The sequence below is a fragment of the Streptomyces sp. NPDC055632 genome (assembly GCF_053618675.1).
Window position 1 is genome coordinate 1 of the sequence record NZ_JBSHHY010000003.1, and the last position, 110,366, is coordinate 110,366.

The 110,366-nt window shown below is 71.1% G+C and carries 114 protein-coding genes, 4 tRNA genes and 2 pseudogenes (1 of these 120 running past the window's edge); 90 read left to right on the top strand and 30 right to left on the bottom strand.

The window, feature by feature from the left end:
- From ACWGSR_RS05170 to ACWGSR_RS05185, 4 genes and pseudogenes are all read right to left on the bottom strand, one after another.
- Positions 1 to 203: pseudogene (locus ACWGSR_RS05170) on the bottom strand (2-oxoacid:acceptor oxidoreductase subunit alpha); the annotation flags it as partial.
- Between the two features lie 370 nt (positions 204 to 573).
- A complete protein-coding gene (locus ACWGSR_RS05175; protein ID WP_366372313.1) occupies positions 574 to 1,233 on the bottom strand; it encodes a response regulator transcription factor in 660 nt (219 codons plus the stop codon).
- A gap of 121 nt (positions 1,234 to 1,354) precedes the next feature.
- Complete coding sequence (locus ACWGSR_RS05180) at positions 1,355 to 2,680, bottom strand: sensor histidine kinase (protein WP_453563677.1); 1,326 nt, start codon at positions 2,678 to 2,680, stop codon at positions 1,355 to 1,357.
- A gap of 193 nt (positions 2,681 to 2,873) precedes the next feature.
- Positions 2,874 to 4,109: a sensor histidine kinase gene (locus ACWGSR_RS05185; protein ID WP_453563679.1), complete on the bottom strand. Its 1,236-nt coding sequence runs from the start codon at positions 4,107 to 4,109 to the stop codon at positions 2,874 to 2,876.
- Between the two features lie 153 nt (positions 4,110 to 4,262).
- Between ACWGSR_RS05185 and ACWGSR_RS05190 the strand changes: the two genes are divergently transcribed.
- From ACWGSR_RS05190 to ACWGSR_RS05250, 13 genes are all read left to right on the top strand, one after another.
- On the top strand, positions 4,263 to 4,691 hold the full coding sequence (locus ACWGSR_RS05190; protein ID WP_199836967.1) for an NADH-quinone oxidoreductase subunit A: 429 nt from the start codon (positions 4,263 to 4,265) through the stop codon (positions 4,689 to 4,691).
- Positions 4,682 to 5,278 (top strand): NADH-quinone oxidoreductase subunit B, encoded by a 597-nt coding sequence (locus tag ACWGSR_RS05195; RefSeq protein ID WP_366370969.1) that lies wholly within the window; start codon positions 4,682 to 4,684, stop codon positions 5,276 to 5,278. The genes ACWGSR_RS05190 and ACWGSR_RS05195 overlap by 10 nt, the downstream gene beginning before the upstream one ends.
- A complete protein-coding gene (locus ACWGSR_RS05200) occupies positions 5,275 to 6,804 on the top strand; it encodes an NADH-quinone oxidoreductase subunit C (protein ID WP_453563681.1) in 1,530 nt (509 codons plus the stop codon). Before ACWGSR_RS05195 ends, ACWGSR_RS05200 begins: the two co-directional genes overlap by 4 nt.
- On the top strand, positions 6,801 to 7,769 hold the full coding sequence (locus ACWGSR_RS05205; RefSeq protein WP_366370973.1) for a complex I subunit 1/NuoH family protein: 969 nt from the start codon (positions 6,801 to 6,803) through the stop codon (positions 7,767 to 7,769). The genes ACWGSR_RS05200 and ACWGSR_RS05205 overlap by 4 nt, the downstream gene beginning before the upstream one ends.
- Positions 7,769 to 8,320, top strand: a complete 552-nt coding sequence (locus tag ACWGSR_RS05210) for a NuoI/complex I 23 kDa subunit family protein (protein WP_376240489.1) — start codon at positions 7,769 to 7,771, stop codon at positions 8,318 to 8,320. The genes ACWGSR_RS05205 and ACWGSR_RS05210 overlap by 1 nt, the downstream gene beginning before the upstream one ends.
- Positions 8,317 to 8,892 (top strand): NADH-quinone oxidoreductase subunit J family protein, encoded by a 576-nt coding sequence (locus tag ACWGSR_RS05215; RefSeq protein WP_366370977.1) that lies wholly within the window; start codon positions 8,317 to 8,319, stop codon positions 8,890 to 8,892. The genes ACWGSR_RS05210 and ACWGSR_RS05215 overlap by 4 nt, the downstream gene beginning before the upstream one ends.
- Positions 8,892 to 9,260 carry an NADH-quinone oxidoreductase subunit NuoK gene (nuoK, locus tag ACWGSR_RS05220; RefSeq protein ID WP_376240484.1) on the top strand — a complete coding sequence of 123 codons (369 nt, stop codon included), beginning with the start codon at positions 8,892 to 8,894 and terminating at the stop codon, positions 9,258 to 9,260. The genes ACWGSR_RS05215 and nuoK overlap by 1 nt, the downstream gene beginning before the upstream one ends.
- Entirely contained in the window at positions 9,257 to 11,245 is a 1,989-nt protein-coding gene (locus tag ACWGSR_RS05225; protein ID WP_376240482.1) for an NADH-quinone oxidoreductase subunit 5 family protein, read from the top strand. The genes nuoK and ACWGSR_RS05225 overlap by 4 nt, the downstream gene beginning before the upstream one ends.
- A 27-nt stretch (positions 11,246 to 11,272) precedes the next feature.
- The gene (locus tag ACWGSR_RS05230; RefSeq protein ID WP_376240507.1) at positions 11,273 to 12,826 is read left to right on the top strand and encodes a complex I subunit 4 family protein; all 1,554 of its coding nucleotides are present in this window, start codon (positions 11,273 to 11,275) and stop codon (positions 12,824 to 12,826) included.
- The gene (locus tag ACWGSR_RS05235; protein WP_453563686.1) at positions 12,823 to 14,364 is read left to right on the top strand and encodes an NADH-quinone oxidoreductase subunit N; all 1,542 of its coding nucleotides are present in this window, start codon (positions 12,823 to 12,825) and stop codon (positions 14,362 to 14,364) included. Before ACWGSR_RS05230 ends, ACWGSR_RS05235 begins: the two co-directional genes overlap by 4 nt.
- A gap of 35 nt (positions 14,365 to 14,399) precedes the next feature.
- Complete coding sequence (mscL, locus tag ACWGSR_RS05240) at positions 14,400 to 14,837, top strand: large conductance mechanosensitive channel protein MscL (RefSeq protein WP_376240477.1); 438 nt, start codon at positions 14,400 to 14,402, stop codon at positions 14,835 to 14,837.
- A 327-nt stretch (positions 14,838 to 15,164) separates the two neighbouring features.
- Positions 15,165 to 16,028 carry a zinc metalloprotease HtpX gene (htpX, locus tag ACWGSR_RS05245; RefSeq protein WP_376240474.1) on the top strand — a complete coding sequence of 288 codons (864 nt, stop codon included), beginning with the start codon at positions 15,165 to 15,167 and terminating at the stop codon, positions 16,026 to 16,028.
- The gene (locus ACWGSR_RS05250; RefSeq protein WP_376240472.1) at positions 16,025 to 16,432 is read left to right on the top strand and encodes a YccF domain-containing protein; all 408 of its coding nucleotides are present in this window, start codon (positions 16,025 to 16,027) and stop codon (positions 16,430 to 16,432) included. Before htpX ends, ACWGSR_RS05250 begins: the two co-directional genes overlap by 4 nt.
- Here the strand turns inward: ACWGSR_RS05250 and ACWGSR_RS05255 are convergent.
- Together ACWGSR_RS05255 and ACWGSR_RS05260 are read right to left on the bottom strand one after the other, a co-directional pair.
- Complete coding sequence (locus ACWGSR_RS05255; protein WP_453563690.1) at positions 16,426 to 17,064, bottom strand: alpha-ketoglutarate-dependent dioxygenase AlkB family protein; 639 nt, start codon at positions 17,062 to 17,064, stop codon at positions 16,426 to 16,428. The genes ACWGSR_RS05250 and ACWGSR_RS05255 overlap by 7 nt on opposite strands.
- On the bottom strand, positions 17,061 to 17,558 hold the full coding sequence (locus ACWGSR_RS05260) for a methylated-DNA--[protein]-cysteine S-methyltransferase (protein ID WP_453563692.1): 498 nt from the start codon (positions 17,556 to 17,558) through the stop codon (positions 17,061 to 17,063). The genes ACWGSR_RS05255 and ACWGSR_RS05260 overlap by 4 nt, the downstream gene beginning before the upstream one ends.
- A gap of 264 nt (positions 17,559 to 17,822) precedes the next feature.
- Between ACWGSR_RS05260 and ACWGSR_RS05265 the strand changes: the two genes are divergently transcribed.
- Positions 17,823 to 18,188 carry a DUF6907 domain-containing protein gene (locus ACWGSR_RS05265; protein WP_376240464.1) on the top strand — a complete coding sequence of 122 codons (366 nt, stop codon included), beginning with the start codon at positions 17,823 to 17,825 and terminating at the stop codon, positions 18,186 to 18,188.
- Positions 18,189 to 18,478: 290 nt separating this feature from the next.
- Here the strand turns inward: ACWGSR_RS05265 and ACWGSR_RS05270 are convergent, their stop codons facing one another.
- The 4 genes from ACWGSR_RS05270 to ACWGSR_RS05285 all read right to left on the bottom strand — a co-directional run bounded on the left by ACWGSR_RS05270 (position 18,479) and on the right by ACWGSR_RS05285 (position 21,100).
- Entirely contained in the window at positions 18,479 to 18,694 is a 216-nt protein-coding gene (locus ACWGSR_RS05270) for a hypothetical protein (RefSeq protein ID WP_376240462.1), read from the bottom strand.
- 88 nt (positions 18,695 to 18,782) lie between these two features.
- Positions 18,783 to 19,625, bottom strand: a complete 843-nt coding sequence (locus ACWGSR_RS05275) for a helix-turn-helix domain-containing protein (protein WP_453563696.1) — start codon at positions 19,623 to 19,625, stop codon at positions 18,783 to 18,785.
- Positions 19,622 to 20,362 carry a DUF6879 family protein gene (locus ACWGSR_RS05280; protein WP_453563699.1) on the bottom strand — a complete coding sequence of 247 codons (741 nt, stop codon included), beginning with the start codon at positions 20,360 to 20,362 and terminating at the stop codon, positions 19,622 to 19,624. The genes ACWGSR_RS05275 and ACWGSR_RS05280 overlap by 4 nt, the downstream gene beginning before the upstream one ends.
- Before the next feature lie 246 nt (positions 20,363 to 20,608).
- Entirely contained in the window at positions 20,609 to 21,100 is a 492-nt protein-coding gene (locus tag ACWGSR_RS05285; protein WP_366370994.1) for a YajQ family cyclic di-GMP-binding protein, read from the bottom strand.
- Positions 21,101 to 21,271: 171 nt separating this feature from the next.
- Here ACWGSR_RS05285 and ACWGSR_RS05290 point away from each other — a divergent pair.
- Positions 21,272 to 21,353, top strand: a tRNA-Tyr gene (locus ACWGSR_RS05290).
- A gap of 63 nt (positions 21,354 to 21,416) precedes the next feature.
- Here ACWGSR_RS05290 and ACWGSR_RS05295 read toward each other — a convergent pair.
- Positions 21,417 to 22,073 (bottom strand): SDR family oxidoreductase, encoded by a 657-nt coding sequence (locus ACWGSR_RS05295; RefSeq protein ID WP_453563702.1) that lies wholly within the window; start codon positions 22,071 to 22,073, stop codon positions 21,417 to 21,419.
- A gap of 2 nt (positions 22,074 to 22,075) precedes the next feature.
- Positions 22,076 to 23,377, bottom strand: coding sequence for an amidohydrolase family protein (locus tag ACWGSR_RS05300; RefSeq protein ID WP_453563704.1), 1,302 nt, complete (start codon positions 23,375 to 23,377; stop codon positions 22,076 to 22,078).
- A gap of 206 nt (positions 23,378 to 23,583) precedes the next feature.
- Between ACWGSR_RS05300 and ACWGSR_RS05305 the strand changes: the two genes are divergently transcribed.
- From ACWGSR_RS05305 to ACWGSR_RS05330, 6 genes and pseudogenes are all read left to right on the top strand, one after another.
- Positions 23,584 to 23,656: transfer RNA gene (locus tag ACWGSR_RS05305), tRNA-Thr, on the top strand.
- Between the two features lie 43 nt (positions 23,657 to 23,699).
- A tRNA-Met gene (locus ACWGSR_RS05310) sits at positions 23,700 to 23,772 on the top strand.
- A gap of 89 nt (positions 23,773 to 23,861) precedes the next feature.
- On the top strand, positions 23,862 to 24,026 hold the full coding sequence (gene rpmG / locus ACWGSR_RS05315; RefSeq protein ID WP_003956487.1) for a 50S ribosomal protein L33: 165 nt from the start codon (positions 23,862 to 23,864) through the stop codon (positions 24,024 to 24,026).
- A gap of 83 nt (positions 24,027 to 24,109) precedes the next feature.
- Positions 24,110 to 24,562, top strand: a complete 453-nt coding sequence (locus ACWGSR_RS05320) for an FAS1-like dehydratase domain-containing protein (protein ID WP_376240448.1) — start codon at positions 24,110 to 24,112, stop codon at positions 24,560 to 24,562.
- Between the two features lie 2 nt (positions 24,563 to 24,564).
- The gene (locus ACWGSR_RS05325) at positions 24,565 to 24,993 is read left to right on the top strand and encodes a MaoC family dehydratase (protein WP_453563707.1); all 429 of its coding nucleotides are present in this window, start codon (positions 24,565 to 24,567) and stop codon (positions 24,991 to 24,993) included.
- Positions 24,994 to 25,051: 58 nt separating this feature from the next.
- Positions 25,052 to 26,110 (top strand): annotated as a pseudogene (locus ACWGSR_RS05330) (UDP-N-acetylmuramate dehydrogenase); the annotation flags it as partial.
- 14 nt (positions 26,111 to 26,124) lie between these two features.
- Here ACWGSR_RS05330 and ACWGSR_RS05335 read toward each other — a convergent pair.
- The 3 genes from ACWGSR_RS05335 to ACWGSR_RS05345 all read right to left on the bottom strand — a co-directional run bounded on the left by ACWGSR_RS05335 (position 26,125) and on the right by ACWGSR_RS05345 (position 29,225).
- On the bottom strand, positions 26,125 to 26,763 hold the full coding sequence (locus tag ACWGSR_RS05335) for an NAD(P)-dependent oxidoreductase (protein WP_453563709.1): 639 nt from the start codon (positions 26,761 to 26,763) through the stop codon (positions 26,125 to 26,127).
- A 51-nt stretch (positions 26,764 to 26,814) separates the two neighbouring features.
- The gene (locus tag ACWGSR_RS05340; protein ID WP_376240443.1) at positions 26,815 to 27,837 is read right to left on the bottom strand and encodes an adenosine deaminase; all 1,023 of its coding nucleotides are present in this window, start codon (positions 27,835 to 27,837) and stop codon (positions 26,815 to 26,817) included.
- 161 nt (positions 27,838 to 27,998) lie between these two features.
- Positions 27,999 to 29,225: a pyridoxal phosphate-dependent aminotransferase gene (locus tag ACWGSR_RS05345; RefSeq protein WP_453563712.1), complete on the bottom strand. Its 1,227-nt coding sequence runs from the start codon at positions 29,223 to 29,225 to the stop codon at positions 27,999 to 28,001.
- A 215-nt stretch (positions 29,226 to 29,440) separates the two neighbouring features.
- On the opposite strand from ACWGSR_RS05345, the gene ACWGSR_RS05350 reads away from it, so the two are divergent.
- From ACWGSR_RS05350 to ACWGSR_RS05395, 10 genes are all read left to right on the top strand, one after another.
- Positions 29,441 to 29,513: transfer RNA gene (locus tag ACWGSR_RS05350), tRNA-Trp, on the top strand.
- A 103-nt stretch (positions 29,514 to 29,616) separates the two neighbouring features.
- Positions 29,617 to 29,904: a preprotein translocase subunit SecE gene (secE, locus tag ACWGSR_RS05355; RefSeq protein ID WP_030208944.1), complete on the top strand. Its 288-nt coding sequence runs from the start codon at positions 29,617 to 29,619 to the stop codon at positions 29,902 to 29,904.
- Between the two features lie 44 nt (positions 29,905 to 29,948).
- On the top strand, positions 29,949 to 30,836 hold the full coding sequence (gene nusG / locus ACWGSR_RS05360) for a transcription termination/antitermination protein NusG (RefSeq protein ID WP_453563715.1): 888 nt from the start codon (positions 29,949 to 29,951) through the stop codon (positions 30,834 to 30,836).
- Positions 30,837 to 30,994: 158 nt separating this feature from the next.
- Positions 30,995 to 31,429: a 50S ribosomal protein L11 gene (rplK, locus tag ACWGSR_RS05365; protein WP_030318720.1), complete on the top strand. Its 435-nt coding sequence runs from the start codon at positions 30,995 to 30,997 to the stop codon at positions 31,427 to 31,429.
- Positions 31,430 to 31,506: 77 nt separating this feature from the next.
- The gene (gene rplA, locus ACWGSR_RS05370) at positions 31,507 to 32,235 is read left to right on the top strand and encodes a 50S ribosomal protein L1 (protein ID WP_121831424.1); all 729 of its coding nucleotides are present in this window, start codon (positions 31,507 to 31,509) and stop codon (positions 32,233 to 32,235) included.
- 117 nt (positions 32,236 to 32,352) lie between these two features.
- Positions 32,353 to 33,282, top strand: coding sequence for a hypothetical protein (locus ACWGSR_RS05375; RefSeq protein WP_453563718.1), 930 nt, complete (start codon positions 32,353 to 32,355; stop codon positions 33,280 to 33,282).
- 252 nt (positions 33,283 to 33,534) lie between these two features.
- The gene (gene rplJ / locus ACWGSR_RS05380; protein WP_376240432.1) at positions 33,535 to 34,065 is read left to right on the top strand and encodes a 50S ribosomal protein L10; all 531 of its coding nucleotides are present in this window, start codon (positions 33,535 to 33,537) and stop codon (positions 34,063 to 34,065) included.
- Between the two features lie 113 nt (positions 34,066 to 34,178).
- A complete protein-coding gene (gene rplL, locus ACWGSR_RS05385; RefSeq protein WP_053646189.1) occupies positions 34,179 to 34,559 on the top strand; it encodes a 50S ribosomal protein L7/L12 in 381 nt (126 codons plus the stop codon).
- Between the two features lie 548 nt (positions 34,560 to 35,107).
- Entirely contained in the window at positions 35,108 to 38,590 is a 3,483-nt protein-coding gene (gene rpoB / locus ACWGSR_RS05390; protein ID WP_376240428.1) for a DNA-directed RNA polymerase subunit beta, read from the top strand.
- A 100-nt stretch (positions 38,591 to 38,690) separates the two neighbouring features.
- A complete protein-coding gene (locus ACWGSR_RS05395; RefSeq protein WP_366371018.1) occupies positions 38,691 to 42,590 on the top strand; it encodes a DNA-directed RNA polymerase subunit beta' in 3,900 nt (1,299 codons plus the stop codon).
- Positions 42,591 to 42,712: 122 nt separating this feature from the next.
- On the opposite strand, the gene ACWGSR_RS05400 is transcribed toward ACWGSR_RS05395, so the two are convergent.
- Positions 42,713 to 45,127: a YfhO family protein gene (locus tag ACWGSR_RS05400; RefSeq protein ID WP_453563722.1), complete on the bottom strand. Its 2,415-nt coding sequence runs from the start codon at positions 45,125 to 45,127 to the stop codon at positions 42,713 to 42,715.
- Between the two features lie 337 nt (positions 45,128 to 45,464).
- Between ACWGSR_RS05400 and rpsL the strand changes: the two genes are divergently transcribed.
- The 4 genes from rpsL (at position 45,465) to tuf (ending at position 49,820) form a co-directional block, all read left to right on the top strand.
- Entirely contained in the window at positions 45,465 to 45,836 is a 372-nt protein-coding gene (gene rpsL / locus ACWGSR_RS05405; RefSeq protein WP_003948652.1) for a 30S ribosomal protein S12, read from the top strand.
- 2 nt (positions 45,837 to 45,838) lie between these two features.
- Positions 45,839 to 46,309 carry a 30S ribosomal protein S7 gene (rpsG, locus tag ACWGSR_RS05410; RefSeq protein ID WP_015035567.1) on the top strand — a complete coding sequence of 157 codons (471 nt, stop codon included), beginning with the start codon at positions 45,839 to 45,841 and terminating at the stop codon, positions 46,307 to 46,309.
- 39 nt (positions 46,310 to 46,348) lie between these two features.
- Complete coding sequence (gene fusA, locus ACWGSR_RS05415) at positions 46,349 to 48,475, top strand: elongation factor G (protein WP_376232411.1); 2,127 nt, start codon at positions 46,349 to 46,351, stop codon at positions 48,473 to 48,475.
- 151 nt (positions 48,476 to 48,626) lie between these two features.
- Positions 48,627 to 49,820, top strand: a complete 1,194-nt coding sequence (gene tuf / locus ACWGSR_RS05420) for an elongation factor Tu (RefSeq protein ID WP_026058274.1) — start codon at positions 48,627 to 48,629, stop codon at positions 49,818 to 49,820.
- Positions 49,821 to 49,942: 122 nt separating this feature from the next.
- Here the strand turns inward: tuf and ACWGSR_RS05425 are convergent, their stop codons facing one another.
- Positions 49,943 to 51,934 (bottom strand): PIG-L family deacetylase, encoded by a 1,992-nt coding sequence (locus tag ACWGSR_RS05425; RefSeq protein WP_453563725.1) that lies wholly within the window; start codon positions 51,932 to 51,934, stop codon positions 49,943 to 49,945.
- Positions 51,935 to 52,241: 307 nt separating this feature from the next.
- Between ACWGSR_RS05425 and gdhA the strand changes: the two genes are divergently transcribed.
- From gdhA to truA, 32 genes are all read left to right on the top strand, one after another.
- Positions 52,242 to 53,609: an NADP-specific glutamate dehydrogenase gene (gdhA, locus tag ACWGSR_RS05430; RefSeq protein WP_376232408.1), complete on the top strand. Its 1,368-nt coding sequence runs from the start codon at positions 52,242 to 52,244 to the stop codon at positions 53,607 to 53,609.
- A gap of 441 nt (positions 53,610 to 54,050) precedes the next feature.
- A complete protein-coding gene (rpsJ, locus tag ACWGSR_RS05435; RefSeq protein ID WP_003948644.1) occupies positions 54,051 to 54,359 on the top strand; it encodes a 30S ribosomal protein S10 in 309 nt (102 codons plus the stop codon).
- A 13-nt stretch (positions 54,360 to 54,372) separates the two neighbouring features.
- Positions 54,373 to 55,017 carry a 50S ribosomal protein L3 gene (gene rplC, locus ACWGSR_RS05440; protein WP_376232406.1) on the top strand — a complete coding sequence of 215 codons (645 nt, stop codon included), beginning with the start codon at positions 54,373 to 54,375 and terminating at the stop codon, positions 55,015 to 55,017.
- A gap of 7 nt (positions 55,018 to 55,024) precedes the next feature.
- Positions 55,025 to 55,675 (top strand): 50S ribosomal protein L4, encoded by a 651-nt coding sequence (rplD, locus tag ACWGSR_RS05445; protein ID WP_376232404.1) that lies wholly within the window; start codon positions 55,025 to 55,027, stop codon positions 55,673 to 55,675.
- Positions 55,675 to 55,998 carry a 50S ribosomal protein L23 gene (gene rplW, locus ACWGSR_RS05450; RefSeq protein WP_030208983.1) on the top strand — a complete coding sequence of 108 codons (324 nt, stop codon included), beginning with the start codon at positions 55,675 to 55,677 and terminating at the stop codon, positions 55,996 to 55,998. The genes rplD and rplW overlap by 1 nt, the downstream gene beginning before the upstream one ends.
- A gap of 39 nt (positions 55,999 to 56,037) precedes the next feature.
- Positions 56,038 to 56,874, top strand: a complete 837-nt coding sequence (gene rplB / locus ACWGSR_RS05455; RefSeq protein ID WP_030208986.1) for a 50S ribosomal protein L2 — start codon at positions 56,038 to 56,040, stop codon at positions 56,872 to 56,874.
- 12 nt (positions 56,875 to 56,886) lie between these two features.
- A complete protein-coding gene (gene rpsS, locus ACWGSR_RS05460) occupies positions 56,887 to 57,168 on the top strand; it encodes a 30S ribosomal protein S19 (RefSeq protein WP_015035577.1) in 282 nt (93 codons plus the stop codon).
- Positions 57,169 to 57,210: 42 nt separating this feature from the next.
- Positions 57,211 to 57,558, top strand: a complete 348-nt coding sequence (gene rplV / locus ACWGSR_RS05465) for a 50S ribosomal protein L22 (RefSeq protein ID WP_004571827.1) — start codon at positions 57,211 to 57,213, stop codon at positions 57,556 to 57,558.
- Positions 57,558 to 58,406 (top strand): 30S ribosomal protein S3, encoded by an 849-nt coding sequence (gene rpsC, locus ACWGSR_RS05470; RefSeq protein WP_017239578.1) that lies wholly within the window; start codon positions 57,558 to 57,560, stop codon positions 58,404 to 58,406. The genes rplV and rpsC overlap by 1 nt, the downstream gene beginning before the upstream one ends.
- A gap of 5 nt (positions 58,407 to 58,411) precedes the next feature.
- A complete protein-coding gene (rplP, locus tag ACWGSR_RS05475) occupies positions 58,412 to 58,831 on the top strand; it encodes a 50S ribosomal protein L16 (protein WP_015035580.1) in 420 nt (139 codons plus the stop codon).
- Complete coding sequence (rpmC, locus tag ACWGSR_RS05480) at positions 58,831 to 59,055, top strand: 50S ribosomal protein L29 (protein WP_017239580.1); 225 nt, start codon at positions 58,831 to 58,833, stop codon at positions 59,053 to 59,055. The genes rplP and rpmC overlap by 1 nt, the downstream gene beginning before the upstream one ends.
- Positions 59,055 to 59,339: a 30S ribosomal protein S17 gene (gene rpsQ, locus ACWGSR_RS05485; protein WP_053646167.1), complete on the top strand. Its 285-nt coding sequence runs from the start codon at positions 59,055 to 59,057 to the stop codon at positions 59,337 to 59,339. The genes rpmC and rpsQ overlap by 1 nt, the downstream gene beginning before the upstream one ends.
- A gap of 97 nt (positions 59,340 to 59,436) precedes the next feature.
- A complete protein-coding gene (gene rplN, locus ACWGSR_RS05490; RefSeq protein WP_003956455.1) occupies positions 59,437 to 59,805 on the top strand; it encodes a 50S ribosomal protein L14 in 369 nt (122 codons plus the stop codon).
- A gap of 2 nt (positions 59,806 to 59,807) precedes the next feature.
- On the top strand, positions 59,808 to 60,119 hold the full coding sequence (gene rplX, locus ACWGSR_RS05495) for a 50S ribosomal protein L24 (RefSeq protein WP_030208998.1): 312 nt from the start codon (positions 59,808 to 59,810) through the stop codon (positions 60,117 to 60,119).
- Positions 60,116 to 60,673 carry a 50S ribosomal protein L5 gene (rplE, locus tag ACWGSR_RS05500; RefSeq protein WP_366372315.1) on the top strand — a complete coding sequence of 186 codons (558 nt, stop codon included), beginning with the start codon at positions 60,116 to 60,118 and terminating at the stop codon, positions 60,671 to 60,673. The genes rplX and rplE overlap by 4 nt, the downstream gene beginning before the upstream one ends.
- A gap of 5 nt (positions 60,674 to 60,678) precedes the next feature.
- Positions 60,679 to 60,864 (top strand): type Z 30S ribosomal protein S14, encoded by a 186-nt coding sequence (locus ACWGSR_RS05505; protein ID WP_003948630.1) that lies wholly within the window; start codon positions 60,679 to 60,681, stop codon positions 60,862 to 60,864.
- A gap of 220 nt (positions 60,865 to 61,084) precedes the next feature.
- On the top strand, positions 61,085 to 61,483 hold the full coding sequence (gene rpsH, locus ACWGSR_RS05510) for a 30S ribosomal protein S8 (RefSeq protein ID WP_030209003.1): 399 nt from the start codon (positions 61,085 to 61,087) through the stop codon (positions 61,481 to 61,483).
- A gap of 21 nt (positions 61,484 to 61,504) precedes the next feature.
- On the top strand, positions 61,505 to 62,044 hold the full coding sequence (rplF, locus tag ACWGSR_RS05515) for a 50S ribosomal protein L6 (RefSeq protein WP_376232402.1): 540 nt from the start codon (positions 61,505 to 61,507) through the stop codon (positions 62,042 to 62,044).
- A gap of 4 nt (positions 62,045 to 62,048) precedes the next feature.
- A complete protein-coding gene (gene rplR, locus ACWGSR_RS05520) occupies positions 62,049 to 62,432 on the top strand; it encodes a 50S ribosomal protein L18 (RefSeq protein ID WP_030209008.1) in 384 nt (127 codons plus the stop codon).
- 46 nt (positions 62,433 to 62,478) lie between these two features.
- Positions 62,479 to 63,081: a 30S ribosomal protein S5 gene (gene rpsE / locus ACWGSR_RS05525; RefSeq protein WP_015035588.1), complete on the top strand. Its 603-nt coding sequence runs from the start codon at positions 62,479 to 62,481 to the stop codon at positions 63,079 to 63,081.
- Entirely contained in the window at positions 63,081 to 63,263 is a 183-nt protein-coding gene (gene rpmD / locus ACWGSR_RS05530) for a 50S ribosomal protein L30 (protein ID WP_015035589.1), read from the top strand. The genes rpsE and rpmD overlap by 1 nt, the downstream gene beginning before the upstream one ends.
- A 1-nt stretch (position 63,264) precedes the next feature.
- Positions 63,265 to 63,720 carry a 50S ribosomal protein L15 gene (rplO, locus tag ACWGSR_RS05535; protein ID WP_030687807.1) on the top strand — a complete coding sequence of 152 codons (456 nt, stop codon included), beginning with the start codon at positions 63,265 to 63,267 and terminating at the stop codon, positions 63,718 to 63,720.
- A 502-nt stretch (positions 63,721 to 64,222) separates the two neighbouring features.
- On the top strand, positions 64,223 to 65,542 hold the full coding sequence (gene secY / locus ACWGSR_RS05540; RefSeq protein WP_366371030.1) for a preprotein translocase subunit SecY: 1,320 nt from the start codon (positions 64,223 to 64,225) through the stop codon (positions 65,540 to 65,542).
- A complete protein-coding gene (locus ACWGSR_RS05545) occupies positions 65,542 to 66,189 on the top strand; it encodes an adenylate kinase (protein ID WP_366371031.1) in 648 nt (215 codons plus the stop codon). Before secY ends, ACWGSR_RS05545 begins: the two co-directional genes overlap by 1 nt.
- Before the next feature lie 98 nt (positions 66,190 to 66,287).
- The gene (gene map, locus ACWGSR_RS05550; protein ID WP_376232398.1) at positions 66,288 to 67,139 is read left to right on the top strand and encodes a type I methionyl aminopeptidase; all 852 of its coding nucleotides are present in this window, start codon (positions 66,288 to 66,290) and stop codon (positions 67,137 to 67,139) included.
- Positions 67,140 to 67,310: 171 nt separating this feature from the next.
- The gene (gene infA, locus ACWGSR_RS05555) at positions 67,311 to 67,532 is read left to right on the top strand and encodes a translation initiation factor IF-1 (protein ID WP_003956442.1); all 222 of its coding nucleotides are present in this window, start codon (positions 67,311 to 67,313) and stop codon (positions 67,530 to 67,532) included.
- Positions 67,533 to 67,595: 63 nt separating this feature from the next.
- Positions 67,596 to 67,709 (top strand): 50S ribosomal protein L36, encoded by a 114-nt coding sequence (gene rpmJ / locus ACWGSR_RS05560; RefSeq protein WP_003956441.1) that lies wholly within the window; start codon positions 67,596 to 67,598, stop codon positions 67,707 to 67,709.
- A 189-nt stretch (positions 67,710 to 67,898) separates the two neighbouring features.
- Entirely contained in the window at positions 67,899 to 68,279 is a 381-nt protein-coding gene (gene rpsM, locus ACWGSR_RS05565) for a 30S ribosomal protein S13 (protein ID WP_030209021.1), read from the top strand.
- A 66-nt stretch (positions 68,280 to 68,345) separates the two neighbouring features.
- Positions 68,346 to 68,750, top strand: coding sequence for a 30S ribosomal protein S11 (gene rpsK, locus ACWGSR_RS05570; RefSeq protein ID WP_003956432.1), 405 nt, complete (start codon positions 68,346 to 68,348; stop codon positions 68,748 to 68,750).
- Between the two features lie 117 nt (positions 68,751 to 68,867).
- Positions 68,868 to 69,890, top strand: coding sequence for a DNA-directed RNA polymerase subunit alpha (locus tag ACWGSR_RS05575; RefSeq protein WP_030759338.1), 1,023 nt, complete (start codon positions 68,868 to 68,870; stop codon positions 69,888 to 69,890).
- Positions 69,891 to 70,036: 146 nt separating this feature from the next.
- Positions 70,037 to 70,531 carry a 50S ribosomal protein L17 gene (gene rplQ / locus ACWGSR_RS05580; RefSeq protein ID WP_376232396.1) on the top strand — a complete coding sequence of 165 codons (495 nt, stop codon included), beginning with the start codon at positions 70,037 to 70,039 and terminating at the stop codon, positions 70,529 to 70,531.
- 82 nt (positions 70,532 to 70,613) lie between these two features.
- Positions 70,614 to 71,471, top strand: coding sequence for a tRNA pseudouridine(38-40) synthase TruA (gene truA / locus ACWGSR_RS05585; protein ID WP_453563734.1), 858 nt, complete (start codon positions 70,614 to 70,616; stop codon positions 71,469 to 71,471).
- On the opposite strand, the gene ACWGSR_RS05590 is transcribed toward truA, so the two are convergent.
- The gene (locus ACWGSR_RS05590) at positions 71,442 to 72,503 is read right to left on the bottom strand and encodes a hypothetical protein (protein WP_453563736.1); all 1,062 of its coding nucleotides are present in this window, start codon (positions 72,501 to 72,503) and stop codon (positions 71,442 to 71,444) included. The genes truA and ACWGSR_RS05590 overlap by 30 nt on opposite strands.
- A gap of 56 nt (positions 72,504 to 72,559) precedes the next feature.
- On the opposite strand from ACWGSR_RS05590, the gene ACWGSR_RS05595 reads away from it, so the two are divergent.
- From ACWGSR_RS05595 to glmM, 4 genes are all read left to right on the top strand, one after another.
- Positions 72,560 to 74,182 carry an ABC-F family ATP-binding cassette domain-containing protein gene (locus tag ACWGSR_RS05595; RefSeq protein WP_376232392.1) on the top strand — a complete coding sequence of 541 codons (1,623 nt, stop codon included), beginning with the start codon at positions 72,560 to 72,562 and terminating at the stop codon, positions 74,180 to 74,182.
- Positions 74,183 to 74,479: 297 nt separating this feature from the next.
- On the top strand, positions 74,480 to 74,923 hold the full coding sequence (rplM, locus tag ACWGSR_RS05600) for a 50S ribosomal protein L13 (protein ID WP_148005774.1): 444 nt from the start codon (positions 74,480 to 74,482) through the stop codon (positions 74,921 to 74,923).
- A 44-nt stretch (positions 74,924 to 74,967) separates the two neighbouring features.
- Positions 74,968 to 75,480, top strand: a complete 513-nt coding sequence (rpsI, locus tag ACWGSR_RS05605; protein ID WP_015035601.1) for a 30S ribosomal protein S9 — start codon at positions 74,968 to 74,970, stop codon at positions 75,478 to 75,480.
- Positions 75,481 to 75,612: 132 nt separating this feature from the next.
- The gene (glmM, locus tag ACWGSR_RS05610) at positions 75,613 to 76,971 is read left to right on the top strand and encodes a phosphoglucosamine mutase (protein WP_376232390.1); all 1,359 of its coding nucleotides are present in this window, start codon (positions 75,613 to 75,615) and stop codon (positions 76,969 to 76,971) included.
- A 120-nt stretch (positions 76,972 to 77,091) separates the two neighbouring features.
- Here glmM and ACWGSR_RS05615 read toward each other — a convergent pair whose 3' ends face one another.
- Both ACWGSR_RS05615 and coaA read right to left on the bottom strand, forming a co-directional pair.
- Positions 77,092 to 78,051 (bottom strand): DUF389 domain-containing protein, encoded by a 960-nt coding sequence (locus ACWGSR_RS05615; RefSeq protein WP_453563739.1) that lies wholly within the window; start codon positions 78,049 to 78,051, stop codon positions 77,092 to 77,094.
- Between the two features lie 2 nt (positions 78,052 to 78,053).
- Entirely contained in the window at positions 78,054 to 79,085 is a 1,032-nt protein-coding gene (gene coaA, locus ACWGSR_RS05620; RefSeq protein WP_376232388.1) for a type I pantothenate kinase, read from the bottom strand.
- A 173-nt stretch (positions 79,086 to 79,258) separates the two neighbouring features.
- Here coaA and ACWGSR_RS05625 point away from each other — a divergent pair, with 173 nt between their 5' ends.
- The 8 genes from ACWGSR_RS05625 to ACWGSR_RS05660 all read left to right on the top strand — a co-directional run bounded on the left by ACWGSR_RS05625 (position 79,259) and on the right by ACWGSR_RS05660 (position 87,761).
- Positions 79,259 to 80,032: a hypothetical protein gene (locus ACWGSR_RS05625; protein ID WP_453563743.1), complete on the top strand. Its 774-nt coding sequence runs from the start codon at positions 79,259 to 79,261 to the stop codon at positions 80,030 to 80,032.
- 192 nt (positions 80,033 to 80,224) lie between these two features.
- Positions 80,225 to 82,072, top strand: a complete 1,848-nt coding sequence (gene glmS / locus ACWGSR_RS05630) for a glutamine--fructose-6-phosphate transaminase (isomerizing) (protein WP_453563745.1) — start codon at positions 80,225 to 80,227, stop codon at positions 82,070 to 82,072.
- A gap of 43 nt (positions 82,073 to 82,115) precedes the next feature.
- Positions 82,116 to 82,484, top strand: coding sequence for a holo-ACP synthase (locus tag ACWGSR_RS05635; protein ID WP_453563748.1), 369 nt, complete (start codon positions 82,116 to 82,118; stop codon positions 82,482 to 82,484).
- 248 nt (positions 82,485 to 82,732) lie between these two features.
- Entirely contained in the window at positions 82,733 to 84,181 is a 1,449-nt protein-coding gene (locus tag ACWGSR_RS05640) for an NAD(P)H-hydrate dehydratase (RefSeq protein WP_453563751.1), read from the top strand.
- Positions 84,182 to 84,531: 350 nt separating this feature from the next.
- Positions 84,532 to 85,680, top strand: a complete 1,149-nt coding sequence (gene alr / locus ACWGSR_RS05645) for an alanine racemase (RefSeq protein ID WP_453563753.1) — start codon at positions 84,532 to 84,534, stop codon at positions 85,678 to 85,680.
- Between the two features lie 12 nt (positions 85,681 to 85,692).
- A complete protein-coding gene (locus tag ACWGSR_RS05650; protein WP_376232380.1) occupies positions 85,693 to 86,880 on the top strand; it encodes an alpha/beta fold hydrolase in 1,188 nt (395 codons plus the stop codon).
- Between the two features lie 9 nt (positions 86,881 to 86,889).
- Positions 86,890 to 87,420 (top strand): tRNA (adenosine(37)-N6)-threonylcarbamoyltransferase complex ATPase subunit type 1 TsaE, encoded by a 531-nt coding sequence (gene tsaE / locus ACWGSR_RS05655; RefSeq protein ID WP_376232378.1) that lies wholly within the window; start codon positions 86,890 to 86,892, stop codon positions 87,418 to 87,420.
- A 203-nt stretch (positions 87,421 to 87,623) separates the two neighbouring features.
- Positions 87,624 to 87,761, top strand: a complete 138-nt coding sequence (locus ACWGSR_RS05660) for a hypothetical protein (RefSeq protein ID WP_453563755.1) — start codon at positions 87,624 to 87,626, stop codon at positions 87,759 to 87,761.
- Between the two features lie 84 nt (positions 87,762 to 87,845).
- Here ACWGSR_RS05660 and ACWGSR_RS05665 read toward each other — a convergent pair whose 3' ends face one another.
- On the bottom strand, positions 87,846 to 88,388 hold the full coding sequence (locus tag ACWGSR_RS05665; RefSeq protein WP_376232420.1) for a hypothetical protein: 543 nt from the start codon (positions 88,386 to 88,388) through the stop codon (positions 87,846 to 87,848).
- Positions 88,389 to 88,508: 120 nt separating this feature from the next.
- On the opposite strand from ACWGSR_RS05665, the gene tsaB reads away from it, so the two are divergent.
- The 6 genes from tsaB (at position 88,509) to ACWGSR_RS05695 (ending at position 92,661) form a co-directional block, all read left to right on the top strand.
- On the top strand, positions 88,509 to 89,168 hold the full coding sequence (tsaB, locus tag ACWGSR_RS05670; RefSeq protein WP_376232376.1) for a tRNA (adenosine(37)-N6)-threonylcarbamoyltransferase complex dimerization subunit type 1 TsaB: 660 nt from the start codon (positions 88,509 to 88,511) through the stop codon (positions 89,166 to 89,168).
- 23 nt (positions 89,169 to 89,191) lie between these two features.
- Positions 89,192 to 89,653 (top strand): ribosomal protein S18-alanine N-acetyltransferase, encoded by a 462-nt coding sequence (gene rimI, locus ACWGSR_RS05675; RefSeq protein ID WP_376232419.1) that lies wholly within the window; start codon positions 89,192 to 89,194, stop codon positions 89,651 to 89,653.
- Positions 89,653 to 90,768 carry a tRNA (adenosine(37)-N6)-threonylcarbamoyltransferase complex transferase subunit TsaD gene (gene tsaD, locus ACWGSR_RS05680; protein WP_376232375.1) on the top strand — a complete coding sequence of 372 codons (1,116 nt, stop codon included), beginning with the start codon at positions 89,653 to 89,655 and terminating at the stop codon, positions 90,766 to 90,768. Before rimI ends, tsaD begins: the two co-directional genes overlap by 1 nt.
- Before the next feature lie 11 nt (positions 90,769 to 90,779).
- Entirely contained in the window at positions 90,780 to 91,025 is a 246-nt protein-coding gene (locus ACWGSR_RS05685) for a hypothetical protein (protein WP_376232418.1), read from the top strand.
- Between the two features lie 78 nt (positions 91,026 to 91,103).
- Positions 91,104 to 91,949, top strand: coding sequence for a polysaccharide deacetylase family protein (locus ACWGSR_RS05690; protein ID WP_376232373.1), 846 nt, complete (start codon positions 91,104 to 91,106; stop codon positions 91,947 to 91,949).
- 40 nt (positions 91,950 to 91,989) lie between these two features.
- Positions 91,990 to 92,661 carry a hypothetical protein gene (locus ACWGSR_RS05695; RefSeq protein ID WP_376232371.1) on the top strand — a complete coding sequence of 224 codons (672 nt, stop codon included), beginning with the start codon at positions 91,990 to 91,992 and terminating at the stop codon, positions 92,659 to 92,661.
- On the opposite strand, the gene ACWGSR_RS05700 is transcribed toward ACWGSR_RS05695, so the two are convergent.
- Positions 92,594 to 93,790: a THUMP-like domain-containing protein gene (locus ACWGSR_RS05700; protein WP_376232370.1), complete on the bottom strand. Its 1,197-nt coding sequence runs from the start codon at positions 93,788 to 93,790 to the stop codon at positions 92,594 to 92,596. The two genes, ACWGSR_RS05695 and ACWGSR_RS05700, sit on opposite strands and share 68 nt — an antisense overlap.
- Positions 93,791 to 93,983: 193 nt before the next feature.
- On the opposite strand from ACWGSR_RS05700, the gene ACWGSR_RS05705 reads away from it, so the two are divergent.
- From ACWGSR_RS05705 to groL, 3 genes are all read left to right on the top strand, one after another.
- Positions 93,984 to 94,910 carry a polysaccharide deacetylase family protein gene (locus ACWGSR_RS05705; protein ID WP_453563761.1) on the top strand — a complete coding sequence of 309 codons (927 nt, stop codon included), beginning with the start codon at positions 93,984 to 93,986 and terminating at the stop codon, positions 94,908 to 94,910.
- Between the two features lie 552 nt (positions 94,911 to 95,462).
- Positions 95,463 to 95,771 carry a co-chaperone GroES gene (groES, locus tag ACWGSR_RS05710; protein ID WP_015035628.1) on the top strand — a complete coding sequence of 103 codons (309 nt, stop codon included), beginning with the start codon at positions 95,463 to 95,465 and terminating at the stop codon, positions 95,769 to 95,771.
- Between the two features lie 106 nt (positions 95,772 to 95,877).
- Positions 95,878 to 97,506 (top strand): chaperonin GroEL, encoded by a 1,629-nt coding sequence (gene groL, locus ACWGSR_RS05715; RefSeq protein ID WP_376232366.1) that lies wholly within the window; start codon positions 95,878 to 95,880, stop codon positions 97,504 to 97,506.
- 103 nt (positions 97,507 to 97,609) lie between these two features.
- Here the strand turns inward: groL and ACWGSR_RS05720 are convergent, their stop codons facing one another.
- A complete protein-coding gene (locus ACWGSR_RS05720) occupies positions 97,610 to 98,308 on the bottom strand; it encodes an ester cyclase (RefSeq protein WP_376232365.1) in 699 nt (232 codons plus the stop codon).
- Positions 98,309 to 98,383: 75 nt separating this feature from the next.
- Between ACWGSR_RS05720 and ACWGSR_RS05725 the strand changes: the two genes are divergently transcribed.
- A complete protein-coding gene (locus ACWGSR_RS05725) occupies positions 98,384 to 101,872 on the top strand; it encodes a hypothetical protein (RefSeq protein WP_453563763.1) in 3,489 nt (1,162 codons plus the stop codon).
- Between the two features lie 15 nt (positions 101,873 to 101,887).
- On the opposite strand, the gene ACWGSR_RS05730 is transcribed toward ACWGSR_RS05725, so the two are convergent.
- The 5 genes from ACWGSR_RS05730 to ACWGSR_RS05750 form a co-directional block, all read right to left on the bottom strand.
- Positions 101,888 to 102,907: a hydroxyacid dehydrogenase gene (locus ACWGSR_RS05730; RefSeq protein ID WP_453563765.1), complete on the bottom strand. Its 1,020-nt coding sequence runs from the start codon at positions 102,905 to 102,907 to the stop codon at positions 101,888 to 101,890.
- Positions 102,908 to 102,925: 18 nt separating this feature from the next.
- Positions 102,926 to 103,783: a carbohydrate ABC transporter permease gene (locus ACWGSR_RS05735; protein ID WP_453563767.1), complete on the bottom strand. Its 858-nt coding sequence runs from the start codon at positions 103,781 to 103,783 to the stop codon at positions 102,926 to 102,928.
- Positions 103,780 to 104,679 carry a carbohydrate ABC transporter permease gene (locus ACWGSR_RS05740; protein ID WP_453563770.1) on the bottom strand — a complete coding sequence of 300 codons (900 nt, stop codon included), beginning with the start codon at positions 104,677 to 104,679 and terminating at the stop codon, positions 103,780 to 103,782. Before ACWGSR_RS05740 ends, ACWGSR_RS05735 begins: the two co-directional genes overlap by 4 nt.
- Before the next feature lie 5 nt (positions 104,680 to 104,684).
- Positions 104,685 to 106,001, bottom strand: a complete 1,317-nt coding sequence (locus ACWGSR_RS05745; RefSeq protein ID WP_453563772.1) for an ABC transporter substrate-binding protein — start codon at positions 105,999 to 106,001, stop codon at positions 104,685 to 104,687.
- A gap of 124 nt (positions 106,002 to 106,125) precedes the next feature.
- A complete protein-coding gene (locus ACWGSR_RS05750; protein WP_453563774.1) occupies positions 106,126 to 107,256 on the bottom strand; it encodes a substrate-binding domain-containing protein in 1,131 nt (376 codons plus the stop codon).
- 184 nt (positions 107,257 to 107,440) lie between these two features.
- On the opposite strand from ACWGSR_RS05750, the gene ACWGSR_RS05755 reads away from it, so the two are divergent.
- Complete coding sequence (locus tag ACWGSR_RS05755) at positions 107,441 to 109,450, top strand: DUF2264 domain-containing protein (protein ID WP_453563776.1); 2,010 nt, start codon at positions 107,441 to 107,443, stop codon at positions 109,448 to 109,450.
- 18 nt (positions 109,451 to 109,468) lie between these two features.
- Here the strand turns inward: ACWGSR_RS05755 and ACWGSR_RS05760 are convergent, their stop codons facing one another.
- Complete coding sequence (locus ACWGSR_RS05760; protein WP_376232351.1) at positions 109,469 to 110,242, bottom strand: SDR family NAD(P)-dependent oxidoreductase; 774 nt, start codon at positions 110,240 to 110,242, stop codon at positions 109,469 to 109,471.
- A 40-nt stretch (positions 110,243 to 110,282) separates the two neighbouring features.
- Positions 110,283 to 110,366 carry the end of an MOSC domain-containing protein gene (locus ACWGSR_RS05765; RefSeq protein ID WP_453563779.1) on the bottom strand. Its footprint extends 639 nt past the window's final position, so 84 of the gene's 723 nt are visible here — the last part of the coding sequence; the start codon falls outside the window, past its right edge; it ends in the stop codon at positions 110,283 to 110,285.

Below are 110,366 nucleotides of genomic sequence, written 5' to 3' on the forward strand. Positions count from 1 at the left end.
AGATCATTCCCGAACGACGCCGTCTCCGACGTGAACCGATCCCCGGTGAGCTGCATACCGTCACCCGAATCACCCGCAAAACGAATGATCACCCGATCGAGTCGACGGACTTCCTTCGCGTTGCCGTCGTGGGGCGTGGCCGGGGCGCCTCTCTGCTCCCCGAGCAGGGCCTCGCCGGCCTCGCTGCTGACCTGGCTGGTCACTGAACTGGACCTCCCTCGTGGCAAGGGGACTCTCCGCCGGAGGCGGGGAGGAGCTCGGGGCGCGGTCGGCCGATCACCGTCCGTCCCGTTGCCCACCCTACGACGGCGGGGTCGAGTCTCCCTGGACTTCTTGCATCATGGACCGCTTTTCGAGATCCGTTCTGTCAGGATTCGTCACGCTGTGCCACTGTCCGAAGTGCTACGGAAGGTCTGATTCCGGTTTTTTGTCGTTTCAGGGTCCCCTAAGGACCCCCTAAGGCCCCGCGAGCCCGCCCCGCGAGCCCGTCTCGGGGCCACCTCAGGATCTCTCGGGACCCCCTCAGGATCTCTCGGGACCCCCTCAGGGTCTTTCGGGACCCCTCGGGGCGTCTCAGGACCTCAGGTACGTCAACACGGCGAGTACCCGTCGGTGATCGCCGTCGCTCGGCGAGAGCCCCAGCTTCAGGAAGATGTTGCTGATGTGCTTCTCCACGGCGCCGTCGCTCACGACCAGCGCCTTCGCGATCGCCGAGTTCGTCCGCCCCTCCGCCATCAGGCCCAGGACCTCCCGCTCGCGCGGGGTCAGGTTCGCCAGGACGTCCTGCTGCCGGCTGCGGCCGAGCAACTGCTGCACGACCTCCGGGTCCAGGGCCGTACCGCCCCCGGCGACCCGGACGACCGCGTCCACGAACTCGCGGACCTCCGCGACCCGGTCCTTCAGGAGGTAGCCCACTCCCCGGCTGGAACCGGCCAGGAGCTCGGTGGCGTACTGCTCCTCCACGTACTGCGACAGGACGAGGACCCCGAGCCCCGGGTGGTCCTTGCGCAGCCGCACCGCCGCCCGCACGCCCTCGTCCGTGTGGGTCGGCGGCATCCGCACGTCCGCCACCACCACGTCCGGCAGCGCCCCCTCGGCCGCGAGCTTCCCCACCGTCTCCACCAGCGCCTCGCCGTCGCCGACCTTGGCGACGACCTCGTGCCCCAGGTCGGTCAGGAGCCGGGTCAGCCCCTCCCGGAGCAGTACCGAATCCTCGGCGATGACCACCCGCACGCGCCCCGCCACGTCCCGCTCTCCCACGCCCCACAGCCCCCATGATCAGGTCGTCCGGTCTTCCGTAGAAGCCCAGCATCGCACCCGGGAGCCGGTGGACGCCCAGGGCCTGTCCGGCGGATCACGGCCGGGGCCGCGACCCCGGTCCGCCGGACAAGCCCTGTGCGCGCCAGGGAAGTTCGGCCGTCACCGTCGTCGGGCCGCCCGCCGGCGAGTCCACGGCGAGGACCCCGTCCACCGCCCCGACCCGCTCGGAGAGCGCCGCCAGGCTCCGCCCGGCCGCCGTCTCCGCGCCGCCGACGCCGTCGTCCCTGACCTGGAGCATCAGCCGGTCGCCCGCGCGCCACACGTCCACCCAGGCGCGCCGCGCCCGCGCGTGCTCGGTGACGTTCCGCAGGAGCTCCGACACGGTGAAGTACGCGATGCCCTCGATCGCCGGGACCGGCCGCGCCGGCAGGTCCACGTCCACCGACACCGGGACCGCGCAGCGCGAGGCCACCGCCGACAGGGCCGCGTCCAGGCCCCGGTCGGTGAGGACGGCCGGGTGGATGCCCCGGGCCAGGTCCCGCAGCTCCTGGAGCGCGAGCTTCACCTCGCCGTGCGCCTCCTCCACCAGGACCGCCGCCGCCTTCGGGTCCTCCGCCAGCTTCTCCTTCGCCATGCCGAGGTCCATGGCGAGCGCCGAGAGCCGGGCCTGCGCGCCGTCGTGCAGCGCGCGCTCGATGCGCCGCAGGTCGGCGGCGGCGGTGTCCACGAGGACGCCCCGGTCCGACTCCAGCTCCGTCACGCGCGAGGCCGGCCGGGACGGGCCGAGCAGCCCGGCCACCAGGAACCGGTCGACGGCGACGAACCCGCGCAGCAGCCACGGCCCCGCCATCACGAACAGCAGGCCGACCAGGCAGGTCGCCGCGATCTCGAACGGCGAGTCCAGGTAGAGGCCGTGCGTCCCGTCGCCGTACAGCTGGATCCCGTCCTGCCCGACGTACGCGGGGAACGTCCACTGCCACAGCGGATACGTGAAGAGGCTCCAGCCCCACCCCCAGAACGCCACCGTCACCGAGAAGGAGAAGATCGCCCACGGCATGTGCACGATCGCGTACAGCAGGTGCCGCCACGAGGCTCCGCTCTTCAACATGGCCCCCATCCAGGAGAACGCCCCGCCGGTCCGGCCGCGCACCGGCTCCGGCGCCGTCACGTCGAGGCCGAGCAGCGCCCGCGCCCTGGCCCGCTCCACCGCTCCGAAGCCCCGGCACAGGGCGAGCGCCCCGGCCAGGACCGGCACGCCGAGGAAGGTGATCAGCAGCCCGGCGCCGGTCGAGACGAGGGAGACGGAGAGCGCGAACCAGCAGACGCTCAGCGGAAGTCCGATCAGCACGTACCCGAGGGCGCGCCAGGTGCGGCCCTCGAACGGCGCGCGGATCGCGGCGGGAAGTCGGTGGGAGGGCATGGCGAACGTCCTTCTCTGCGGGTGTCCTGCTGGTGTCCTGCCGGTGGGCTCGGGGCGGTGCGTGTTCCAGGATTCCGTTCCGGCCGGCGCCGGACCATGAGGGAGGTCGGCCTCTGCGGGCGGGGGTTTTCCCCACCCCGGGACCGGGGCCACCCGGGGTTCGGGACCGCTCCGGGGCCCGGGAGGCGAGTGGTTACCGCGCGACCGGCCGGTCCCGCCACGGCAGTTCCGCCGTGACCGTCGTCGGGCCGCCCGCCGGGGAGTCCACGGCGAGGACGCCGTCGACCGCGCCGAGGCGCTCCCCGAGCCCGGCGAGCCCCGTGCCGCCGTCGAGGCGCGCCCCGCCGGTGCCGTCGTCCTCGACCCGGAGCATCAGCCGGTCGCCCGCCCGCCACACCTCCACGGAGGCGGACCGGGCGCGGGAGTGCTTGGAGACGTTCTGGAGCAGCTCCGACACCGTGAAGTACGCGATGCCCTCGATGGCCTCGGCCGGCCGCTCGGTCAGGTCGACGTCGACCCGCACCGGCACCGTGCAGCGGGCGGAGACCGAGGACAGGGCGGCGCCGAGGCCCCGGTCGGTGAGGACGGCCGGGTGGATGCCCCGGGCCAGGTCCCGCAGCTCCTGGAGCGCGAGCTTCACCTCGCCGTGGGCCTCGTCGACCATCGCGGCGGCGGCCTCCGGGTCGTCGAGGAGCTTCTCCTTGGCCAGGCCGAGCCCCATCGCGAGGGCGACGAGCCGGGCCTGCGCGCCGTCGTGCAGATCGCGCTCGATGCGCCGCAGGTCGGCGGCGGCGGTGTCGACGACCACGCCCCGGTCCGTCTCCAGTTCGACGATCCGCCGCTCCAGCTCGTCGGAGGGCGAGAGCAGCCCCCGGACCATGCCCCGGTCGGCGCTCGCGAGCAGCCGCGAGACGAAGGGGAGCACGGGCCAGAGGACGAGGAGCGAGACCAGGGTGACCGTGAACGTCAGGATCCCCCAGGGCAGCCGGATCAGGTGGTAGAGCTGGGCCCGCCAGGCCACCGGGTCCTTCAGCGCCGACCACAGCCATCCGAAGAGACCGCCGCGCCGGGGCAGCGGGGACGGCTCCCGGACCGCGACGCCGAGCAGGCCCCGGGCCCGCGCCCGCTCCGACCGGCCGATCAGACGGGCGCCGCCGAGGCCGAGGGCGAGCAGCGGCAGGCCGATCACGGTGACCGAGAGGCCCACGCCGAGCAGGACGCTCACCACCGCGTAGACGAAACCGACCAGCGCCGTGACCAGGTTGGAGAGCAGGAAGGCGATCTCCTTCCAGGTCTCCTTCCCGTAGGCGGTGCGGGGGCGCGCCGGAGCGGCTGCAGAACCCGTGGAGGAGGCGGCTGCGGAGCCGGCGGCGTAACCCGTGGAGGTGGCGGCTGCGGAGCCGGCGGCGGAGTCGTGATCGGCACTCATGGGCCCCAGGGTGCCCGGCGCGGCTCGTGCGCCGCCATGGGGGAGGTGGGCCGGTGGGAGAGGGGGTTAACCCCACCGGAACCGGCCACCGCAACTGCTTACGGTCCCTTTAGCAGGGCCTAGACTCGCGTCTGTACAGAACAGAAGTGACCCATGGGGCACCTGGACCGAGGGGCGGACGTGCGGGAACCGACCGTTGTCGCGGCCGACGCGGCGGACTACTTCCAGACGTACTCCGTCGTCGGCCTGCTCGCCGTCGTCGGCGTGCTCTTCGTCGCCGTGGCGTTCGGCGCCGGCCGGCTGCTCCGGCCCGTCGTGCCGACGCCCGAGAAGCTCCTCACGTACGAGTGCGGCGTCGACCCCGTGGGGGAGGGCTGGGCGCACACCCAGGTCCGCTACTACGTGTACGCCTTCCTCTACGTGATCTTCGCCGTCGACTCGATCTTCCTCTTCCCCTGGGCGACGGTCTTCGCCGCGCCCGGCTACGGCGCCACGACCCTGGTCGAGATGTTCGTCTTCCTCGGCTTCCTGGCCGTGGGGCTGCTCTACGCGTACAAGAAGGGCGTCCTGACGTGGACGTAACACCCGGAGTCCCCGGAACCGCCGCCGAGCCCGTGGCCCTGCCCGCTCCGAAGCTGGGGCCGCTCGCCCGGCTGGCCCCCGAACCGATGAAGGTGGTCCTCAACTGGGGCCGCCGCTACAGCCTGTGGGTCTTCAACTTCGGACTCGCCTGCTGCGCGATCGAGTTCATCGCCGCGTCGATGGCCCGGCACGACTTCATCCGCCTCGGCGTGATCCCCTTCGCGCCCGGACCGCGCCAGGCCGATCTGATGATCGTCTCGGGCACGGTGACGGACAAGATGGCGCCGGCCGTGAAGCGCCTCTACGAGCAGATGCCCGAGCCGAAGTACGTCATCTCCTTCGGCGCCTGCTCCAACTGCGGCGGCCCGTACTGGGACTCGTACTCCGTGACGAAGGGCGTCGACCAGATCATCCCGGTCGACGTGTACGTGCCGGGGTGCCCGCCCCGGCCCGAGGCGCTGCTCCAGGGCATCCTCAAGCTCCAGGAGAAGATCGCCCGGGAGAGCCTGGCGGAGCGCTACGGGCGGTCCGCGTCGGTGCCGGAGCTGACGAGCCCGCTGACGCCCCCGCCGGGAGGCACGGCATGAACGCGTACGACGGCCTCCCCGACGCGGTGACGGAGATCTTCGGCGAGGAGGCGACGGCGGAACGGGCCTACGACCTGCTGACGGTCGACGTCCCGCCGTCCTCCTGGATCACCGCCCTGACCACGGCCCGCACCGTGCTGGGCTGCACCTACTTCGACTGGCTGAGCGCGGTCGACGAACCGGGCACCGGATTCCGCGTCTGCGCGCACGTGGTGTCCCTCGCGGAGGGCGGTCCGCGCCGCCTCCTCGTCCGTACGACGGTCCCGCACGCGGCCCCCGTCCTCCCCACGGCGGTGGGGGTGTACGCGGGCGCGGGCTGGCACGAGCGCGAGACCCACGAGATGTTCGGCGTGGACTTCACGGGCCACCCGAACCCGGCCCCGCTCCTCCTCCCCGAGAACTTCGAGGGCCACCCGCTGCGCAAGGACTTCGTCCTCGCGGCCCGGGTCGCCAAGGCGTGGCCGGGCGCGAAGGAACCGGGCGAGTCCCACGACGGCGGCCCCAAGCGCCGCCAGATGCTCCCCCCGGGCGTCCCGGACCCCAACGAGTGGGGCCCCCTCAAGGGGCAGCTCCCCCCGGCCCCCACCCGAGCCGAACGCCCGGCCCGCCGCACCCGCACGACGACGGAGGCCACTCCGGCCGACCCGACGGCGGCGCCCCCGGTACGCCGCACGCGCTCGGCGTCGGAGGGCTCGGCGAGCCAGGAGGGGACGGCGGCTCCGGTACGCCGTGCGCGCTCGGCGTCGGACGGTTCGGCCAGCCAGGACGCGACGGCGGCTCCGCCCCGCCGTACCCGCTCGGCCGCCGACGGCTCGGCGAGCCAGACGGCGGCCGAGGCGGGGGACGCGACGGCGGCCGAGGCAGGAGACGCGACGGCGGGCACCCCGCCCGAGACGCCGCGCCCGCCGCGCCGCTCCCGTTCCGCGTCGGACGGCTCCGCGAGCCAGACGGCGGGGGAGCCGGGTGCCCCGGTACGCCGCTCCCGCTCGGCCTCGGACGGCTCCGCGAGCCAGACGGCGCCTCCGGACGCGGCGCGCCCACCGCGCCGCTCCCGCTCGGCGGCCGACGGCTCGGTGAGTCAGACGCCCCAGGAGCCGACGGCCCCCCGGCACACCCGCAGCACGGACGCCCCCTGGCACCACGCCCGCCCGGCCTTCGACGAGGAACCGGCGGAGCCGGAGACCCCGGCAGAACCGGCGGCCCCGGCCGCCCCGGAGACCCGGGCCGAGCCCGCCGTTCCGGCGGAACTGGCCACTCCGGAGACCCGGGCCGAGCCCGCCACTCCGACGGAACCGGCCACTCCGGAGACCCCGGCGGAACCGGACACCGCCCCCGAGCCGGCCGAGCCCACCGCCCCGGCGGAGCCCGACACGGCCACCGGCCCCGACACGGCCACCGGCCCCGACACGGCCTCCAAGTCCGACACGGGCCCCGACGCCCCCGCCGCCGACGGCCCCGACGGACCCGGCAACGAAAAGCCCACCGACCCCGACCCCACCCACCCCGCCGGAGGCGATCCCGCGTGAACGACGTACTCGACGTCGCCCTCCGGCTCCTCGTCGTCTTCGCCGTCTTCCTCGTGCTGCCCCTCGTCGTCGGCCAGACCGAGCACAAGGTCATGGCCCACATGCAGGGCCGCCTCGGCCCCATGTACGCCGGCGGCTTCCACGGCTGGGCCCAGCTCGTCGCCGACGGCGTGAAGTTCGCGCAGAAGGAGGACGTGGTCCCTAAGGACGCCGACCGGCGGGTCTTCCAGCTCGCGCCGGCCGTCGCCCTCCTCCCGTACCTCCTCGTCCTCGTCGCGATTCCGGTCGGCCCGGAGGAAGGGGCCGTCGGTCAGGTCGTCGACGCCGGCATCTTCTTCGTCCTGGCCGTGATGGGCGTCGGCGTCCTCGGCAGCCTCATGGCCGGCTGGGCGTCCGCGAACAAGTTCTCGCTGCTCGGCGGTCTGCGGACCGCCGCCCAGCTCCTCGCGTACGAGCTCCCGATGCTCCTCGCCGCCGCCTCCGTCGCGATGGCCGCCGGCACCGTCTCCCTCCCCGGCATCCTGAACGCCTTCGAGTGGTGGTGGCTGCCCTGGCAGATCGTCGGCGCGCTCGTCTTCTTCGTGGCCGGCCTCGCCGAGCTCCAGCGGCCGCCGTTCGACATGCCGGTCGCCGACTCGGAGATCATCTTCGGCGCGTACACCGAGTACACCGGCCTCCGCTTCGCGCTCTTCCTGCTCGCCGAGTACGCCGGCATCGTCGTCCTCTGCGGCCTCACCACCGTCCTCTTCCTCGGCGGCTGGCACGGCCCCCTCGGCGCCGACGGCCTCGGCTGGGTCTGGACCCTCCTGAAGACCGCCGTCCTCGCCTTCGTCGTCATCTGGCTGCGGGTCAGCTACCCGCGCCTGCGCGAGGACCAGCTCCAGCGCCTCGCCTGGACGACCCTCGTCCCGCTCGCCCTCGCGCAGATCGCGCTCACCGGCATCGTGAAGGTGGCGATCCAGTAATGGCACCGATCCCCGGCTCCGGCCTGGCCAAGGGCCTCGCCGTCACCCTCCGCACGATGACGAGGAAGACCGTCACCGCGCAGTACCCCGACGTACAGCCCGAACTCCCGCCCCGCACCCGCGGGGTCATCGGCCTGTTCGAGGAGAACTGCACGGTCTGCATGCTCTGCGCCCGCGAGTGCCCCGACTGGTGCATCTACATCGACTCCCACAAGGAGACGGTGCCGCCCGCCGCCCCCGGCGGCCGCGAGCGCAGCCGGAACGTCCTCGACCGCTTCGCCATCGACTTCGCGCTCTGCATGTACTGCGGCATCTGCATCGAGGTGTGCCCCTTCGACGCGCTGTTCTGGTCGCCCGAGTTCGAGTACGCGGAGACCGACATCCACGAGCTGACGCACGAGCGGGACAAGCTCCGCGAGTGGATGTGGACGGTCCCGGAACCGCCCGCGCTCGACCCGCGCGCGGAGGAACCGAAGGAGATCGCCGCCGCCCGCAAGGCGGCGGAGAAGGCCGCGGCGGCAGCGGCGGCGGCCGAGGGGGAGCAGCGGTGATCCTGACAGCGGTACACACGGCACAGCAGCAGGCCGCGCAAGGCCACGGCTTCCTCTCGCCCACCGGCGTCGAGATCGCCTTCCTCCTCGTCGGCCTCGTCACCCTCGGCGCCGCCGTCGTCACCGTCACCACCCGCCAACTGGTGCACGCCGCCCTCTGGCTGGTCGTGGCCCTCGGCGGGCTCGCCGTCGAGTACCTGCTCCTGACCGCCGAGTTCATCGCCTGGGTCCAGGTGCTGATCTACGTCGGCTCCGTCGTCGTCCTCCTCCTCTTCGGCCTCATGCTCACCAAGGCCCCCATCGGCCGCTCCCCGGACACCGACTCGGGCAACCGCCCGGTCGCCCTCGCCGTGGCCCTGGCCGCCGCGGCCGCGCTCGTCTGGGTGGTCGTCGACGCGTTCCGCACGACCTGGATCGACCTCGACGGGGCCGTCCAGGGCTCCACCGAGGTCACCGGCTCGATCCTCTTCCGGCACTGGGTGCTGCCCTTCGAGGCGCTGTCCGTGCTCCTCCTGGCCGCCCTGGTCGGCGCCATCGTGCTCTCCCGGAAGAAGAAGGAGGGGGAACGCTGATGCACCTCGCCTACCCGGCCGTCCTCGCCGCCCTCCTCTTCTGCACGGGCCTCTACGGCGTCCTCGCCCGCCGCAACGCGATCCTCGTCCTGATGTCCGTCGAGCTGATGCTCAACGCCGTCAACCTCAACCTCGTCGCCTTCGACGTCTGGCTCCGCGACGCCCTCCACGCCGGCCAGGCCCTCACCCTCTTCACCATCGCCGTCGCCGCCGCGGAGATCGGCATCGGCCTCGCGATCGTCCTGATGGTCCACCGCAACCGCGGCACCTCGGACGTCGACCGCCTCCGCGACACGGCGGAGAACCCGCACGCGGACCCGGACCCGGACACGGCCCCGCACGACGAGAAGGCCGAGGCCGCCGCGTGACCACCACCACCCTCGCCGTCCTCGTCCCCCTCCTCCCCTTCCTCGGCTCCGCCGCCGGCCTCCTCCTCGGCCGCACCGCCCCCGGCTTCGTCCGCCCCCTCGCCGTCCTCCCGACCCTCGCCGCCGCCGTCCTGGCCGTGCTCGTGGCGGTCCGCCAGGGCGGCGGGAAGGCGATCGACGCCGCCACCCAGCTCACCCCCACCGGCTCGGTCCCGATCGACCTGGCCCTGCACGTCGACGGCTTCGCCGCCCTCGTCGCCGTCCTCGTCGGCGTGGTCGCCACCTGCGTGCAGATCTACTCGACCGGCTACCTCCGCGACGACCCGCGCTACCCCTCGTACGCCGCGCTCGTCTCCCTCTTCACCGCCGCGATGCTCCTCGTCGTCTACTCCGGCGACCTGATGGTGCTCCTGGTCGGCTGGGAGGTCATGGGCATCTGCTCGTACTTCCTCGTCGGCCACTACTGGGAGACCCCCGAGGCCCGGTCCGCCTCCCTCAAGGCCTTCCTCGTCACCAAGCTCGGCGACGTCCCCTTCCTCATCGGGCTCTTCGCGCTCGCCGTCGACGCCGGCACCTTCCGGATCACCGGGGTCCTCGGCGCCGTCGCGACCGGCGGCCTCGACCACCCCACCCTGATCGCGCTGCTGCTGCTCGCCGGCGTCGCGGGCAAGTCCGCGCAGTTCCCGCTGCACACCTGGCTCCCGGACGCCATGGCCGGCCCCACCCCCGTCTCCGCGCTCATCCACGCCGCGACGATGGTCGCCGCCGGCATCTACTTCACGGCCCGGCTGCTCCCCGTCTTCGCGGCCTCCGCCGCCGCGATGACCGTCCTCGCCGTGATGGCCGCGATCACGATGGTCGGCTCGGCGCTCGCCGCGCTCGCCCAGGACGACATCAAGCGGGTCCTCGCCTACTCGACGATCGGCCAGCTCGGCTACATGGCCGGTGCCCTCGCCGTCGGCGACCGGGGCGCCGCCGTCTTCCACCTCCTCTCGCACGCCGCCTTCAAGGCGCTCCTCTTCCTCGCCGCCGGGGCGGTCATCCACGCCGCCGGCACGAACTCGCTGACCGCCATGTCCCGCATGAGCGGCCTCGCGAAGCGGATCCCGGACGCGTACTGGACGACGACCGTCGCCCTCCTCGCGCTCGCCGCGATCCCGCCCTTCGCCGGCTTCTTCTCCAAGGAGGCCGTCCTGGTGGCCGCCGAGCACACCGCGCTCGGGGACCGGACCGTCGCCCCCGCCGGAGCCGGCTGGACCGTCCTCGTCGCGGGCCTCCTGACCGCCCTCCTCACCGCCGCCTACGCCCTCCGCCTCTGGCTGCGCGCCTTCCGGGGCCGGGGCGCGGAGGCTCCGGACCACGGCCGTCAGCCGATCGCGATGACGAGCGTCCTGTGGGTCCTGGCCGTCCCCTCCCTCGGCTTCGGCCTGACCGTCCGGTACCTCCCCGACTGGTTCGACGGGAACGGACTCGCCCCGACCCTCACCACCGCCGTCCTCGGCACCGGCCTCGCCGTCGCCGGAGCGGCCGTCACCTACGCCGTCTGGCGCACCCTCGCCGCCCGGGCCCTGACCGCCCCGGTCCCCGCACCCAGCCCGCACGTCGCCCACCCGGACGCCGAGGCGGGCCTGGTCGAGGCCGAGGCGCTGCACCTGCCGCACCCCGCCGAGGACCCGGCCGACCCCGGCCGCGTCCTCCTCGGACGCCTGTACCGCCCCGCCGCCGACGGCTTCCACCTGGACGCCGTCCACCGGGCCGCCTTCGTCCGCCCCGTACTCGCCGCCGCCTCCCTGGTCCGCTTCCTGGACCGCGAGGTCGTCGACACCTACGTCCGGGGCGCCGCCGGCTCCGCCAAGGGCCTGGGGTGGCTCGTCCGCCGCGCCCAGACCGGCAACGTCCAGACCTATCTGAGCGCCCTGCTTGCCGGCTCCGTCGTCCTGGCGATCGCCGCAGTCGCCCTCGCCAACGCCGTCGCCGGAGCGTGAGCCGTGATCGATATCAGCGAATCCGTGATGCAGTTCCTCCTGGCGTTGATCGTCGCCGGCCCGCTCCTCGGCGCCGCCGCCGCCCTCCTCCCGGCCCCGCCCGGACTGAAGGGGAAGTCACCCGACCAGGCCGTCCTGCGCCACGGCGTCACCGTCACCGGCGCGATCCTGCTCGCCGCGATCGTCCTCGCGCTCGGCTTCGACCACGACCACCCGTCGAGGATGCAGGCCACGACGGACATCAGCTGGATCAGGGCACTGGACGTGCGGATCCACCTCGGTGTCGACGGCATCTCCCTCCCCCTCCTGGTCCTGACCGCCCTCCTGGGCTTCCTCTGCGCGCTCCACAGCTACTTCAAGATGCCGAGCGGGCCCTCCCCCAAGGCCTTCGTCGCCCTGCTCCTCGTCCTGGAGTCCGGCACCCTCGCCACCTTCGCCGTCCTCGACCTCGTCCTGTTCTTCCTGGCCTTCGAGATGGTCCTCGTCCCGATGTACTTCCTCATCGCCCGCTGGGGCGGCGAGGGCAGGCGCGCCGCCGCCACGAAGTTCGTCCTCTACACGCTCCTCGGCTCCGTCGTCATGCTGCTCGGCCTCCTCCTCATCGGTGTGAAATCGGGCACATTCGACATGGTGGCACTCGCCACTGACAACGGCCGTGGGCTGACCACGTCCGTGCAGGTCATCGCCGTTCTCGCGATCGGGCTCGGGCTCGCCGTGAAGACCCCGATGTGGCCGCTGCACAGCTGGCTGCCGGACGCCCACACCGCCGCCCCCACCGTCGGCTCCGTCCTCCTCGCCGGCGTCCTGCTCAAGATGGGCACGTACGGCTTCGTCCGGATCGTCCTGCCGATCGCACCCGACGGCATGCGGACCTTCGCCCCGTACCTCGCCGCCTTCGCCGTCGCCGGGATCGTCTACGGCTCGCTCGCCTGCCTCGCCCTCGCGCGCCCCGGCGCCAAGGGCGACCTCAAGCGCCTCATCGCGTACTCCTCCGTCGGCCACATGGGCTTCGTGCTCCTCGGCATCGCCTCCATGACCCCCACCGGCGTGAACGGCGCGCTCTTCGCCAACATCGCCCACGGCCTCGTCACCGGACTGCTCTTCTTCCTGGTCGGCGCGGTCAAGGACCGGTACGGCACCGCCGACCTCGACACCCTCGCCGGCGCCACCGGGGCCGCCCTCTACGGCCGCGCGCCCCGCCTCGGCGCCCTCCTCGCCTTCGCCGCCGTCGCCTCCCTCGGCCTGCCCGGCCTGGCCGGCTTCTGGGGCGAGATGCTGGCCCTCTTCGGCGCCTTCGACCCCGCCGAGGGCCTCAGCCGCCCCGCCTTCCTCACCTTCACGGCGATCGGCGCCTTCGGCACCCTGCTCACCGCCGCGTACCTCCTGATCGTCGTCCGCCGCGTCTGCATGGGCGGCCCCCGGCCCGCCGGGGAGACTCCGATCGCCGACGTCCAGGGGTACGAGTTCGCCGCCTGGACCCCGCTCGTCGCCCTCACCGTCCTCGCCGGACTCTGGCCCGCCGTCCTCCTCGGCCTCACCGACCCGGCCGTCCAGAAGCTCCTCGCCGGAGGCACCCAGTGACGTCGCAGCTCGTCCAGTCCGTCGACTGGCTCACGATCGCGCCCCCCGTCCTCACGGCCGCGGTCGCCCTCGCCGTCCTCGTCGCCGACCTCTTCCTCCCGCCGGAGCGCAAGCGGATCCTCGGCTGGACCGCGATCGGCGGCCTCACCGCCGCCCTCGCCCTCCTCGTCCCGCTGCGGGCCGGCGACCGCTCCACCTTCTGCCTCACCCCCGACACGCGGGTCACGGCGTGCAGCTACACCGCCGACCACTTCACCCTCGTCGTCCAGCTCCTCGTCCTCGGCGGAGCGCTCCTCACCGCGCTGCTCTCCCTGGACGAGACCCGCGAGCGGCTCCCGGCCGGCGAGTACTGGTTCCTGCTGCTCTCCTCCGCCGCCGGAGCCGCCCTGCTGCCCGCCTCCCGGGACCTCGCGACCCTCGTCGTCGCCCTGGAGGTGGCCTCCCTGCCCGCCTTCGCGCTCGTCGGCCTCAAGCGTGGCGACCGCATGTCCGGCGAGGCCGCCCTCAAGTTCTTCCTCTCCTCCGTCACCGCCACCGCCGTCACCCTGCTCGGCGCGAGCTTCGTGTACGCGGCGACCGGCACCCTCCACCTCACGGAGATCGCCCAGCGCCTCGACGAGGTCCCCGGGCAGTTCCAGACCCTCGCCGAGGCGGGCGTCGCCCTCACCCTCGTCGGCTTCGCCTTCAAGACGGCCGCCGTGCCCTTCCACTTCTGGGTCCCGGACACCTACGTCGGCGCCCCGCTGCCCGTCGCCGCCTACCTCTCCGTGGTCGGCAAGGCCGTCGGCTTCACCGGCCTGATCCTGGTGACCGTCGTCGCCTTCCCCTCGTACGCGGACGTGTGGGGCCCGGCGCTCGCCGTCCTCGCCGCGCTCACCATGACCGCCGGGAACGTCGCCGCCCTGCGCCAGTCCTCCACGCGCGCGTGGAGCGCGGTCCGGCTGCTCGCCTGGTCCTCCGTCGCCCAGGCCGGCTACCTCCTGGTGCCGATCGCGGCCGCCGCGTACTCCGGGAACGACCAGATCGGCGCCACCGTCGCGTACGCCCTGATGTACGCCGTCGTGAACCTCGGCGCCTTCGCGGTCGTCGCGCTCGTCGCGCGCGTGCGCCCCCGGAACCGGATCGAGGACTACCGGGGCCTGTACGCGGCGAGCCCCGCCGCCGCCCTCGCGCTCGCCTTCTTCCTCCTGAATCTGGCCGGTTTGCCCCCGGGTATCATCGGCCTCTTCGCCAAGGTGACCGTCTTCTCGGCGGCCGTCGACGCGGGCCTGGGCTGGCTGGCCGTGGTCATGGCGCTCAACGTCGTGATCGCGCTGTACTACTACCTCCGCTGGACGGCCCTGCTCTTCCGCACCCCGGAAGGAGCACCGGGAGAAGCGTCGGGAGCGGCCCCGGAAGGCGCCCCGGAGGGCAGCGTCGCCCTCCGCCGGCCCTCCGCGCCGATCACCCTGGCGATCGCGCTGACCACCGCGGCCGGAGCGGTCCTGTCGGGCTACCCGCAGTTCGCCCTCCGCTTCGCGGCGAACAGCCTCTTCTGACCCCGACCCGAGCAGAACCAGGAGCGAGATCACCCGTGCTGAACGGATTCAAGGACTTCATACTTCGCGGGAACGTCGTCTCGATGGCCATCGGTCTGGCCGTCGGAACGGCGTTCACCTCCGTCGTCACGGGCTTCAGCAAGGCCTTCATCACCCCCCTCATCGGCCTCGCGACCGGAACCGTCGGCAACTTCAACGACGCGACGTTCCACATCGGCGGGACCGTCTTCCCCTACGGCCTGGCCATCTCCGCCACCATCGCCTTCGTCATCACCGCGGCGGTCCTCTACTTCCTGATCGTCGTCCCCATGACGGGGATCCAGCACAAGTTCGCCAAGGAAGAGGCCGCCGACCCCAAGTCGGAGAAGCGCGACTGCCCCCACTGCTACAGCGAGATCCCGGCCATCGCCTCCCGCTGCGCCTTCTGCACCGGCGAGGTCGAGCCCGTCGGCACCCTCCTGGAGAAGGTCTAGGGGGTGTCTCGTCGATCGTGCCGGGCTCGCGGCGTCCGGCACCGCACCTCGCCGCGTTGTCGTCACTCGCCGACGCTCCGCGTCGACTCCCTCCTCCGCCTTGCGATGCACGGCACCGGACACCGCTCCCTGATCCGGCCCGATCGACGAGACACCCCCTGGCTCCCGGCGCCCCGCTGATCACCCGAACGGCCCACACGGACACCCCGGCACGGCCGGGGAACCCGAACCTCCCGCCTGGCGTTGACCAGTACGGAAGGGTCCACTGGGTGAGTGGACCACCACGAAGAAAAGGGTTCCCCTGCCGCACCACTTGGAGGGCGTACCGTGCACCGCCGGCACAACGGGCTGAGGACCGCCGTACTCCTCGGAGGGCTCTCGGCCCTCATCATCGTCATCGGCAGCCTCTTCGGGCGTACGGGACTGATCGTCGCGCTCGTCGTGGCGCTCGGCACCAACGCGTACGCGTACTGGAACAGCGACAAGCTGGCGCTGCGGGCCATGCGCGCCCGCCCGGTCAGCGAGTTCGAGGCGCCCGCGCTCTACCGGATGGTGCGCGAGCTCTCCACGCAGGCGCGCCAGCCCATGCCCCGGCTCTACATCTCGCCGACCCAGGCGCCCAACGCCTTCGCCACCGGCCGCAATCCGCGCAACGCCGCGGTCTGCTGCACCGAGGGCATCCTCGCCCTCCTGGACGAGCGCGAGCTGCGCGGGGTCATCGGCCACGAGCTGAGCCACGTCTACAACCGGGACATCCTGATCTCGTCGGTCGCCGGAGCGCTCGCCTCCGTGATCATGTTCCTGGTCAACTTCGCCTGGCTGATCCCGGTCGGCCGCTCCAACGACGACGACGGCCCCGGACTGCTCGGCATGCTGCTGATCATGATCCTGGGCCCGATCGCCGCCTCGGTCATCCAGCTCGCCATCTCCCGCTCCCGGGAGTACGAGGCCGACGCCTCCGGCGCCCAGCTCACCGGCGATCCGCTCGCCCTGGCGGGCGCCCTGCGGAAGCTGGAGGCCGGCACCAAGCAGCTCCCGCTGCCGCCCGAGCCCCGGATCGAGACCGCGAGCCACATGATGATCGCGAACCCGTTCCGCCCCGGCCAGGGCCTCTCCAAGATGTTCTCCACCCACCCGCCGATGGCCGAGCGCATCGCCCGGCTCGAACAGATGGCAGGTCGACGCCCGTGAAGACGATCCTGAACGTCATTTGGCTGATCCTGTGCGGATTCTGGATGTTCCTGGGCTACATGCTCGCGGGACTCCTGCTCTGCATCACGATCATCGGCATCCCCTTCGGGCTCGCCGCCTTCCGCATCGGCCTCTACGCCCTGTGGCCCTTCGGCAAGACGGTCGTCGACCGCCGCGACGCGGGCGCGCCCTCCTGCGTGGGCAACGTCCTGTGGCTGGTCCTCGCCGGCTGGTGGCTGGCGCTCGGCCACATCACCACCGGCATCGCCCTCTGCATCACGATCATCGGCATCCCGCTGGGCCTCGCGAACTTCAAGCTGATCCCGGTCTCGCTGCTGCCCCTGGGCAAGGAGATCGTCTCCACGGACAGGGCCGCGGGCGTCCACGTCCCCCAGAGCTACTGACCGGACTGCGGGATCCCGGTCTCCCGCAAGGTGATGTTGAGCCGCCCTCTCAGCCCGAGGGCGGGCTCGGCGGTCCCGGGAAACACCCGGGGCACGCCGTGGTGCGCCCACCGGGAGGGACCGCCGAAGACGAACAGGTCCCCGGAGGCCAGCTCGACGTCCCGGTAGGGCCGCCCCCGGTCCTCCGCGTTCCCGAAGCGGAACACGCACCGGTCCCCGAGGCTCAGCGACACCACCGGCGCCCCGGAGCGCTCCTCCCGGTCCTGGTGCATCCCCATCCGCGCCTCGGGCGCGTAGAAGTTCACGAGCGCGGTGTCCGGCGTGAAACCGCCGTCCTCCCCATAAGCCTCGGCAACGGCCTCCCGCCCGAGCGCCACCAGCCAGCCGGGCACTTCCAGGCCGGCGGCGTCGAGATACCGATACGGCACCCACTGCCGCCCCAGACACAGCGACCGCACCGACATGACGCCCCCGCCCGGCAGCACGGTCCGCCGGTACGGCACGGGCCCGCGCCCCCACTCCCGGCAGGCGTCCACCAGCTCCCGCTGCCGCGAGAACGGCAGCCACGCGGGCACGTGCACGGCCCCGGGCGCCACGACGACCCGTTCCCGGGGGAAGAGCCCCTCACTCACACCAGGCCCCCCTCCAGGCCCAGCAGCCGTTCCTTCCGCTCGACCCCGGCGGCGTACCCGCGCAGGGCCCCGTCGGCCCCGATCACCCGGTGACAGGGCCGCACCACGAGCAGCGGATTGCGCCCGATCGCGGTCCCCACGGCCCGCACCCCGGCCCCGGCCGAGCCGACCCGCCGCGCGATCTCCCCGTACGAGACGGTGGAGCCGTACGGCACCTCCTCAAGGGCCCGCCAGACGCGCCGCTGGAACTCCGTCCCGGCGTCACCGTCGAACTCCAGCTCGAACCGCTCCCGCTCCCCGGCGAAGTACTCGCGCAACTGCCCGGCGACCTCCTCGAACGCCCCCGGAGCGGACGTCCACCCGTCCTCGACCACGACGCCCCCCTTCTGCCCCGGCAGGGACAGCGAGCGCAACACGACACGACCCCCCGGCGCGAGCCGCCCGACGAGCAGCATCTCGCCCAGGGGGCCGTCGACGTACGCGTACACGGTCATGACTGCTTCCTCTCCCGCACGGGCCTTCCACGACCCAGTGTGCGGGCCCGCCGACCCGAGGGGCTGGCGGGATTCGGACGCGACCTTCGACGGGCCGACGGCAGTCTCCTGATCCGTACGGAACCACGCCCCTCCGGCGCCTCCTTGGCTTGCTGCTCGACCAAGGCGACCGAGAGGGAACTCGGCGTACTTCTCTCCGACCCGATCGAGTAGACATGCGGAAAGTGCATGGCGCGGTCACAGCTCGTCGCGCAGGGTGGCTCGGTGGACATCATCTCCCTGCCCATCCTCGACGGCGAGGAGGCCCGCCTCGTTGAACCGTCGTGGTGCACCGGCCACGCCGATCATGTCCCATGCCACCGGGTCGACCTCTCCCACACCGGTACCGAGCATCGGCTCACGTTGTTCGACGGCAACGACTTGATGCGCGCCGTGCTCAGCCAGTACCCGTGCTCCACGGACCCTGAACACTGCCGGACGGGTCTGTATGTCGAACAGAGCGGCTACGCGGCCACCCTTGATGCCGAAGGCATCCGGCGGCTGGCGGGCACACTCACCGCACACGCCATGGAGCTGCGGCGGCTCGCCGACCGGTTGGCTGTGCTCGAGAACGAAGAAGCCGAGTCGTGAGCACCCCCTAAGGAGCAGCAGATGCTCCGGGCTCTCGGTTCGGCCTCCTTGCCTGCGGGCGGATCGACGCGCTGCCCTCGGGCGAGAGGGTCAGGAAGTGTGCTGCTCCGTGCAGGCCTGTCGAAGCGGGGCCTGCCGATCGTCGAGCGTGGTGACGCGGCGGACGCGGGGCCCGCACTCGGAGGGCTCGGCGTGCCAGTGGACGGGGACATGGGCGCCCGTGCCGGCGTCATCGGTGACGGGGAGGGCGAGGCCGAGAATCGGCTGCTCGCAGTATGCGCAGACCTTCGTCACCGCCGCCCACCCCTAGGGTGCTTCTCGCAGGCTCGCGGGTACCACTCGGTGGTCCAGTCGGCGATCCGGAGGCGGCGGGGGCCGAGGTCGACGACCTTGCCGGGGGCGAGGGTGATCCCGCACCACACGCAGTCCTGGCCGCGCTGCTGCCGTTGGGTGAGGGTTCCGAGACGCGGTAGCTCCACGGCCGTCAGGTCGTCTGTCGTCGCCATGACCGTGACCGTAGGGCGGCCGATCACGGACGGACAGAGCGATTGCGCCGGATTGTGCGGGCCGTCGGGAGGGTTGGCGCCGGTTGGCTCACACAGTGCCGAGCGAGGCCCGTACGCGACCGATCAGCCGCCGCGCCCGCTCGCCGTGGACGGCGGCCTCGGCGAGCCAGTCCCAGGCCCGTTCGTAGGTGGCGAGGGAGTCGTCGTCGGTGAGCCACATCTCGGTGCCGATGGTCTCGACGACGACGAGGCGCCGGTCGTAGATCCAGAACCCGTGGGACGGGGCGCGGCGCAGTTCGGCGCCGAGGGGGACGACACCGAGGTCGACGGTGTCCAGGCCGATCACGCTCAGGAGCCGGTCGAGCTGCGCGGCGTGGACGCCGGGCGGGACGGTACGGGCGTGCAGCGCGGGTTCCCAGATCAGGAACCGGAAGGTCTTGTCGGGGTCGTACAAGGCTTCCTGGCGGCGGATGCGGGCACGTACGGCATCGTCGACGTCGCGCTCGACCCGGCGGAACTCGGCGGCGGTGGCGAGGGTGTGGCGGGCGTAGTCCGGGGTCTGGAGCAGCCCCGGGATCCGGACGGCCTCGACTGCCCGCGTGACGGTCGTGACGGCGGTCTCGGCGACACCCTGCTCCTGGCGGGCGCGGTGGCCGGCGGCGAGTTGGCGGCGCCAGGACCGGTAGCGGCTCTCCAGACCGGACAGGCGGCCCTTCAGCTCGGCGACGGTGTCCGGGCGGCAGACCGCCGCGGCCCACGCCTCCACGTCGGCGACGCTGGGGGTCTGCTTGCCGTTCTGGAGCCGGGACACCTTCGAACGCTGCCAGCCGAGCCGCTCGGCGAGGGCTTTGCCGTCGAGGCCGGCCTCGACGCGCAGCTCGCGCAGGCGCGCGCCGAGGGCGTCCCGGCCGGTCTGGAAGTCGGTCGTCACGCGTCCGAACGTACTCGCCGCGCGTACTCGCGGGTGGGGACCGCGTGATGCCATGCGGCGTCACGGGCCTGGCAGGCGGCGGCGACCTCGGCGGGGTCCTCGCTGAGGACGACGCCGAGGGTGGTGTCGTCCTCGTCGAACACGAACCGGGCCAGGACGCGGGAGTCGAACAGCCAGAAGTCGTGGTCGGGCAGGCCGAGCGCCTGTGCCCGGATACGGGGGAGGTTACGGATGTCCTCACCCGCGACGACGTTGCCGAGACCGGAGTCCAGAAGGAACCGCTGTCCCTCGGTGAGGGGTTCGTCGACGACGCGGACCCGCTCGAAACGACGTCCCTCCGCGACGGCGGCGGCGACGTTCTCGCGCCAGGCGTCGAACGGCTCGGCGGCGATGTCGGCACCGGCCTTCCACCGGGCCCACTTCGGACTGTCGCGGTCCGTGGCGTAGCCACGCCGGGTCTCCAGACGCCAGGCGGTGTGCCGGAACTCGCGGAACAGATGGGCGATCTCGGAGAACGGAACCATTTCTCGCCGCTCGGCGCGCGGAGCGAACCGTAGGAGGAGGTCGCGGGGCACGGTCACGAACGTCTCGTGCTCCTTGACGTGACGGAGCCGGGCCAGGTGTTCGGGGTCGGTGACGCGATCGCCCTGTGCGAGGACGCTGTCCGTCCCCTCGACCTCGTACAGGGTCGGGCAGTCGCCGGAGTCGCTGGTGGTGCCGATGAACCTGAGCGTCATGCGGTGGGCTCCGTCCGTGTCGGGTCGTCGGAGCCTCAGGATGCGCGGGGTGGCAGGCGGCCGGGCAGGGATTGCGCGAGATTGCGAGGGCTCGCCCGGCGATCGGACGCAGACGCGGGACGGTGAGTGACAAGGGTTCCCTGTGCCACCAGCACGGGCGCATCACCGAGACCGTCCTCGGTGATCCGCCCGTGTCGTGTCCTCGGACCGGCCCGACCGCGCTGTGGCGCAGGCCGGCGGCGTGACTCAGCGGTAGTTCACGAACTGGATCGCGAAGTCGAAGTCCTTGCCCTTGAGGAGGGCCTGCACGGCCTGGAGGTCGTCCCGGCTCTTCGAGCTGACCCGCAGCTCGTCGCCCTGCACCTGCGCCTTGACGCCCTTGGGGCCCTCGTCCCGGATGGCCTTCGCGACCTTCTTGGCGTTCTCCTGCGAGATGCCCTCGGTGACCGAGGCGAAGAGCTTGTACTCCTTGCCGGAGAGCTGCGGCTCGCCCTCGACCTCCAGCGACTTGAGCGAGATCCCGCGCTTGATCAGCTTGGACTGGAAGATGTCGAGGATCGCGTTGACCCGCTCCTCGCCGTTCGCCTGCATGAGGATCTTCTCACCCGACCAGGAGATCGAGGCGTTGGTCCCCTTGAAGTCGTAGCGCTGCGAGATCTCCTTGACGGCCTGGTTGAGGGCGTTGTCGACCTCCTGCCGCTCGACCTTGGAGACGATGTCGAAACTGGAGTCGGCCATGACTCGTGGCTCCTTGCTCGGATGCTGTGGGTTACAGACCGAAGCCTAGGGGGTGAGCCACGGCCCCAACCGCTGATCAATCCGGTGGCGAAGCACCCCGGGGGATCGGGTATTGTTTACGTCGTTGCCAAGGAACACCGCCGAAAAGCGGCTCCGCGGCAGCGATCTCATGGCGATGTGCCCGAGTGGCCAATGGGAGCGGACTGTAAATCCGTCGGCTTAGCCTACCCAGGTTCGAATCCTGGCGTCGCCACGCGATGAAGAAGGTCCCCGGTGCTTGCACCGGGGACCTTCTCTCGTTGTGCCAGGGGACGGGTCAGTTTCCGGCCACCGACTTCACCGCCACCGAGACCGGTGTCGAGCCCGAGGTCAGTTCCAGGGTGAGGCCGGACGTCGCCGGGGTCTCCAGGAGTTCCGCGAGGACCGCCGCCACGTCGTCGCGGGGGACCTGGCCCCGGCCCGTGCGGGCCTCCAGACGGACCAGACCCGTGCCCGCGTCGTTCGTGAGGGCGCCCGGGCGCAGGATCGTCCAGTCCAGGGTCGTGCGGGAGCGGATCTCGTCGTCCGCCGATCCCTTGGCCCGCAGGTACGTGTCGAAGATCTCGTCGCCCGGGTGGGACGCGTCCGCGCCCATCGAGGAGACGACCACGTACCGCCGCACCCCCGCCCGTTCCGCCGCGTCCGCGAAGAGCACCGCGGCCCCCCGGTCCACCGTGTCCTTGCGGTCCGCGCCGCTGCCCGGGCCCGCGCCCGCGGCGAAGACCACCGCGTCGGCGCCCCGCAGGGCGTCGGCGACCATGTGGGACGACGCCGTCTCCAGGTCCAGGACGACGGGTTCGGCACCCGCCTCCCGCAGGTCCGCCGCCTGTTCCGGCCGGCGGATGATCCCCGCCACCTCGTGTCCGCCCGCCGAGAGCAGCCTCTCCAGGCGCAGGGCGATCTGTCCGTGTCCTCCAGCGATGACGATGCGCATACTCACGACCGTACGACGGGACCGGCCTGAGGGCTCCCCGGCTCGGGCGGCCGCCTCGTCCGCGCCTGCCGCGGCAGGTCGAGCGCCGCCGCCGAGTCGCAGTACTCCCGCACCGCGCTCGTCCGCGCCACCACCCGCCCCCGGTGCACCACGATCCGGCTGTACGCCAGGGACAGCGCGCCCGCGAGCCGCTCGCCCCGCACCGCCAGGAGCTCCGCCGGGAAGCCCGCCTCCACCCGCACCTCCGGAAGGCCCATCACCGCCCTGGCCTCCGCGCTCACCGCCCCGTACGCCTCCTCGGGCGAGAGCCCGCCCCGCGAGGCCAGCAGATAGGCCGCCTCCAGCGGGTCCCCGCGCCCCACCGGGTTCGCCGCGTCCCGCAGCGCCCCGCTCCCGGCCGCCACCCGCACCCCCGCCGCCCGCAGCAGCCCCACCGGCGCCACGCCCCGGGGCCCTCCGTCCCGCGCCCCCGCGTCCGCGCACCCGCCCTGCGGCAGGCACACCACCGCCACGCCGGCCGCCGCCAGCCGGTCCGCCGCCCGCCCCGCCACCTCCGACGGGAGCCGGGCGAGGCCCGCGCACGGTCCGATCGTCACCCCGGGGACCAGCCCTTCGGCCATCGCCGCCAGGCGGGCCAGCCACGCCGGGTCGTCCCCCTCCGTGTGCAGGTCCACCGGCACCCCGTGCTCCGCCGCCACCTCCAGGACCGCCGCCAGGTGCCCGGCCGGATCCGGATCCAGGTCCGGACGTCCGCCGACCGCGCCCGCGCCCCTCCGCACCGCGTCCCGCAGCAGCGCCCGCCCCTCCGCGCCCGCCGCCCCGCCGAGCAGCCGCGGCACCGCCACCGGCGTCAGCACGCCGAGGCCGTGCAGCGACCCCTGGACCCTGAGCACCGCCTCCAGCGGCCCCAGCCCGCGGTCGTCGCCGATCCGCACGTGCGCGCGCAGCGCGGTCGCGCCGTGCCCGAGCTGGAGCAGCGCGGCCTCCGTGGCCCGGCGCCGCACCTCCTCCCCGCCGTACGGGACGGGGCCGGGGGAGTCGGCGGTGAGCGCGCTGTCGGCGTGGGCGTGGGGCTCGGCGGGCGCGGGCAGCAGCAGATGGCCGGTGAGGTCCACCCGGGCGCTCGCGGTCACGGGCGCGAGGCTGCCCGCCGTGCCGACCGCCTCGATCCGGTCGCCCACGAGCCGCACGTCCACGGTCCGCCCGTCGGCGAGCCGCGCGTGCGAGAGCAGGAGCGAGGTCGGTCCGGCGCCGGCCGCGGCCCCGTCCTCGGGCGGCCGGGGCTGCTTGCTGTCGGCTGACATCCGGCTCCTCGCGCCTCCTCGGGATCGGGATCACCCGGCGTGGGCCCGAGCCTAGGGCGCCCGCGATGACCTGCGGGGAGGGGCGCGGCGGGCGTACCCGATGAGGGCACGTGTGGCGTACGTGACGCCTGGTGAGAAGGGCCGGAACGGCTCCGGGAAACGGATTTGGGAGATGGGCCGGAGACCGTGTAATGTCTTCCTCGCTCGCCCCAATAGCTCAGTCGGTAGAGCGTCTCCATGGTAAGGAGAAGGTCTACGGTTCGATTCCGTATTGGGGCTCTGGTGAGAAGGACCCGCCTTCGGGCGGGATCCGGATCATCAAAGCGGTGTAGCTCAGTCGGTAGAGCAAGCGGCTCATAATCGCTGTGTCACCGGTTCAAGTCCGGTCACCGCTACACACGGTAGCCGATTGCGGGGTCGGTCCTTCGATCGGCTACCCTTTTATGCGTTCATCCGTCCAACCGTCCGTCCAAGGAGCACTCACGTGGCTGCCACCGACGTCCGCCCGAAGATCACGCTGGCCTGCGTGGAGTGCAAGGAGCGGAACTACATCACCAAGAAGAACCGGCGCAACAACCCGGACCGTCTTGAGATGAAGAAGCACTGCCCTCGCTGCAACTCGCACACCGCGCACCGCGAGACGCGTTAATCAGGCTCGTACACGAGGCCGTCCCCACTCGGGGGCGGCCTCGTGTCGTTTGTCGGAAACGAATTCCAGGAGGTATCGAGTCCATGGCGCTCGACCAGTCCTTCGTGGGCCGGACCTATCCGCCCACCCCGCCCTACGAGGTCGGCCGCGAGAAGATCCGCGAGTTCGCCGAGGCGATCGAGGACGCCAACCCCGCGTACACCGACGCCGAGGCGGCCAAGGCGCTCGGCCACCCCGACGTGATCGCCCCGCCCACCTTCGTGTTCGCCATCACGTTCAAGGCGGCCGGACAGGTCGTCGAGGACCCGCAGCTCGGCCTCGACTACAGCCGGGTCGTCCACGGCGACCAGAAGTTCGCCTACACCCGCCCCGTACGGGCCGGGGACCGGCTCTCGGTCACCTCCACCATCGAGGCGATCAAGTCCCTCGCCGGCAACGACATCCTGGACATCCGCGGCGAGGTCCACGACGAGACCGGCGAGCACGTCGTCACCGCCTGGACCAAGCTCGTCTCCCGAGCGCCCGAGGAGGCCTGACCATGACCGCGAAGATCGCCTACGACGAGGTCGAGGTCGGCACCGAACTGCCCGCGCAGACCTTCCCGGTGACCCGCGCCACCCTCGTCCGGTACGCCGGTGCCTCCGGGGACTTCAACCCCATCCACTGGAACGAGAAGTTCGCCGTCGGGGTCGGCCTGCCCGACGTCATCGCCCACGGCATGTTCACCATGGCCGAGGCGATCCGCGTCGTCACCGACTGGGCCGGCGACCCCGCCGCCGTCATCGAGTACGGCGTCCGCTTCACCAAGCCCGTCGTCGTCCCCAACGACGACACCGGCGCCCTGATCGAGGTCGCCGCCAAGGTCGCGGCCAAGCTGGACGACGGCCTGGTACGGGTGGACCTCACGGCGACCAGCGCGGGCCAGAAGGTCCTGGGGATGAGCCGGGCCGTGGTGCGGCTCGCCTGACGGACGTCGGACTACGGCTTGCTTTTTCGCTCGCGAAAAAGCAAGCCGTAACCTTGGCCCCGTGCAGCTCCTCAACGACGCCCCCCTCGCCCCCCTCACCACCTTCCGTCTCGGCGGCCCCGCCTCCCGGCTCGTCACCGCGACCACCGACGACGAGGTGATCGCGGCCGTTCGCGAGGCCGACGACGCCGGGACGCCGCTGCTGATCATCGGCGGCGGGTCCAACCTGGTCATCGGGGACAAGGGCTTCGACGGCACCGCGCTCCGGATCGCCACCACCGGCTTCTCCCTCGACGGGACCCGCCTGGAGCTGGCCGCCGGAGAGGTCTGGACGGACGCCGTCGCGCGGACCGTCGAGGCCGGGCTCGCCGGGATCGAGTGCCTGGCCGGGATCCCCGGCTCGGCCGGGGCCACCCCGATCCAGAACGTCGGCGCGTACGGGCAGGACGTCTCCGCCACCGTCACCGAGGTCGTCGCGTACGACCGGACCACCCGCGAGACGGTCACGCTGACCAACGCCGAGTGCGCCTTCTCGTACCGGCACAGCCGCTTCAAGGAGCACCCCGAGCGGTACGTCGTCCTGCGCGTCCGCTTCGACCTCGAAGACGCCGACGGGCTCTCCGCGCCGATCAAGTACGCCGAGACCGCCCGCGCCCTCGGCGTCGGGGTCGGCGACCGCGTCCCGCTCGCCGCCGCCCGCGAGACCGTCCTGAAGCTGCGCGCCGGGAAGGGCATGGTCCTGGACCCGGAGGACCACGACACCTGGTCGGCCGGCTCCTTCTTCACCAACCCGATCCTCACGGCCGGGCAGTACGAGGCCTTCCTCGCGCGCGTGGCCGAGCGCCTCGGCCCGGACGTCGCCCCGCCCGCCTTCCCCGCCGGCGACGACGCGGTGAAGACCTCGGCGGCCTGGCTGATCGACCGGGCCGGGTTCACCAAGGGGTACGGCTCCGGGCCCGCCCGGATCTCCACCAAGCACACGCTCGCCCTCACCAACCGGGGCGAGGCGACCACCGAGGACCTGCTCGCCCTCGCCCGCGAGGTCGTCGCCGGGGTCAGGGACGCCTTCGGCATCACCCTCGTCAACGAGCCCGTCACCGTCGGCGTCGAGATCTAGTACGGCCGGTACGGCTAGTACGCGACGCCCACGCCCTGCTTCACCGTCGCCGGTTCGTCGACCATCGCCAGCATCGCGTGCGCCACGTCCGCGCGGGACAGGAAGCGGCCCCGGGGCGGGGTGCCGCCGACGACCGTGCGGTACCGGCCGGTGACCGGTCCGTCCGTCAGCCGGGGCGGGCGCACGGCGGTCCAGTCGGCACCGCTCGCGGCGAGGTCGGACTCCATGGCCCGCAGGTCGGCGTAGACGTCCTTCAGGACGGCGCCGACGACCGCGCGTGCCGCCCTGTCCACGAGAGCCTGACCGTCCGGGACCGGGCCCAGCGGGGCCGCGCTGACCACCAGGAGGCGGCGCACCTTCTCGGCCTCCGCCGCCGCGAGCACCGAGCGGGTCAGCCGGGCCGCCACGCCCGCGTCCGCGCGGCTCCTGGCGCCCAGGCCCGAGAGGACCGCGTCCCGGCCGGCGACCGCCGCGCGCAGGGCCTCCGGGTCGGACAGGTCCTCGGCCCGCCGGACCACGAGCCGCGTGCCGCTCACCGCGAGCCGCGCCGGGTCCCGCACCACCGCCGTCACCTCGTGGCCCGCGGCCAGCGCCTGGCGGACGACCTCCCGGCCGACGCCGCCGGTCGCGCCGAAGACGGTGAACCTCGTCATTCCGTGCCTCCCCCGTGGCAGGACCCGCTCAAGACCCCTGACAGGGCCCGTTCAGGACCCGATCCAGTCGTCGATCCCCGCGAGCAGCTTCTCCCGTACCCCCTCCGGCGCCGCCGAACCCCGCACCGACTGCCGGGCCAGCTCCGCCAGTTCCGCGTCCGTGAAGCCGTGGTGGCGGCGGGCGATCTCGTACTGCGCCGCGAGCCGCGAGCCGAAGAGCAGCGGGTCGTCCGCGCCGAGCGCCATCGGCACCCCGGCGTCGAAGAGCGTCCGCAGCGGTACGTCCTCGTGCCGCTCGTACACCCCGAGGGCCACGTTCGACGCCGGGCAGACCTCGCAGGTCACCCCCCGCTCGGCGAGCCTGCTCAGCAGCCTCGGGTCCTCCGCCGCCCGCACCCCGTGGCCGACCCGCGCCGCCCGCAGGTCGTCCAGGCAGTCCCGCACCGACGCCGGGCCCGTCAGCTCGCCGCCGTGCGGGGCCGCGAGGAGGCCCCCGTCCCGGGCGATCGCGAACGCCCGGTCGAAGTCCCGGGCCATGCCCCGGCGCTCGTCGTTGGAGAGCCCGAAGCCCACCACGCCCCGGTCCGCGAACCGCACCGCGAGCCGGGCCAGGGTGCGCGCCTCCAGGGGGTGCTTCATCCGGTTCGCCGCCACCAGGACCCGCATCCCGAGCCCGGTCTCCCGGGACGCCGACTCGACCGCGTCCAGGATGATCTCCAGGGCCGGGATGAGCCCGCCGAGGTGCGGGGCGTACGAGGTGGGATCGACCTGGATCTCCAGCCACCCCGAACCGTCCCTGACGTCCTCCTCGGCCGCCTCGCGGACCAGCCGCCGGATGTCCTCGGGCGAGCGCAGGCAGGAGCGGGCGATGTCGTAGAGGCGCTGGAAGCGGAACCAGCCGCGCTCGTCGGTCGCCCGCAGCTTGGGGGGCGTACCGCTGCTCAGCGCTTCGGGGAGGTGCACGCCGTACTTGTCGGCCAGCTCGATCAGCGTCGTGGGCCGCATCGAACCGGTGAAGTGCAGGTGCAGATGGGCCTTGGGCAACAGGGTGAGGTCGCGGTCGTTGTGCTCCATCGACCGATCCTGCCGCACCCGAATGGGGGAGGACAGCCCCTTTCCCCGATCGGGGCCCTCCCGAACGCAGAAACGGGCCCCGGTTCCGAAGAACCGGGGCCCGCGGCGAACCGGGCGAGCAGTCCCGGAATATCGGGACCGGCTCTACTTGAGGACTGCGATCAGTCCGTCGCCTCGGCCAGCAGCTTCTGGATCCGGGACACGCCCTCCACCAGGTCCTCGTCGCCGAGCGCGTACGACAGGCGCAGGTAGCCCGGGGTGCCGAAGGCCTCGCCCGGGACGACCGCGACCTCGACCTCGTCCAGGATCAGGGCGGCCAGCTCGACCGAGGTCCGCGGACGCTGCCCGCGGATCTCCTTGCCGAGCAGCCCCTTCACCGACGGGTACGCGTAGAACGCGCCCTCCGGGGTCGGGCAGTACACGCCCTCGATCTCGTTCAGCATCCGCACGATCGTCTGGCGGCGCCGGTCGAAGGCGGTGCGCATCTCCGCGACCGCGTCCAGGTTCCCGGAGACGGCGGCGAGCGCGGCGACCTGCGCGACGTTGCTCACGTTGGACGTGGCGTGCGACTGGAGGTTCGTGGCGGCCTTCACGACGTCCTCGGGGCCCACGATCCACCCGACGCGCCAGCCCGTCATCGCGTACGTCTTCGCCACGCCGTTGACCACGATGCACTTGTCGCGCAGCTCGGGCACCAGCGCCGGCAGCGAGGTGAACTTCGCGTCGCCGTAGACCAGGTGCTCGTAGATCTCGTCCGTGAGGACCCACAGGCCGTGCTCGACGGCCCAGCGGCCGATCGCCTCGGCGTCGGCCTCGCTGTAGACGGCGCCGGTCGGGTTGGAGGGGGAGACGAAGAGGACGACCTTGGTCTTCTCCGTGCGGGCCGCCTCCAGCTGCTCCACCGAGACCCGGTAGCCGGTCGTCTCGTCGGCCACGACCTCCACCGGCACGCCGCCCGCGAGACGGATCGACTCGGGGTACGTCGTCCAGTACGGCGCCGGGACGATGACCTCGTCGCCCGGGTCGAGGATCGCGGCGAAGGCCTCGTAGATCGCCTGCTTGCCGCCGTTGGTCACCAGGATCTGGGACGGGTCGACCTCGTAGCCGGAGTCGCGCAGCGTCTTGGCGGCGATGGCGGACTTCAGCTCGGGCAGGCCGCCGGCCGGCGTGTAGCGGTGGTACTTCGGGTTCTTGCAGGCCTCCACGGCCGCCTCGACGATGTAGTCGGGGGTCGGGAAGTCGGGCTCGCCCGCGCCGAAACCGATCACCGGACGGCCGGCGGCCTTGAGGGCCTTGGCCTTGGCGTCGACGGCGAGGGTGGCGGACTCGGAGATCGCACCGATACGGGCGGAGACCCGACGCTCGGTGGGAGGGGTAGCAGCGCTCATGCGGCCCATCGTCCCAGACCGCGTCCTGGCCGGGCACACAGGTTTCACGGACCGGACAGGAACGGTCATTCCCGGTCGTACACGCGTCCTGCGGCAGGTCTGCGGCAGGTCGGGGCGGCTTCTGTTCGACGTAGGGGCCCAAGACCACGTATGCTCACTCCTCGTTGGTCCGCACCGGCCGCGTCTCACGATGCGGTAGGTTGGGGCACTGACAAAGGGTCGTAGCTCAATTGGTAGAGCACCGGTCTCCAAAACCGGCGGTTGGGGGTTCAAGTCCCTCCGGCCCTGCTACACACACCGCCAGGTGTTGTGCGCATGTACGTACTTCATTGCACCGCCGTGCGGCTCCACCCGGGCGCGGCACGGCCGACCCGGAATCAGGTGAGACATCGTGACGGACGCCGTAGGCTCCATCGACACGCCTGATGCCGACGACGAGACGGCAGAGTCGAAGAAGAAGTCCCGCAAGGGCGGAAAGCGCGGGAAGAAGGGCCCTCTGGGCCGCCTCGCGCTCTTCTACCGCCAGATCATCGCGGAACTCCGCAAGGTCGTCTGGCCCACGCGCAGCCAGCTGTCGACGTACACCACCGTGGTGATCATCTTCGTCGTCATCATGATCGGCCTTGTCACCGTGATTGACTATGGCTTCCAGGAAGCAGTCAAGTACGTCTTCGGCTGACTTTTTGTTCCACCCCATCTGTATCGCAGGAAGAAGCAGCCACCGTGTCTGACGCGAACCTGAACGACGCCTTCGAGTCCGAGTCCGTCGAGGACGAGCTGGACATCGTCGAGGCCGCCGACGAGGACCAGGCCGACGCTGCTGAGGACGCTGCCGACGAGGCCGCTGCCGACGAGACCGTCGAGGACGAGACCGTCGAGGACGAGCTCGCGGAGGACGAGGACGCCGCCGACGCGGTCGAGTCCGACGAGGGCGACGAGGACGAGGCCGTCGCCGAGGTCGAGGAAGAGGAGGAGGCCGAGGAGGCCGCTCCGGTCGACCCGGTCGCCGCGCTCCGCGAGGAGCTGCGCACCCTCCCCGGCGAGTGGTACGTCATCCACACCTACGCGGGCTACGAGAAGCGCGTGAAGGCCAACCTGGAGCAGCGCGCCGTCTCGCTCAACGTCGAGGACTTCATCTACCAGGCCGAGGTCCCCGAGGAAGAGATCGTCCAGATCAAGGGCGGCGAGCGGAAGAACGTCAAGCAGAACAAGCTCCCCGGCTACGTGCTCGTCCGCATGGACCTCACGAATGAGTCCTGGGGCGTCGTCCGCAACACGCCCGGCGTCACCGGCTTCGTGGGCAACGCCTACGACCCGTACCCGCTGACCCTGGACGAGATCGTCAAGATGCTCGCCCCGGAGGCCGAGGAGAAGGCCGCCCGCGAGGCCGCCGAGGCCGAGGGCAAGCCGGCTCCGGCCCGCAAGCTGGAGGTCCAGGTCCTGGACTTCGAGGTCGGCGACTCGGTCACCGTCACCGACGGCCCCTTCGCCACCCTCCAGGCCACGATCAACGAGATCAACGCCGACTCGAAGAAGGTCAAGGGCCTCGTCGAGATCTTCGGCCGCGAGACCCCGGTCGAGCTCAGCTTCGACCAGATCCAGAAGAACTGATCACACGGTTTTCCGACCAGGTCAGAGTGGCTGCGACAGCCGCTCTGACCTGCTCGGTTTTTAGCCGCACGTGTATACCCGTTATCGTTGTGCGGTATGCCTGCATCCGTATGTCCGGATGGCGGGCTGAACACTCTCACTAGGACCCGGAGAGAGCAATGCCTCCCAAGAAGAAGAAGGTCACGGGGCTTATCAAGCTCCAGATCAACGCCGGTGCGGCCAACCCGGCCCCGCCGGTCGGCCCCGCACTGGGTCAGCACGGCGTCAACATCATGGAGTTCTGCAAGGCCTACAACGCCGCGACCGAGTCGCAGCGTGGCATGGTCGTGCCGGTGGAGATCACGGTCTACGAGGACCGCTCCTTCACCTTCATCACCAAGACTCCGCCGGCCGCCAAGCTGATCCTCAAGGCCGCGGGTGTGGACAAGGGCTCCGGCGAGCCGCACAAGACCAAGGTCGCCAAGCTCACCGCCGCCCAGGTCCGCGAGATCGCCACGGTCAAGCTCCCCGACCTGAACGCCAACGACCTGGACGCCGCGTCCAAGATCATCGCTGGCACCGCCCGTTCCATGGGCATCACGGTCGAGGGCTGACCAGCCCCCTCGTGACCCAGTGGTAGGGCCGGCGCGGCCCGCACCACGACTCCATACCTGAAACAACAGGAGAAGAAGTGAAGCGCAGCAAGGCTCTCCGCGGCGCGGACGCCAAGGTCGACCGCGAGCGGAACTACGCTCCCCTCGAGGCCGTCCGTCTCGCCAAGGACACCGCCACCACGAAGTTCGACGGCACCGTCGAGGTCGCCTTCCGCCTGGGTGTCGACCCGCGCAAGGCCGACCAGATGGTCCGTGGCACCGTGAACCTCCCGCACGGCACCGGCAAGACCGCCCGGGTCCTGGTCTTCGCGACCGGTGAGCGTGCCGAGGCCGCGATCGCCGCGGGCGCCGACATCGTCGGCTCCGACGAGCTCATCGACGAGATCTCCAAGGGCAACCGCCTGAACGAGTTCGACGCCGTGGTGGCCACCCCGGACCTCATGGGCAAGGTCGGCCGCCTCGGCCGCGTCCTCGGCCCGCGTGGTCTCATGCCCAACCCGAAGGTCGGCACCGTCACCCCCGACGTCGCCAAGGCCGTCAACGAGATCAAGGGCGGCAAGATCGAGTTCCGCGTCGACAAGCACTCGAACCTGCACTTCATCATCGGCAAGGTCTCCTTCGACGAGACGAAGCTGGTCGAGAACTACGCCGCGGCCCTGGAGGAGATCCTCCGTCTGAAGCCGTCCGCCGCCAAGGGCCGCTACATCAAGAAGGCGACCCTGACGACGACGATGGGCCCCGGCATCCCGCTGGACTCCAACCGCACCCGCAACCTCCTCGTCGAGGAGGACCCGGCCGCGGTCTGAGCCCCATCGGCTCGCTGAAGTGGTCAGCCGGCCCCGCACCTCTCCGGAGGTGCGGGGCCGGCTCTTTGCTACGGTTCGAAAGACTGCGAAGAACATGGATGACCAGGGGTGGGGAACATGAGCATGTCCGCATGGAAGCGCGCGGGCGTCGCCCTGACGGCCGCGGCCGTCGTGACGGGCCTCGCGGGCTGTCAGGACGACGGGGACGAGGGCGCGAAGAAGCCGGCGGCGGCCCCGGCGCCCGCCGCGCCGAAGACGCAGACCCTCGGCGAGGTCACGAAGGTCATCCAGGCCGCGTACACGAAGACCTCCGAGGCCAAGGCCGCCAAGGTCAGGATGACGATGAGCCTGACCGGTGCCGGGGCGGAGTCCGGCACGACGCAGCTCACCGGCGTCCAGGGCTGGGACCCCGCGGTGATGGACATCACCATGAAGGGCCCCCTGCTCGGCGCGGGCGACCCGGCGGGCCCGCAGCAGGCCCGCATGATCATGCTCGATGACGTCATGTACATGGACATGGGTGCCGAGCAGGCCGCCGAGATGGACGGCAAGCGCTGGATGAAGCTGGACATGAAGGGCGTCGCCGAGGCCTCCGGCGACAAGGCGCTGCAGAAGCAGATGACCGGCGGCCTGGAGAGCATGAACCAGGACCCGGCCCAGCAGCTCGCCCTGCTGCTCGACTCCCCGGACCTCAAGCACGTGGGGGCCGAGAAGGTCAACGGCGTGGAGACGCAGCACTACAAGGGCACGCTCACCTTCGAGCAGATGCTCAAGGCGAACGAGGCGTCCAAGCTCCTCCCCGAGAAGGACTACGAGGCCCTCCTCGCCAACGTGAGGAAGTCCGGGCTCAAGGGCTACGACACCGAGATCTGGGTCAACGAGGACGGCTACCCGGCCCGCATGGACGTCGGCATGACCATGGCCGCCGGCTCGATGCGGATGCGCGCCGACTACAGCGACTACGGCACCAAGACCGCCGTCCAGGCCCCGCCCGCCGCCGACACCTTCGACTTCCTCGCGATGCTGGAGGAGCTGGGGCAGGGCTGATTTGCCCCTGACCGATCCGGTCGCGTACGCTTCCACAGAAGCCAAAGACCGCTGGTCGTCTCTGCGCCCATACGGGTGCGGTGGCCGAAGGATTCGCTGAGAGACGCGAACGACCCGCGCAGGTGACTGTGGAAGAGTTCCCGATTCCTTGTGAAACGGTCGAGCTGTGCCCCGTGCGCCTGCGCCCGGGGCGTTTTGTTTTTGTTCAGCCCCTTCCGAGCGGTCCCATCACCCGGAAGGAGGCCGACGCTTATGGCAAGGCCCGACAAGGCTGCCTCGGTGGCCGAGCTGGAGGACCAGTTCCGCAGCTCGAACGCCGCTGTGCTGACCGAGTACCGGGGTCTCACCGTCGCGCAGCTCAAGACGCTGCGTCGTTCGCTCGGTGAGAACGCCCAGTACGCCGTGGTGAAGAACACGCTGACCAAGATTGCGGCCAACCAGGCCGGGATCACCGCGCTGGACGAGCACTTCGCTGGTCCGACCGCGGTCGCCTTCATCACCGGTGACCCGGTGGAGTCGGCGAAGAGCCTGCGTGACTTCGCCAAGGAGAACCCGAACCTCATCATCAAGGGCGGTGTCCTTGACGGTAAGGCGCTCTCCGCCGATGAGATCAAGAAGCTCGCGGACCTCGAGTCCCGCGAGGTTCTGCTCAGCAAGCTGGCCGGCGCGTTCAAGGGCAAGCAGTCCCAGGCTGCCTCGCTCTTCCAGGCGCTGCCGTCGAAGTTCGTCCGCACCGCGGAGGCGCTTCGCGTCAAGCTCGCCGAGCAGGGCGGTGCCGAGTAATTCGGCTCGCGCATTGATCCGCGCCGCCTAGTGCGCGGATCGCAGCGGGCCGACAGTACGCCCGCCTCTACACACCTCCGGCACCTGCCGAATTAGTGGAAGGATCGCCCATCATGGCGAAGCTCACCCAGGACGAACTCCTCGCCCAGTTCGAGGAGCTCACCCTCATCGAGCTCTCCGAGTTCGTGAAGGCCTTCGAGGAGAAGTTCGACGTCACCGCCGCCGCGGCCGTCGCCGCCGCCCCGGCGGGCGTCGCCGCCCCGGCCGAGGCCGAGGCCGAGCAGGACGAGTTCGACGTCATCCTCGAGGGTGCCGGCGACAAGAAGATCCAGGTCATCAAGGTCGTGCGCGAGCTCACCTCCCTGGGCCTCAAGGAGGCCAAGGACCTCGTCGACGGCACCCCGAAGCCGGTCCTCGAGAAGGTCGCGAAGGACGTCGCCGAGAAGGCCGCCGAGTCCCTCAAGGCCGCCGGTGCCGCTGTCACGGTCAAGTAAGACCGTTTCGGCTCGCTGAGTCGACTCTCGCTCCCGTGTAACGCGGGAGCACCGAAGGGCGATCATCCACATGGGTGGTCGCCTTTCGGCGTTCCCGGGGACGGGCGTGGCGGGCGTCCGGAGGGGTGCCGGAAGCGGAGTATGGTGATCTTCGCCGTGCGCCCCGCGGGACGGGGCCCCTTGACGAACCGCACGCAGCGCGCAATTCTCAGGACGCGTCGTCACAACGATCCGGATCCGAGGCATGGATCGACGGCGGAACGGGCAGTATCGAGGTGCGCCGCACGGCGCGAAGTAGCGCGGAGTTGAGAGCAACGAGGGTCGCGAAGAACTCGCCCTGGACATCAGTGAGCCAAGTGGCTACACTGACCCTTTGCGCTGCCTGTTAGCTGCCCCCTGCCCGTCACCAGGGGCATACCTTCGCATCCGTTTCATCGGCCGACCCCTTCTGACCTGGCCTTTCGGTCATTCCAGGAAACGTCTGCCCTGAAGCTCTGCTGGGGACCGGTACGCGCGTAGTGAGTCCGAGCCCTCGGAAGGACCCCCTCTTGGCCGCCTCGCGCAACGCCTCGACCAATACGAACAACGGCGCAAGCACCGCCCCGCTGCGCATCTCCTTTGCAAAGATCAAGGAGCCCCTCGAGGTTCCGAACCTCCTCGCGCTGCAGACCGAGAGCTTTGACTGGCTGCTCGGCAACGCCGCCTGGAAGGCTCGCGTCGAGGCTGCCCTTGAGTCGGGACAGGACGTCCCCACGAAGTCCGGCCTGGAGGAGATCTTCGAGGAGATCTCCCCGATCGAGGACTTCTCCGGGTCGATGTCGCTGACCTTCCGCGACCACCGCTTCGAGCCGCCGAAGAACTCGATCGACGAGTGCAAGGACCGTGACTTCACGTACGGCGCCCCGCTCTTCGTCACCGCCGAGTTCACCAACAACGAGACCGGCGAGATCAAGTCCCAGACGGTCTTCATGGGCGACTTCCCGCTCATGACCAACAAGGGCACCTTCGTCATCAACGGCACCGAGCGTGTCGTGGTGTCGCAGCTGGTCCGTTCGCCGGGCGTCTACTTCGACTCCTCGATCGACAAGACGTCCGACAAGGACATCTTCTCCGCCAAGATCATCCCGTCCCGGGGTGCCTGGCTGGAGATGGAGATCGACAAGCGCGACCTGGTCGGCGTCCGCATCGACCGCAAGCGCAAGCAGTCGGTCACCGTCCTCCTGAAGGCCCTCGGCTGGACCACCGAGCAGATCCTCCAGGAGTTCGGCGAGTACGAGTCCATGCGCGCCACCCTGGAGAAGGACCACACCCAGGGCCAGGACGACGCGCTGCTCGACATCTACCGCAAGCTCCGTCCGGGCGAGCCGCCGACCCGCGAGGCCGCCCAGACGCTGCTCGAGAACCTCTACTTCAACCCGAAGCGCTACGACCTCGCGAAGGTCGGCCGCTACAAGGTGAACAAGAAGCTCGGCGCGGACGAGCCGCTGGACGCCGGCGTCCTCACCACCGACGACGTCATCGCCACGATCAAGTACCTCGTGAAGCTCCACGCGGGCGAGACCGAGACGATCGGCGAGAACGGCAACGAGATCGTCGTCGAGACCGACGACATCGACCACTTCGGCAACCGTCGTCTGCGCAACGTCGGCGAGCTCATCCAGAACCAGGTCCGCACGGGTCTGGCCCGGATGGAGCGCGTCGTCCGCGAGCGCATGACCACGCAGGACGTCGAGGCGATCACGCCGCAGACCCTGATCAACATCCGGCCGGTCGTCGCCTCCATCAAGGAGTTCTTCGGCACCAGCCAGCTGTCGCAGTTCATGGACCAGAACAACCCGCTGTCGGGTCTGACGCACAAGCGTCGTCTCTCGGCGCTGGGTCCCGGTGGTCTGTCCCGTGAGCGGGCCGGCTTCGAGGTCCGAGACGTGCACCCGTCCCACTACGGACGCATGTGCCCGATCGAGACCCCCGAAGGCCCGAACATCGGTCTGATCGGTTCGCTCGCCTCGTACGGCCGCGTCAACGCGTTCGGCTTCATCGAGACGCCGTACCGCAAGGTCGTCGACGGCCAGGTCACCGACGAGGTCGACTACGTCACCGCCGACGAGGAGGACCGCTTCGTCATCGCGCAGGCCAACGCCGGCCTCGACGACGACCTGCGCTTCACCGAGAACCGCGTCCTGGTCCGCAAGCGCGGCGGCGAGGTCGACTACGTCCTCCCGGCCGACGTGGACTACATGGACGTCTCGCCGCGCCAGATGGTGTCGGTCGCGACCGCGATGATCCCGTTCCTGGAGCACGACGACGCCAACCGCGCCCTCATGGGCGCGAACATGATGCGCCAGGCCGTTCCGCTCATCAAGTCCGAGGCCCCGCTCGTCGGCACCGGCATGGAGTACCGCTGCGCCACCGACGCCGGCGACGTGCTCAAGGCCGAGAAGGACGGTGTCGTCCAGGAGCTGTCGGCCGACTACATCACGGTCGCCAACGACGACGGCACGTACATCACGTACCGCCTGCACAAGTTCTCCCGCTCCAACCAGGGCACCTCTGTGAACCAGAAGGTCGTCGTGGACGAGGGCGACCGCGTCATCGAGGGCCAGGTCCTCGCCGACGGTCCCGCCACCGAAGACGGCGAGATGGCGCTCGGCAAGAACCTGCTCGTGGCGTTCATGCCGTGGGAGGGCCACAACTACGAGGACGCGATCATCCTGTCGCAGCGCCTCGTGCAGGACGACGTCCTCTCCTCGATCCACATCGAGGAGCACGAGGTCGACGCCCGTGACACCAAGCTGGGCCCCGAGGAGATCACCCGGGACATCCCGAACGTCTCCGAGGAGGTCCTCGCCGACCTCGACGAGCGCGGCATCATCCGCATCGGTGCCGAGGTCGTCGCCGGCGACATCCTGGTCGGCAAGGTCACGCCCAAGGGCGAGACCGAGCTGACCCCGGAGGAGCGCCTGCTCCGCGCGATCTTCGGCGAGAAGGCCCGCGAGGTCCGCGACACCTCCCTGAAGGTGCCCCACGGCGAGATCGGCAAGATCATCGGCGTGCGCGTCTTCGACCGCGAGGAGGGCGACGAGCTTCCCCCGGGCGTGAACCAGCTGGTCCGCGTCTACGTCGCCCAGAAGCGCAAGATCACCGACGGTGACAAGCTCGCCGGCCGTCACGGCAACAAGGGCGTCATCTCGAAGATCCTGCCGATCGAGGACATGCCGTTCCTGGAGGACGGCACCCCGGTCGACATCATCCTCAACCCGCTCGGCGTCCCGTCCCGAATGAACCCGGGACAGGTCCTGGAGATCCACCTCGGCTGGCTCGCCAGCCGCGGCTGGGACGTCTCCGGCCTCGCGGACGAGTGGGCGCAGCGCCTCCAGGCCATCGGTGCCGACCAGGTCGCCCCCGGCACCAACGTCGCCACCCCGGTCTTCGACGGTGCGCGCGAGGACGAGCTCGCGGGTCTGCTGAACCACACCATCCCGAACCGCGACGGCGAGCGCATGGTGCTCCCGACCGGCAAGGCGAGGCTGTTCGACGGCCGCTCCGGCGAGCCGTTCCCGGACCCGATCTCCGTCGGGTACATGTACATCCTCAAGCTCCACCACCTGGTCGACGACAAGCTCCACGCGCGTTCGACCGGCCCGTACTCGATGATCACCCAGCAGCCGCTGGGTGGTAAGGCCCAGTTCGGTGGCCAGCGCTTCGGTGAGATGGAGGTGTGGGCGCTGGAGGCTTACGGCGCCGCGTACGCCCTCCAGGAGCTGCTGACGATCAAGTCCGACGACGTGACCGGCCGCGTGAAGGTCTACGAGGCCATCGTCAAGGGCGAGAACATCCCTGAGCCCGGCATCCCCGAGTCCTTCAAGGTGCTCATCAAGGAGATGCAGTCCCTGTGCCTCAACGTGGAGGTGCTGTCCTCGGACGGCATGTCCATCGAGATGCGCGACACCGACGAGGACGTCTTCCGCGCAGCGGAGGAGCTCGGCATCGACCTGTCCCGGCGCGAGCCGAGCAGCGTCGAAGAGGTCTGACGGGAGTCCGGTCGGGGGGACCAGTCACGGTCCCCCCGCCGGCCCCAGGACCCCCGTATCAGACCCACAGCCTTACAACCCTGAGAGGGATTGACGCATAGTGCTCGACGTCAACTTCTTCGACGAGCTCCGGATCGGTCTGGCCACCGCTGACGACATCCGTCAGTGGAGCCACGGCGAGGTCAAGAAGCCGGAGACCATCAACTACCGCACGCTCAAGCCCGAGAAGGACGGACTCTTCTGCGAGAAGATCTTCGGTCCGACCCGGGACTGGGAGTGCTACTGCGGCAAGTACAAGCGCGTCCGCTTCAAGGGCATCATCTGCGAGCGGTGTGGCGTCGAGGTCACCCGCGCCAAGGTGCGCCGCGAGCGGATGGGCCACATCGAGCTCGCCGCCCCCGTCACCCACATCTGGTACTTCAAGGGCGTCCCGTCGCGCCTCGGGTACCTGCTCGACCTCGCCCCGAAGGACCTGGAGAAGGTCATCTACTTCGCGGCGTACATGATCACGTACGTCGACGACGAGCGCCGTACGCGTGACCTGCCCTCGCTGGAGGCGCACGTCTCCGTCGAGCGCCAGCAGATCGAGAACCGTCGCGACTCCGACCTGGAGGCCCGCGCCAAGAAGCTCGAGAACGACCTCGCCGAGCTGGAGGCCGAGGGCGCCAAGGCCGACGTGCGCCGCAAGGTGCGCGAGGGCGCCGAGCGCGAGATGAAGCAGCTGCGCGACCGCGCGCAGCGCGAGATCGACCGTCTGGACGAGGTCTGGTCGCGCTTCAAGAACCTCAAGGTCCAGGACCTGGAGGGCGACGAGCTCCTCTACCGCGAGCTGCGTGACCGCTTCGGCACGTACTTCGACGGCTCGATGGGCGCCGCGGCGCTGCAGAAGCGCCTGGAGTCCTTCGACCTGGAGGAGGAGGCCGAGCGCCTCCGCGAGATCATCCGCACCGGCAAGGGCCAGAAGAAGACCCGTGCGCTCAAGCGCCTCAAGGTCGTCTCCGCGTTCCTGCAGACCGCGAACAGCCCCAAGGGCATGGTTCTCGACTGCGTGCCGGTCATCCCGCCGGACCTGCGTCCGATGGTGCAGCTGGACGGTGGCCGCTTCGCGACCTCCGATCTGAACGACCTGTACCGCCGCGTGATCAACCGCAACAACCGCCTGAAGCGGCTTCTCGACCTCGGCGCGCCCGAGATCATCGTGAACAACGAGAAGCGCATGCTCCAGGAGGCCGTGGACGCCCTCTTCGACAACGGTCGTCGCGGTCGCCCGGTCACCGGTCCCGGCAACCGCCCGCTGAAGTCCCTGAGCGACATGCTCAAGGGCAAGCAGGGTCGTTTCCGTCAGAACCTGCTCGGCAAGCGAGTCGACTACTCGGCCCGTTCCGTCATCGTCGTCGGCCCGCAGCTCAAGCTGCACCAGTGCGGTCTGCCGAAGGCCATGGCGCTCGAGCTCTTCAAGCCGTTCGTGATGAAGCGCCTGGTCGACCTGAACCACGCGCAGAACATCAAGTCGGCCAAGCGGATGGTCGAGCGCGGCCGCACGGTCGTGTACGACGTCCTCGAAGAGGTCATCGCGGAGCACCCGGTCCTCCTGAACCGTGCGCCCACGCTGCACCGCCTCGGCATCCAGGCCTTCGAGCCGCAGCTGGTCGAGGGCAAGGCCATCCAGATCCACCCGCTCGTCTGCACCGCGTTCAACGCGGACTTCGACGGTGACCAGATGGCCGTCCACCTGCCGCTCTCCGCGGAGGCGCAGGCCGAGGCCCGCATCCTGATGCTGTCCTCGAACAACATCCTCAAGCCGGCCGACGGCCGCCCGGTCACGATGCCGACCCAGGACATGGTCCTCGGTCTGTTCTTCCTGACCACCGACGGCGAGCTCCGTGACACCAAGGGCGAGGGCCGCGCGTTCGGCTCCACGGCCGAGGCGATCATGGCGTTCGACGCCGGCGAGCTCGCGCTGCAGTCGCCGATCGACATCCGCTTCCCGGTGGGCACCATCCCGCCGCGCGGCTGGACCCCGCCGGCGCGCGAGGAGGGCGAGCCCGAGTGGCAGCAGGGGGACTCGTTCCGCCTGCGCACCACCCTGGGCCGCGCGCTCTTCAACGAGCTGCTGCCCGAGGACTACCCGTTCGTCGACTACTCGGTGGGCAAGAAGCAGCTCTCCGAGATCGTCAACGACCTGGCCGAGCGCTACCCCAAGGTCATCGTGGCGGCGACGCTCGACAACCTGAAGGCGTCCGGCTTCTTCTGGGCGACCCGCTCCGGCGTCACCGTGGCCATCTCCGACGTCGTCGTCCCCGAGGCGAAGAAGGAGATCGTCGCCGGGTACGAGGCGCAGGACGAGAAGGTCCAGAAGCAGTACGAGCGCGGTCTGATCACCAAGGAAGAGCGCACGCAGGAGCTCATCGCGATCTGGACCAAGGCGACCAACGAGGTCGCCGAGGCGATGAACGCGAACTTCCCCAAGACGAACCCCATCTTCATGATGGTTGACTCGGGTGCCCGAGGAAACATGATGCAGATGCGGCAGATCGCCGGTATGCGCGGTCTGGTGTCGAACGCGAAGAACGAGACCATCCCGCGTCCCATCAAGGCGTCCTTCCGCGAGGGTCTGTCCGTCCTCGAGTACTTCATCTCGACGCACGGTGCCCGTAAGGGTCTCGCCGACACCGCCCTGCGTACCGCCGACTCGGGTTACCTGACCCGTCGTCTGGTGGACGTCTCGCAGGACGTCATCATCCGCGAGGAGGACTGCGGCACCGAGCGCGGTCTGAAGCTGCGGATCGCGGCGAAGGACGAGACGGGTGTCCTGCGCAAGACGGACGACGTCGAGACCTCCGTGTACGCGCGGATGCTCGCCGAGGACGTCGTCGTGGACGGCAAGGTCATCGCGCCGGCCAACGTCGACCTGGGTGACGTGCTCATCGACGCCCTGGTCAACGCGGGCGTCGAGGAGGTCAAGACCCGTTCGGTCCTGACCTGTGAGTCCGCCGTCGGCACCTGCGCGTTCTGCTACGGCCGTTCGCTCGCCACCGGCAAGCTGGTCGACATCGGTGAGGCGGTCGGCATCATCGCCGCCCAGTCCATCGGTGAGCCCGGTACCCAGCTGACGATGCGTACCTTCCACACCGGTGGTGTGGCCGGTGACGACATCACCCAGGGTCTGCCCCGTGTCGTCGAGCTCTTCGAGGCCCGGCAGCCGAAGGGTGTCGCCCCGATCTCGGAGGCGGCCGGCCGCGTCCGCATCGAGGAGACCGAGAAGACCAAGAAGATCGTCGTCACCCCGGACGACGGCACCGACGAGACGGCGTTCCCGATCTCGAAGCGTGCCCGTCTGCTCGTGGGCGAGGGCGACCACGTCGAGGTGGGCCAGAAGCTCACCGTGGGTGCCACCAACCCGCACGACGTGCTCCGGATCCTCGGTCAGCGCGCGGTCCAGGTCCACCTGGTCGGCGAGGTCCAGAAGGTCTACAACTCGCAGGGCGTGTCGATCCACGACAAGCACATCGAGATCATCATCCGGCAGATGCTGCGCCGCGTGACGATCATCGAGTCCGGCGACGCGGAGCTGCTTCCGGGCGAGCTGGTCGAGCGGTCGAAGTTCGAGACCGAGAACCGTCGTGTGGTCACCGAGGGCGGTCACCCCGCCTCCGGCCGTCCGCAGCTGATGGGTATCACCAAGGCCTCGCTCGCGACGGAGTCCTGGCTGTCGGCCGCCTCCTTCCAGGAGACGACCCGAGTCCTGACGGACGCGGCGATCAACGCCAAGTCCGACAGCCTCATCGGCCTCAAGGAGAACGTCATCATCGGTAAGCTCATCCCGGCCGGTACGGGTCTGTCCCGCTACCGCAACATCCGGGTCGAGCCGACCGAGGAGGCCAAGGCCGCGATGTACTCGGCCGTCGGCTACGACGACATCGACTACTCGCCGTTCGGCTCGGGCTCCGGCCAGGCCGTTCCGCTGGAGGACTACGACTACGGCCCGTACAACGGCTGAGAGTCACCCGCGTGACGAGAAGCCCCCCGCCGCTCCGAGAGGAGCGGCGGGGGGCTTCTTCGTGTGCGCGTGCGCGGTACCGCCCTCCTCCCCCGGGGGTGGGTCCCCGGGGGAGGAGGAGGTCACTCCGCCGGTTCGTGCGCGCGGGCCCGGCGGCGGGAGACCACCGTGACGGTGACCAGGGTGAGGAGGGCCAGGGCGGCGGCGGCCAGACCGGGCAGGAGGCCCTTGGGCGTGAAGGTGCAGGAGACCTTCCCGGTGCCGGGGGAGAGGTCCAGGGCCACCAGGCCGTGGAACTCCTGCCGGGGGGCCGAGCACTGCCAGCCGGGGACGTCGGTCATGGCGAACACCGCGGTCCCTTCACTGCCCGCGGGCAGGGTGGCCTCGATGGTGTGGCCGCCGGCCTTCACCCCGGTGGCTCCGGTGGCGGTGAGGCCCTGGACGGCCTTGTCGAGGGCGGGGCGGTTCAGGCAGCCGATGGGGTGCTCCGGCGCCCGGGCGTCGCTCTTGGTCTTGACGGTGGCCCGGACGGTGCCGTCCGCCGGGACCGGGCCGAGCTTGAGGACCCCGGTGAGGCGGTCTTCGAGGCGCAGACGGGTGTCGGCGGTGGTGAGCGTGCCGTTGAGGGCGGGGGAGTACCAGTAGGCCTCGGTGCCGGGACGGCAGGACGCGGTGTACGTCCGTGCGGTCGCGGTGCCGCCGGGGGTCGTGCGGGGCACCTCGTACACGGCACTGCCCAGGACGTCCTCCTGGTGGGCCCAGACGCTGCCGGCGGGGGCGGGGGACGTGAAGGGGGCGTTCCGGACGGTCACCAGCGGGGGCGCGGGGAAGGTCCGGCCGGCCCAGGCGTTCTTCTCGCCGGGGACCGGGGAGACCCGGGCGCCGATGGAGAAGATGGCGTCCAGGACGGGATTGTCGGCGCCGAAGAAGGTGCGGCCGTCGTTCTTGTAGCCGTAGCCCAGCGGCTCCAGGGCCCGGAAGGTGGTCTCGGGCAGGTAGCTGCTGTAGTACTGCGGACCCTCCGCCTGGAGGGCCAGCGCGTCGTTGTACGAGGTCTGCGGCTTCCCCGAGTCGGTCCGGTAGGCGGGCCAGCCGTCCACGGAGCGGACGGCGTCGAAGTGGTCGGCGATCGACTTGTTCGACGTGACGGCCGGCGTGGCCCACCGCTCCCGGACCCGCTTCTCGTCCGCGTTGAAGGCGGACAGGGCGGACTCGGCGAAGACCACGCCGGCCATCAGCACGGCGGCCACCGGGATCAGCACGCGGCGGTGTTCGCCCGCGCGCAGCAGGAGCAGCGCGAGCAGCGACAGCGCGCCGCCGCCCAGGACCGCGTACCAGGTCTCCACCGAGAAGTCGTCGGTGTTCCTGAGCAGGAAGGTGGCCACGACGATCACGCCCGTCGCGATCGCCAGGTGCAGCGGGCGCGGGCGGTGGGCCAGCGCCATCCAGGCCAGGATCACCAGCATCCCGCTGAACACGAAGGCCTCGCGGTACGGGTTGCCGTTCGGGACCGCCAGGCCGTGCCAGACGTACTGGGTCGGCGGGAACTGGAACGAGGCCGCCACCAGCACCACGGCCAGCCCCCACACCAGCCGGGTCTTCTTCGCGATCGCGGAGTTCATCAGGAAGGAGAGCGCCAGGATCAGGCCCAGGGAGGCGATGTAGAGCCTCGGCCGGCCGCCCCAGAGGTGGGTGGCGGGCAGCATCCCGGTGAGGAAGACGTCCAGCCGCTGCGGGTCGAACTCGGCGGCCCTGGTGGGCTGGGCCGCGCCGCTGGAGAGGAAGGAGGGGAGCAGCAGCGGCAGGGTGAGGAGGATGCCGGTGGCGGCCGCGGTGGCGGCCCGGAACACGGCGCGCAGCCGCTGCTCACCGGTCATGTCCCGGGTGATCAGGCGGATGCCCAGCAGCACGCAGGCCGCCATCGTCGCCATCATCGCGGTGTAGAAGTTGCCCACCCAGGCCAGCGTCACCAGCAGGGCGACGGCCGGCCAGCGGCGCTGTTCCAGGCACCACTCGACGGCGATCCCCAGCATGGGGAGCGCGACCAGGCCCCACAGCCACATCGGGATGTACGAGGCGTCGCTGAGCGCCCACCCGCACAGTCCGTACGCCGCGCCGAGCACGCCCCGCTGCCACCAGGGGCCCGGCACCAGCCGGCCCAGGTAGACGGCCATCAGCGCGGCGGCCAGGCCCATGGTCAGCGGGGAGACCGCGAAGACCACCAGGTCCACGTGGGCCCGCGGCACCAGGGTCACCAGCCAGGAGAACGGGTTGCCCAGGTAGGTGTAGTAGTCGGACAGGAACTGCTGCCCGAAGGCCCCCCGCCAGGTGAACAGCGCGTCACCGGCGGCCTGCCCGTGCACCAGGTCCCAGAGCGCCCGGTGGAAGGGGATGTACTGGTTGGCCTGGTCGTTGATGGCCCGCCCGGTGTTCCCGAAGGGGAAGGTGCCGCGCAGCGCCCATGCCGTGCAGAACGCTACGGAGGTGAGGGCGAAGGCGAGCAGGGGGGCGTACAGCCGTTTGATCCGGCTCGCCAATGTGTGGCTCCCTGAAACTCGATACGATGGCTCGTTCGGACAGTTTAGGTGGCGGTCCTGAGAGCCCGACGGGGCGCCCGGGGCCGTGCCCGCGGGGGCCTCTGGGCATTTGTTTTGACCGGAGTCCGTGCGATAGGTACGCTCAAGCCTTGTGCCTGGGGTGTGCCTGGGCTCGTGTGCGTGTCCTCAACCGCACGGCGAGTTCCGTACCGGCCACCGTGATCCGCGCTTTTTCCCGCCCTCGGCGGGGGTCCGCGGGATTCGACACACCCGACCGCGTGGGTCGGTGAATGTTCCAGGTTAGTTTTACCGACGGCACACAGAAACCGGAGAAGTAGTGCCTACGATCCAGCAGCTGGTCCGCAAGGGCCGGCAGGACAAGGTCGAGAAGAACAAGACGCCCGCACTCGAGGGTTCCCCTCAGCGTCGCGGCGTCTGCACGCGTGTGTTCACGACCACCCCGAAGAAGCCGAACTCGGCCCTCCGTAAGGTCGCGCGTGTGCGTCTGACCTCCGGCATCGAGGTCACGGCCTACATCCCGGGTGAGGGTCACAACCTGCAGGAGCACTCCATCGTGCTCGTGCGCGGTGGCCGTGTGAAGGACCTGCCGGGTGTTCGCTACAAGATCATCCGCGGTTCCCTCGACACGCAGGGCGTCAAGAACCGTAAGCAGGCTCGCAGCCGCTACGGCGCCAAGAAGGAGAAGTAAGAATGCCTCGTAAGGGCCCCGCCCCGAAGCGCCCGGTCATCATCGACCCGGTCTACAGCTCTCCTCTTGTCACCTCGCTGATCAACAAGATCCTGCTGGACGGCAAGCGTTCCACCGCCGAGCGCATCGTGTACGGCGCCATGGAGGGTCTTCGCGAGAAGACCGGCCAGGACCCGGTCATCACGCTGAAGCGCGCGCTGGAGAACGTCAAGCCGGCCCTCGAGGTCAAGTCCCGCCGTGTCGGTGGCGCCACCTACCAGGTGCCGATCGAGGTCAAGCCGGGCCGCGCGTCCACGCTCGCCCTCCGCTGGCTCGTCGGCTACTCCCGCGCCCGTCGCGAGAAGACCATGACCGAGCGCCTCATGAACGAGCTCCTCGACGCCTCGAACGGCCTCGGTGCTGCCGTCAAGAAGCGTGAGGACACGCACAAGATGGCCGAGTCCAACAAGGCCTTCGCGCACTACCGCTGGTAGTCGCAACCCACATCGAGACCGAGAGAAGACTGAGCCGATATGGCTACCACTTCGCTTGACCTTGCCAAGGTGCGCAACATCGGCATCATGGCGCACATCGACGCGGGCAAGACGACCACCACCGAGCGGATCCTGTTCTACACCGGCGTCTCGTACAAGATCGGTGAAGTCCACGACGGCGCTGCCACGATGGACTGGATGGAGCAGGAGCAGGAGCGCGGCATCACGATCACGTCCGCCGCGACGACCTGCCACTGGCCGCTCGAGAATGTCGATCACACGATCAACATCATCGACACGCCGGGCCACGTCGACTTCACCGTCGAGGTGGAGCGTTCGCTGCGCGTGCTCGACGGTGCTGTCACCGTGTTCGACGGTGTGGCCGGCGTCGAGCCCCAGTCCGAGACCGTCTGGCGTCAGGCGGACCGCTACGGCGTTCCGCGCATCTGCTTCGTCAACAAGCTCGACCGCACCGGCGCCGACTTCCTGCGCTGCGTCGACATGATCGTGGGCCGCCTCGGCGCCACCCCGATCGTCATGCAGCTCCCGATCGGTGCCGAGGCCGACTTCCAGGGCGTCGTCGACCTGGTCCGCATGAAGGCGCTCGTCTGGTCCGCCGAGGCCAGCAAGGGCGAGATGTACGACGTCGTCGACATCCCGGCCGAGCTGACCGAGCTGGCCGAGGAGTACCGCGGCAAGCTGGTCGAGACCGTCGCGGAGAACGACGAGGAGCTCATGGAGCTCTTCCTCGAGGGCGTCGAGCCCACCGAGGAGCAGCTGTACGCGGCTGTCCGTCGCATCACCATCGCCTCCGGCAAGGGCGGCGAGACCACGGTCACCCCCGTGTTCTGCGGCACCGCGTTCAAGAACAAGGGCGTCCAGCCCCTGCTCGACGCGGTCGTGCGCTACCTCCCCTCGCCCCTGGACGTCGAGGCCATCGAGGGCCAGGACGTCAAGGACCCCGAGGTCGTCGTCAAGCGCAAGCCGTCCGACGACGAGCCGCTGTCGGCCCTCGCGTTCAAGATCGCGAGCGACCCGCACCTCGGCAAGCTCACCTTCGTCCGGATCTACTCCGGTCGCCTGGAGGCCGGCACCGCGGTGCTGAACTCCGTCAAGGGCAAGAAGGAGCGCATCGGCAAGATCTACCGCATGCACGCGAACAAGCGTGAGGAGATCGACTCGGTGGGCGCCGGCGACATCGTCGCCGTCATGGGCCTCAAGCAGACCACCACCGGTGAGACGCTGTGCGACGAGAAGAACCCGGTGATCCTGGAGTCCATGGACTTCCCGGCGCCGGTCATCCAGGTCGCCATCGAGCCCAAGTCCAAGGGTGACCAGGAGAAGCTGGGTGTCGCCATCCAGCGTCTCGCGGAGGAGGACCCCTCCTTCCAGGTCCACTCGGACGAGGAGACCGGCCAGACCATCATCGGTGGCATGGGCGAGCTCCACCTCGACATCCTCGTCGACCGCATGCGTCGCGAGTTCAAGGTCGAGGCGAACGTCGGCAAGCCGCAGGTCGCGTACCGCGAGACGATCCGCAAGACCGTCGAGCGCGTGGACTACACCCACAAGAAGCAGACCGGTGGTACCGGTCAGTTCGCCAAGGTGCAGATCGCGATCGAGCCCATCGAGGGTGGCGACGCCTCCTACGAGTTCGTGAACAAGGTCACCGGTGGCCGCATCCCGAAGGAGTACATCCCTTCGGTCGACGCGGGTGCGCAGGAGGCCATGCAGTTCGGCATCCTGGCCGGCTACGAGATGACCGGCGTCCGCGTCATTCTTCTCGACGGTGGCTACCACGAGGTCGACTCCTCCGAGCTCGCGTTCAAGATCGCCGGTTCGCAGGCCTTCAAGGAGGCCGCGCGGAAGGCTTCGCCGGTCATCCTCGAGCCCATGATGTCCGTCGAGGTCACCACGCCCGAGGACTACATGGGTGAGGTCATCGGCGACATCAACTCCCGCCGTGGCCAGATCCAGGCCATGGAGGAGCGCAGCGGCGCTCGCGTCGTGAAGGGCCTCGTGCCCCTTTCGGAGATGTTCGGCTACGTCGGAGACCTCCGCAGCAAGACCTCGGGTCGCGCAAGCTACTCGATGCAGTTCGACTCCTACGCCGAGGTTCCCCGGAACGTCGCCGAGGAGATCATCGCGAAGGCCAAGGGCGAGTAACTCTCCCGAGTTCACGCTTTAGGCTTGACACCAGACGCCGGGGCTCGGCCCCCGAGACCCGAGGAACCGGGCCCCGGCGGATGGCATCCCAGCAAAGATCACCTGGCGCCGATGAGTAAGGCGTACAGAACCACTCTCCAGGAGGACCCCCGTGGCGAAGGCGAAGTTCGAGCGGACTAAGCCGCACGTCAACATCGGCACCATCGGTCACATCGACCACGGTAAGACGACCCTCACGGCCGCCATTACCAAGGTGCTGCACGACGCGTACCCGGACCTGAACGAGGCCTCGGCCTTCGACCAGATCGACAAGGCTCCCGAGGAGCGCCAGCGCGGTATCACCATCTCGATCGCGCACGTCGAGTACCAGACCGAGTCGCGTCACTACGCCCACGTCGACTGCCCCGGTCACGCGGACTACATCAAGAACATGATCACGGGTGCCGCGCAGATGGACGGCGCCATCCTCGTGGTCGCCGCCACCGACGGCCCGATGCCGCAGACCAAGGAGCACGTGCTCCTGGCCCGCCAGGTCGGCGTTCCGTACATCGTCGTCGCCCTGAACAAGGCCGACATGGTGGACGACGAGGAGATCCTGGAGCTCGTCGAGCTCGAGGTGCGTGAGCTCCTCTCCGAGTACGAGTTCCCGGGCGACGACCTGCCGGTCGTCCGCGTCTCGGCGCTCAAGGCGCTCGAGGGCGACAAGGAGTGGGGCGAGAAGCTCCTCGGCCTCATGCACGCGGTGGACGAGTCCATCCCGCAGCCCGAGCGTGACGTCGACAAGCCGTTCCTGATGCCGATCGAGGACGTCTTCACGATCACCGGTCGTGGCACCGTCGTCACCGGTCGTATCGAGCGCGGCATCCTCAAGGTCAACGAGACCGTCGACATCATCGGCATCAAGACCGAGAAGACCACCACCACGGTCACCGGCATCGAGATGTTCCGCAAGCTGCTCGACGAGGGCCAGGCCGGTGAGAACGTCGGTCTGCTCCTCCGTGGCATCAAGCGCGAGGACGTCGAGCGCGGCCAGGTCATCATCAAGCCGGGCTCGGTCACGCCGCACACCAACTTCGAGGCCCAGGCCTACATCCTGTCGAAGGACGAGGGTGGCCGTCACACCCCGTTCTTCAACAACTACCGCCCGCAGTTCTACTTCCGTACCACGGACGTGACCGGCGTCGTGACCCTCCCCGAGGGCACCGAGATGGTCATGCCGGGCGACAACACCGCCATGAGCGTTGAGCTGATCCAGCCCATCGCCATGGAGGAGGGCCTCAAGTTCGCCATCCGTGAGGGTGGCCGGACCGTCGGCGCCGGCCAGGTCGTCAAGATCACTGCCTGATCTTGCGCTGACCTGGTGGCTCGCAGGAGCCGCTGAGCAGTAGGGAGAAGCCCCGCACCGGAAGGTGCGGGGCTTCTTCGCGTTCCCGGGCTTGCGTTCCCTGGCTCGCGTTCCCGGGGCTTCTACGGTTTCCAGCTCCAGGGCCGGCCGTCCGCGCCGAGCCCCACCACGGTCGCCCCCCGCGCCCCCAGGTGCAGCGCGGCCGGGGCCGCCGCCGCGCCCCCCGCCGTACGGACGAGGGTCCGGCCCCCGGTCCGCACCGCCGTCCGGCCGCGCGGGTCGGTGCCGAGCAGGACGGTGCCGAGCGCCGACGAACGCGCGGCGACCACCTCCCCGTACCCGTCGAGACCGGTGTCCCCGTCCGGGCCGAGCAGCCGGGCGTCCGCCGGCGGCCGGTGGAACAGCTCGCCGTCCGCGTTCGCCACCGCGGACCCGGAGAGCGGCAGCCGCTCCGTCCGCTCCCGCCCGTCCACCCAGTGCCGTACGGACTCCCGGCCCGCCGCGTACACGTGGATCCGGCCCGCCGCGTCCACCGAGACGGCCGGGCCGTCCTGGACCTCGGCCTCCCCGGGGAGCGTCCGCCACGGGCTCCAGGAGCCGTCCGCCGCCCGGACCCGGGTCGAGAGGCGCTTGTCCGCGTTCCGCACGAAGAGGTGGACCCGGCCGTCGGGGGCCGCGACGGCCACCGGGGAGCCGAGCCGGCGCCCCCGGTCGTCCCCGCGCTCCGGGTTCCCCAGGCTCCGCCAGGCGAGGAACGGGCCGCCGGGGGACCGCTGTTCGAGGAGGACGACCTCGCGGCGGTTGGCGCCGCCGTGCCCGTCGAGCGCGGCGAACCGCACCCCGAGGAGCAGCACCCGGCCGTCGGGGAGGACCGCCGAGCCGAGCGCCGGGGCGAGCGGGCCGCCGCCGAGGTCCTCCGGCTCGCCCCAGACGCCGCTGCCGGGGGCCGACTCGCGCCGGCGGACCGCGCGCAGGCCCAGGACCCCGTACGCCGCGAGCCGGCCGTCCGGCTCCTCGGCGAGGGCCGGGCGGGCGCCGGGCCAGCGGTGGTGGGTGGAGCGGACCCAGCCCTTGCGGTTGGTCAGCGGGCGGTCGCCGCCGACGCCGTAGTCGCCGCAGCCCGAGGGGTTGCCGCACTTCCAGGAGGGGTCACCGCCGTACGGGACGAGGCGGGCGGCCTTCTCCTCCAGGACCTTCGGCGGGAGGTTCTTGGGCCAGTGGCGGTTGTAGTAGCCGCGGAAGGCCGTCGTCGTGAACGCCGGTATCGGCTCGCCGTCCCGGACCGCGTCCGAGACCCGGCGGCACAGCGCCGCCCAGGTGAAGCAGGCGACCGCCGTGTGGTCCCCGTGGTCGGAGTGGCCCGGCTGCTCGGAGTCCCGCCGCCGGGTGGCCTCGTCGCTGTGCTGGACGTCCGGGTCGGGGTCCAGGGTGTGCACCACCGTGGGCCGGTAGCGGGCGAGCAGCCCGGCGAGGACGCCGACGAGGCCGTCGTAGTCGTAGGTGTCCACCCGGGTGACGGGGGAGCCGGCGGACAGGTGGGTCCGCAGCTCCAGGGCGCGGTCCTCCCAGAGCGCGGGCAGGGCCATGTACCGGCGGGGGGTGTGCATCGGCAGGTTGAGGAAGACCAGCTCGACCCGGCGCCCGCCGTGCGCGAGGACGTCGACCTCGGCCCGCCGGCCGCCGGGGAGGTCCAGGGCCTTCCGCCGCCACGGCGTGAACAGCGGCAGGCCGAGCGCCGCCGCGTACGACTGGCGCAGGCCCTGGTGGCGGGCGGCGGAGTAGGCGGCCGGGTCCGGGGGCGTCCCGGGCATCCCCGCGACGCGGTTCACGCCGTTGTGCTCGCCGGCCGTCACGTACACGGAGACGAGCGGGACGCCCGCGTCGAGCAGCCGCTGCGAGTCGGGGTTCATGAAGTACAGGTCGTCGTCCGGGTGCGCGGCGAACTGCATCAGGAGCGCCCGGTCGGCCCGTGCCGAGGCGATCGGCTTCCCCGGCGCCGGGTCGGCGGTCGGCGCGCTCCGGCGCGGCTCCGGTACGGAGCACCCGGCGGCGGCCGCGGTGACGGCGAGGGCGGTGGCGAGCACCGCCCGTCTGGGGGGTCGGGTGTGCTGCACTGCGGGGCCCTTCGCTCGTCGGTCCCCTGGAAGACGGAAATCTGTGCGAAGGGGTTGTGCGCGTGCGAGAGGGGGGTGCGCGCCGGGGGAGGGGACGGGCGTACGGAGGGTCCGCGACCGTCTCGGATGGCGGACCCGGGCGTCCGCTTACTGGTGCTTGCATTCACATGGATGTAACAGTGGGCGCGGCGGCGGGGACGACGGAGTCCCGGAGCGGCCGTCCGTCCCTCCCCGCGCGCGGCAACGGCGCCGAGCGCTCCCACCCGGTTCTCCGCCGGCGTACAGCCGTGCCAGAAGGGGGTTCCACGTGCCGAACCGACCCGACCCGCAGACCGCCCGCGCCACCCTCGACGCCCTCCGCGCCGAGATCGAGCGCCGCAACCCGGCGCAGCCCGAGTTCCACCAGGCCGTCCACGAGGTGCTCGACACCCTCGCCCCGGTGCTCGCGGCCCGCCCCGAGTTCGCCGAACCCGGGCTCCTGGAGCGGCTCGTGGAGCCCGAGCGGCAGATCGTCTTCCGGGTGTCGTGGCAGGACGACCGGGGCCGGACGCACGTCAACCGGGGCTTCCGCGTCGAGTTCAACAGCGCCCTCGGCCCGTACAAGGGCGGCCTGCGCTTCCACCCCTCCGTGAACCTGGGCATCGTCAAGTTCCTCGGCTTCGAGCAGATCTTCAAGAACGCCCTGACCGGGCTCGGCATCGGCGGCGGCAAGGGCGGCAGCGACTTCGACCCGCACGGGCGCAGCGACGCCGAGGTCATGCGGTTCTGCCAGTCGTTCATGACCGAGCTGTACCGGCACCTCGGCGAGCACACCGACGTGCCGGCCGGTGACATCGGCGTCGGCGGCCGGGAGATCGGCTACCTCTTCGGCCAGTACCGGCGGATCACCAACCGCTGGGAGGCCGGCGTCCTCACCGGCAAGGGCACCGGCTGGGGCGGCTCCGCGATCCGCCCGGAGGCCACCGGCTACGGCAGCGTGCTCTTCGCGGCGGCGATGCTCCGCGAGCGCGGCGAGGACCTGGAGGGCCAGACGGCCGTCGTCTCCGGCTCCGGCAACGTGGCGCTGTACACGATCGAGAAGCTGCTCGCCCTCGGCGCCAACCCGCTCACCTGCTCCGACTCCAGCGGTTACGTGTACGACGACAAGGGCATCGACCTCGCCCTGCTCAAGCGGATCAAGGAGGTCGAGCGCGGCCGGGTCGCCGACTACGCCGAGCGCCGGGGCGCCTCCGCGCGCTTCGTGCCCGGCGGCCGGGTCTGGGAGGTCCCCGCCGACGTCGCCCTGCCGTCCGCGACGCAGAACGAGCTCGACGAGGACGACGCGGCGACCCTGGTCCGCAACGGCGTGAAGGCCGTCGCCGAGGGCGCCAACATGCCCACCACGGCGGAGGCGGTGCACCTGCTCCAGCGGGCCGGCGTCGCCTTCGGCCCGGGCAAGGCCGCCAACGCGGGCGGCGTCGCCGTCAGCGCCCTGGAGATGGCCCAGAACCACTCCCGCACGTCCTGGAGCGCGGAGAAGGTGGAGGCGGAGCTCGCCGGGATCATGACCTCGATCCACACCGCCTGCCACGAGACGGCCGAGCGGTACGGCGCTCCGGGCGACTACGTCACGGGGGCCAACATCGCGGGCTTCGAGCGGGTCGCGGAGGCGATGCTGGCGCAGGGCGTCATCTGATCCCCGGGGCCGATGGAGGGGCGCACGGCTTCGGCGCGTGCGCCCCGGCGCATGGGTCTACGTGACGTGGGGTACAGTCTTCGACCCCGATTGGCGGCGGGATGGCCCGGTGTGGCAGACTGTCGGGGTTGCTCGGTTGAGTGCCGATGCTGCGCGCCTCCCGTCGGGAGGACCGGAAGCGAGTCCCACAGTACTCGTCGCCCCTCGTCAGGGGCGGACGTACGGGAATCTTCTGGGAAGCGTCAGCGGGGTACCGGCCAGGCGCTCGGTGGGTGTTCTGCCCCCGGCTCGCGGTTCTCGGGACCGCGCCCCCTTGGTTGGGAAGTCCTCAGGGACTTCTGCGTAGAGGGAGCGCGACACGCCCGACCGCGTGGGTCGGAGGCGGGGTCGTGAGAACCCCCGAGTGCCAGAGCGTTACGAGACAAAGGACTACTAGTAGCCATGGCGGGACAGAAGATCCGCATCCGGCTCAAGGCCTACGACCACGAGGTCATCGACTCCTCGGCGAAGAAGATCGTCGAGACGGTGACCCGCACTGGTGCGTCGGTCGCGGGCCCGGTGCCGCTGCCCACTGAGAAGAACGTGTACTGCGTCATCAAGTCGCCGCACAAGTACAAGGACTCGCGCGAGCACTTCGAGATGCGCACGCACAAGCGCCTCATCGACATCCTCGACCCCACGCCGAAGACGGTCGACTCGCTCATGCGTCTCGACCTGCCGGCGGGCGTCGACATCGAGATCAAGCTCTGAGGTGACGCGCGAGATGGCTAAGAACATCAAGGGCATCCTGGGCGAGAAGCTCGGCATGACGCAGGTCTGGGACGAGAACAACCGGGTCGTCCCGGTGACCGTCGTCAAGGCCGGCCCGAATGTCGTGACCCAGGTCCGCACGAACGACAGCGACGGCTACGAGTCGGTCCAGATCGCCTTCGGCGAGATCGACCCGCGCAAGGTGAACAAGCCCCTCAAGGGTCACTTCGCCAAGGCCGACGTCACCCCGCGCCGCCACCTGGTGGAGCTCCGCACCGCTGACGCCTCCGAGTACACGCTCGGCCAGGAGATCACCGCCGAGGTCTTCGAGGCCGGCGTGAAGGTCGACGTCACCGCGAAGAGCAAGGGCAAGGGCTTCGCCGGTGTCATGAAGCGCCACAACTTCCGTGGTGGCAAGGCGTCGCACGGTGCCCACCGCGTGCACCGCAAGCCCGGTTCCATCGGTGGCTGCGCCACCCCGGGCCGTGTCTTCAAGGGCATGAAGATGGCTGGTCGCATGGGCAACGAGCGTGTGACCACCCAGAACCTGACCGTCCACGCCGTTGACGCCGAGAAGGGTCTGCTGCTCATCAAGGGCGCGGTCCCCGGCCCGAACGGTGGCCTCGTCCTGGTCCGCACCGCGGCCAAGGGGGTTTGAGGAACCGATGAGCACCATTGACATCCTTTCGCCGGCAGGCGACAAGGCCGGGACCGTCGAGCTCCCCGCGGAGATCTTCGGCGCCAAGGTCAGCGTCCCGCTGATCCACCAGGTCGTCGTCGCGCAGCTGGCCGCGGCCCGTCAGGGCACGCACAAGACCAAGACCCGTGGCGAAGTCCGCGGTGGTGGCAAGAAGCCTTACCGCCAGAAGGGCACCGGCCGCGCCCGTCAGGGTTCGACCCGCGCCCCGCAGTTCGCCGGTGGTGGCGTCGTCCACGGCCCGCAGCCGCGTGACTACTCGCAGCGGACCCCGAAGAAGATGAAGGCCGCCGCCCTCCGCGGTGCCCTCTCGGACCGGGCCACGCACTCCCGCATCCACGTCGTCACCGGCGTGGTCGAGGGTGAGGTCTCCACCAAGGCCGCCAGGACGCTGTTCGGCAAGATCTCGGAGCGCAAGAACCTGCTCCTGGTCGCCGAGCGCTCCGACGAGGCCGCGTGGCTGTCCGCTCGTAACCTGCCCCAGGTGCACATCCTGGAGCCGGGCCAGCTCAACACGTACGACGTGATCGTCTCCGACGACGTGGTCTTCACCAAGGCCGCCCTCGAGTCCTTCGTGTCTGGCCCCCAGACCGCTGAGACCGAAGGGAGCGACGCCTGATGAGCGAGGCCGTCGTCACCAGCAAGACCTTCTCGGACCCGCGTGACATCCTCGTCAAGCCGGTCGTCTCGGAGAAGAGCTACGCCCTGCTCGACGAGAACAAGTACACGTTCATCGTCGCGCCCGGCTCGAACAAGACCCAGATCAAGCAGGCCGTCGAGGCGGTCTTCTCGGTCAAGGTCACCGGGGTCAACACGATCAACCGCCAGGGCAAGCGCAAGCGCACCCGCACCGGTTTCGGCAAGCGCGCCAACACCAAGCGCGCCATCGTGACCCTTGCTGAGGGCAACCGAATCGACATCTTCGGCGGCCCGACCGCCTGACGGCGGTCGAGTCGTCCGATATCGGACGAGGACTGAGAAATGGGTATCCGCAAGTACAAGCCGACTACGCCGGGCCGTCGTGGCTCCTCCGTAGCCGACTTCGTCGAGATCACGCGGTCCACGCCGGAGAAGTCGCTGGTCCGCCCCCTGCACAGCAAGGGCGGCCGTAACAACACCGGTCGTGTGACCGTCCGTCACCAGGGCGGTGGCCACAAGCGCGCCTACCGCGTGATCGACTTCCGTCGTCACGACAAGGACGGCGTGCCGGCCAAGGTCGCTCACATCGAGTACGACCCCAACCGCACCGCGCGCATCGCGCTGCTCCACTACGTGGACGGCGAGAAGCGCTACATCATCGCCCCCAAGGGTCTGACGCAGGGTGACCGCGTCGAGAACGGCCCCGGCGCGGACATCAAGCCCGGCAACAACCTGGCGCTCCGCAACATCCCGGTCGGTACCACGATCCACGCGATCGAGCTCCGTCCCGGTGGCGGCGCCAAGTTCGCGCGCTCCGCCGGTGCCTCGGTGCAGCTGCTGGCGAAGGAGGGCACGATGGCCCACCTCCGCATGCCCTCCGGCGAGATCCGTCTGGTCGACGCCCGCTGCCGCGCCACCATCGGCGAGGTCGGCAACGCCGAGCAGTCGAACATCAACTGGGGCAAGGCCGGCCGTAAGCGCTGGCTGGGTGTTCGCCCGACCGTCCGCGGTGTGGCGATGAACCCGGTCGACCACCCGCACGGTGGTGGTGAGGGCAAGACCTCCGGTGGTCGCCACCCGGTCTCCCCGTGGGGTCAGAAGGAGGGTCGTACTCGTTCGCCGAAGAAGGCTTCGAACAAGTACATCGTCCGCCGCCGCAAGACGAACAAGAAGCGCTAGGAGCGGGTTTAGATGCCGCGCAGTCTCAAGAAGGGACCCTTCGTCGACGGCCACCTCGTCAAGAAGGTGGACGCCCAGAACGAAGCCGGTACCAAGAACGTCATCAAGACCTGGTCCCGTCGCTCGATGATCATCCCGGCCATGCTCGGCCACACGATCGCGGTGCACAACGGCAAGACCCACATTCCGGTGTTTGTCACCGAGTCGATGGTCGGCCACAAGCTCGGCGAGTTCTCGCCGACGCGCACCTTCCGGGGTCACGTGAAGGACGACCGGAAGTCGAAGCGCCGCTAGTAGCGGGGTGGAATGACCATGACAGACACTGGAAGGACAACCATGGAAGCCAGGGCCCAGGCGCGGTACATCCGCGTCACGCCCATGAAGGCCCGCCGCGTGGTGGACCTTATCCGTGGCATGGACGCCACGGAGGCTCAGGCGGTCCTGCGTTTCGCCCCGCAGGCCGCGAGCGTGCCGGTTGGCAAGGTGCTGGACAGCGCCATCGCCAACGCCGCGCACAACTACGACCACACGGACGCCTCTTCGCTGGTCATCAGCGAGGCGTACGTGGATGAGGGCCCGACCCTGAAGCGGTTCCGTCCGCGTGCCCAGGGCCGTGCCTACCGGATCCGTAAGCGGACCAGCCACATCACCGTGGTCGTCAGCAGCAAGGAAGGAACCCGGTAATGGGCCAGAAGGTTAACCCGCATGGGTTCCGGCTCGGCATCACCACGGACTTCAAGTCCCGCTGGTACGCCGACAAGCTGTACAAGGACTACGTCAAGGAAGACGTCGCCATCCGTCGGATGATGACGTCCGGCATGGAGCGCGCCGGCATCTCGAAGGTGGAGATCGAGCGCACCCGTGACCGTGTGCGTGTGGACATCCACACCGCGCGTCCCGGCATCGTCATCGGCCGCCGCGGCGCCGAGGCCGACCGCATCCGCGGCGACCTCGAGAAGCTGACGGGCAAGCAGGTCCAGCTGAACATCCTCGAGGTCAAGAACCCCGAGATGGACGCCCAGCTGGTCGCCCAGGCCGTCGCCGAGCAGCTCTCCTCCCGCGTCTCCTTCCGCCGTGCCATGCGCAAGAGCATGCAGGGCACCATGAAGGCCGGCGCCAAGGGCATCAAGATCCAGTGCGGCGGTCGTCTCGGCGGCGCTGAGATGTCCCGCTCGGAGTTCTACCGCGAGGGCCGCGTGCCCCTGCACACGCTCCGCGCGAACGTCGACTACGGCTTCTTCGAGGCCAAGACGACCTTCGGCCGCATCGGCGTGAAGGTCTGGATCTACAAGGGCGACGTCAAGAACATCGCCGAGGTCCGCGCCGAGAACGCCGCGGCCCGTGCGGGCAACCGCCCGGCCCGTGGTGCCGGCGCTGGCGACCGTCCCGCCGGCCGTGGTGGCCGCGGTGGCGAGCGTGGCGGCCGCGGCCGCAAGCCGCAGCAGCAGTCCGCGCCGGCTGCCGAGGCCCCCAAGGCCGACGCTCCCGCCGCCGCTGCCGCTCCGGCTGAGAGCACCGGAACGGAGGCCTGACCGTCATGCTGATCCCCCGTAGGGTCAAGCACCGCAAGCAGCACCACCCCAAGCGCTCGGGCATGAGCAAGGGTGGTACGCAGGTCGCGTTCGGCGAGTACGGCATCCAGGCCCTCACGCCGGCGTACGTGACCAACCGCCAGATCGAGGCGGCCCGTATCGCGATGACCCGCCACATCAAGCGTGGCGGCAAGGTCTGGATCAACATCTACCCGGACCGCCCGCTGACGAAGAAGCCCGCCGAGACCCGCATGGGTTCCGGTAAGGGTTCTCCGGAGTGGTGGATCGCGAACGTCAAGCCGGGTCGGGTGATGTTCGAACTGTCCTACCCGAACGAGAAGATCGCGCGCGAGGCCCTGACCCGTGCGGCCCACAAGCTGCCGATGAAGTGCAAGATCGTGAAGCGCGAAGCAGGTGAGCTGTGATGTCGGCCGGTACCAAGGCGTCCGAGCTGCGCGAGCTGGGCAACGAGGAGCTTCTCAACAAGCTCCGCGAGGCCAAGGAAGAGCTGTTCAACCTCCGCTTCCAGGCGGCGACGGGCCAGCTCGAGAACCACGGTCGGCTCAAGTCCGTCCGTAAGGACATCGCCCGGATCTACACCCTGATGCGTGAGCGCGAGCTGGGCATCGAGACGGTGGAGAACGCCTGATGAGCGAGAGCAACGTGACTGAGCAGAAGACCGAGCGCAACGCTCGCAAGGTCCGCGAGGGCCTCGTCGTCAGCGACAAGATGGACAAGACCGTCGTCGTCGCTGTCGAGGACCGCGTCAAGCACGCGCTGTACGGCAAGGTCATCCGCCGTACGAACAAGCTCAAGGCTCACGACGAGCAGAACGCTGCCGGCATCGGCGACCGCGTCCTCCTGATGGAGACCCGGAAGCTGTCGTCGACGAAGCACTGGCGCGTCGTCGAGATCCTCGAGAAGGCCAAGTAATTACTCGAGGGGTTTCCCTCGGGTCAGTTCCGCCAGGCTCGGCCGGGACTTCTGCTGAAGCCCCGGCCGGGAACCGGCAGACAATCAGGAGATAGACGTGATCCAGCAGGAGTCGCGACTGCGTGTCGCCGACAACACTGGTGCCAAGGAGATCCTTTGCATCCGTGTTCTCGGTGGCTCGGGTCGCCGCTACGCGGGCATCGGTGACGTCATCGTCGCCACCGTCAAGGACGCGATCCCCGGTGGCAACGTGAAGAAGGGTGACGTCGTCAAGGCGGTCATCGTTCGCACCGTCAAGGAGCGCCGCCGCCAGGACGGCTCGTACATCCGCTTCGACGAGAACGCCGCTGTCATTCTCAAGAACGACGGCGACCCTCGTGGCACCCGTATCTTCGGCCCGGTCGGCCGTGAGCTGCGCGAGAAGAAGTTCATGAAGATCATCTCGCTCGCGCCGGAGGTGCTGTAAGCATGAAGATCAAGAAGGGCGACCTGGTCCAGGTCATCACCGGTAAGGACAAGGGCAAGCAGGGCAAGGTCGTCACGGCCTTCCCCCGCGAGAACCGCGTCCTCGTCGAGGGTGTCAACCGGGTCAAGAAGCACACCAAGGCCGGCCCCTCGCAGGCCGGCGGCATCGTGACGACCGAGGCCCCGATCCACGTGAGCAACGTTCAGCTCGTCGTGGAGAAGGACGGCAAGAAGGTCGTCACGCGTGTCGGTTACCGCTTCGACGACGAGGGCAACAAGATCCGCGTTGCCAAGCGGACGGGTGAGGACATCTGATGGCTACCACCACTCCGCGTCTCAAGACGAAGTACCGCGAGGAGATCGCGGGCAAGCTGCGCGACGAGTTCTCGTACGAGAACGTCATGCAGATCCCCGGCCTCGTGAAGATCGTGGTCAACATGGGTGTCGGCGACGCCGCCCGTGACTCGAAGCTGATCGACGGCGCGATCCGCGACCTCACGACGATCACCGGTCAGAAGCCGGCCGTCACGAAGGCCCGCAAGTCCATCGCGCAGTTCAAGCTCCGCGAGGGCCAGCCGATCGGCGCCCACGTCACGCTCCGTGGCGACCGCATGTGGGAGTTCCTGGACCGCACCCTGTCGCTCGCGCTCCCGCGCATCCGCGACTTCCGCGGCCTGTCCCCCAAGCAGTTCGACGGCCGTGGCAACTACACCTTCGGTCTCACGGAGCAGGTCATGTTCCACGAGATCGACCAGGACAAGATCGACCGTGTCCGGGGTATGGACATCACCGTGGTGACCACGGCGACCAACGACGACGAGGGCCGTGCCCTTCTGCGTCACCTCGGCTTCCCGTTCAAGGAGGCGTAAGCGAGATGGCGAAGAAGGCTCTCATCGCGAAGGCTGCCCGCAAGCCCAAGTTCGGCGTGCGCGGCTACACGCGCTGCCAGCGCTGTGGTCGTCCCCACTCCGTGTACCGCAAGTTCGGCCTGTGCCGCGTGTGCCTCCGTGAGATGGCTCACCGTGGCGAGCTGCCGGGCGTGACCAAGAGCTCCTGGTAACTCCCTTTCACCCTTTGGGTGTCAGGAGTTCCGGAGTCTCTCGGTAAGCATTGGGTCGGCGGAGGCCCACCCCCGTCATGCCGTAGGCTGGTGGGGTTGGGCGTCCGCCGCCCGTACGACTTACTACGCCGTAGGTCCCCGCGCCGCACCCGTCCCGCCCCTGTGTGGGGAGAGGGATGGCGCACTGGAAACCCCGGCGAGAGAGGCCGAAGGCCAATTCATGACCATGACTGATCCGATCGCGGACATGCTGACTCGTCTGCGTAACGCGAACTCGGCATACCACGACACCGTGACGATGCCGCACAGCAAGATCAAGTCTCACATCGCGGAAATCCTCCAGCAGGAGGGCTTCATCACGGGCTGGAAGGTCGAGGACGCCGAGGTCGGCAAGAACCTCGTCCTCGAGCTCAAGTTCGGTCCGAACCGTGAGCGCTCCATCGCGGGCATCAAGCGGATCTCGAAGCCCGGTCTCCGGGTTTACGCGAAGTCCACCAACCTGCCGAAGGTCCTCGGCGGCCTGGGCGTGGCGATCATCTCCACGTCCCACGGTCTCCTGACCGGCCAGCAGGCAGGCAAGAAGGGCGTAGGTGGGGAAGTCCTCGCCTACGTCTGGTAGTCGGGAACGGAGGAATAGCTAATGTCGCGTATTGGCAAGCTGCCTATCCAGGTTCCCGCCGGCGTGGACGTCACCATCGATGGCCGCACGGTCACGGTCAAGGGTTCCAAGGGCACCCTGAGCCACACCGTCGCCGCTCCGATCGAGATCGTTAAGGGCGAGGATGGCGTGCTCAACGTCAACCGTCCGAACGACGAGCGTCAGAACAAGGCCCTCCACGGCCTGTCCCGCACGCTGGTGGCCAACATGATCACCGGTGTGACCCAGGGTTACGTCAAGGCGCTCGAGATCAGCGGTGTCGGTTACCGCGTCGCCGCGAAGGGCTCCAGCCTGGAGTTCCAGCTCGGTTACAGCCACCCGATCCTGGTCGAGGCGCCCGAGGGCATCTCGTTCAAGGTCGAGTCGCCGACCAAGTTCTCGGTCGAGGGCATCGACAAGCAGAAGGTCGGCGAGGTCGCCGCCAACATCCGCAAGCTGCGCAAGCCCGACCCGTACAAGGCCAAGGGCGTCAAGTACGCGGGCGAGGTCATCCGCCGCAAGGTCGGAAAGGCTGGTAAGTAAAGCCATGGCATACGGTGTGAAGATCGCCAAGGGCGACGCCTACAAGGGCGCCGCCAAGAAGCGCCGCCACATCCGCATCCGCAAGAACGTGTCGGGTACGGCGGAGCGTCCGCGCCTCGTCGTGACGCGTTCCAACCGCGGCATCACCGCTCAGGTCATCGACGACCTCAAGGGTCACACCCTTGCGTCGGCGTCGACCCTGGACGCGTCGATCCGCGGTGGCGAGGGCGACAAGTCCGCGAAGGCCAAGCAGGTCGGTTCCCTGGTCGCCGAGCGCGCCAAGGCCGCCGGCGTCGAGGCTGTCGTGTTCGACCGTGGTGGCAACAGGTACGCCGGGCGCATTGCCGCTCTGGCTGACGCCGCCCGCGAAGCCGGGCTGAAGTTCTGAGCCCCGGTTCCGGGACCAACGGACGTAACAGAGAGAGGTAATCCAAATGGCTGGACCCCAGCGCCGCGGAAGCGGTGCCGGTGGCGGCGAGCGGCGGGACCGGAAGGGCCGCGACGGTGGCGCTGCCGCCGAGAAGACCGCGTACGTTGAGCGCGTCGTCGCGATCAACCGCGTCGCCAAGGTTGTCAAGGGTGGTCGTCGCTTCAGCTTCACCGCGCTGGTCGTGGTGGGCGACGGTGACGGCACCGTAGGTGTCGGTTACGGCAAGGCCAAGGAAGTTCCCGCGGCCATCGCCAAGGGCGTCGAGGAAGCCAAGAAGAACTTCTTCAAGGTTCCCCGCATCCAGGGCACCATCCCTCACCCGATCCAGGGCGAGAAGGCCGCGGGCGTCGTCCTGCTCAAGCCGGCTTCCCCCGGTACCGGTGTGATCGCCGGTGGCCCGGTGCGCGCCGTGCTCGAGTGCGCCGGCGTTCACGACATCCTGTCGAAGTCGCTCGGCTCCGACAACGCGATCAACATCGTGCACGCGACCGTGGAGGCCCTCAAGGGCCTGCAGCGTCCCGAGGAGATCGCGGCCCGCCGCGGTCTGCCCCTCGAGGACGTCGCTCCCGCGGCTCTGCTCCGTGCGCGTGCCGGGGCGGGTGCGTAATGGCTCGCCTCAAGGTCACGCAGACGAAGTCGTACATCGGCAGCAAGCAGAACCACCGCGACACCCTGCGCTCGCTCGGCCTCAAGAAGGTCAACGACGTGGTTGTCAAGGAGGACCGCCCCGAGTTCCGCGGCATGGTGCACACCGTCCGCCACCTCGTGACGGTCGAGGAGGTTGACTGACATGGCGGAGAACAACCCGCTGAAGGCCCACAACCTCCGTCCCGCCCCCGGCGCCAAGACCGCGAAGACCCGTGTCGGTCGTGGTGAGGCGTCGAAGGGTAAGACGGCCGGTCGTGGTACCAAGGGCACGAAGGCCCGCTACCAGGTTCCGGAGCGCTTCGAGGGTGGGCAGATGCCCCTCCACATGCGCCTCCCGAAGCTGAAGGGCTTCAAGAACCCCTTCCGCACCGAGTACCAGGTCGTGAACCTGGACAAGCTCACCGCGCTCTACCCGCAGGGTGGCGAGGTCACGGTGGCCGATCTGGTCGCCAAGGGTGCCGTTCGCAAGAACCAGCTCGTCAAGGTCCTGGGCCAGGGCGAGGTCTCCGTGGCGCTGCAGGTGACGGTCGACGCCGTCTCCGGCTCCGCCAAGGAGAAGATCGCCGCCGCCGGCGGCACGGTCACCGAGCTCGTCTGAGCTCCGGTTCGACAGCACTGAGCCCGGCCGGTTCCCTTCGGGGAGCCGGCCGGGCTTCTTTGTGCGCGCGGGCGCTTTGCGCGCGGGCGGGGCGATCGCCCGGGAGAGGGCCCTCGGGCAGTACGCCGACGTGCCCGGCACCTCCGCCGGAGACGGCTCGTGGAGCGGTCGACGGCCCACTCGGTGCGGGCGGCGCGGACCCGGCTGGTGGGGCCGGAACCGCTCGAACGTTCTTCCGGGGGCAGGGGCCGCGTCCTCGCCGCTCCCGGCCGGGACGGACGCCCCACCGAAGTCGATGCCGGACACCCGGGGCGCCGCCCGTGACCGGTACCGGGCCGACGTGTCTCGAGACGTTTCCTGCTGACTGTGGGGCCGGGTATGGTAGCCGCTGTTAGCTTCCCCGGCAGTCTGCGCTCCTCGCGTCCGGCTGCCGTGTTCTGTACTCGCTCCCAATACAAACCGTCACCCTCACGCGCGTAACGCGGGGGTCGCAGGAGGCACCGTGCTCACCGCGTTCGCCCGGGCGTTCAAGACGCCCGACCTGCGCAAGAAGCTGCTCTTCACGCTCGCCATCATCGTGCTGTACCGGCTCGGGGCGCACATCCCCGTCCCCGGCGTCAGCTACGAGGCCGTCCAGCAGTGTGTCAAGCAGGCCAGCGAGGGCAACAACAGCCTCTTCGGCCTGGTCAACATGTTCAGTGGCGGGGCACTGCTGCAGATCACCATCTTCGCGCTCGGCATCATGCCGTACATCACGGCGAGCATCATCCTGCAGCTGCTGACCGTCGTGATCCCGCGCCTCGAGGCCCTCAAGAAGGAGGGTCAGTCCGGTACCGCCAAGATCACGCAGTACACCCGGTACCTGACGATCGCCCTCGCCGTCCTCCAGGGCACCGGCCTCGTCGCGACCGCCAAGAGCGGCGCGCTCTTCAGCGGCTGCGTCGTCGCCGACCAGGTCGTGCCCGACCAGTCGATCTTCACCATCGCCACCATGGTCATCACGATGACCGCCGGCACGGCCGCCGTCATGTGGCTCGGTGAGCTGATCACCGACCGCGGCATCGGCAACGGCATGTCGATCCTGATGTTCATCTCGATCGCCGCCGGCTTCCCGGGCGCCCTGTGGGCCATCAAGGAGAGCGGCACCCTGGCCGACGGCTGGATCGAGTTCGGCGTCGTCATCCTCATCGGCTTCGTGATGGTGGGCCTGGTGGTCTTCGTCGAGCAGGCCCAGCGGCGCATCCCGGTCCAGTACGCGAAGCGCATGATCGGCCGGCGCTCCTACGGCGGTACGTCCACGTACATCCCGCTGAAGGTGAACCAGGCGGGTGTGATTCCTGTCATCTTCGCGTCGTCGCTGCTCTACATCCCGGCGCTCGTGGCGCAGTTCTCGAGCTCCACCTCCGGCTGGAAGACCTGGATCGAAGCCCACTTCGTCAAGGGCGACCACCCGTACTACATCGCCACCTACTTCCTCCTGATCGTGTTCTTCGCCTTCTTCTACGTGGCGATCTCGTTCAACCCCGAGGAAGTCGCCGACAACATGAAGAAGTATGGTGGCTTCATCCCGGGTATCCGGGCCGGTCGACCTACTGCCGAGTACCTGAGCTACGTGCTCAACAGGATCACTTGGCCGGGCTCGCTGTACTTGGGTCTGATCGCTCTCGTGCCGACGACGGCGTTGGCAGGCTTCGGCGGCGCCAATGCCAACTTCCCCTTCGGCGGGACGAGCATCCTGATCATCGTGGGTGTGGGGCTGGAGACCGTGAAGCAGATCGAGAGCCAGCTCCAGCAGCGCAATTACGAAGGGTTCCTCCGCTGATGCGAATCGTCCTCGTCGGACCGCCCGGTGCGGGCAAGGGCACGCAGGCCGCGTTCCTTGCCAAGAACCTGGACATCCCGCACATCTCCACGGGTGATCTGTTCCGCGCCAACATCTCTCAGGGCACGGAGCTGGGCCTCAAGGCCAAGGCGTTCATGGACGCCGGCGACCTGGTGCCCGACGAGGTGACCATCGGGATGGCCAAGGACCGCATGGAGCAGCCGGACGCCGTCAACGGCTTCCTGCTCGACGGGTTCCCCCGGAACGTCGCTCAGGCCGAGGCGCTGGACGCCGTCCTGAAGGCCGAGGGCATGGAGCTCGACGCGGTCCTGGACCTGGAGGTCCCCGAGGACGAGGTCGTGAAGCGGATCGCGGGCCGCCGCATCTGCCGCAAGGACAGCGCGCACGTCTTCCACGTGACGTACAACGCGCCGAAGACCGAGGGCGTCTGCGACGTCTGCGGCGGCGAGCTCTACCAGCGCGACGACGACTCCGAGGGGACCGTCCGCCGGCGCCTGGAGGTCTACCACACCCAGACCGAGCCGATCATCGACTACTACCGGGCGCAGAACCTGGTCGTGACGATCTCGGCGCTCGGCAAGGTGGACGAGGTCACCGCCAAGGCGATGGACGCGCTCAAGAAGTAACCCCGGTTCGTTCGACACGGCCGCGGTGCCCCTCGGGGGCGCCGCGGCCGTATCGTTGTTCCGTCCCCCTTTTACCCAGTGGAAAGGCCCCGGCCACGATGGTGCAGATCAAGACCCCCGAGCAGATCGCGAAGATGCGCGAGGCGGGGCTGGTCGTCGCCGCCATCCACGCGGCGACCCGCGAGGCGGCCGTGCCGGGCGCCACGACCCGGGACCTGGACGAGGTCGCGCGCAAGGTCATCGCCGACCACGGGGCCAAGTCGAACTTCCTCGGGTACGGCGGGTTCCCCGCGACGATCTGCACCTCGGTGAACGAGGTCGTCGTCCACGGCATCCCCGACGACAAGACCGTCCTCAAGGACGGCGACATCATCTCGATCGACTGCGGCGCGATCGTGGACGGCTGGCACGGCGACGCGGCCTACACGGCCTTCGTGGGCACCGGCCACGCGCCCGAGCTGGTCGAGCTCTCCCGGGTGACCGAGGAGTCGATGTGGGCCGGCATCGCGGCCATGAAGACGGGCAACCGCCTGGTCGACGTCTCGAAGGCGATCGAGACCTACATCAAGCGGCAGCCGCGGCCGGCGGTCGGCGACCACAGCCTCGGCCGGTACGGGATCATCGAGGACTACGGCGGCCACGGCATCGGCACCGAGATGCACATGGACCCGCACCTCCTGAACTACGTCTCCCGCAAGCGCGGCAAGGGCCCGAAGCTGGTCCCCGGCTTCTGCCTGGCGATCGAGCCGATGGTCTCCCTGGGCACCCCCCGCACGGAGGTCCTGAAGGACGACTGGACCGTCATCACCACGGACGGCACCTGGTCCTCCCACTGGGAGCACAGCGTGGCCGTGACGGAGGAGGGTCCGCTCGTCCTGACGGCGGTCGACGGCGGGAAGGCGAAGCTGGCGGAGCTGGGCGTCGTGGCGGCGCCGGACCCGCTGGCGTAGGTACGTTTTTTACGGTGCGGCGGCTTGCGTAAGGATCATTTCGGGTGGGCAGACTTCCCGATTCGTCTTTTGCTTGCGCCTGACGTAGACTGATGCGTCGGCTCTCGTGTACCCGTGTGTCCGCACAGGGCGGCGAAAGTCGATCAAGGTAGCCGATTCGAAAGGCGAAGCGTGGCCAAGAAGCAAGGTGCCATCGAGATCGAGGGCACCGTGATCGAGTCCCTCCCGAACGCCATGTTCAAGGTGGAACTCCAGAACGGTCACAAGGTCCTCGCGCACATCTCCGGCAAGATGCGGATGCACTACATCCGAATCCTCCCGGACGACCGGGTCGTCGTGGAGCTCTCTCCGTACGACCTGACGCGTGGCCGGATCGTCTACCGCTACAAGTAGATCTTGCCCGCACCCCGCCTCCGCGCGCGGGTGGTGGCACTGACCCGGAGAACCTCACATCCCATGAAGGTCAAGCCGAGCGTCAAGAAGATCTGCGACAAGTGCAAGGTGATCCGCCGTCACGGCCGGGTCATGGTCATCTGCGACAACCTGCGCCACAAGCAGCGCCAGGGCTGACGCACGCCGACCGACCTGCATCTCGCAGTTCTTCGCGCGACGCATAGCAACACGTACATACGCAGAGCCCGTCCGACCGTGTCCCACGGTTGACGGCACCTCCGGCGGGGGCCGGGGACCCGACCTGTACCTCATACGGCAGCCGGGAACGGTTCTGCAGCAGACCCCCGAGAACACAGGAGCCATTGAATGGCACGCGTTTCCGGTGTTGACATCCCGCGCGAAAAGCGTGTGGTGGTCGCACTCACCTACGTCTTCGGTATCGGGCGCACCCGGTCCGAGGAGATTCTCGCCGCGACCGGCGTGAACCCGTCCACCCGTGTCCGCGACCTCGCCGAGGAAGACCTCGTCAAGATCCGCGAGTACGTGGACGCCAACCTCCGTACCGAGGGTGACCTCCGCCGTGAGATCGCCGCCGACATCCGCCGCAAGGTCGAGATCGGCTGCTACCAGGGCCTCCGCCACCGTCGTGGCCTGCCCGTCCGCGGTCAGCGCACCAGCACGAACGCCCGTACCCGCAAGGGCCCGCGTCGCGCCATCGCCGGCAAGAAGAAGCCGGGCAAGAAGTAGTCCTCAGCGGACGCTTGACCAAGCGGTCTTCGCTGTAGGACCGACCACCTCCCGTAGGAGTTATAGATGCCCCCCAAGGGTCGTCAGGGCGCTGCCAAGAAGGTGCGCCGCAAGGAAAAGAAGAACGTCGCTCACGGCCACGCGCACATCAAGAGCACGTTCAACAACACGATCGTCTCGATCACGGACCCCTCGGGCAACGTGATCTCCTGGGCCTCCGCCGGCCACGTCGGCTTCAAGGGCTCGCGCAAGTCCACCCCCTTCGCCGCGCAGATGGCCGCCGAGTCGGCCGCCCGCCGCGCGCAGGAGCACGGCATGCGCAAGGTCGACGTCTTCGTCAAGGGTCCCGGCTCCGGCCGTGAGACCGCGATCCGCTCCCTCCAGGCCACCGGCCTCGAGGTCGGCTCGATCCAGGACGTCACCCCCACGCCGCACAACGGCTGCCGTCCCCCCAAGCGCCGCCGCGTCTGACGCACGGCTGCTTGTTCAGGACTTCGGGCGGTACGGCTCTTCGGGGCCGTGCCGCCCGTACCCTTGCAGGACAAGTCGGACGTCAAATAGTGGGCGTCCACGACTGAAGGACACAACATGCTTATCGCTCAGCGTCCGTCGCTGACCGAAGAGGTCGTCGACGAGTTCCGCTCCCGGTTCGTGATCGAGCCGCTGGAGCCGGGCTTCGGCTACACCCTCGGCAACTCCCTCCGCCGTACCCTCCTCTCCTCGATCCCGGGTGCCGCCGTCACGAGCATCCGCGTCGACGGGGTCCTGCACGAGTTCACCACCGTGCCGGGCGTCAAGGAGGACGTCACCGACCTCATCCTGAACATCAAGCAGCTGGTCGTCTCCTCGGAGCACGACGAGCCGGTCGTGATGTACCTGCGCAAGCAGGGCCCGGGTCTGGTCACCGCCGCCGACATCGCGCCCCCGGCCGGTGTCGAGGTGCACAACCCCGACCTCGTCCTGGCGACCCTGAACGCCAAGGGCAAGCTGGAGATGGAGCTGACCGTCGAGCGCGGTCGCGGCTACGTCTCCGCCGTGCAGAACAAGCAGGTCGGCCAGGAGATCGGCCGCATCCCGGTCGACTCCATCTACTCGCCGGTGCTCAAGGTCACGTACAAGGTCGAGGCGACCCGTGTCGAGCAGCGCACCGACTTCGACAAGCTGATCGTCGACGTCGAGACCAAGCAGGCCATGCGCCCGCGCGACGCCATGGCGTCCGCCGGCAAGACCCTGGTCGAGCTGTTCGGTCTGGCGCGCGAGCTCAACATCGACGCCGAGGGCATCGACATGGGCCCGTCCCCGACGGACGCCGCCCTGGCCGCCGACCTGGCGCTGCCGATCGAGGAGCTGGAGCTCACCGTCCGCTCCTACAACTGCCTCAAGCGCGAGGGCATCCACTCCGTGGGCGAGCTCGTGGCGCGTTCCGAGGCGGACCTGCTCGACATCCGCAACTTCGGTGCGAAGTCGATCGACGAGGTCAAGGCGAAGCTGGCCGGCATGGGCCTGGCGCTCAAGGACAGCCCGCCCGGATTCGACCCGACCGCCGCGGCGGACGCCTTCGGCGCCGACGACGACGCGGACGCGGGCTTCGTCGAGACCGAGCAGTACTGACGGTCCAGTTTTGGCTGCCGACCGGTTTCGGCTGGTCGCGCAGTTCCCCGCGCCCCTGGGGGGCGGGGTCTCCGACGGGTGACCGCCCGCTCGGACACTGACATCGGTACCTCATACGGCCGGTGCAGATCACAAGGAGAAACACCATGCCGCGTCCCGCGAAGGGTGCCCGCCTCGGCGGTTCCGCCGCGCACGAGAAGCTGCTCCTCGCCAACCTGGCGAAGTCGCTCTTCGAGCACGGCCGCATCACCACGACCGAGGCCAAGGCCCGCCGCCTGCGTCCGGTCGCCGAGCGCCTGATCACCAAGGCGAAGAAGGGCGACATCCACAACCGTCGCCTGGTGCTGCAGACGATCACCGACAAGGGCATCGTCCACACCCTCTTCACCGAGATCGCCCCGCGTTACTCGGAGCGTCCGGGTGGCTACACCCGCATCACCAAGATCGGCAACCGTCGTGGCGACAACGCCCCGATGGCCGTGATCGAGCTGGTCGAGGGCGAGATCGCCAAGAAGGCGACCGTCGCCGAGGCCGAGGCCGCCACCAAGCGCGCCGTCAAGGAGGCCGACGAGGCCCCCAAGGCCGAGGAGACCAAGGACGAGGCCGCCGAGGCCCCGGCTGAGGAGTCGAAGGACGCGTAAGCGTTTTTCCGGCGTTTTCCGTGTGCGGGCCCGTACCCCCTGGGGTGCGGGCCCGTTCCCGTGTGTTTGAGAGGATCTCCGCGTGAGCGACGACGTGCAGGACGGTTTCGTACGGGTTCGGCTGGACCTTTCGTACGACGGCAAGGACTTCTCCGGCTGGGCCAAGCAGGCCCACGGGCGGCGGACCGTCCAGGGGGACATCGAGAACGCCCTGCGGACCGTGACCCGGTCCCAGGAGACGTACGAGCTGACCGTCGCCGGGCGGACCGACGCCGGTGTGCACGCGCGCGGCCAGGTCGCCCACGTCGACCTGCCCGTGGAGCTGTGGGAGGAGCACCGCGACAAGCTGCTGAGGCGGCTCGCCGGGCGCCTTTCGCACGACGTGCGGGTCTGGTCCCTGACCGAGGCCCCCAGTGGCTTCAACGCCCGCTTCTCGGCGATCTGGCGCCGCTACGCCTACCGCGTCACCGACAACCCCGGCGGGGTCGACCCGCTGCTGCGCGGGCACGTGCTCTGGCACGACTGGGCCCTCGACATGGACGCCATGAACGAGGCCGCCGCCGCGCTCGTCGGCGAGCACGACTTCGCCGCGTACTGCAAGCGGCGCGAGGGCGCCACCACCATCCGCACCCTCCAGGAGCTGCGCTGGGAGCGGCGGCCCGACGGCGTCCTCGAAGCGACCGTGAAGGCGGACGCCTTCTGCCACAACATGGTCCGCTCGCTCGTCGGCGCGCTGCTCTTCGTCGGCGACGGGCACCGGCCGGTGGACTGGCCGGGCAAGGTGCTCGCGGCCGGCGTCCGGGACTCGGCCGTGCACGTCGTGCGTCCGCACGGCCTCACCCTCGAAGAGGTCGGCTACCCGGCCGACGAGCTGCTCGCCGCCCGCAACCGGGAGGCGCGCAACAGGCGCTCACTGCCCGGGAGCGCCGGCTGCTGCTGAGGCCTGGGACTTGCCGCGGGCGTAGATCTGGTTGAAGGCGAAGGTGCCCAGGTCGTCGCTGGACCGGAAGACGCCCTGGTCGGCCGTGGTGACCTTCTTGCCATTGGTGAAGCCGGCCTGGGTGAAGTACGCGTACCGGCCGATCGAGTTCGAGCGGCGCAGGCAGACCGTGGCGTGGCAGAAGTCGCCCACGCCCGCGCCGACCAGGGGCGCGATGCCGCCGACGGCCTGCTCCTTCGCCTTGAGGGCCGCGGCCTCGGAGGGGAAGACGGCGACGCCGACGGTGACCGCCACGCCGTCCCGCACGTAGGTGGCCCGCAGCACCCTCTGGCAGCCGTTCTTCTTCAGGACCGTGCCGAGGCCGCCCTGGGTGACGGCCGCGCAGTTCGTCGTGGCGGAGGTCGCGCCCTTCTTGTACGGGCGGCCGCTCATGGTCAGCTTCGTGCCCGGGAAGAGGCCCTCGGCGGTGAGCGGCGCCCTGTCCTTCTTCGGGTCCGAGATGTAGTCCTTCGGGTTCGGCGGGGGCGGCGGCGCCACCGAGGAGAAGGTCGGCTCGGGGGAGGGGGCCTCGGTGGGGGAGACCGCGCCGGTGGGGGTCCCGCCGCCGTTCTTCGCGGTGTCGTCCTTCTTGCCGGTGGCCACCACGGCGGTGGCGACGATCGCGCCGACGAGCAGGGTGGCCAGGACGCCGCCGCCGATCATCAGCCGGCGCCTGCGGCGGTTGCGGGAGGCCGAGGCGTCGGCCAGGGCGCTCCAGTCGGGGGTGGAGCCGCCGCCCTGGGCGCCGGGGAAGGGGTCGGGGGCCGGGGCCGGTGCGCCCGGGAAGGGGGCCGGAGCGCCGCCGCCCCGGGGGCCGGAGCCGGAGTACGGGCCGGGGGCGCCGCCCTGGGGGCCGGGGTATCCGTAGCCGCCCGCCCCCTGCCCGTACCCCTGACCCTGTCCCTGCTGTCCGTGGCCGCCGGGCTGCTGCCCGTACCCCTGCTGCCCCTGCTGCTGCGGCTCCTGCGGCCACTGCGGTCCCCCAAAGCTCATGCCGCGCATCCTAAACCGGTTGGGTCCGGGCGGTGCGGGCGGTGACAATGCACCTCATGGGACACGTCGAGGCCGCACATCTTGAGTACTACCTTCCCGACGGGAGGGTCCTGCTCGGGGACGCCTCCTTCCGGGTCGGGGAGGGGGCCGTCGTCGCCCTCGTCGGGGCCAACGGCGCCGGGAAGACGACCCTGCTCCGGATGATCTCCGGGGAGCTCAAGCCGCACGGCGGCTCCGTCACCGTCAGCGGCGGCCTCGGAGTGATGTCGCAGTTCGTCGGCTCCGTACGGGACGGCTCGACCGTCCGCGACCTGCTCGTCTCGGTCGCGCAGCCCCGGATCCGGGAGGCCGCGAAGGCGGTCGACGAGGCCGAGCACCTGATCATGACCGTCGACGACGAGGCCGCGCAGATGAGGTACGCGCAGGCGCTCTCCGACTGGGCCGAGGTGCAGGGGTACGAGGCGGAGACCGTCTGGGACATCTGCACCACGGCCGCGCTCGGCGTCCCGTACGAGAAGGCGCAGTTCCGGGAGGCCCGGACGCTCTCCGGCGGCGAGCAGAAACGCCTCGTGCTCGAAGCGCTGCTGCGCGGCCCCGACGAGGTGCTGCTCCTGGACGAGCCGGACAACTACCTCGACGTGCCCGGCAAGCGGTGGCTGGAGGAGCGGCTGCGGGAGACCCGCAAGACCGTGCTCTTCATCTCCCACGACCGGGAGCTGCTGTCCCGGGCCGCGCAGAAGATCGTCGCGGTGGAGCCCGGGCCGGCCGGTTCGGACGTGTGGGTGCACGGCGGCGGCTTCGACACCTTCCACGAGGCGCGGCGGGAGCGGTTCGCGCGCTTCGAGGAGCTGAAGCGGCGCTGGGAGGAGAAGCACGCCCAGCTCAAGAAGCTCGTGGTGAACCTGCGGCAGGCGGCCGCGGTCAGCCACGAGCTGGCCTCGCGGTACGCGGCGGCGCAGACCCGGCTGAGGAAGTTCGAGGAGGCCGGGCCGCCGCCGGAGCCGCCGCGCGAGCAGGACATCCGGATGCGGCTGCGCGGCGGACGGACCGGGGTGCGGGCCGTGACCTGCGAGAACCTCGAACTGACCGGGCTGATGAAGCCGTTCTCGCTTGAGATCTTCTACGGGGAACGGGTCGCCGTCCTCGGCTCGAACGGCTCCGGCAAGTCGCACTTCCTGCGGCTGCTCGCCGGGGACGGGTCGGTCGCGCACACCGGGACGTGGAAGCTGGGCGCCCGGGTCGTGCCCGGCCACTTCGCGCAGACCCACGCCCACCCGGAGCTGGCCGGGCGCCCGCTCGTCGACATCCTGTGGACCGAGCACTCCAAGGACCGGGGCGGGGCGATGTCCGTGCTGCGCCGGTACGAGCTGGAGCGCCAGGGCGACCAGCCCTTCGACAAGCTCTCGGGCGGCCAGCAGGCCCGCTTCCAGATCCTGCTGCTCGAACTGGCGGGCACGACGGCGCTGCTCCTCGACGAGCCGACGGACAACCTGGACCTGGAGTCGGCCGAGGCGCTCCAGGACGGTCTGGAGTCGTACGAGGGGACGGTGATGGCCGTCACGCACGACCGCTGGTTCGCGAAGAGCTTCGACCGGTACCTGGTCTTCGGCTCGGACGGGGTCGTGCGGGAGACGAGCGAGCCGGTGTGGGACGAGCGGCGGGTCGAGCGGGCGCGGTAGGCGCCCGGAGGACCCTCCCGGAGCGGTCCCCGGCCGGGCCCGGCGCCCTCCTGGGACCGCCCCCGGACGGGCCCGGCGCCCTCCCGGCGTTTTGACCCGTCCGGGGTGGCGCGGGTACTGTTGCGGTTTGTTATGCGCAGTGGCTTCGTCGTTCTCACGCGAAGGGCCTCGCGCAAGTTCCCTGGAGCAGTTACCAGTGGCTCGCATACGGGCGGCGTCCCGGCAGTGCAGGCCCCAGCTGCATGATCGCTTCAGGTGTGTCTGGACTCCATCCACTGAAGAAGCGAAGGCTACGAAGTGCGTACGTACAGCCCCAAGCCCGGCGATGTCACTCGCCAGTGGCACATCATCGACGCGCAGGACATCGTCCTGGGCCGTCTGGCGACCACGGCCGCGAACCTCCTGCGAGGCAAGCACAAGCCGGTGTACGCCCCCCACATGGACATGGGCGACTTCGTCATCATCATCAACGCCGACAAGGTCCACCTGTCCGGCAACAAGAAGACCCAGAAGCTGGCGTACCGCCACTCCGGCTTCCCGGGTGGTCTGCGCTCCGTCCGCTACGACGAGCTGCTGGCCAAGAACCCCGAGAAGGCCGTCGAGAAGGCCATCAAGGGCATGATCCCCAAGAACACCCTGGGCCGTCAGATGCTCTCGAAGCTGAAGGTCTACGCGGGCGAGAACCACCCGCACGCTGCTCAGCAGCCGGTCCCGTTCGAGATCACCCAGGTCGCGCAGTAGTTCCGGCCACACCCCCTAAGAACGAAAGAAATCTGAGGAGCATCGTGGCCGAGACCACCCCCGAGACCCCCGTCGACGAGTTCGAGGGCGTCGAGGAGTACACCACCGAGACCGAGCTCGTCGAGGGTGAGTACACCTCCGAGTCGCTCGCGTCCCGCTTCGGCGACCCGCAGCCGGCCGCCGGCCTGGGCCGTCGCAAGAACGCCATCGCCCGCGTCCGGATCGTTCCGGGCACCGGCAAGTGGAAGATCAACGGTCGCACCCTTGAGGACTACTTCCCCAACAAGGTGCACCAGCAGGAAGTCAACGAGCCCTTCAAGGTGCTCGAGCTCGACAACCGCTACGACGTCATCGCCCGCATCGCGGGTGGCGGCGTCTCCGGTCAGGCCGGTGCCCTGCGCCTCGGCGTGGCCCGTGCGCTGAACGAGGCGGACGTCGAGAACAACCGCCCGGCGCTGAAGAAGGCCGGCTTCCTCTCCCGCGACGACCGTGCGGTCGAGCGCAAGAAGGCCGGTCTCAAGAAGGCCCGCAAGGCCCCGCAGTACAGCAAGCGTTAATCGCCTGCTCGGTCTGCTTTCCGTACGCCCCGGCGGCACTGCCCGTGCCGTCGGGGCGTACGGTTTTTCGTACTCTCCTTTCATAAGCCTCTCTTTCATGGGCGCCCGGGCACGTATTTTCGGAGGACAGCAGTGGGACGACTCTTCGGCACGGACGGCGTACGCGGCGTCGCCAACGCGGACCTGACGGCGGAGCTGGCGCTCGGCCTGTCCGTCGCGGCGGCGCACGTGCTCGCCGAGGCGGGCACCTTCGAAGGGCACCGGCCGATCGCGGTGGTCGGGCGCGACCCCCGCGCGTCCGGAGAGTTCCTGGAGGCCGCCGTGGTGGCCGGTCTCGCCAGCGCCGGTGTCGACGTGCTGCGCGTCGGCGTCCTGCCCACCCCGGCCGTGGCCCACCTCACCGGCGTCCTCGGCGCCGACCTCGGCGTGATGCTCTCCGCGAGCCACAACGCCATGCCCGACAACGGCATCAAGTTCTTCGCGCGCGGCGGCCACAAGCTCGCCGACGAACTGGAGGACAAGATCGAAGCCGTGTACGAGGAGCACCGCACGGGCGCCCCCTGGGACCGCCCGACCGGTGCCGGCGTCGGCCGCGTCCGCGACTACGACGAGGGCTTCGACACGTACGTCGCCCACCTCATCGCGGTCCTCCCCAACCGCCTCGACGGCCTGAAGGTCGTCCTGGACGAGGCCCACGGCGCCGCCTCCCGCGTCTCGCCCGAGGCCTTCGCCCGGGCCGGCGCCGAGGTGATCACCATCGGCGCCCGGCCGGACGGCCTCAACATCAACGAGGGCTGCGGCTCCACCCACCTCGGCCTGCTCCGGGCCGCCGTCGTCGAGCACGGCGCCGACCTGGGCATCGCGCACGACGGCGACGCCGACCGCTGCCTCGCCGTGGACGCGGCGGGCAACGAGGTCGACGGCGACCAGATCCTCGCCGTGCTCGCCCTCGCCATGCGCGAGGCCGGCACCCTGCGCGGCGACACGGTCGTCGCGACCGTCATGTCCAACCTGGGCTTCAAGCTGGCCATGGAGCGCGAGGGCCTGAGCCTCGTCCAGACGGCGGTCGGCGACCGCTACGTCCTGGAGTCCATGAAGGAGCACGGCTACGCGCTCGGCGGCGAGCAGTCGGGCCACGTCATCGTGCTCGACCACGCCACCACCGGCGACGGCACCCTCACCGGCCTCATGCTGGCCGCCCGGGTCGCCGCCACCGGCAAGTCGCTCGCGGACCTCGCCGGCGTGATGGAGCGGCTGCCGCAGATCCTCATCAACGTGAAGGACGTCGACAAGTCGCGCGTGGCCACCTCCGCCGACCTGGCCGCCGCCGTCACCGAGGCGGAGCGCGAGCTCGGCTCCACCGGCCGGGTGCTGCTCCGCTCCTCGGGCACCGAGCCGCTGGTCCGCGTCATGGTCGAGGCCGCCGACATCGAGCAGGCCCGGTCGGTCGCGCAGCGCCTCGCGGACGTCGTGAAGTCCGTTCTGGGCTAGCCTTTCTGAGGCACCGTCATGCGAAACGGCCCCGTCGCACCGGACTCCGGTGCGGCGGGGCCGTTCCCGTCCGTCCCGCCGTTCTCATCTGCCCTGCCGTTCCCGTCCGTCCTGCCGTTCTCATCCGTCCTTCCGGGCGGCCGGCTCGCGGCGCCAGCGGCCGCGCTGGGTGCGCCAGAGCAGCTTCTGGCCGTACAGCGTCAGCACTCCGGCCAGCATGATCCCGAACAGGTTGAGCAGCAGCTGTTCGACCGAGCCCCACATCTGGCCCAGGTCGCCGTAGGCGAGCGCCACCGCCGCGTTCGCGCCCGCGGGGACCGTCGTCACCGAGATCGCCACGCCCACCAGGGCCCCGGACTTCGCCGAGGTCAGCGAGAGCACGCCCGCCGCGCCCGCGAGCAGCGCCACGACGAAGGAGAACGGGTCCGGCTGCCAGATGAAGCGGGTGTTGGGCCGCTCCGCGTCCAGCTGGGCCCGGCTGAACAGGTCCAGCGCGTCCATCCCCAGGCTGAACAGCGTCGTCATCGCGATCGCCACCGCGAAGCCGACGAGCAGCGCGATCAGCGAGCGCGCGGCCAGCCTCGGGGCGCGCCGCACCACCGCCGTACAGACGCCGGCGAGCGGGCCGAACTCGGGGCCGACGGCCATGGCGCCGACGACGAGGACCGCGTTGTCCAGGACGACGCCGCAGGCCGCGATCATCGTCGCCAGGACCATGAACGCGACGTACGTGACCGAGAGCGTCGACTCCTCGTGCGTCGCGCCCGTCAGCTGCTCCCAGATCACCGCGTCGGCGGGCTCGCCCGGGGCCTCCTTCTCGGCGGTGACCGCCCGAGCGGAGAGGGAGAGGCCGATGTCGTCGACGGCGATCGAACCGACCTGGTCGATCCTCAGTCCGCGCAGGCCCTTGAGGAGCTCGTCGCCCGCCTCGCGTGCCACGTCGCACAGCACGACGTCCCCGGCGGGGGACCGGGCCGCGCCGGGGATCACCACCAGGTGCGTGGTGCCCACCGTCGACTCGATGAGCTCGGTCACGGCCGGGGTGGTCTCGTGCGGGACGATCATCCGGAGGTGCAGCATCCTCAGAGCTTACGGAGGCTCAGCTTCTGCACCTTGTGGTCGGGGCCCTTGCGGACCACGAGGGTGGCCCGGCCGCGGGTGGGCGCCACGTTCTCCAGGAGGTTCACCTTGTTGACGGTCCGCCACATGGTGCGGGCGTAGTCGAAGGCCTCGTCCTCGGAGACCTGGGTGTAGCGCCGGAAGTACGAGGAGGGGTCCTGGAACGCGGTGTCGCGCAGCTTGCGGAAGCGGTTCAGGTACCAGCGCTCGATGTCCTCCGCCCGCGCGTCCACGTACACCGAAAAGTCGAAGTAGTCGGCGAGGCCGACGCGGGTCCGGCCGTCCTTGCCGGGCAGGGCCGGCTGGAGGACGTTCAGGCCCTCCACGATCAGGATGTCCGGACGGCGCACGACGAGCCGCTCGTCGGGCACCCGGTCGTAGATCAGGTGCGAGTAGACCGGGGCGGTGACCTCGTCCTTGCCCGCCTTGATGTCCGCGACGAACCGGGTCAGGGCCCGGCGGTCGTACGACTCGGGGAAGCCCTTGCGGGACATCAGGCCGCGCGCCTTCAGCTCCTCCATCGGGTAGAGGAAGGCGTCCGTGGTGACCAGCTCCACGCGCGGGTGCTCCGGCCAGCGGGCGAGCAGCGCCTGGAGGAGGCGGGAGACGGTGGACTTGCCGACGGCGACCGAACCGGCGACCCCTATGACGAAGGGGGTGCCGCGCTGCTCGGCGCTCTCGCCGAGGAAGGTGTTCAGGGCGCCGCGCAGACCGCTGGTGGCCTGCACGTACAGGTTGAGCAGCCGGGACAGCGGCAGGTAGACGTCCCGCACCTCGTCGAGGTCGATGACGTCCCCGAGGCCGCGGAGCCGCTCGACCTCCTCGGCGGTGAGGGGAAGCGGCGTCTTGTCGCGCAGGGCGCTCCACTCGGCCCGGGTGAGGTCGACGTACGGGGTCGCCTCGGACGGACGGCGGTGTCCGTTTCCGTGGCGGGGGCCCTGGGGCCCGCCCCCGGGGCCGTCCCCGTGGGCGCTTCGTGGCGGCGAAGTGATCACACCGCCATTGTCGGGGGTCGGGGGCGGGCGTGGGTGGTGGGGTCGGTCACGCGGGAAAGGGGTTGGTCGCACGCGTCCCCCTGGGCGATCATTCGGAGGCCGCGTGGGCTCCGGATCGCACGCGGGGGGAGCCGCCCCGGGGCGGCACGAAGAGAAGCAGAGAGTCACCACGCATGCGTACGTCCATCCGCACCGCCGCCGTCGCCACGACCGCCGTCTCGCTCGCCCTGCTCGTCACCGCCTGTGGCGGCGGGGAGAGCGGCGACAAGGGCAAGGACGCCGGCAAGGGCTCGGCGGCGCCGAGCGCCTCCGCCACGTCCGAGGCCCCCGCCGCCAAGGCGCTCTCGGACGCCGAGCTGGAGAAGCTGATCGTCGAGAAGGCCGACCTCAAGGGCTACCAGGTCCAGAAGGCCGAGGCCGGGGACGTCGTGCCGGCGTCCGAGGTCGCCACCGTCAAGGCGGAGTGCGCCCCGGTCGCCCACGCGATGTCCTTCATCTCGCCCGGCTCGCCCGCCGCGTCGGCCGAGCGCCAGATCATGGCGGAGCCGAAGAAGGACGCCACGGCCGCGCCGGAGGACGCGATCCGCGACGCGTTCGGCGTCCAGATCACCGCGCTGACGCTCGGCTCGTACGACGGGCAGGGCGCCCAGGAGGCCCTCGCCTCGGTGAAGAAGGCGGGCGCCGACTGCGCCGGCGGCTTCACGGTGTCCCACAAGGCGGAGAAGACCAAGGTCCTCAAGGTCGTCCCGGAGAGCTTCACCGCCGGTGAGGAGGCGGTCTCCTTCACCATCACCAGCGACATGGAGGGCGAGCCGCTCGTCAGCAAGCTCGTCGTCCTCCGCAAGGGCAACACGCTCGCGTCCTTCTCGTCCGTCAGCTTCGCCCCCGGCGGGATCAAGGAGTTCCCGAAGGCCGTCATCGACGCGCAGGTCGCCAGGCTGGGCTGACGCGGGGGTTCCCGAGGGCCGTGATCGGGGCCCGGGCGAAGAAGCCGGGCCGACGCCCGGGTTTCCCGGAGGCCCTCGCCGGCGCGCGGGTCGCCTAGCTCGGCCGACGCCCGGCGCGTCCCCTTCCGCCCCGCCGGACCGAGCCCGTGTCGGCTCCGTCCGGCGGGGTGCCTTCCGCCGTAGTCTTCCGACATGTGCGGAATCGTGGGATACGTCGGCGGGCAGTCGGCGCTTGATGTGGTGGTCGCGGGTCTCAAGCGGCTCGAATACCGGGGCTACGACTCGGCCGGTGTCGCGGTGCTCTCCGACGGGGGGCTCGCCGCGGCGAAGCGGGCGGGCAAGCTCGTCAACCTGGACAAGGAGCTGGCCGAACGGCCGCTGCCCGGCGGCTCCGTGGGGATCGGGCACACCCGTTGGGCCACCCACGGCGGCCCGACCGACGCCAACGCGCACCCGCACCTGGACAACGCCGGGCGGGTCGCCGTCGTCCACAACGGCATCATCGAGAACTTCGCCGCCCTGCGCGAGGAGCTGGCCGGGCGCGGCCACGACCTGGCGTCCGAGACGGACACCGAGGTCGTCGCGCACCTGCTCGCCGAGGAGTTCTCCTCCACCGGCGACCTGGCCGAGTCCATGCGGCTGGTGTGCCGGCGGCTCGACGGGGCGTTCACCCTGGTCGCGGTGCACGCCGACCAGCCGGACGCCGTCGTCGGCGCCCGCCGCAACTCCCCGCTCGTCGTCGGCGTCGGCGAGGGCGAGAACTTCCTCGCCTCCGACGTCTCCGCCTTCATCGCCCACACCCGCTCCGCGATCGAGCTGGGCCAGGACCAGGTCGTCGAGCTGACCCGGGAGGGCGTCACCGTCACCGACTTCGGCGGCGCGCCCGCCGACGTGCGGGCCTACCACGTCGACTGGGACGCCTCCGCCGCCGAGAAGGGCGGCTACGACCACTTCATGCTCAAGGAGATCGCCGAGCAGCCCAAGGCCGTCGCCGACACCCTCCTCGGCCGGATCGACGCCTCCGGGCGGCTCACCCTCGACGAGGTGCGCATCCCCGACGCCGTGCTCCGCGAGGCCGACAAGATCGTCGTCGTCGCGTGCGGCACCGCCTTCCACGCCGGGCTCATCGCCAAGTACGCCATCGAGCACTGGACCCGCATCCCCTGCGAGGTCGAGCTGGCCAGCGAGTTCCGCTACCGGGACCCGATCCTCGGCCCGCGCACCCTGGTGATCGCGATCTCCCAGTCCGGCGAGACCATGGACACCCTGATGGCGCTGCGGCACGCGCGCGAGCAGGGCGCGAAGGTCCTCGCCGTCTGCAACACCAACGGCTCCACCATCCCGCGCGAGTCCGACGCCGTGCTCTACACGCACGCCGGGCCCGAGGTCGCCGTCGCCTCCACCAAGGCCTTCCTGACCCAGCTCGTCGCCTGCTACCTGCTCGCGCTCCACCTCGGCCGGGTCCGCGGCACCCAGTGGGGCGACGAGGTCCTCACCGTCGTGCGCGAACTCGCCCGCATCGGCGACGAGGTCGAACGCGTCCTGGAGACGATGGAGCCGGTGCGGGCCCTCGCCCGCTCCCTCGCCCACAAGGACACCGTCCTCTTCCTCGGCCGCCACGTCGGCTACCCGGTGGCCCTGGAGGGCGCCCTCAAGCTCAAGGAGCTGGCGTACATGCACGCCGAGGGCTTCGCCGCCGGAGAGCTCAAGCACGGGCCGATCGCCCTCATCGAGGAGGACCTGCCGGTCGTGGTCGTGGTGCCCTCGCCGGAGGGCCGCTCCGTCCTCCACGACAAGATCGTCTCCAACATCCAGGAGATCAGGGCGCGCGGCGCCCGCACGATCGTGATCGCGGAGGAGGGGGACGAGACGGTCGTCCCGTACGCCGACCACCTCGTCCGGATCCCCGCCACGCCTACGCTGCTCCAGCCGCTGGTCTCCACGGTGCCGCTCCAGGTCTTCGCCTGCGAGCTCGCCACCGCGCGGGGCAACGAGGTCGACCAGCCGCGCAATCTGGCCAAGTCGGTGACCGTGGAGTGAGTCGGTGACCGTGGAGTGAGGGGAACAGGGGAGTGAGCGGGACATGATCATCGGGGTGGGGATCGACGTGGCGGAGATCGACCGGTTCGCCGCGTCGATCGAGCGGACGCCGGGGCTCCTCGACCGGCTCTTCGTCGAGGACGAGCTGCTGCTCCCCAGCGGCGAGCGGCGAGGGGTCGCCTCCCTCGCCGTGCGCTTCGCCGCGAAGGAGGCCCTGGCGAAGGCGCTCGGCGCGCCAGCCGGACTGCTCTGGACGGACGCCGAGGTGTACGTCGAGGAGACCGGGCAGCCGCGCCTGCGGGTGCGGGGATCGGTGGAGGCCCGGGCGGTGAAGCTGGGCGTGCGGCACTGGCACGTGTCGCTGAGCCACGACGCGGGGGTGGCGTCGGCGGTGGTGATCGCGGAGGGGTGAGCGGTACGACCCGGGGCCCGGCCGTTCGGAAACGGCCGGGCCCCGGGACGTGTGGCGCGCGCGGCTGCCAGGGCCGGCGACAGGATGTGTGTACCGCGCGCGTGCGGAGTGGTGTGACGCCATCCGACCTACTTAGGTAAGCCTAAGCTAAGTTGAACGGCGGACGATGTCAACCCTCCTCCGGGCGGGCCCCTTCCGGGCGGTCCTCTTCCGGGCGGCCCTCCGCCGCCTGCGGCAGACTGCTGGACATGCGTACCGCTTACCGCGTGGAGACCGTCCGGGCCGCCGAGGCCGCCCTCATGGCCCGCCTCCCGGAGGGCGCCCTCATGGGCAGGGCCGCCGCCGGACTCGCCGCCGCCTGCTGCTCGCTGCTCGGGAAGGGGCGGGTGTACGGGTCCCGGGTCGTCCTCCTCGTCGGGAGCGGCGACAACGGCGGCGACGCGCTGTACGCCGGGGCCCGGCTCGCCCGGCGCGGCGCGGGCGTGACCGCCGTGCTGCTCGGCGCGCGCGCCCACGAGGGCGGGCTCGCGGCGCTCCGGGCGGCGGGCGGGCGGATCGCTGACGACCCGTTCGAGCCGCTGGCCGGCGCCGACCTCGTCCTCGACGGGATCACCGGCATCGGCGGGCGCGGCGGGCTGCGGCCCGACGCCGTCCCCGTCGCCCGGGCCGCGCGCGGCTCCGACGCCGTCGTCGTCGCCGTCGACCTGCCCAGCGGCGTCGACGCCGACACCGGGGAGGTCGCCGGGGAGGCGCTGCGGGCCGACGTCACGGTCACCTTCGGGACCTACAAGCCGGGACTGCTCGTCGACCCGGCGCACGAGTACGCGGGTGCGCTGCGGCTCGTGGACATCGGGCTCGGCGCGGTCCTGCCGGGGGTGCCGGACCTGGAGGCGCTCCAGCACGAGGACGTGGCGCGGCTGCTGCCGGTGCCGGGCGCCGAGAGCGACAAGTACCGGCGCGGGGTCGTCGGCGTCGTCGCCGGCTCGGCCCGCTACCCCGGTGCCGCCGTCCTCGCCGTGACCGGGGCGCTGCGGGGCGGGGCGGGGGCCGTGCGGTACGTCGGGGCCGGCGGGGACGCGGTGCTCGCCGCGCACCCCGAGACCTTGGTGCACCCCTGGCCGCCGCAGAAGGCCGGGCGGGTCCAGGCGTGGGTCGTCGGGCCGGGACTCGGAGAGGCGCCCGGGGCGCGGGAGGCGGTCGCGGACGTCCTCGCCTCGGACGTGCCGGTCCTGGTCGACGCGGACGGGCTGCGGGGGCTCGACCCGGCGGTCGTACGGGGCCGGGGCGCCTCCACCCTCCTCACCCCGCACGCGGGCGAGGCGGCGGCGCTGCTCTCCGTCCCCCGGGAGGAGGTCGAGGCGGGGCGGCTCGCGGCGGTCCGCGAACTGGCGGACCGCTTCGGCGCGACGGTCCTCCTCAAGGGCTCCACGACGCTGGTGTGCGGGGACGCCGGTCCCGTACGGGTGAACCCGACCGGGACGTCCTGGCTCGCCACCGCCGGGAGCGGCGACGTCCTCTCCGGCCTGGCGGGCTCGCTGCTCGCGGCGGGCCTGCCGCCCGTCGACGCGGCCTCCTGCGCGGCCTACCTCCACGGCCTCGCCGCCCGCCGCGCCTCGTCGGGGACGGCCCCGGTGACGGCGACGGAGGTGGCGGGGGCGCTGCGGGGGGCGTGGGAGGACGTGCGGGCGCCGGTGTAGGGGCCGGTTCCTTTCCCCCACCCCGCCCCTTCCCGAAACCCTGCCGGGGGCGGGCGGGTGGTGCGGGTGGATCTCTCCCGGGGGCTCCGCCCCCGGGGCCCCCGCTCCCGCGCCCGCAGCCCGCTCGCCCCCGGCGACCCGCTCCCGCACCCCGTAACCCGCCCCTCTCAACCCGCTCCGAAGCGCACCCCCTTCGCCGACTCGCCCGGGTTCGCGGTGGAACGTTCCTGTTCGTTCCTGTGGTCGGCGGGCGTGTCGGACCGGTCGGCGGGCGGGGGTCGCTCATAAGGGTGACCGGGGCTACAGCCCGGGAAAGCGGCGCCGGGGGCGTACCTGAGAGACTGGGCGCGATGACTGAGACACCGCCGCCCCGCAGAGCCCGCGCCGAGATCGACCTCGGCGCGCTGCGTGCGAACGTCCGCACGCTGCGCGCCCGCGTCGCCCCCCACGTCCGGATCATGGCCGTGGTCAAGGCCGACGCGTACGGACACGGCGCCCTGCGCTGTGCCCGCGCCGCCCTGGAGGCGGGGGCGGACTGGCTCGGCACGGCCACCCCGCACGAGGCGCTCGCGCTGCGGGCCGCCGGGATCACGGACGTTCCCGTCATGTGCTGGCTCTGGACCCCCGGCGACCCCTGGGACCGGGGCATCGAGGCCGGGCTCGACATGTCCGTCAGCGGGATGTGGGCCCTGCGGGAGGTCGTCGCGGCGGCCCGGGCCACCGGGAAGAGCGCGCGCGTGCAGCTCAAGGCCGACACCGGTCTCGGCCGCAACGGCTGCCAGCCCGCCGACTGGCCCGAGCTCGTCGGGGAGGCGCTGAAGGCCGAGGCCGAGGGGCTGCTCAAGGTCACCGGGCTCTGGTCGCACTTCGCCTGCGCCGACGAGCCCCACCACCCCTCCATCGCCGCCCAGCTCGACGTCTTCCGCTCGATGCTCGACTACGCCGAGAAGGCCGGCGTCGATCCCGAGGTCCGGCACATCGCCAACTCGCCGGCCACCCTCACCCTCCCCGAGGCCCACTTCGACCTCGTCCGGCCCGGCATCGCCGTCTACGGCATCTCGCCCAGCCCCGAGCTCGGCACCGCCGCCGAACTCGGCCTGCGGCCCGTCATGTCGCTCAAGGCGAGCGTCGCGCTCGTCAAGCAGGTCCCGGCCGGACACGGCGTCAGCTACGGGCACCACTACGTCACCGACGGCGAGACCACCCTCGGACTCGTGCCCCTCGGATACGCCGACGGCGTCCCCCGGCACGCCTCCGGCCGCGGCCCCGTCCTCGTCGGGGACACCGTCCGCACGGTCGCCGGCCGCGTCGCCATGGACCAGTTCGTGCTCGACCTCGGCGGGGAGACCCCCGAGCCCGGCACCGAGGCCGTGCTCTTCGGCCCCGGCGACCGGGGCGAACCGACCGCCGAGGACTGGGCGGTGGCCGCCGACACCATCGCGTACGAGATCGTCACCCGGATCGGGGCGCGCGTCCCGCGCGTCTACCCGGGCGAATGAGGAGGAACGGCCGTGGGGGAGTCCACTAGTGGCGGCACCTGGCGCCGCGCCGGTTTCGCCGGCGCCGCGATAGGCGTCCTGGCGGCCGGAGCCGCCGCCGGGGTCGCCGTCGAACGGCTCACCGTCGGCCGTTCCGTACGCCAGAAGGCACGGCTCGCCCTGGACGCCGCCGGACCCTACGGCGGGCTCCGCGGCACCCCCGGCCGCGCCCTCGCCGACGACGGGACCGTCCTCTACTACGAGGTGGACGAGGTCGGCGGAGCCGAGCCCGATCCCTCCGGAGCCCGGCTCCGGCGCCTCTTCGGGCGCCGCAGACCCGCCCCCGTCACCGTCGTCTTCAGCCACGGCTACTGCCTCAACCAGGACTCCTGGCACTTCCAGCGGGCCGCCCTGCGCGGTCTCGTGCGGACCGTCCACTGGGACCAGCGCAGCCACGGGCGTTCGGGCCAGGGCGTCGCCCAGGCCGGACCCGGCGCCGTCCCCGTCTCCATCGACCAGCTCGGCCGCGACCTCAAGGCCGTCGTCGACGTCGCCGCCCCCGAGGGCCCCCTCGTCCTCGTCGGGCACTCCATGGGCGGCATGACGGTGATGGCGTTCGCCGAGCAGTACCCGGAGCTGATGCGCGACCGCGTCGTCGGCGTCGCCTTCGTCGGCACCTCCGCCGGAAAGCTGAACGAGGTGACGTACGGACTGCCCGTCATGGGCGTCAACGCCGTCCGGCGGATCCTGCCGGGCGTCCTGCGGACCCTCGGCGCCCAGGCGGAGCTGGTCGAGCGCGGCCGCCGGGCGACGGCCGACCTCTTCGCCGGGCTCGTCAAGAAGTACTCGTTCGCCTCGAAGGACGTGGACCCGGCGGTCGCCCGCTTCGCCGAGCGGATGATCGAGTCCACCCCCATCGACGTCGTCGCCGCCTTCTACCCGGCCTTCGCGGAGCACGACAAGTCCGCCGCCCTGCCCGCCCTCCGCGGCCTGCCGGTGCTCGCGCTCGCCGGGGACCGCGACCTCGTCACCCCCAGCTCCCACACCGAGGCCATCGCCGCCCTCCTGCCCGGCGCCGAGCTGGTGATCGTCCCGGACGGCGGCCACCTGGTGATGCTGGAGCACCCGGAGGCCGTCACCGACCGCCTCGCCGACCTGCTCGTACGGGCCGGGGCCGTGCCGGAGCCGACGACGGCGAGGACGGAGCCCGGAAAAAGCTAGATTGGCGGTATGGAAGCAGCGCACCCGCCCGTACCCTCCGCACCCGCCGGCACCACGCCCGTCTCCGAGGCCACCCTCTCCGTCGACTCCCCGGAGCGGATGCAGGAGCTGGGCCGCCGGCTCGCCGGGGTGCTCCGCCCCGGCGACCTCGTCATGCTCACCGGCGAGCTCGGCGCCGGGAAGACCACCCTCACCCGCGGCCTCGGCGAGGGGCTCGGGGTGCGCGGCGCCGTCACCTCCCCGACCTTCGTCATCGCCCGCGTCCACCCGTCCCTGGTCGGCGGCCCGGCCCTGGTCCACGTCGACGCGTACCGCCTCGGCGGCGGGCTCGACGAGATGGAGGACCTCGACCTGGACGTCTCGCTGCCCGAGTCCGTCGTGGTCGTGGAGTGGGGCGACGGCAAGGTCGAGGAGCTGACCGACGACCGGCTGCACGTCCTGATCCACCGCGTCACCGGCGACACCGACGACGACCGGCGCACGGTCCTGCTGCGCGGTGTCGGGGAGCGCTGGGCGGGGGAGGAGCTGGGCGCGCTCTGACCCTCCCCGTCCCGGAGCCGGGCGCGCTCCGACCCTTCCCGTCCCGCTCTCCACGTATGTTCCGACAACGTGTCGGCAAAATGTTGCGTGGGCCGTGCGCTCCGTGGTCCCATGGACGCACGAGCTGGTTAGGTGTACCTAACCTACGGGAGGCAGGCATGGCGGCGCCAGAGCGCGTGGAACCCGGTCGGGAGCACGTCACGATGAGTGAGCTGCTGGCGTCCTGCGTGGCCGCCCGCGCCCTGTCGACCCCGCCGAGACCACGGCCCGAGGACGACGCGCGGGAGCGGGACGCCGGGTACGGCGCGTACGGGCGGGCCGAGGAGGACGAGGCCGCCTAGGGCCACGAGGCCACCCGGGGCGTGTCCGGCGGATCATGGCCGGGGCCGGATCCGAAGGGCGGGCCCGGGCCGTGCGGCCGGGGCTCAGGGGACGACGACGACCTTCGTGCCGATCACCGCGAACGTCCACAGCGCGTCCCCGTCGGCCCGCTTCATGCGGACGCCGCCGGTCTTCTTCGCCGGGTCCGGCTCCGGCATCGAGCCGTCCACCGCCGCGCTGAAGCCGACCGCCACGTCCTGGGTCGTCGCGAACCGCACCACGTGCTCGATCCGCACCCCGTCCGAGCCGCGCACCGTGCCCGACCGCGAGGTCACCGCGTACGCGCCCGGCGGCGGGGACACCGTGCTCGGCATCACCGTGAACGTGCGGGTGGCCTTGCCGCTGCCGCTCACCAGCCACACCCGGCGGTCGGCGAGGCCGTACACGACCCGCTCCCCGGTGCCCGAGGCCGCGGGGACGGCGAGGGGGTCGCGCTCCGGCTGCTTCGGGCCGCCGCTCGGGGAGGTCGAGGGGGCCGCCGGGCTCGGGGCCTTCGGCTTGGCCGAGAGGTCCGAGGGGACGTTCGCCGAGGCCTGGTAGGCGAGGAAACAGACCGCGGCGACCGCCGCGGCCGTGAGCCCGGCCACGAATCCCGAGCTGCTCCGTGCCACCGTGCCCACCTCTCGTACGAATGTGTCGAAGGGTGACGGTAGCAGCCGCCGCCCCGGGGTTCGGGGCAGCGTGCCCGGGAGCCGTAGGCTGTTCGCGTGCTGTTGCTCGCCATGGATACCGCCACCCCCGCCGTCACCGTCGCCCTCCACGACGGCGAGGCCGTCGTCGCCTCGTCGAGCCGGGTCGACGCCCGCCGTCACGGGGAGCTGCTGCTGCCCGCCGTCGACCGGGTCCTCGCCGAGGCCGGACTGAAGCTCGACGCGGTCACCGGCGTCGTCGTCGGCGTCGGCCCCGGCCCGTACACCGGCCTGCGCGTCGGCCTCGTCACCGCCGCCGCCTTCTCGTCCGCGCTCGGCGTGCCCGTGCACGGCCTGTGCACCCTCGACGGCCTCGCGTACGCCTCCGGGATCGACGGGCCCTTCGCCGTCGCCACGGACGCGCGCCGCAAGGAGGTCTACTGGGCGCGGTACGACGACTCCCGCACCCGCGCGACCGACGCGGCCGTCGACCGGCCCGCCGACATCGCCGAAGCCCTCGCCGGGCTCCCGGTCGTCGGCGCGGGCGCCCGTCTCTACCCCGAGGCCTTCCCCGACGCCCGCGACCCCGAGCACCAGTCGGCCGCCGCGCTCGCCGCCCTCGCGGCGGAGAGGCTGAAGGCGGGGAACACCGAGGGCTTCCTCGACCCGCTGCCGATGTACCTGCGCCGCCCCGACGCCCAGGTGCCGAAGAACTACAAGGTGGTCACGCCCAAGTGACCGGCGGCGCGGAACTGCGCGAGATGCGCTGGTGGGACATCGAACCGGTGCTCGCCCTGGAGGACGAGCTGTTCCCCGAGGACGCCTGGTCGGCCGGGATGTTCTGGTCCGAGCTCGCGCACTCCCGGGGCCCGGGCGCCACCCGCCGGTACGTCGTCGCGGAGGACCCCGGCGGCCGGCTCGTCGGGTACGCCGGGCTCGCCGCCGCCGGCGGCCTCGGCGACGTGCAGACCATCGCCGTCTCCCGCGACCAGTGGGGCACCGGGCTCGGCGCCCGGCTCCTCACCGACCTGCTCCAGCACGCCACCGCCTTCGAGTGCGACGAGGTCCTGCTCGAAGTGCGCGTGGACAACACCCGGGCCCAGAAGCTCTACGAGCGCTTCGGCTTCGAGCCCATCGGTTTCCGGCGCGGCTACTACCAGCCCGGAAACGTCGACGCGCTCGTGATGCGACTGACCGTCCAAGGAACCGGAACCGATATCTGATGGCTGCTGACGAACCCCTGGTGCTCGGCATCGAGACCTCCTGCGACGAGACCGGCGTCGGCATCGTCCACGGGACCACCCTCCTCGCGGACGCGATCGCCTCCAGCGTCGACACCCACGCCCGCTTCGGCGGCGTCGTGCCCGAGATCGCCTCCCGCGCGCACCTGGAGGCGATGGTCCCGACGATCGAGCGCGCCCTGAAGACCGCCGGGGTCTCCGCGAAGGACCTCGACGGCATCGCCGTCACCGCCGGACCCGGCCTCGCGGGCGCGCTGCTCGTCGGCGTCTCGGCGGCCAAGGCGTACGCCTACGCCCTCGGCAAGCCGCTCTACGGCGTCAACCACCTGGCCTCGCACATCTGCGTCGACCAGCTGGAGCACGGCAGGCTGCCCGAGCCGACGATGGCCCTCCTGGTCTCCGGCGGGCACTCCTCGCTGCTGCTCTCCACCGACATCACCTCCGACGTGCGGCCGATGGGCGCCACCATCGACGACGCGGCCGGCGAGGCCTTCGACAAGATCGCCCGCGTGCTCGACCTCGGCTTCCCCGGCGGACCGGTCATCGACCGGCTCGCCAGGGAGGGCGACCCGAAGGCCATCGCCTTCCCGCGCGGCCTGAGCGGCGCCAAGGACCCGGCGTACGACTTCTCCTTCTCCGGGCTCAAGACCGCCGTGGCCCGCTGGATCGAGGCGAAGAGGGCGGCCGGCGAGGAGGTGCCGGTGCGGGACGTGGCCGCGTCCTTCCAGGAGGCGGTCGTGGACGTGCTCACCCGCAAGGCCGTCCGGGCCTGCAAGGACGAGGGCGTCGACCACCTGATGATCGGCGGCGGCGTGGCCGCGAACTCGCGGCTGCGCGCCCTCGCCCAGGAGCGCTGCGAGCGCGCCGGGATCCGGCTGCGGGTGCCCCGGCCGGGCCTGTGCACGGACAACGGCGCGATGGTCGCGGCCCTCGGCTCCGAGATGGTCTCCCGGGGCCGGGCCGCCTCCGACCTGGAGCTGTCGGCGGACTCCTCGCTGCCGGTGACGGACCCGCACGTGCCGGGCGCCCACGCGCACGGCCACTCCCACGACCACGATCACGTGCACGAGGTCAGCAAGGAGAACCTGTACTCGTGAGGCTCACCCTCATGTGGGAGGCGCGGGCCGCGCGGGGCCGGGGCCCCGAGCTCCTGGAGTGGGCCCGGGAACGGTCCCGGGTCCTCGCGTACGAGCCGGAGCGCCGGGAGGTCTTCCGCGCGCCCCAGGACCGGGTCCTCGTCCTCACCTGGTGGGAGGCGGAGGCGTTCGACGCGGAGCTGCCGGAGCTGCCCGAGCCGGACGCGGAGCTGATCACCCGGCCGGTCCACCGCTGGCGGTTCGAGGCGGTCGAGTAGCCGTACGGACGGATGTCCGATCGGTCACACGTGCGGCCGTCGGGCAACCTTTCGGGGCGTACGGGCATCTCCCGGCGCGTGAAGAAGACGATCGCGCTCCGGGCGGCGCTGACCGCCGCGGCCCTCCTGGTGACCGGCTGCACGGCGGAGCGCCCCGCCGCCCCCGCGCCCACCCCGGCCCCGCCGACGTCGTCCGCGCCCCGGCCCACCGCCGGGACCGGGGCCCCGGGCGCTCCGGCGGAGGCCGCCGCGTACCGCAAGTGGGGCCTGAAGCCCTTCGCGGCCCCGCCCGCGCCGCCGGCGGTGAAGCCGGTGGTCCGCAGGGCCGGTGAGCCGGTGCCGGTGATCAGCGACGTCCCCACCGACGAGAAGATCGTCTTCCTCACGATCGACGACGGGGCGGAGAAGGACCCCGAGTTCGTCACGATGATGAAGGAGCTCAAGGTCCCCTTCACCATGTTCCTGACCGACTCCGCCATCCGCACCGACTACGCCTACTTCTCCCCGCTCGTCGCCCAGGGCCACGGCGTCGCCAACCACACCCTCACCCACCCCAACCTGCGCACCCTCTCCCCGGAGGCCCAGCGCCGGGAGATCTGCGGCCAGCAGGAGAAGCTGAAGCAGCGGTACGGCACGGCCCCGCGCCTCTTCCGCCCGCCGTACGGCAACTGGAACGAGGCCACGCGCACGGCGGCCGGGACCTGCGGGGTGGACGCGATCGTGCTGTGGCGCGAGTCCATGCAGATCCAGAACATGCAGTACCAGCGCGGCGACCGGAAGCTCCACCCCGGCGACATCGTCCTCGCCCACTTCCGCGGCCCGTCCGAGCTCAAGGGCCGCACGATGACCGAGATGACGGCCACGATGCTCCGCCGCATCCAGGAGCAGGGCTTCACGGTGGCCCGGCTGGAGGACTACGTCTGAGGGCGAGGGCCCCTCGGGCGGCACCCCTAGAGTGTTGGGCATGTCCATGCGCGCCCCGCTGCCCCCGCCGCCTCCGCCCGCCGAGATCCGGAGCTGGCCCGACCGGGACGCGCGGATCGCCGACCGGGCGCGGGCGCTGGGCGAGTTGGGGCGGCGGCTGCTCGGCCCCGGGCGGCTCGCGATGTTCCTGGTGGCGTTCGGGCTGCTCCAGCTGGGATGGGGGCTGATCGGGGTGCTGCTCGTCTCGCTCGGCGATCCCCTCGACGTGATCAGCGTGTTCATCGTGCTCTTCGCGGCGGGGCTCGGCATCGGGGTGCTGGCCCCCGGGGTGTGGCTGACCGTGCGCGGGCTGCGGCGCGACCGGATCCTCCGGGAACGCCTCGTCCAGTGGGCGGCCCTCGACCGGCACGGCCCGACCGACGCCCGGCTGCGCGCCCCCGCCCTGAGCGCCTGCTGGCTGGTGCTGTCCTTCGTGATGTGCGCGGCCGGGCTCTGGGCGGGCTTCGCCGTCCCGGCGGGCACCACCCGGGACAACGGCGGCTACGGCCTCGTCGCCTACGGCATGGGCGTCGCCCTGATCCTCTGGACCACGGGCCTCACCGGCCTGCTGAAGGCCGTCGGCCACTACCGGTTCGCGGTGCGGCTCACCGCTCCCCGGCCGGCCGGGCGGGACGGCCGATCAGCATCGTCGGAGCACCCGCGACCCGAGTGAGCAGCACCGTCGCCGCGTTCGGGCCCTTCGGCTTCACCTTGCGCCGGATCTCCTCCGGTTCGACCGCCGAGCCCCGCTTCTTCACGGTCAGGGTGCCGACCTCCCGCTCCCGCAGCAGCGCCTTCAACCTCTTCAGGTTGAAGGGGAGTTCGTCGGTGATCTCGTACGCGGCGGCGTACGGGGTGGGGGCCAGGACGTCCGAGGTCACGTACGCGATCGTCTCGTCGATCAGACCGCCGTCCAGCTCCTCGGCCGCCTCCGCCACCAGGTGCGCGCGGATCACCGCGCCGTCCGGCTCGTACAGATAGCGTCCGACCGGCCGGACCGCCGGGTCGGGCAGTCCGCGCCCGGCGAGGGTCGCGCCGGAGGGCAGCAGCGTGGCCCGGCGCGCGCCCGGCTCCGTACCGAACCACAGCACGGCCTCCTTCACGTCCCCGCCGTCCGAGATCCACTCGGCCTCGGCCTCCGCCGGAACGGCCTCGTGCGGAATGCCCGGCGCCACCTTCAGGGCCGCGTGCGGGGCCTTCCGGGCCGCCTCGGCCGCCCAGGACAGCGGCGGCGAGTACGCCTCCGGGTCGAAGATCCTGCCCCGGCCGCCACGCCGCGCCGGGTCCACGAACACCGCGTCGTACGGGCTCGTGTCGATCTCCGTCACGTCCGCGCACCGCACCTCGATCAGGCCGGACAGGCCGAGCGCCTCGGCGTTGGCGCGGACCGCCTCGGCGGTCAGCGGGTCGCGGTCGACGGCGAGGACGGAGATCCCGGCGCGGGCCAGGGCGATCGCGTCGCCGCCGATCCCGGAGCACAGGTCCGCCACGCTGCCGACGCCCAGCGCCTTCATCCGGCCGGCCCGGTACGCGCCGACCGAGGCCCGGGTCGACTGCTCGACGCCGTTCGGCGTGAAGTACATCCGGTACGCGTCCTCCGCGCCGAACTTCGCCACCGCCCGCTGCCGCAGCCGCGCCTGGCCGAGCGCCGCCGTGACCAGCTCGGCGGGATGGTCGCGGCGCAGCCGGGAGGCGACCGCCAGCTCCCGGGCGGGGTCGTAGTCGCGCAGGGCGGCGAGGAGCGTCTGCCCCTCGGGGGCGAGCAGGGCGGCGAAGGAGGCGAGGTCGGTCACCCGTCCCATTCTGGCCCCTGTCCCGGTCCCCCGGTCCTGGCCCCTGTCCCGGCCCCCCGGTTCTGGGCCCTGTCCCGACCTCCGGGGAGCTGTGGGCCGGCCGGGGGACGGTGGGCCGGGTACGGCGGTGTCGCGGCCGGAAGGAGCCGCCGCGCTGACAGGATGCGGCGCCATGCAGCTTGTACGACAAAAGGAACAGAAGATGAGAAAAGGCGTGCACCGCTCCCGTCGGGCGTCCGGGGCGGCGCTCGTCGTCGCCGCCCTCGCCTCCGCCGCCGCGGCCTGCTCCGGCGCCGGCCCGGACCGCGCCGCACCGCCTTCCCCCGCCTCCGGCCAGCAGGCCCCGAAGCAGGGCGCCGCCGCGCCCGAACCGCAGGTCCGGAAGGCCGAGGAGCTGCGCGTCCGGAAGGCCGCCCGCGCGCTCGCCGCCAAGAAGTGGGGCCTCGCCAAGCCCCCGCTCGAAGCGCCGGCCCCGCCCGCCGTGAAGCCGAGGATCACCACCCGCAAGGGCTTCGAGACGAAGAGCGAGGGCATGCCGCCCGTCTTCACCACCGTGCCGACCAAGGAGAAGGTCGTCTTCCTGACGATCGACGACGGCTCGGAGAAGGACCCCGAGCTGCTGCGGATGATGGACGAGCTGAAGATCCCGTACAGCGCCTTCCTCAGCGACTACGTCGTCAGCGACGACTACGCCTACTTCTCCCGGATGCAGAAGTCGCAGAAGGGCGGGGTCGCCCTCCACAACCACACCCTGAACCACCGCTACCTGCCCGGACTCTCGTACAGCCGGCAGGAGCGCGAGATCTGCGGCATGCAGGACGTCATCGAGAAGAAGTACGGCAAGCGGCCCGAACTCTTCCGCCCGCCGTACGGCAACTACAACGACGACACCCTGCGCGCGGCCAAGTCCTGCGGCGTCAAGGCCGTCCCGCTGTGGGCCGCCGAGGCCTTCCCCGACCGCATGGAGTGGCGCGAGTGGGATCGGGACCTGCACCCCGGCGACATCGTCCTCACCCACTTCCGGGGCGAGGAGGACTGGAAGGGCAGCATGGCCGACATGGTCCGCCATGTGATGAACGTGATCACGGCCAAGGGCTACGCGGTCGCGAAGCTCGAGGACTACGTGTGAGACCCGGGAGGCGCGGGCGGCGGCGGGCCGCCGCCCTGGCCCTGGCCGGAACGCTGCTCGTCCTCCCGGCCCTCGCCGGCTGCGCCTCCTCGGCCGACCCGGTCGACTCGATCGAACGGCTCGGCCGGAGGGCTGCGGAGGGGGTGGGGTCCCGGGCGTCGGCGCCACCGGCGGAAAGGGCGACGGGGGAGCGGGAGCGGGTCGGACGGGGCACGGTGGAGGGAGGGCCGGCCGAACGGGAGCGGGTCGGACGGGCCACGGTGGAGGGAAGGCCGGTCGAACGGGCGGGCGTACGGACCGCGGACCGGGAAGGGAGACGCTGCCGGAAGGCCCCGGAACCCCGTACAACCGCGCCCCCGGTCACGCCACGGAGCGATGAATTGGCACTCCGCTTGACCGAGTGCTAATCGCGGTCATAGTCTCGGCTCTGGCACTCCCCACCGGAGAGTGCCAACACAGCGACGGGCAGGTCCGGCACCCGCGACGACGGATCCACCTGGTTCGCCACCTCAGACAGTCAACCCCGTGATCTCCGAAGGGGGAGGTCGGATCGTGACGACCACCAGCTCCAAGGTTGCCATCAAGCCGCTCGAGGACCGCATCGTGGTCCAGCCGCTCGACGCCGAGCAGACCACCGCCTCTGGCCTGGTCATCCCGGACACCGCCAAGGAGAAGCCCCAGGAGGGCGTCGTCCTGGCCGTGGGCCCGGGCCGCTTCGAGAACGGCGAGCGCCTGCCGCTCGACGTCAAGACCGGCGACGTCGTGCTCTACAGCAAGTACGGCGGCACCGAGGTGAAGTACAACGGCGAGGAGTACCTCGTCCTCTCGGCCCGCGACGTGCTCGCGATCGTCGAGAAGTAAGTCACCCCAGGCCAGAAGGCTTTGAGCTGCGCCCCGAGGCCCCATTCCTGGGCGCCCCGGGGCGCCGTTCGTTCCACCAGAATTCCGAGAGGGCTGAACCGCTCCCATGGCGAAGATCCTGAAGTTCGACGAGGACGCCCGTCGCGCCCTTGAGCGCGGCGTCAACAAGCTTGCCGACACGGTGAAGGTGACGATCGGCCCCAAGGGCCGCAACGTCGTCATCGACAAGAAGTTCGGCGCCCCCACCATCACCAACGACGGTGTCACGATCGCCCGCGAGGTCGAGATCGAGGACCCGTACGAGAACCTCGGCGCCCAGCTGGTGAAGGAGGTGGCGACCAAGACCAACGACATCGCGGGTGACGGCACCACCACCGCCACCGTGCTCGCCCAGGCCCTGGTCCGCGAGGGTCTGCGCAACGTCGCCGCCGGCGCCTCCCCGGCCGCCCTGAAGAAGGGCATCGACGCCGCCGTCAAGGCCGTGTCCGAGGAGCTCCTCGCCACCGCGCGCCCGATCGAGGACAAGTCCGACATCGCTGCCGTCGCCGCGCTCTCCGCGCAGGACCAGCAGGTCGGCGAGCTCATCGCCGAGGCGATGGACAAGGTCGGCAAGGACGGCGTCATCACCGTCGAGGAGTCCAACACCTTCGGCCTGGAGCTCGACTTCACCGAGGGCATGGCCTTCGACAAGGGCTACCTGTCCCCGTACATGGTGACCGACCAGGAGCGCATGGAGGCCGTCCTCGACGACCCGTACATCCTGATCAACCAGGGCAAGATCTCCTCGATCCAGGACCTGCTGCCCATCCTGGAGAAGGTCATCCAGGCCGGCGCCGGCAAGCCGCTCCTGATCATCGCCGAGGACGTCGAGGGCGAGGCCCTGTCGACCCTGGTCGTGAACAAGATCCGCGGCACCTTCAACGCCGTGGCCGTCAAGGCCCCCGGCTTCGGCGACCGCCGCAAGGCCATGCTCGGCGACATCGCCACCCTCACCGGTGCGACCGTCATCGCCGAGGAGGTCGGCCTCAAGCTCGACCAGGCCGGCCTGGACGTGCTCGGCACCGCCCGCCGCGTCACCATCACCAAGGACGACACCACCATCGTCGACGGTGGCGGCGACTCGTCCGAGGTGCAGGGCCGCGTCAACCAGATCAAGGCCGAGATCGAGTCCACGGACTCCGACTGGGACCGCGAGAAGCTCCAGGAGCGCCTCGCGAAGCTGGCCGGCGGCGTGTGCGTGATCAAGGTCGGCGCCGCCACCGAGGTGGAGCTGAAGGAGAAGAAGCACCGTCTGGAGGACGCCATCTCCGCGACCCGCGCCGCGGTCGAGGAGGGCATCGTCTCCGGTGGTGGCTCCGCGCTCGTCCACGCCGTCAAGGTCCTGGAGGGCAACCTCGACAAGACCGGCGACGAGGCCACGGGTGTCGCGGTCGTCCGCCGCGCCGCCGTCGAGCCGCTGCGCTGGATCGCCGAGAACGCCGGTCTCGAGGGCTACGTCATCACCTCGAAGGTGGCGGAGCTCGACAAGGGCCAGGGCTTCAACGCCGCGACCGGCGAGTACGGCGACCTGGTCAAGGCCGGCGTCATCGACCCGGTGAAGGTGACGCGCTCCGCCCTGGAGAACGCCGCCTCGATCGCCTCCCTCCTCCTCACCACCGAGACCCTCGTGGTGGAGAAGAAGGAAGAGGAGCCGGCGGACCACGGCCACGGCCACGGTCACGGCCACTCGCACTGAGGCCGGTAGCTGAGCACCGAGGCCCGGTGCCCCCGTCGCGGGGGCACCGGGCCTCGGCGTTTCTCCTCGCTCCTCGACCGCTCCTCGGCGTTCCCCCTACCCCTTACTCCTCCACCGCTCCGAGCCGCTCCATCAGCCCGAGCATGTCGTACTGCCACCAGTCCTCGACGACCTTGCCGTCCTCCCGGAACCGCTGGATCAGCGTCCCGGTCATCCGGACGTCGATGCCGGTGGGCTGGAGGCCCATGAAGTCGCCGGTGTGGGTGGCGTCGCAGGTCCAGCGGGTGCAGACGCGGTCGCCCTCGGCGATCTGGTCCTCGACGGCGAAGGTGAAGTCGAACCCCTGCCGCCACATCCCGATCCCGCGGCGGATCGCGTCCATGCCGAGGGAGTCCTGCACGTCGGAGGGGTCGTGGCTGTGGCACCCCTCGGCGATCACCTCGTCCAGCGGCGGAAGCTCCCCCGGCGTGCCGATCAGCTCCAGGAACCGGCGTGCGGCGGCCTTGTACATCTGCTCGTCCCGCACGACGTCCAGGTCCGTGAAGGTCGGCATCCCGTCGCAGAGCGCGACCATCTCGTGGAAGAGCCGGTCGGTCTCGGGGAGGTGGGAGTTCCGCATCGCCACGTCGTACGAGGGGAACTCGACGATCTCCATGAAGTGGGCCCCGTCGGACCGGTCCTTCCCGAGGATGCTGTGGGTGGCCGTCCGCTTCCCCTTGGTCTGCTCGGCCCACCGGTCCATGAGCCGGTTCATCTCGTCGAAGCGGCTCGTCCTGCAGTCGATGATCTGCATGAAGGTCATGACGCCTCCCGGGGCGGCAGGGACGTTTCCAGTCTAGGTTCGGTAAGCGCCGGGCGCCCTGGCAGCATGGGGGCCATGGAGCGGGGGATCGACGTCGACAACGAGGCGGGCGTCGTCGTCATAGGCGACGGCAACGATGTTGTGCTCGGCACGGGCGCGGCGGTCCGCTCGGCGTACCGGGAGCAGGTCCGCCGGATCGCCCCGCCGGAACTCGTCGGCCGGGAGGAGGAGCTGGCGGAACTGGCGGAGTTCTGCCGCACGGGGACCGGGTACCGGTGGTGGCGGGCGGACGCGTGGGCGGGCAAGACGGCGCTGATGGCCTCGTTCGCGCTCGCCCCGCCCCCGGGCGTGCGGATCGTCCCCTTCTTCGTCACGGCCCGGCTCGGCGCGCAGAACGACGTGGTCGCGTACGTGGACGTGGTCCTGGAGCAGCTCGCGGAACTGGCGGGCGAGGGCCTCCCGGCCCTGCTGACCGCCGCGACCCGCGAGGCCCATCTGCTGCGCCTGTACGCCTCCGCCGCCGAGGCCTGCGCGGCGCGCGGCGAGCGCCTGGTGCTCCTCGTGGACGGCCTGGACGAGGACCGGGGCGTGACGACGGGCCCGGACGCCCACTCGATCGCGGCGCTCCTGCCGTACGGCGCGCTCGACCTCCCGGTCGTCGTCTCCGGCCGCCTCAACCCGCCCCTCCCGCCGGACGTCCCCGGGAACCACCCGCTCAGGGACCCGTCGATCGTCCGCCTCCTGGAGTCCTCCCCGAAGGCCCGGGCGATCCGGTCGGAGGCGGAACGGGAACTGAAGCACTTCGTGGAGGGCGGCGGCCTCCCGTACGAACTCCTCGGACTGCTCACGGCGGCGGGCGGCGGCCTGACGGCGGACGACCTGGCGGAACTGACGGGCGAGATCCCGTACCGGGTGAGGGACGTCCTGCGGACGGGGCCGGGGAGGACGTTCGGGCTGCGGGGGGAGGCGTATCTGCTGGCGCACGAGGAGTTGGTCACCGGGGCGCGGGAGATGCTGGGCGCGCGTGAACTCGGCCGGTGGCGCGCGGGGTTGCACGACTGGGCGGAGTCCTGGAGCGAGCGGGGCTGGCCGGACGGGACGCCGGAGTACCTGCTGCACGGGTACGTGCCGATGCTCCGGGCCACCGGGGACGTGGACAGGGCGATCGCCTGCGCACTGGACGTCGTACGGCACGACCGGCTGCTCGTCGCGACCGGCGGGGACGGCGCCGCGCTGACCGAGGTCCGGGCGGCGGAGACGCTGGTGGCGGCCCGGGGCGACCGCCCGGACCTGGTGGCCACGCTGCTGCGGCTCGCGATCCGGCGGGACGGCCTCGAACTGCGCGGCGGACTCGTCCCGCCCGAGGTGGCGGCGGGATGGGCCGCCGTCGGAGAGCCGGACCGCGGGCTCGCCCTCGCACGGGGGGTCGGCGCCCCGCGTGTGGTCAGGGCGCTGTGTACGGTCGCCGAGCGCCTCCTGGCGCGGGGCGACCGGGCCGCCGCCGAGGAGATCGCCGCCGAGGCGGAGGCCCGGGCCCAGGACTCCGGAGACCTCTTCGCACGGGACGACGCGACCGCACGGACCGCGCGGCTGCTGCTCGCGCTGGACGCTCCGGAGCGGGCCGAGCGGCAGATCCGGCGGATCACGGACGAGAACGAGCGTGCCCCGCTCCTGCGGGGGCTGGTGGCGGAGTACGGGAAGGGCGGTGCGTACGAGAGGGCGCTCCGGGCCGCGGCCGAGGAGTCGCACGAGTACCCGCGGGCGCTCGCCAGGGCGGAGACGGTCGGGGACCTGGTCCGTGCGGGCCGGGTCGAGGAGGCGGAGCGAGCGGTGAGGGAGCCGGAGTCGAACCGGGCCGTTCGGGCCTTCGTACTGATCCGCGCCTCGGCCGACCTGGACCGGGCGGGACACCCGGAGAGGGGCGCCGCGACCCTGGCGGAAGGGCTCCGCGAATGGGAGGAGATCCGTCAGGAGGGGGCGGTGAGCCTGGGGCGCGAGCTGAGGGAAGCCCTGGTGGCCGTCGGCGAGTTCGACCGCGCCCGCCGGCCGCACCACGATCCGGTCCTGAGCCGCGACGCGAGCGGCTATGCCGTGGCCCTGGCCCGTCAGGGGGAGTGGGAGCGGGCCTGGGACGTCGTCGACGAACTGCCCGGGGGCCGGGAGCAGGTGATGAACGACTTCGCGCGTGTCCTGGCCGACGCCGGGGACCTCGACGGCGCGGAGGAGGCGGACCGGGAGGCGCCCGGGTACGTCCACGACCTCTGGGAGACCATCGCGACGGGCCGTCTCGCCCGGGACGAGACGGATGCCGTCGAGGCGATCGCGGGCAGGCTGACGGGCAGCGCCCGCGGTTTCGAGCTGATCGGCGAACTCGTCGCGCGGATGGTCGCGGCCGGCCGGGTCGAGCAGGCCCGGGCGGTGGTGGCGCGGATGAGCGGCCCCGAGCACGAGCTGCGGCTCAGCGCTCCACTGATCGGCAGAGCGGCGGAGGCCCTGCACGACGCGGGGCACACCGCGGAGGCGCGGGAACTGCTCGGACGGGCCGAGGAGCGGAGTCGCAGGCCCTCCCGGAGCGACACGGTGCGGCGGCTCGCACGGATCGCCAGGGCGTTGGCACCGACGGAACTGCGGGAGCGGGCGAGGCTTCTGCTCGACGCCGTGGACCCGCACGAGGACCGCTACCACCGCAGCGTGACCCGGGCCCTGCTCGCGGTCGGGGAGCCGGTCCGGGCCCTCGAACACGCCTTGGTCGTGGACGAGTTCGACCAGCTCTTCCTGGTCGCCGAAGTCGTCGGGGGCCTGGTCGCCGCAGGTGAGCGCGACGTCGTGGAGCGGGTGCTCCGGGAGCGGGGTCACTACCAGGAGGACGTCATGGCCGCGGCGCGGGCGCACCTCGACGCGGGCGCGGTCGACACGGCCGCCGCGTACGCACTGCGGCTCGACCTCGACGTCGACGTCGCCGGGGTGCGCGCGGAGGTGGCCGAGGCCCTGGGGCGGCTGGGGCGCCGGGCGGAGGCGGACCGGTGGCTGGACGAGGCCGTGGAAGCGGCCTGGCCCCGGGTCGCGACCACCGCCGTCATGCTGCCGAGCGTGGTCCGCGCCCAGCTCGCCCTCGGACGGCGGGACGAGGCGCACGCCCTCCTGCGGAAGGCCACCTGGGCTTGGACGCACCATTACGGGCGGCTCCAGCCCGAGCATCTGCTCCGGGCGTGGGTCCTGTTCGGCGCGTACGACTCCGCCGTGGAGCTGGCCCTGTCCCTGCCCCGTGGCACCACCGACCGGGCGCTGAGCCTCCTCGCCGTGGACCTCGCCCGGGCGGGACGGTTCGAGCAGGCCGAGACCGTGCTGGCCGGGCTGCACCATCTGGGGCCGGGGTGCGCCGAGGGGTACACGGTTCTCGCCGTCGAGCACCCGGACCCCGCCGAGGCCCGTCGCCTCACCGGGCTCGCCCTGTCTCTCGGCCCCTGGTACGACGCCCTGCCGGCGGTGCTCGCGACCGCGCCGGACGCCGTGGACCTGGTCCTCGCCGAGGCCGACCGCCTGCGCAGAGCGCTGGAGGTCTGAGCGGAGGCCCGGCGGTTAAGCCGACCGCGTCAGGTCCGACGCCCGCACCTCCTCCACGAACCCCTCCCCCCGCACGTAACGCTCCACCTCCCCCACCGCCTGCTCCGCCATCCGGTGCAGCTCGTTGCCGAGCGAGCCCGCCACGTGCGGGGTGAGGAGGACGTTCGGGAGGGTGTACAGGGGGGAGCCCGGGGGCGGGAGCTCCGGGTCCGTGACGTCGAGGATCGCGTGGAGGCGGCCCGTCAGGAGGTGGGGGAGGAGAGCGGACTCGTCCACCAGGGAGCCCCGGGACGTGTTGATCAGGGTCGTTCCGTCCGGCATCGCCGCGAGCTGCGCCGCGCCGATCATGCGGTACGTGGACGGGAGTTGCGGCGCGTGGACCGAGACGACCGTGCTGCGGGCGCAGAGTTCGTCCAGGGAGACCAGTTCCGTGCCCGGGGGCGGGGTCTCGACGTACGGGTCGTACAGGAGGATCTCGAAGTCGAAGGGGTGCAGGAGGTCGATCACCCTCCGGCCGATGCGGGAGGCGCCGACGATGCCGACCGTGCGGCGGTGGTTGCCCCAGCCGGTGGACTCCTCCAGCCAGGCGTGGTCGGTGCGCAGTTCGGCGTACCGCTGGGCCGAGCGCAGGACCCGCTTCCCGGCGAAGAGGATCGCGGCGAGCGTGTACTCGGCGACCGGCAGCGCGTTGGCGGCGGCGGCCGACGTGACCCGCAGGCCCCGTTCCCAGCAGGCGTCGGTGACGTGGTGCTTGACCGAGCCGGCCGCGTGGACGACGGCCCGCAGCCGGGGCGCCCGGTCCAGGACCTCGGCGGTGAGCGGGGTCGCGCCCCAGCAGGTCAGGAGGAGTTCGGCCTCCGCGAGGGCGGCGGCCGTCCGCGCGTCCGGGGCCGTCAGGTCATGGGCGACCAGGTGCGGATCGGTGCGGGTCAGGGCCGCGAGGCGGGCGCGGTGCGCCCCGGTGAACAGGCGGTCGTCGACGCCCGGGCCCATCGCGAGGAGCAGGGCGGGGCGGTTGTCAGTGGTGGGGTGCATCGTGGGAGCGGGCCTTCCTCACTTGACGCTGCCGGCCGTCAGACCGGCCTTCCAGTGGCGCTGGAGGGAGACGAAGGCGATGACGAGGGGGACGACGGCGAGCAGGGAGCCGGTGACGACGAGGGGGTAGTAGTCGGGTTCGGCGTGGGCGTTGCTGTTCCACGCGTACAGGCCGAGGCTCAGCGGGTACAGCTTCTGGTCGGACAGCATCACCAGAGGGAGGAAGAAGTTGTTCCAGACGGCGGTGAACTGGAAGAGGAAGACGGTCACGAAGCCGGGCATGACCATGCGCAGACCGATCGACCAGAAGACGCGCAGCTCGCCCGCCCCGTCGATGCGGGCGGCCTCCAGGGCCTCGTCGGGGACGTAGCCGGCGCAGAAGACCCGGGAGAGGTAGACGCCGAAGGGGTTGACGAGGACGGGGAGCAGGACGGCCCAGTAGGTGTTGACGATCCCGATCTCGCTGGCCAGGAGGTACATCGGCAGGGCGAGCGCGGTGGTGGGGACGAGCACGCCGAGCAGGACGAGGCCGAAGAGCTTCTCCTTGCCCCGGAAGTCGTGGACGTGGAAGGCGTATCCGGCGGCGACGCTGACGAAGGAGCAGGCGAGGGCGCCGACTCCGGCGTAGAGGAGGCTGTTCAGGTACCAGTGGAAGTAGATGCCGTCGTTGTACTCGGCGAGCCGGGAGAGGTTGCCGCCGAGGTCGAAGCCCTCGAAGGAGAAGGCGTTTCCGGCGAGCAGGCCGCCGGCGTCCTTGGTGGCGGCGGTCAGCAGCCAGACGAGCGGGAAGAGCATGTAGACGGTGGCGAGGACGAGGGCGCCGTTGACGGCGGCCTGGGAGAGCCAGACGGAGCCGGAGCGGGGTCGGCCGGTCATGCGGTGCGCTCCTTCCCCGCCTTGCGGCGGCCGGTCAGGCGCGTCACCGCAAAGGAGAGCAGCGCGGCCGTCAGGGCGAGGAGCACGGAGGCCGCCGCGGCGAGCCCGTAGTCGTTGCGGTCGAAGGCCGCGGTGTAGGCGTACATGTTGGGCGTCCAGGTGGAGGTGACGGCGGAGCCGGTGCCCTTGCTGAGGATGAGCGGTTCGGTGAAGAGCTGGAGGGAGCCGATGACGGTGAAGAGGCCGACCATCGCGAGCGAGGCCCTGACGAGCGGGACCTTGACGGAGAAGGCGATGCGCCAGGCCCCCGCCCCGTCGACGGTGGCCGCTTCGAGGACGGAGCGGTCGATGGCCTGGAGGGCCGCGTAGAAGATCACCATGTTGTAGCCGAGCCACTCCCACAGGGCGATGTTCACGACGGAGGGCAGGGCGCCCTCGGGGGAGAAGAAGTCGAAGCCGAGCCCTCCCGCCTCCATGGCCTTCACGACCGGGCTGAGCTGGGGCGTGTAGAGGTAGACCCAGATCAGGGCGGCGATGATGCCGGGCACGGCGTGCGGCAGGAACAGCGCGAGCTGGAAGAAGCGGCGGGCGCGGGCGAGCGCCGAGTCGAGCAGCAGGGCGAGGCCGAGGGCCCCGGCGAGCAGCAGCGGGATGTAGAGCAGGCAGTAGCCGAGCAGGACGCCGAAGCCCTCGCGGAAGGCCCGGTCACCCAGCGCCGCCGTGTAGTTGTCGAGGCCGGTGAAGACGGTCTCGGCGCCGCCGAAGCCCAGTCCGGACTGCTTCTCGGTGAAGAGGCTGAGCCAGACCGCGTAGCCGATCGGCACCACCATCACCGCGGTGAACAGCAGGAAGAAGGGGGTCAGCAGGATCGCGGCGGCGCGGGTGCGGGCCTTCACGCGGATCAGCCCTCGACCTTCAGGCCGCGCTTGGTGAGTTCGGCGACGGTGGCGTCGTGGCCGGCCCTCACGGCGTCGGCGAGGGTCGGGCCGCCCGGGGCGACCGCGCCGAACCGGTCCTTGATGGCGGTGTTGGTGGTGCCGGTGGTCGGGCCCCAGGCCCAGTTGGGGTTGATGGAGGCGCCGGCGGTCTCGAAGAGGGCGTAGATGTCCTGGCCGCCGTAGTAGCCGGCGTCGAAGGCCTTCTTGGCGACCGGGCGCAGGGCCGCGGCGGCGGGGAAGGCGGAGGAGGTGCCGGAGGCGATGCGGGCCTTCACGCCCTCCTCGGTGGTGGACATCCACTCGGCGAAGGCGACGGCCGCGGCCTTCTTCTTGCTGTCCTTGGTCACGGCGAAGGAGGTGCCGCCGAGCATGCCGGCGGCGGGCTTGCCGTCCCAGCTGGGGACCGGGGCGACGGCCCACTTGCCGCTCTGCTCGGGCAGGGTGCCCTTGAGGACGCCCGCGCCCCAGGAGGCGCCGAGGTAGCCGAGGGTGGTGCCGTTCTTGAGGGAGCCGACCCACTCGGGGGAGAACGAGGCGTTCTTGTGGACGAGTCCGGCGTCGAGGAGCCCCTGCCAGTAGGCGGTGACCTTGGTGGTGGCCGGGTCGGTGGTGTTCACCTTCCAGGTGTCGTCCTCGGCCTTGAACCACTGGGCGCCGGCCTGCCAGGCCATGGCCTCGAAGGTGGTCGGGTCGTCCGGGAAGAAGGTGGCGATGCGGGCCTTGGCGTCGGCCTTCTTCACCTGCTCGGCGGCCTTCTTGAAGTCGTCCCAGGTGGCGGGTACCTGGACCTTGTACTTCTCGAAGAGGTCCTTGCGGTAGAAGAAGGCCTGCGGGGAGGCGTCGAAGGGGACGGCCCAGCTCCTGCCGCCGAGGGTGGTGAGCTCGACGCTCTGCGGGAGCAGCTTCGCCCGGTCGGCCTCGGTGAACTCGCCGCCGATGTCCTGGAGGGCGCCGGAGCTCACGAACTCGGGGAGCGAGGAGTACTCGATGGAGACGAGGTCGGGGGCGTTGCCGGCCTTCACGGCGTTGGAGATCTTGGCGTAGCCGCCGGCGGTGCCGGAGGGGATCTCCTCGAACGTCACCTTGACGTCGGTGTGGGAGGCGTTGAAGGCGTCCACGACGTCCTTGGTGCCCTTGGCCCAGCCCCAGAAGGTGATGGTCACGGGCCCGTTCGGCTTGTTCGCGGTGTCGTCACCGCCGCCGCCGCAGGCCGTGAGGACGGCGAGGGCGGTGGCGGTGCCGGCTATGACGCGGGTCGTTCTGCTCCGGAAGGGGGTCACGGCATGGCTCCTGGGGGCGGGACGGCTGGGAGGTTGTGGCCGTGATCCTGTGACCGTTCATGACCGAAGTCAAGAGCGAAAGATTGATTGATCGAAAAAAGAACAGATCGATCAGCGCGCTCCCTTACGGGCGGAAGGCCGGCGCCGGGGCCCCGCACGAGGACCGCACCCGGAGCCACGGCAGCAGGCTCAGATGGCGCCGCGCCGCCGTCTCCGCCTCTCCGGGGCCTTCCCCGGAACCCTCCCCGGCCCCCTCCGTGAGTCGCTCCACAAGCAGCTCCGTCGCGTGCCGCCCCACCTGCCGCTTGGGCGGGGCGACCGCCGTCAGCGGGATGTCGGCGAGCGCGGCGACCTCGTCGTCGTACGCGATCAGGGCCAGGTCCCGCGGCACCCTGACGCCCAGTTCGGCCAGGCGCCGCGCGATCTCGATGGCGTCCACGTCGTTGTGGACCAGGGCCGCGCTCGCCAGGCCGGAGCCGACGGCCTCGTGCAGCGCCCGCACCGCCCGCTCGAACCCCTCCGGATCCGCCTCCGCCGGTACGGAGTCGATGACCGGCCGCGGCTCCGCCAGGCCCAGCGTGCCCAGGGCCTCGGCGTACCCGGCGCGCACCGCGAGCGCCGTCGGGGAGTCCCGGCGGGCGACGAGCAGCGGCGTCGCGTGGCCCAGGGAGAGCAGGTGGCGCAGGGCGAGCAGGACGCCGTGGGCGTGGTCGGAGGCCACCCGGTCCAGGCCGTCGAGCGGACTGCCGGGCTCGGCGCGCCGCTCCAGGAGCACGGCCGGCACGGGCAGTTCGGCCGGCCAGTCCCCGTACGCGGGCCGGTCCTCGGGGCCCCGCCAGCCGGGCGCGACCAGGACGCCCTCGGCGCCCGCCGCGAGCAGCCCCTCCACGCGGGCGCGGTCCTCCTCCGGGCGGTAGTCCGAGACGCGCAGCACGAGCCGGGCCCCGGCGCGGGCAGCCGCCTCGTGCGCGCCCCGGATGACCTCGGCGAAGTAGTACGTGGCGGAGGGCACGAGCAGTCCGAGGACCAGGCCCTCGCCGGGCCGGCCGGCCCCCGGCGTGCCCTGCCGCTCCGGCCAGGACACCTGGCCGTGCACCCGGTCGAGCAGGCCCCGGCCGGCCAGGAGCTCGACGTCCCGGCGGGCGGTGACGGGGGAGACCCCGAGCCGCTCGGCGAGCTCGGCGACGCGGGCGGTGCCGCGCTCGCGCACCAGGGCCAGCAGTCGGTCGTGTCGTTCGGCAGCACTCTCGCGCACGGCGCGGTTCCCCCTCGCGGTGGTGGTGGTCCCCCGAGTCTAGTTCAGAATGATCGAACGGAGGGAGTTTCGATCATTCGCTCGTGAAGTCTTGACGTTCGATCGTGTCCTGTCCAGGATTCCCGGCGACGCAGACGTCACCACCGGGGCCCCAGGGCGCCGCCGGAACCGCCCAGGGAGCAGCATGCCCACGCCGCCCGAGAACCGCGAACCCGGCGTGCGCGTGCCGCCCGGGGGCCGTGAACCCGCCTTGCGCGTGCCGCCCGGGGGCCGTGAACCCGCCTTGTTCGTGCCGTCCGGAGGCTGTGAATCCCTCCCCACACCGTCCGGAGCCCGCGAACCCGGCGCGCCCACGCCGTCCGGGCGCCGTGCACCCGCCCCGCCCACGCCGCCCGAGAACCGCGCGCTCAGCCCCTACACCGGCTGGACCCGGGCCCACTGGGAGGCCGCTGCCGACCGGCTCCTCTTCGACGTGCGCCCCTTCGCCTCGCCCCGGCACGGACTGATCGACCTCCCCGGGCCCCGTCCGAGCTGGTCGGGCACCCGCTCCGACGGTCTGGAGGGCTGGGCCCGCACCTTCCTCCTCGCCGCCCTCCGCGTCGCGGGCGCGCACGGCGAGGACCCCCACGGCCACCTCGACCGGTACGCCCGGGGACTCGCCGCCGGGACGGAGGAGCCGGGCCGGGAGGACGCCGAGTCCTGGCCCCTCATGGCCGGCACCCGCCAGGCGGTCGTCGAGTCCGCCTCCGTCGCCCTCGGTCTGCGCCTCACCCGCCCCTGGCTCTGGGACCGGCTCGACGACCGCGTCCGCGCACGGGTCGTGGACTGGCTGCTGCCCGCCCTCGGCCCGTCCCCGGTCGACAACAACTGGTGGCTCTTCGGCCTCACCGTCGCCGGATTCCTCCGGGACGCCGGGATCGAGACCGACCGCGCCGCCGCCACGATCGACCGCTCCCTCGCCCGCGTCGAGGACTGGTACCTCGGCGACGGCTGGTACAGCGACGGCGACAACCGCGCCTTCGACCACTACAACGCCTGGGCCCTGCACTTCTACCCCGTGCTCCACGCCCACCTGTCCGGCGACCGCGCCCTCCTCGACCGGTACGGGCCCCGGCTCCGCGCCCACCTGGACGACCACGTCCACCTCTTCGACGCGAACGGCGCCCCCGTCCCGTACGGGCGCTCCCTGATCTACCGCTTCGCCGCGGCCGCCGCCCCCTGGCTCGGCGCCCTCACCGGCCACACCCCGCTCGCCCCCGGCGCCACCCGCCGCCTCGCCTCCGGGACCCTGCGGTACTTCCTCGACCGGGGCGCCACCGACGGACGCGGGCTCCTCACCCTCGGCTGGCACGGCCCGTACCCGCCGCTCGTCCAGGAGTACTCGGGTCCGGGCTCCCCCTACTGGGCGTCCAAGGGCTTCCTCGGCCTCCTCCTGCCCGCCGGGCACCCGGTCTGGACCGACCCCGAGGAACCCCTGCCCGCCGAACGCGCCGACACCGTCCGCGCCTTCGCCCCCGCCGGGCTGCTCGTCCAGACCACCGCCGCCGACGGGCTCGTACGCCTCCACAACCACGGCAGCAACCACGTGCACAGCCGCGAGGGCGGCGAGGACGACCCCGGCTACGCCCGCCAGGCCTACTCGACCCGTACGGGACCCACCACCGGGTCCGCCCCGGCCGACAACCACTTCGCGCTGCTCGACGCCGGGGGCCGGGCCACCACCCGGGGGCCCGCCGTCCCCGCCGGAACCGGTCCCGGCTGGGCCGCCTCCCTGCACGTCCCGCGCCCCGGCGTCCGGATCCTCTCCGCGACCCTCGCCCACGGCGCCGCCGAACTCCGCGCCCACCTCGTCCTCGGCGCCCCGGAGGGGACGCCCGTACGGCAGACCGGCTGGGCCACCACGCCCGACGGGCCGCGCGCCCGGCTCGACCCGGTCCACGGACACCCGCCGGAGGACCCGGCCGCCGCGCTCCCCGTGGGGGAGACCCTTCAGGGGCCGGGCGGCCGCGTCCTCGCCCTGTACGGCACCACGCGCGGCCCGGCCGCCCTCTTCGCGTCCCTCGCCTCGCTCACCGCGGAGTCCGACCCGGCCCCCGGCGCCGACCTCGCGCGCGTACGGGTCGACGGCCACGTCCTCCACGTGACCTGGCGGGACGGCACCACCGCGCGCCTGGACCTCGACGCCCTGCTGTGACCGGGGACCGGGAACCGTCTACTTCGGGCCGTACTTCCGTCCCGCCCTGGAGGAGACCCCGCCGAGCAGACCGCGCGGCGCCAGCTTCACCACGCCCATCAGGGCCTTGTAGCGGGGGTCCGGGATCGACAGCGTCTTCCCCCGGTCCAGGTCGGACAGGGCCGACGCCACCAGCTTGTCCGCGTCGAGCCACATCCAGCCCGGGATGTTGTCCGTGCCCATCCCGGCCCGCTCGTGGAACTCGGTCCGCACGAAGCCGGGGCAGAGCGCCATCAGCCGCACCCCGGTGCCCGCCAGGTCCCGCGCCGCGCCCTGGGTGAACTGCACGACCCACGCCTTCGACGCGCCGTACGTGCCCCGGGGAACGAAGGCCGCCACCGAGGCCACGTTCACCACCCCGCCCCGGCGCCGCTCCTTCATCGAGGCGGCGGCGGCCGAGGTCAGCCGCAGCACGGCCTCGCAGTGCACCGTGAGCATCTTCAGCTCGTCGGCCATGGAGACTTCGAGGAAGCGGCCCTTGTTGCCGAAGCCGGCGTTGTTCACGAGCAGGTCCACCGGCCGCCTCGGGTCCGAGAGCCGCGCCTCGACGGCGGCGATCCCCTTCTCCTCGGAGAGGTCCGCCGCGAGCACCTCGGCCTCCACCCCGTGCCGGTCGTGCAGCTCGGTCGCCTGCTCCCGGAGCCGCTTCACGTCCCGGGCCACGAGCACGACGTCGTGGCCGTCGGCCGCGAGCCTCCGGGCGAAGGCGGCCCCGATGCCCGCGGTGGCCCCCGTAATCAGTGCAGTCGTCATACGGGCACGTTAGTGCCCCGGCCGGGCCGGGGGACCGGCGCTATGCCCCGGCGCACTCCTCCGCGTGCCTGTCTGCGGACTCCTCCGCGGACTTCCGCGCGTACTTCTCCGTGTACTGGCGGGC

What these genes read in the sequence shown, in the direction of transcription:
- rpsC (WP_017239578.1), top strand. Translation starts at nt 57,558, where the DNA reads ATGGGCCAGAAGGTTAACCCGCATGGGTTCCGGCTCGGCATCACCACG.
- ACWGSR_RS05725 (WP_453563763.1), top strand. Translation starts at nt 98,384, where the DNA reads ATGGAGCGGGGGATCGACGTCGACAACGAGGCGGGCGTCGTCGTCATA.
- rpsH (WP_030209003.1), top strand. Translation starts at nt 61,085, where the DNA reads ATGACCATGACTGATCCGATCGCGGACATGCTGACTCGTCTGCGTAAC.
- rpsM (WP_030209021.1), top strand. Translation starts at nt 67,899, where the DNA reads ATGGCACGCGTTTCCGGTGTTGACATCCCGCGCGAAAAGCGTGTGGTG.
- ACWGSR_RS05335 (WP_453563709.1), bottom strand. Translation starts at nt 26,763, where the DNA reads ATGACGAGGTTCACCGTCTTCGGCGCGACCGGCGGCGTCGGCCGGGAG.
- rpsS (WP_015035577.1), top strand. Translation starts at nt 56,887, where the DNA reads ATGCCGCGCAGTCTCAAGAAGGGACCCTTCGTCGACGGCCACCTCGTC.
- ACWGSR_RS05545 (WP_366371031.1), top strand. Translation starts at nt 65,542, where the DNA reads ATGCGAATCGTCCTCGTCGGACCGCCCGGTGCGGGCAAGGGCACGCAG.
- ACWGSR_RS05230 (WP_376240507.1), top strand. Translation starts at nt 11,273, where the DNA reads ATGCAGTTCCTCCTGGCGTTGATCGTCGCCGGCCCGCTCCTCGGCGCC.
- ACWGSR_RS05705 (WP_453563761.1), top strand. Translation starts at nt 93,984, where the DNA reads ATGAGAAAAGGCGTGCACCGCTCCCGTCGGGCGTCCGGGGCGGCGCTC.
- map (WP_376232398.1), top strand. Translation starts at nt 66,288, where the DNA reads ATGGTGCAGATCAAGACCCCCGAGCAGATCGCGAAGATGCGCGAGGCG.
- rplL (WP_053646189.1), top strand. Translation starts at nt 34,179, where the DNA reads ATGGCGAAGCTCACCCAGGACGAACTCCTCGCCCAGTTCGAGGAGCTC.
- ACWGSR_RS05640 (WP_453563751.1), top strand. Translation starts at nt 82,733, where the DNA reads ATGCGTACCGCTTACCGCGTGGAGACCGTCCGGGCCGCCGAGGCCGCC.
- rpsE (WP_015035588.1), top strand. Translation starts at nt 62,479, where the DNA reads ATGGCTGGACCCCAGCGCCGCGGAAGCGGTGCCGGTGGCGGCGAGCGG.
- ACWGSR_RS05325 (WP_453563707.1), top strand. Translation starts at nt 24,565, where the DNA reads ATGACCGCGAAGATCGCCTACGACGAGGTCGAGGTCGGCACCGAACTG.
- rplD (WP_376232404.1), top strand. Translation starts at nt 55,025, where the DNA reads ATGAGCACCATTGACATCCTTTCGCCGGCAGGCGACAAGGCCGGGACC.
- rplB (WP_030208986.1), top strand. Translation starts at nt 56,038, where the DNA reads ATGGGTATCCGCAAGTACAAGCCGACTACGCCGGGCCGTCGTGGCTCC.
- rplP (WP_015035580.1), top strand. Translation starts at nt 58,412, where the DNA reads ATGCTGATCCCCCGTAGGGTCAAGCACCGCAAGCAGCACCACCCCAAG.
- rpmJ (WP_003956441.1), top strand. Translation starts at nt 67,596, where the DNA reads ATGAAGGTCAAGCCGAGCGTCAAGAAGATCTGCGACAAGTGCAAGGTG.
- ACWGSR_RS05185 (WP_453563679.1), bottom strand. Translation starts at nt 4,109, where the DNA reads ATGAGTGCCGATCACGACTCCGCCGCCGGCTCCGCAGCCGCCACCTCC.
- ACWGSR_RS05340 (WP_376240443.1), bottom strand. Translation starts at nt 27,837, where the DNA reads ATGGAGCACAACGACCGCGACCTCACCCTGTTGCCCAAGGCCCATCTG.
- ACWGSR_RS05320 (WP_376240448.1), top strand. Translation starts at nt 24,110, where the DNA reads ATGGCGCTCGACCAGTCCTTCGTGGGCCGGACCTATCCGCCCACCCCG.
- ACWGSR_RS05720 (WP_376232365.1), bottom strand. Translation starts at nt 98,308, where the DNA reads ATGACCTTCATGCAGATCATCGACTGCAGGACGAGCCGCTTCGACGAG.
- ACWGSR_RS05280 (WP_453563699.1), bottom strand. Translation starts at nt 20,362, where the DNA reads ATGACGCTCAGGTTCATCGGCACCACCAGCGACTCCGGCGACTGCCCG.
- ACWGSR_RS05190 (WP_199836967.1), top strand. Translation starts at nt 4,263, where the DNA reads ATGGGGCACCTGGACCGAGGGGCGGACGTGCGGGAACCGACCGTTGTC.
- rpsQ (WP_053646167.1), top strand. Translation starts at nt 59,055, where the DNA reads ATGAGCGAGAGCAACGTGACTGAGCAGAAGACCGAGCGCAACGCTCGC.
- rplF (WP_376232402.1), top strand. Translation starts at nt 61,505, where the DNA reads ATGTCGCGTATTGGCAAGCTGCCTATCCAGGTTCCCGCCGGCGTGGAC.
- tsaD (WP_376232375.1), top strand. Translation starts at nt 89,653, where the DNA reads ATGGCTGCTGACGAACCCCTGGTGCTCGGCATCGAGACCTCCTGCGAC.
- ACWGSR_RS05635 (WP_453563748.1), top strand. Translation starts at nt 82,116, where the DNA reads ATGATCATCGGGGTGGGGATCGACGTGGCGGAGATCGACCGGTTCGCC.
- ACWGSR_RS05625 (WP_453563743.1), top strand. Translation starts at nt 79,259, where the DNA reads ATGCGTACGTCCATCCGCACCGCCGCCGTCGCCACGACCGCCGTCTCG.
- rplW (WP_030208983.1), top strand. Translation starts at nt 55,675, where the DNA reads ATGAGCGAGGCCGTCGTCACCAGCAAGACCTTCTCGGACCCGCGTGAC.
- ACWGSR_RS05575 (WP_030759338.1), top strand. Translation starts at nt 68,868, where the DNA reads ATGCTTATCGCTCAGCGTCCGTCGCTGACCGAAGAGGTCGTCGACGAG.
- rplK (WP_030318720.1), top strand. Translation starts at nt 30,995, where the DNA reads ATGCCTCCCAAGAAGAAGAAGGTCACGGGGCTTATCAAGCTCCAGATC.
- ACWGSR_RS05270 (WP_376240462.1), bottom strand. Translation starts at nt 18,694, where the DNA reads ATGGCGACGACAGACGACCTGACGGCCGTGGAGCTACCGCGTCTCGGA.
- ACWGSR_RS05700 (WP_376232370.1), bottom strand. Translation starts at nt 93,790, where the DNA reads ATGGGACGGGTGACCGACCTCGCCTCCTTCGCCGCCCTGCTCGCCCCC.
- ACWGSR_RS05760 (WP_376232351.1), bottom strand. Translation starts at nt 110,242, where the DNA reads ATGACGACTGCACTGATTACGGGGGCCACCGCGGGCATCGGGGCCGCC.
- rplR (WP_030209008.1), top strand. Translation starts at nt 62,049, where the DNA reads ATGGCATACGGTGTGAAGATCGCCAAGGGCGACGCCTACAAGGGCGCC.
- rimI (WP_376232419.1), top strand. Translation starts at nt 89,192, where the DNA reads ATGCGCTGGTGGGACATCGAACCGGTGCTCGCCCTGGAGGACGAGCTG.
- ACWGSR_RS05300 (WP_453563704.1), bottom strand. Translation starts at nt 23,377, where the DNA reads ATGTCAGCCGACAGCAAGCAGCCCCGGCCGCCCGAGGACGGGGCCGCG.
- ACWGSR_RS05660 (WP_453563755.1), top strand. Translation starts at nt 87,624, where the DNA reads ATGAGTGAGCTGCTGGCGTCCTGCGTGGCCGCCCGCGCCCTGTCGACC.
- alr (WP_453563753.1), top strand. Translation starts at nt 84,532, where the DNA reads ATGACTGAGACACCGCCGCCCCGCAGAGCCCGCGCCGAGATCGACCTC.
- ACWGSR_RS05615 (WP_453563739.1), bottom strand. Translation starts at nt 78,051, where the DNA reads ATGCTGCACCTCCGGATGATCGTCCCGCACGAGACCACCCCGGCCGTG.
- rpmC (WP_017239580.1), top strand. Translation starts at nt 58,831, where the DNA reads ATGTCGGCCGGTACCAAGGCGTCCGAGCTGCGCGAGCTGGGCAACGAG.
- rplO (WP_030687807.1), top strand. Translation starts at nt 63,265, where the DNA reads ATGGCGGAGAACAACCCGCTGAAGGCCCACAACCTCCGTCCCGCCCCC.
- ACWGSR_RS05695 (WP_376232371.1), top strand. Translation starts at nt 91,990, where the DNA reads ATGTCCATGCGCGCCCCGCTGCCCCCGCCGCCTCCGCCCGCCGAGATC.
- ACWGSR_RS05685 (WP_376232418.1), top strand. Translation starts at nt 90,780, where the DNA reads ATGTGGGAGGCGCGGGCCGCGCGGGGCCGGGGCCCCGAGCTCCTGGAG.
- ACWGSR_RS05730 (WP_453563765.1), bottom strand. Translation starts at nt 102,907, where the DNA reads ATGCACCCCACCACTGACAACCGCCCCGCCCTGCTCCTCGCGATGGGC.
- ACWGSR_RS05200 (WP_453563681.1), top strand. Translation starts at nt 5,275, where the DNA reads ATGAACGCGTACGACGGCCTCCCCGACGCGGTGACGGAGATCTTCGGC.
- rplC (WP_376232406.1), top strand. Translation starts at nt 54,373, where the DNA reads ATGGCTAAGAACATCAAGGGCATCCTGGGCGAGAAGCTCGGCATGACG.
- ACWGSR_RS05180 (WP_453563677.1), bottom strand. Translation starts at nt 2,680, where the DNA reads ATGCCCTCCCACCGACTTCCCGCCGCGATCCGCGCGCCGTTCGAGGGC.
- rpmD (WP_015035589.1), top strand. Translation starts at nt 63,081, where the DNA reads ATGGCTCGCCTCAAGGTCACGCAGACGAAGTCGTACATCGGCAGCAAG.
- rpsG (WP_015035567.1), top strand. Translation starts at nt 45,839, where the DNA reads ATGCCTCGTAAGGGCCCCGCCCCGAAGCGCCCGGTCATCATCGACCCG.
- fusA (WP_376232411.1), top strand. Translation starts at nt 46,349, where the DNA reads ATGGCTACCACTTCGCTTGACCTTGCCAAGGTGCGCAACATCGGCATC.
- rplX (WP_030208998.1), top strand. Translation starts at nt 59,808, where the DNA reads ATGAAGATCAAGAAGGGCGACCTGGTCCAGGTCATCACCGGTAAGGAC.
- nuoK (WP_376240484.1), top strand. Translation starts at nt 8,892, where the DNA reads ATGCACCTCGCCTACCCGGCCGTCCTCGCCGCCCTCCTCTTCTGCACG.
- glmS (WP_453563745.1), top strand. Translation starts at nt 80,225, where the DNA reads ATGTGCGGAATCGTGGGATACGTCGGCGGGCAGTCGGCGCTTGATGTG.
- rplQ (WP_376232396.1), top strand. Translation starts at nt 70,037, where the DNA reads ATGCCGCGTCCCGCGAAGGGTGCCCGCCTCGGCGGTTCCGCCGCGCAC.
- rpsK (WP_003956432.1), top strand. Translation starts at nt 68,346, where the DNA reads ATGCCCCCCAAGGGTCGTCAGGGCGCTGCCAAGAAGGTGCGCCGCAAG.
- ACWGSR_RS05210 (WP_376240489.1), top strand. Translation starts at nt 7,769, where the DNA reads ATGGCACCGATCCCCGGCTCCGGCCTGGCCAAGGGCCTCGCCGTCACC.
- ACWGSR_RS05505 (WP_003948630.1), top strand. Translation starts at nt 60,679, where the DNA reads ATGGCGAAGAAGGCTCTCATCGCGAAGGCTGCCCGCAAGCCCAAGTTC.
- ACWGSR_RS05595 (WP_376232392.1), top strand. Translation starts at nt 72,560, where the DNA reads ATGGGACACGTCGAGGCCGCACATCTTGAGTACTACCTTCCCGACGGG.
- ACWGSR_RS05260 (WP_453563692.1), bottom strand. Translation starts at nt 17,558, where the DNA reads ATGACCGTGTACGCGTACGTCGACGGCCCCCTGGGCGAGATGCTGCTC.
- rplV (WP_004571827.1), top strand. Translation starts at nt 57,211, where the DNA reads ATGGAAGCCAGGGCCCAGGCGCGGTACATCCGCGTCACGCCCATGAAG.
- ACWGSR_RS05590 (WP_453563736.1), bottom strand. Translation starts at nt 72,503, where the DNA reads ATGAGCTTTGGGGGACCGCAGTGGCCGCAGGAGCCGCAGCAGCAGGGG.
- ACWGSR_RS05735 (WP_453563767.1), bottom strand. Translation starts at nt 103,783, where the DNA reads ATGACCGGCCGACCCCGCTCCGGCTCCGTCTGGCTCTCCCAGGCCGCC.
- rpsJ (WP_003948644.1), top strand. Translation starts at nt 54,051, where the DNA reads ATGGCGGGACAGAAGATCCGCATCCGGCTCAAGGCCTACGACCACGAG.
- ACWGSR_RS05755 (WP_453563776.1), top strand. Translation starts at nt 107,441, where the DNA reads ATGCCCACGCCGCCCGAGAACCGCGAACCCGGCGTGCGCGTGCCGCCC.
- tsaE (WP_376232378.1), top strand. Translation starts at nt 86,890, where the DNA reads ATGGAAGCAGCGCACCCGCCCGTACCCTCCGCACCCGCCGGCACCACG.
- groL (WP_376232366.1), top strand. Translation starts at nt 95,878, where the DNA reads ATGGCGAAGATCCTGAAGTTCGACGAGGACGCCCGTCGCGCCCTTGAG.
- rplJ (WP_376240432.1), top strand. Translation starts at nt 33,535, where the DNA reads ATGGCAAGGCCCGACAAGGCTGCCTCGGTGGCCGAGCTGGAGGACCAG.
- ACWGSR_RS05285 (WP_366370994.1), bottom strand. Translation starts at nt 21,100, where the DNA reads ATGGCCGACTCCAGTTTCGACATCGTCTCCAAGGTCGAGCGGCAGGAG.
- ACWGSR_RS05375 (WP_453563718.1), top strand. Translation starts at nt 32,353, where the DNA reads ATGAGCATGTCCGCATGGAAGCGCGCGGGCGTCGCCCTGACGGCCGCG.
- ACWGSR_RS05345 (WP_453563712.1), bottom strand. Translation starts at nt 29,225, where the DNA reads ATGAGCGCTGCTACCCCTCCCACCGAGCGTCGGGTCTCCGCCCGTATC.
- ACWGSR_RS05295 (WP_453563702.1), bottom strand. Translation starts at nt 22,073, where the DNA reads ATGCGCATCGTCATCGCTGGAGGACACGGACAGATCGCCCTGCGCCTG.